Origin of the sequence: Allobosea sp. LC85 (genome assembly GCF_000735605.1) — a bacterium.
In the GTDB taxonomy this organism is placed as follows: Bacteria; Pseudomonadota; Alphaproteobacteria; order Rhizobiales; family Beijerinckiaceae; genus Allobosea.
Window position 1 is genome coordinate 1 of record NZ_JPKG01000057.1, and the last position, 114,621, is coordinate 114,621.

Here is a 114,621-nt window from a genome sequence, read left to right on the forward strand (position 1 = left end):
GAATGGGGGGCGGCCGGGGAGGGGCAGGCGGTGGCCTCGGCGGAACCACTGGTCGAGGAGCATCCTCCTACTCGCCCGGACAAGAGATGCGCGAGAAGGGCAGCGTACCCGGCTATCGGGGCGCCTCTGGCTATGCCCCCGGACGGCAGATGCAAGCCGATGGCAGCGTGAAGGGCCATCCCGGAGCCTCTGGTTATGCGCCGGGGCAGAGAGCAAAACGACCCTGATCGCTGGGCTTGCTGCCCATGACAGCGGTCGTGGGCGCTGGAAGCCAGGACGTCGCCCCGCCAGCTCCGGCTGGCGGGGTTTGAACTGACCCCGTCAGGCGCGTTTCTGGCGCCAGCTTTCGGGCAAGGGCCTCACTGCCGCGACCCTTCAGGATTGACGGCGACCTGCCCAGCCCGCGAGGCGGGCAAGGAAGGCGTCGGCGGCCGCGAGCTGCGCGCGCTCGATCCATTCGTCGGGCTGGTGCGCCTGCGCGATCGAGCCCGGCCCGCACACCACCGCCGATATGCCGGCCGCCTGGAAGAAGCCGGCCTCCGTGCCGAAGGGCACCGCGAAGGGTGGGCCGATGCCGCCGAGCGCGGCAGCCACGACCAGCGCCGGCTCGCCGCCGACGGCCGACAGCGGCGGAACATGGACATGCCTCTGCGTCGACTGGCGGATGTCCGGCGGCGTTGCGCGGGCCAGATAGGCGGCGACCAGCCGCTCGGTCTCGTCGGCGTCCTGCGGCGTCACCGGCCGAAACTCCCACAGCAATTCGCAGGCGGAGGGCACGATGTTGATCGCCGAGCCACCCTCGATCCGGCCGAGATTGACGGTCGTCCGGTCGTTTCCCCCGGCGCGGTGCCCGACAGCCCTGAGGAAGCCGACGAAATCGGCAGCGGGATAGATCGCGCTCGCTCCCGCACTCGGATCGCTCGAATGCGCCGCTCGGCCCTCGAAGCGCGTGCGGAAACCGAGAAAGCCGCGATGGCGGTCGCCGAGCCGCATCCCGGTCGGCTCGCCGATGATGGCGAGGTCCGGCTTGTCCTCTTGGGCGAGCAGATCGTCGATCAGGCTGGGCACGCCGAGACAGCCGACCTCCTCGTCATAGGACAGCGCGATGTGGATCGGCCGGGCGAGCTGCGCGGCCGCGAAACCTTCCGCAGCGGCGAGGCAGGCCGCAATGAAGCCCTTCATGTCCGCGGCGCCGCGGCCATGGAGCTTGCCATTGCGCTCGGTCAGGCGGAACGGGTTGGACGACCAGCTCTGGTCGTCGACCGGGACGGTGTCGGTATGCCCGGAGAGGACGATGCCGCCCGGCGCCCGCGGCCCGAAGCTGGCGAGGATATTGGCCTTGCTCCGGCCATCGTCATGGCTCAGCCGGACACGGGCGCCGATATCGTCGAGCCGGTCGGCGACGCGCGCGACGAGCCCCAAATTCGAGCGGCTCGACGTCGTGTCGAAGCCGACCAGTTCCGCGAGCAGGGCGATCGTTGCGGTCATCGCCGCTCACGCCACCGGCTCGTGATCGGCGACGTCGTCTTGCGCAAACACGGTCATGATCGGGCTTCTCCGGAGAGCCGGGCGACGGGCGGACGGCTGCCCGCCGCGGCGAGACCGAAGCCGCCGAGGATCAGTGCGGCTCCGACGAGATGGAACGGTTGCACGGGTTCACCGAGCAGCAGGAAGGCCAGCGCCGCGGTGAACAGGGCGACGAGATGGAAGGAGGCGCCGGTCACGCTCGGCCCGAGCGCGCTGACACAGCGATTCCAGATGATGAAGGCGAGCAGCGAGGCGAAGACGCCGATATAGAGCACCGCCGCAATGGGGCCGGGCGATGTCGGGATCGTCGCGCCCCGGGCGAGCTCCCAGATCCAGAACGGCAGCAGCACCAGGAGCCCCGCGGCCATCGTCGCAGCCAGGAAGACGAGGGGGTCGAGATCGACCGGGCGGCGGCGCAGCAGCACCGAATAGACCGCGTAGTTCGCGACCGCGATCAGCACCAGCGGCTCGCCCCCGGTGAGGCTCAACCCCGCTAGCGTCGAGGGCGCGCCGCGCGCGACGATCCAGCTCACGCCGACGAAGGAGATGGCGATGCCGGCAAGCGTGCGGGCCGAGACACGCTCGACGCCGAGCATGAGGGCGGCGAGCGGCACCATCAGCGGCAGGGTCGAATTGAGGAAGGCGACGCTCGCGGCCGGTGCGCTCTGCAGGGCGAGATAGCCCAGCGCATTGTAGCCGGCGATGCCGAAGGCGCCGCAGGCGAAGACGAGGCCGCGCGCGCGGATGAGCGCCTGGCGCTGCGCGCCAAGCCTGCCGAGAACGAAGGGCAGCAGGCAGGCGAGCGCGACGAGCCAGCGGCCGACCGCGAGCGAGACCGGAGGATAGGACCCTGCGAGAGCCCGGCCGAGCACGAGGTTGCCGGCCCAGAACAGTGGCGGCAGCGGCAGGAGCAGCAAGGGCCGCGCCCAGAGGCGCTGGAGGATCCTCATCGCGCCGGCCTCACGCGACGCCGGCGAGGCCGATGCGCAGCCGGCGATTATGCCGGCCCTTGTTGTCGATCTTCAGGATGCTGATCGGCGGCGAGGCCCCGGTCGACGCGAGATGCGTGCCGCCGCAGGCCTGTCGGTCGAGCCCGACGATCTCGACGATCCGGACCTGCCCGTCCGAGCTCGGCGGCGGGGCGACCGAGCGCGAGCGGATCAGGCCGGGTTCCGCGAAGGCCGCGGCTTCCGCGACATGGCTCTGCCGCACGCTCAGGTCCTGCCGGATCAGCGCGTTGACCGTGCCTTCGATGGCGCGCAGGCGCTCGTTATCCGCCTCGGGCAGATCGAAATCGATGCGCGCGGTGCCGTCCTCGTTCATCTGCACCCCGGTGACGAGCGCGCCGTCGAAGTCCTGGAAGACGACGGCATTGACGATGTGCAGGTTGGTGTGAAGCGCCCGCATCAAGTGCCGGAAGGGGCCATCGACCCGCGCTTCGACGGGCGCCGACGGCAGTTCGAGCGGCTCGGCGAGCAGGTGCCAGAGACGGCCGCCCTCGCTTTCGAAGCCCGAGATCGCGACGTCGCCGCCCGTCCAGGCGAGCGTGCCGCGATCGGGCAACTGGCCGCCGCCGCCGGGATAGAACGGGCTTTCCGCGAGAACGACCCGGCCCGGCCGTGCGTCCATGACCTCGCTCGTCAGCGTCAGGACATCGGGATGATCGAGGCAGAAAGAGCGGGACATGTCTCACCTTGCCGGCAGCCCGGGACGGGGCGTGTGCCTGCAGGCGAGACTGGCGCGGCGCGGCGCGCTTCTATTGGCGAAAATTGAGAGCGCGATCAGATCATCTGTGTTTGCATCGGCTTTGCCCCGAAAACCGCAATCCACTTACCCTGCCGATGAACTAGCCTTCTGTGTTCGCATCGGCGTTCCTGAAAACCGCAATCCACTTTTCCTGCCGATGCTTTAGCCGGCCGCGGCGCGCACCCATTGCAGCGGCGTGATGCCATAGCTGCGCTTGAAATGCCGCGTCAGTGCGCTCTGGTCGTAGAAGCCGGCGTCGAGCGCAGCCGTGGCGATCGTCGCACCGCGCCCAAGCGCGCTGATCGCCGCCTTGAGGCGCAGTTGCGTGAGATAGGCATGCGGGGTGAGCCCCGTGCTGCGCTTGAACAGGGCGATCAGCTGGAACGGCGTGAGCCCGACCTCCAACCCCAATTGCTCCAGCGTGAGTTCGCCGGCGTGACGCTCCCGCATGATCTCGCGGATGCGGGCGGCCTTGGCGCGGTCGCGTGCCGGCAGCGTCAGCCGGGGTTCGCCGGCCGCATGGCGCCGGATCAGGGCGCCGAAGCTGCGCAGCAGAAGCTCGCGCTCCTCGAGGGGGTCGTCCCCCTGATCGAGGATGCGGTGCAGGCGCAGGAACGCCTCGATCAGGTCGGGGTCGTGGATGGTGTTGCGGGTGAAATAGGCCGTCTCCTCGAGACCGAGCGCGGTCTTCAGCGTCTCGATCGCCGGCGGCGTCAGGTAGAGCCCGCGATAGATCCAGCGCCGGCTCCAGCCCATCCGCCCGGAATGGGGCTCGTCGGGGTTGAACACCAGCAGGCTCGAGGTCCTCGCCTCGTCGCTGCGTCCCCGGCTCTTGAACTCGGCGCCGCCGGCCTCGGTGACGGCGACGACGAAGGCCTCGTGGCTGTGGGGGGCGTAGTCATGGCTGGTGAAATCGGCGACGAGACAGCTCAGGCCCGGAACCCGCGGGTCGCGCCAGTAACGGGAGGAGTTGCGCGGGTCGATGCGGGCCAAGGTGCGATCCGGAGGGGCAGGACAGCGGCGATCGTGCGACGGTCGCAACAAGATCGCAACCATCCGGTAGGCTGTCGAAGGCGCGGCATCGGCTGCGCCCCGCGGCTGCTCTTCGATGAAGCCATTGCCGCCATGGCATTCGAGACATTCCACCGGCTCAATATCACCTGGTAAAGCCCGGACGCAGGGCAGCCATCCGAGCAACCGATTTGACCAGGCGCGTCAGATCGGCATTCCCATTGACGGTCAGGCTCTCATGCAGTGTCGCTTGAAATTGCCAGTGTCGCTTGAAATTGCGATGACGACCCGAATTCGTGCAAATCTTAGAGCTGACCGGCACTATTCGCAGAATGAAATCCCGAAACGATCATTCCGATTGCGATATAAGCCATAAAGGCTGCGGCGCATCGATTGATATGAGTGAGGTTACTCCGGGTCATTCTGTGCCTGAAGACGCACACGCTCAATGCCAGAAACGCCCACCAACCGAGCGATCCAAGGAAGACGCCGCCAATCGTCATCGGTATCGCTTCATGGCCCTGGCCGATCAGACTTGGAGTGGCGGCTGCGAACAGGACGGGCGTGATAGGATTGAGGAAGCCAAATCCGATCGCTCCGCAATATGACGAGGCGAGACTGCCCCATCTCTCCGTCAATGCGTCGACGACGATCGCGCGTCTAAACACGCGAATGGAAAAAACCAGCAGCACGAGCCCGGAGGCCAGCGACATTGGTGCGGCATGGAGCCAGGCTCCCGCGAATGCCGCTCCGGACGCAGCCGCAAGCGCGCCGTAGATCAGATGAACGGTCGCGACGCCGAACCCCGTCGCAAATCCCGTTGGAAAGCCGCGCGCAAGTGTCCGCTGAACGCAAAGCATGCTGGTCGGCCCGATCGGCGCGGCGATGGACAGGCCGATGCTCATCCCCGCCAGCAGGGCTGTCGCGGGGATCGTCACGAAGCAGCCCCGATTTCCGGGGCGCAGGTGCTCGGTCCTTGCCCGCCAAGCGTGGGCAATGTCCTGCCAACAATCTGCATGCGTGCGCCTTGCCTGGTTGTATATTCGCCCTGGTAGGCATCTCAGCTGCTCCGCGGAGTGCGCAGCAGTCGCAATCATTGGAAATGGCATCGGGTCACAACGCTGCGGCGCACGATGACGTTGTGGCTAAACCTGAAACCCGCCATTGCGGCGACTTTCAAATTTCGACGCTGCGGATAAGACGTGTCTTCCTCAGTGGCCGCATCATCGGGACCAATGAGGCGTTGCGGCAGCTGCTGCACCGACTTTCGGGAGTGCTGATCGGGCTCGTCGACCATGGCTGCGTTCCAGCCCGCAGCGCGATCTTCCGGCCTGACCTGGTCCCGATCCCGGTGCAGGGCGACCACTATGATGTCCACTGGGATGGCGCCCGCGTCGACAGGGTGCGGAACTGCCGGACGGGGGCATTCCTGGCGTTGTAGCGGGGCATAACCTGCTCAAACCATAGGCTGCCACGCCCTCTTGCTGGGAAGCAACCCGGGCATCAGGTTCTGCCTTGCAACGTCTGCCGATCGGATCGATCCCACCACCCGGCGAGTAAGGCCGGGGCGACAAGATAGAGGATGGTGGCGATCGTCACGACGCCAGTGAACCCGACATGCATCGCAAGCAGTGCGGCGAGGATCGCGCTCAGCACCGACGCACAGCCATTGATCGCCCACGCCCAGGGAATAAACGCCTCCGAGCGCGCGCCGACATGGCCGAGGCCGAGGGGGAACGGCATGCCCATGAAGACGGCGAGCGGCGCTATGAGGAGGAGTGTCATCGCGATCTTCGCGGCATCCGGGAGCGCCAGCAGCCGTTCGAATATCAAAGGCAGCGCGAGCAGGTAGATGGCAGCCAGGACTGCGATCGCCATGACGGCAAGCGCAATGCCGCGCACCGGCGATCCGCCTCCGACCGCCGCCATCCAGCGTGCGGCGACCGCGCTACCGAGACCGGCAAAGGCAAGGAAACCCGCAAGCACGACAGCGACGGCGTAGAGCGGATGGCCGAGGAACAGGACGAAGCGCTGGATGAAGGCGATCTCGATGAAGAGGAAGGCCAGGCCCAAGGCCAGGAAATAGAGCCCGAAGCGCAGCCGGTATGCGGTTCTCCCGGGTGCGCGCCGGCCAAGCCAGAGCGGCAGCAGGATCAGGACGACGCTGAGGATCGCGGCCTGGACGAGCGTCGTCACCAGGATCAGGTAGCCCCAGTCGAGCATCGCTGCCCCACCTTGGGCGCGCAGCGTCAGGAGTTCGGGCAGGGCGCGCCAGCGGAAAAAGTCGAAGAAATAGGGCCGATTGTCAGTGGCCGGTGCAATATCGAACTTGTAGCGCTCGGTGAAGTCGGCTCGCTCGGGGCCGAGGAGGGCGAGGGCGCCCTCGTAGAGATAGTCCTGGTCGAGCTGGTTGTAGCGGTTCACGTCGCCGGCCGAGAGGCCCGGCGCCCAGGAGATGTCAAAGAAATTCTCGGCCGCGAAGCCGCGGGTGGCTGCGACGTCTTCGCCCGTGAACGGCGATTTGGCGACGAGCAGGGTTGCAGTATTCCAGCTCCGGATCAGCGCCAGGTGCCGGCCTGGCTCGGGCACGCCATCCGCTTCGAGCGCAACGGAAGCAGTAGCGAACAGCTTGAGGATGTCGCGCGGCGGCACCCGCAGCCAGCGCGTGATGGCGACGACTCCCTCTGGTCTCAGCACCGCCAGGTAATCGCGCACTGCCTCCACGGTGTAGGTGTAGTTCTCATGCAGGCTCTGCACGCCGGCCGCGGCCGCACTGAGGGAGTCGAGAAGCGGCATCTGGATCAGGTCGTAACGCGCGTCCGTCGTCGCAGCGAAGGCGCGCGCTTCGGCCAGATGCAGATGCACGTTCGGTCGGCTGAAGATGCCGCCGGCGAAGTCCGCGAAGCGCTTCCGAGCGAGCTCGATCATCTGCGGGTTGACCTCGACTGCATCGACGATTTCGGCTCCGGCGCGCAGTGCCAGCAGCACCTGCTCTCCGCCGCCGGCGCCGAGGATCAGGATTCGCGCCTGCTTACGGATGCGGTACGGGAGCGCCGCCGTTGTCCGGTCGAGATAAGCGACCGTCGCCGGGTCGCCGCCATAGGCGGTGATCGCCGTGATACTGTCGCCATCGGTGAAGACGGCGAGCTGCGCCGGCGGCTCCTGGGTGTTGGCGAGGCTGAGGCCCGGCGCGTAGCGGAAGGGGACGGTCGGGCTCTCGACGACCGTCAGCAGTCCGAGCGGGCTCGATCGCTCCTCGACCACCCGCGCGTTCGGCACTGCGAGAGCCATGCGCAGGCCCTTGTACTGCGACATGTGCGGGCCGGGGGCCGTCCAGGCCGGTGGTAGCCACAGCGCGATGACCGCGGCTGCAAGCCCGAGGCTGCCCGCAGCGAGCCAGCGATGGCGAGCCAGGCCCGTCGCGGCGAGGGCAGCCGCCGCGAATCCCAGCGCTGCGACCAAGCGCAGCGCCACAGAGGGAAAGACCAGGAACAGGAGTCCGACCGTGCCCAGCGCACCGATCCCTGCGCCGACGAGGTCGAAGGCATAAACGCGTCCGATCTGGCGGGGATGGCGGCTGAAGGCAAGGCCGATACAGGTTGCACCGAAAAAGAACGGCGGGATCAGGAGAGCATAGCTGGCCGCGAGCCAGCCGAGCTGCCGCGGATTCCAGACGAGCTCGAGCGCGTTGAACGGCAGGCGTTCGGCAGCGGCGAAGCTGGTAACCGCAGTCAGGCCGAACAGTGCTGCCGAGGTTGCGAAAGCGGCCGGGTAGCGTTCCAGCAGGGGGCGGCGGGCGAACGCGAGGAATGTACCGCTCGCGCCGAAGCCCAGGAGCGCGATGCTGATGATCATATAGGCGAAATGATGCCACTGAATGATCGAAAAGAGCCGCATCAGCAGCACTTCGTGGGCAAGGGTTGCCGCCGATATCAGACTGACCGGCAGCAGGCGCTCGGCTCTCATCGGGCCCTGCTCCCCGTCAGCGGCACAAAGCGCACCGGCAGCAGCTGCCGGGTCGTGATGCTTCCGTCCCCTCGCTTCTCGACCAACATGAGAAACTGGGTCGCGAAGGGACCTCCCACGGGGACGACCATCCGGCCCCCCTTGGCGAGTTGCTCGACCAGCGGCGGTGGGATGTGGCTGGCAGCGGCCGTCACCACGATGCCGTCGAAAGGCGCGTGCGCAGGCCAGCCATGGTAACCGTCGCCGACCTTCACCTCGACATTGTCGAAGCGCAGCGCCGCCAGGCGGGCGGCCGCCCTTTCGCCCAGTTCCGGTATGATCTCAATCGAGTAGACCTTCGCTGCGAGCGGCGACAGGACGGCTGCCTGATAGCCCGAGCCAGTGCCGATCTCGAGGACAACGCCACCAGGCCGGACGTTGATCAGGTCGGTCATCAGCGCGACGATGAAGGGCTGCGAGATCGTCTGACCGTATCCGATCGGCAGTGGCCGATCGCGATAGGCCGCGCCGCGCTGCTCCTCGGGCACGAAAAGATGGCGCGGCACGCTCCCCATCGCCTTCAGCACGACCGGATCGATGCCCTGTCCCTCGACTGCCGATGGCGCCGAGCGGGCATGCGCCTGGATCGTTTCGATCATCTCCGCACGCTCAGTGAGGCCATCCTGAGCGGGCGCGGATGTCGAAACCGCGGCGGCGGCGCTCGCGAGAACCGCGGCCAGTAACGCTTGGCGCAGGGCTGGTCGACGCATGACCGCTCTCCCGGCTACAACGCCGAGTATAGTGGCGGCAGAGCCAACTTTGAACAAACCGCGCTCGGCTCTCTGCCGCTCTCTGCCGACATGCTCGGCATCAGCGAGCCGACCGTTCGCACCCAGCTGCAGGAAATATTCGCCAAAACCGGCACGTCCCGACAGGCCAAGCTCCTGCTCTTGCTGCGCAATTCGACGCCGCCGATCCGGGCCCCGCAATTGTCTGCCCAAGGTGCCTGAACGCGCCAGTTGGCGTCCGCACATGGAAGCTCGCGCACGTGCTGCCCGGCCTCGACGCGATCGCCGGCTCATCGGTTCCGAGGATGCGGCGGCACCAGGAGGTCACCTAGCGTCGCTCCCATGGCCAAAACCATCGGGAGATGATCGATGTCGGAAACGCTCTCCACCGTGCCACAAACGAACCGCCTCACTGGCGAACTGGTCGAGCCTTTGACCAGCAAGGCGGCTTTCTATTTCAGCTTTGCCCACCGATATGCACGGCGGGCACGAACCAAGATCATCCTGCGCTCGCTGCGATCGCTGAGCGACGAGCAACTCAGGGACGCCGGCATCGACAGGTCTCTGATCCATTCGGGCCCGGAATTCGAGGTCAATGCTCGGCTGATGAGCGATCTGATGTCGATGAGGTGAAGTGCCACTTTCAAACCTCGCTGACCACATCCGTGACTGGACGCGATGTGCGCTCGTAAGTCCGCTCTCCACCCCACCCATGCCGGTCATTGGCGAAATGGCTGCTCGCGACCCTGGTCGGACCTCTGAGTAGGTAAGCCAGCAGGCCCGGGTCTGGCCCATCCCGGACATCGAGAAGGTCTGCTTTCAGGCGATCCAGTTTGCCACGAAACGGCACGTCCAGGTTCGCAACACCACGAGCTAAGGTTGGTGTTCACGCGTCAACCGGTTTTTAGCGACGGCTTCTCGGTGCATCCCACGCTCTCGATCGGTTCGCCCTGATCGTTCAGCCACTGCCAACGCTTCAGATCTGGCTGGAAACGAAAAGAGGGCAAGCCCTGGTCGCGGGGCACGAGCTTCAGCTTGTCCATGGCGTAACGACGTGCCTGTCCGTGGACTTCGACAGTCACCTCTCCAGATTGCTCGGGCTGCTGGATGACGATCTGCCCGGCTTCAAATGCACAAGTGTAGATAGGGTTTGTGACGGGGTCAGTGTCGGTTACCAAGACCAGCGTAATAGGCACGAGTAGAACCGCAATGTGTGAGGCCATGACACTCTCCAGTGTTCCCGCCACTCCAATACGCCTCGCTAGTTCCTAGGTTCCGTCACGATGCCTCAGCCTACACCGCACCTCCGGAACTCTTCCTGCTCGGCTGCACCAGTGAGCACGAAGCGTTTCCATTTCGCGACGATCCGGCACGGCGAAAAGCGCCAGAATATGCTGGAGCCGGACGCAGCGCTGGAGCTGCCGAGCGTCGAAGCGGCCCGCCAAGCCGCAGACGAAGCCTTGCACGAATTGGTCTGAGAACTGCCGCGTGGGCCGGGTAAGGTCCCCTCATTCTTCGGGATGAAGCTGGGGCCGTGGTGGAAGAAATGGAGCTTGAAATCCGACCTCTGAAGCGCAACCGAGGCTAGGCGTCTCAGTCGTGATGCGAGCCGGTCGATCTGGCCGCGCTGGATGAAACTCCCGTCTTGCAAACTGTTGTCTCGAGAGTTTCGCCGCGTTCGTTCAGCCGTTTCCAGCGCTTCAGTTCTGACTGGAAATAGAGGTCGGCAGCCCGGCTTCCACTGGCATCAGTTTTTGCTGGTCCAGGATGTAGGGCCGTGCCTCGCCGTCGATCTGAACGGTCGCTCGGCCCGTCGCCTGTGGTTGATTGATCACGATAACACCACCGGCGAAGTTGCAGACGTAGGATACGTCCGCGTGCGGCTGTGCGTGGCTGGCCAAGAAGACCGCGCTCGGGATAACCAGCGCTGCAAAATGCGAGATCATCGCGGCCTCCCAAATCCATGCCTTGTTCAATCAATACGTCGCCGTCGCGCCAAGGTTCCACCGGGCAAGCATCCGCTCGCGTAAAGATTGAAACAGGAACGACGCGGTGGCGCACAACTCTAAGCAAGCCCAACACGGGCAGATACACGCTATTTTCCTAATTATGAACGGTTATTCATGGAACAGGCGATCCAGCCAGCCGTTTAGATTTGCGGCGGGGGCCATCGGCGGGGCCATCAAGGGAGAAGAACCATGATCAAGAATCTTGTTCTGGCCGCCGCGCTCGCTGTCGTTCCGGCGACCGCGTTCTCGCAGTCGAACTCTGGCGCGGCCACAGGTGCGGTCGGCGGCGCAATCGTCGGCGGACCTGCGGGGGCAGCCGTGGGTGCAGTCGGCGGCGCTGCTGCGGGCGCGATTGTCGGCGGAATAGCGGCCGACCAGCGCACCGAGTTCCGCACTTATGTGAGGGAACAGAAGGTGCCATCGGTGGCTTATCGCGAGAAGGTGGTCGTCGGCGCAACGCTGCCCGACACGGTTACCTATCGCGAGGTTCCGGCTCGCTACGGCAAAACTGAGTATCGTTACACCGTGGTCAACGATCAGACCGTTTTGGTCGAGCCGAAGACCCGCAAGATCGTTCAGATCATCGAATGATCGAAAGGAGCCCACCCTGCAGGGTGGGCTCCTTTCGATCGGGTTCACCCTGATCAACCAAGGAGACAACGCCATGTTACGGCCAATCCTGACAGCCGCTGCTGTCGCGGCTACCGCCGCCTTCAGCGCTCCGGCGCAAGCGCAGGTCCAGTTCGAGTTCGGAATCGATAGACCCGGCTATGATGGTCCGCGCTATCACGAGCCCCGTGGCTACCGCTTTGCTGGGGAACGGCGTGGCTTCCGAGGTCCCGCTGTTCTCGACGACGACGATGACGATTGCCGCCTTGTCACAAGGCGTCGGGTCAATCGCTACGGCGAGGTTGTCGAGCGCCGGATGCGCATCTGCGACTGACGCCCGGCGCAATGGAGCGGCTGTATTGCTGCTTTCCTAAGCCCGCTGCTTGGTCATGCGATTATCGCGATGCTTTTTTGAGGAGGAACCAATGCGAAAGTTAGTCTTCGTTGCAGCGGCCATGCTGAGCTTCTGCTCCATGACGCCATCGATTTCACAAGCCGCCCCCGTGGCAGGCCTGACGACCCTAGAGACACCTGACCACATTGAGCAGATCAAGAAGGGTGGCCACGGATACAAGGGCCACAAGGGTTGGCACGGATCGCGCCATTGGGACCATGGACGTGGCTACGGTCGCTATTATGGGGGGCCGCCTCCGCATGCTCGCGCCTATGGCAGGCGCGCACGCGACTTCAGCTATTACCGCTATTGGTAAGTCTGGCGGCGACGGCCCCGATAGCACGCGTTTCGCGCCAGGTGCGCGCCTGAAACCAACAGGAACAAACCGAACGCCGAAAGCTGCGGCGGGAACGAACAACCGCTCTTCGGCTTCATCCAATGTCCGGTGTGGCGCCACCCTGAACAATGCATGGGCAGAGCCGAAAGTCAGAAAGCCACCCATCTCCGACATTGCGCAGTCTGCTAGCCGTCGCCGAACTCCGGGCGACCCCCATCCTCGAGCGGTAGAGCGGATACATGCTATCGGTGATCAGGTCGGCCGCGAAGGCGCGCCTGCGGCCGGCCAGCGCCGGGGGCTTGGTCGTGCGCTCCAGCACAGTCATTGCCGCCGGAGGCGGACCCGCGCCAGGTTCCGGAGCCGATCCGCCGCCTCCTCGTCGGCTAAAGCGGCCAACGGGGACTTTCGACGCATGGCCGACGCTAGATCGTCGCGCGACATGTTCGGCATCTCTTCCCCTTCGCTTCCCCCGCGGCGGGCCTTTTTTCGGCTGATTTGTGCGACCTTGGTCGGCTTCTGGAAGCTTGATTCAGTGTTTGTTCCTGTTGCCGAATGCTTGTTCCCGAGGCGTTCTCGCGCAACCCGCGCACAAGCGAGCCACGGCGGCCTGGTCGGCCGCTCGAGCCTGGCTCGATCATCGCCACTGCTGCAGGCGGCGCCCCGGGGTCTGGAGCCGATCCGCCAGCCCCTTGGCCAAAGCCGCCAGAGCTTTCACATCAGCGCTTGCAACGCGGGAGCCATCCACACAGGACCTTCGGCACGTCCGATTTTCTGACTGTCCAATCCCATCGTTCGGCCGCATCCTGACTGCGATGTCGGTGCGCCCCGCCGCGGCGTTGGATCGTCCGACCGGAAATCGTATCCGGTCCGACGGTCCAACCTCTTGTGTTTGCATCGGCTTTCCCGAAAACCGCAATCCACTTTTCGGGCCGATGCTTTAGCCGGATGGGGCGGGACCAATCCTCGAGCGGTGACGCAGGAACCAGAGCCCAAGGCAAAGCGCGATGTTTGCCACGGCAAGCAGCAGGAGGGCGGCATAGGTCCAGGACGCCCCCGCCTTCTCGATGCCAAACGCACTCACTGCAGGGGCGACCGCCTGGGCGACCAGACTGGGCCGGGCGAGCCTTCCAACGATCGGCGCATATCGATGCGGCCCGAACAGGGACAGGGGGAGCGTGCCCTTGGCGATCGAGAAGATGCCATTCCCGGCTCCGTAAAGGATCAACGCGAAGGCTACGAGGCCGACGCCCATCGACAACAAGCCAAGCCCGAGAGCGATCAGGGCCAAGGCGCCTGTCATCGTCCAGAGCGGATGGTGCTGCTCCTTTCCGAGCATTTCGACAACGCGCCCGCCGACTTGTGCGGGACCGATCAGCGCTCCGAGAGCGACCGCGGCTGTGAGGCTAAGGCCCTGTTCCTGAAGCAGGGTCAGCACGTGGACGCCGACGATCGCCGATATTGCACCTCCGAGGATCATGATGCCGGCGAGCAGCAGGAAGGCCCGGCGTTCGACCGGGTTGATCTCGCCGGATCGGCCTGCGTTGCCACCAGCGGGCCTGGAAAGCTCGGGTAGCGTCCGCGGCAGGACCGTCAGCACCAACGGGAGCGAAATCAGGATCTGGATGGCCGCATAGGCGAAGCAGGTTCCCCTCCAGCCGAGATGGGCCACGAGATAGGCCGATAATGGCCAGCACACCGTACTCGCGAAGCCGCCCCACAGCGTCAGCACCGTGATCGCTGATCGCGCGCTTCCTCCGTAGAGCCGGCCGAGCGTCGAGAATGCAGCGTCATAGAGACCGGCCGCCATGCCGGCTCCAATCGCGATCCAGCCGAAGAGGAAGACGGCAAGGTTCGGAGCCAAGCCAAGGATGATCTGGCCGGCGGCCAGAAGCAGGGCTGCCGCGGCAAGCACCGGACGGCCACCGGTTTCACCGATCACCCGCCCGACATAGGGCGCCACGGCTCCGGCAGTCAGCAGGCCAAGCGACAGCGCGCCGACGATCCAGGAGAGCGGCCATCCCGTTTCGGAGGCGATGGGTGCCGAAAGGACGGCGGGCAGGTAGAAGGACGAGCCCCAGGCGAGGATTTGCACCACGCCGAGGGCCGAGATCACCGTCAGCCGGTTACGGTTGTTCACGCCGCCTTGCCGCAGCAGGAGGATGCTGCAGGTGCTGGTTCGGGTGCACTGACGGGGCCGCATCCGCACCCAGCCTGGCCCTCCGCCTTTGAAACGGCGTCCTCGATGCAGCACGCATCCATCTCGACCGGCGCAGGGCCGCCGCAGCAATGGCCCACGCTCGACGGTGCCGCCTTGCAGGCGCCGGTCTCGGGCAGGGTGAGCTTGACGTCGTCGGCTGCCGCCATGTCGCCGGCGATCGCGGCTGCGACCGAGCGGACCTGCTCGTAACCGGTCAGCATCAGGAAGGTCGGCGCGCGCCCGTAGCTCTTGATTCCGACGGTGTAGAAGCCCGTCTCGGGGTGGGAGAGTTCGCGGTGGCCGTGGGGCGGTACGGATCCACAGGAATGGAGGTTGGGGTCGATCATCGGCCCGAGCGCCTTTGCACTCTCCAGCCAGGGATCCAGTTCGACGCGCAGTTCCCGGGTCAGAGCGAGATCCGGGCGCTGGCCCGTGCACGCGACGATGCGGTCGACGGGGCCGAGGGTCCGAACGCCGTCGGAGGTTTCCCCTTGGACGAACAGGCGGCCACCTTCCTCGCGGATCGCGGTGACGGCGAAGCCGGCGACGAGGTCGATCCGACCGCTCTCGACCTGCTGCCGAAGACGCTGCCCCAGGTCGCCGCGCGCAGCGAGCTGATCGCTCGCCCCGCCGCCGAAGACGCGGGACAGGTCCTTGCCCCGCGTGACCCAAAGCGCCTTCGTGGCGCTGTCGTGCTTTGCGAGTTGCTCGAGGTCGAGCAGGACGTTTGCGGCGGAGTGCCCGGCGCCGAGAACCAGCGTGGTGCGCCCCCTGTAGGTAGCCCTGTCGCGTCCAAGCACATCAGGGATGCCGTAGGCGATCCGATCGGAGAGCGGTGCCTCTCCATCGGCTGGAATCCCGCCGGAACCGAGCGGGTTCGGCGACGACCAGGTTCCTGATGCGTCGATGACAGCCCGCGCCAGGTCACGGCGTGTCCGTCCCTCGCCATCGACGACGGTGAGCAAGAAGGGGTGCAGCTCGCGATCGCGGCTGACCACCTTGTCGATGCCACGACGGCCGATCGCGATGACGCGAGCACGATGTTCGATGGCCCCGGCCAGTTCAGGCGTGTTTGCGAGCGGCACCAGATACGCGTCCACGATGTCGGCGCCAGTCGGGTAGGCCTGTGCGTCGGGCTCCTGCCAGCCGGTACGCTCCAGCAGCGCCCGAGCGGCAGGATCGACATTGTATTCCCAGGGCGAGAACAGGCGCACATGGCCCCAGTCCCGGACGTTTGCGCCGACGGCATCTCCGGCTTCGTAGACCTTCACGGGAACGCCGCGGGCGACGAGGTTGGCCGCGGCGGCAAGGCCGACAGGCCCGGCTCCGATGACAGCGACGGGACGTTCCCTCATCTCGTTGTTCTCCGGTTCTGCTGGAATGATGGAAATAGAAGGCAAATGAAACAGCGCTCAGGCGGCCCTGTCGGACGCACCGGAACAAGACTCTTCGATGCAGCACTCGTCGGACAGGAAACCGAGAAGGGCATTCATCGCGGGGTAAATCGCGCGGCAGATCAGCGTCGTGGCCTGCCGCTCCTGCGAGACCAGGCCGTTGAGCACCAGCTTCTGGAGATGATGCGACAGTGTCGACGCCGGAATGCCAAGACGCTCCTGGACCTGGTTGACCGGCAGCCCGCCATGACCCGCCCGAACCAGGGTTCGATAGAGTTGGAGACGCGTCGGGTTGCCGAGGGCCTCCAATTGCTTCGCTGCTTGTTCGATGTTCATGGAAATAAGATGTGCCCGGAATCTCACGCCGTCAAGCGGTATTTCGACGTCTCTCGAATTATTCCGCAGCCTGCACCTTCCGAACGCCGTCGCCGCGCTCGTACCAGCCCTTTGACCGATTCACGATCCAGACCACGGTGAGCATCACCGGCACCTCGATCAGCACCCCGACGACGGTCGCCAGCGCAGCACCGGAATTGAACCCGAACAAGCTGATCGCTGCGGCGACGGCGAGTTCGAAGAAGTTGGAGGCTCCGATCAGCGCGGAAGGTCCCGCCACACAGTGCTGCTCGCCGGCGATCCGGTTCAGCACGTAGGCCAGCCCGGCATTGAAATAGACCTGGATCAGGATCGGCACAGCCAGTAACGCGATGACCATTGGCTGCGCGAGGATCTGATCGCCCTGGAAGCCAAACAGCAGGACGAGGGTCGCAAGCAGAGCCACCAGAGAGGCTGGCCCGAGGCGCCCGAGCAGGCGATCCAGCGCTCCCTGTCCACCACTGGCCAGGACACGGACGCGGATCAGCTGCGCGACGATCACCGGAATGACGATGTAGAGAATGACCGAAAGGACCAGCGTTCCCCAAGGCACGGTGATCGCCGAGAGGCCCAGCAGCAGGCCGACGATCGGGGCGAAGGCGACGACCATGATCGCATCGTTCAGCGCGACCTGGCTCAGCGTGAAGTGGGGCTCGCCCTTGGTGAGATTTGACCAGACGAAGACCATCGCCGTGCAGGGCGCGGCCGCCAGAATGATGAGGCCGGCGATATAGCTGTTGACCTGGTCCGCCGGCAGATAGGGCCGGAAGAGCCAGGCGATGAAGAACCATCCCAGCGCTGCCATCGAGAACGGCTTCACCGCCCAGTTGATGAAGAGCGTAACGCCGATCCCGCGCCAGTGACGGCTGACCTGGCCGAGCGCCGCAAAGTCGATCTTCAGCAGCATCGGGATGACCATGAGCCAGATCAGCAACGCGACCGGGAGATTGACGCTGGCGATCTCGGCGCTGCCGATCGCCTGGAAGACGCCGGGCATGACATGGCCGAGGGCGATGCCGGCGACGATGCACAGCGCGACCCACAGGGTAAGGTAGCGTTCGAAGGTGGACATGGGGACCTCAGGCGAGAGCGACGGGACGGCCGGCGGCGTCGACGACGCGTTCGCCGTCCTCCTTACGGAATTCGGCGAGCTGCGGCGGTAGCAACGGAAGGACGGCCTCGGACGGTCGGCAGAGCCGGACGCCCTTGGGCGTGACGACAAGCGGCCGGTTGACCAGAATGGGATGGGCCTCGATCGCGTCGTAGAGCGCCTCGTCGGACAAGCTGGGATCGCCGAGCCCGAGCTCGGTGAAAGGCGTGCCCTTCTCGCGCAGGATCTCCCGGATCGTCAGTCCAGCGCGAGCGAGGAGTTGCTTGAGGAGCGCGCGCGTCGGCGGCGTCTTCAGATATTCGATGACGTGGGGTTCGACTCCGGCGTTTCGGATCAGGCCGAGCGTGTTCCGCGACGTCCCGCAGGCCGGGTTGTGATAGATGATGACGTCCATCACGCCACCTCGGGTCGGCGACCGCTCGCGCCCTCGAGGCCTCCGATCTGCGCGACGCGCTGCTTCAGCGCCATCTGGTCGAGGCTCGCGACGGGCAGAGACAGGAGCACGTTGATCCGGTTGCGCAGGTAGTGCAGCGCCGTCACGAAGGCCCGCTCGCGCTCGATGTCGCTGCCCTGGACATTGGAGGGATCCTCGATCCCCCAATGCGCAGTGATCGGCTGGCCCGGCCAAAGGGGACAGGCCTCGCCAGCGGCCTGGTCGCAGACGGTGATCACCATGTCCATGACCGGCGCGCCGGGCTCAGCGAACACGTCCCAGGTCTTCGATGACAGGCCATCGGTCGGGATGCCTTCGGCCTCAAGCACCTTGAGCGCCATCGGCTTCGGGCCGGGCCCGCCCTCGCTTCCGGCAGAGAAGGCACGAAAGCGGCCCTCACCGAGATGGTTCAGCAGCGCTTCGGCCATGATCGACCGGGCGGAGTTGTGCGTGCAGAGGAAAAGCACGTTGAGGACGCGATCAGGCATCGGTGGTGACTTTCGGGGGGCAGCAGGGGCTGAGTTCGGCCATCAGCGGCGCGCAGATCTCAGCGCGGCCGCCGCAGCAATCCTTGAGGAGGAAGGCGACCACGGCGCGCAACGCGTCCAGGTCGGCGCGATAAATGATCGAGCGGCTGAAGCGCTCCGACCGCACAAGCCCTGCGCGGCTCAAGATGCCGAGATGCGAGGACATCGTGTTGTGCGGGACGTCGAGCTGACGGGCAACTTCGCCGGCGGGAAGGCCCTGGGGCTCGGCGGCGACCAACAGACGAAAGACGTCGAGGCGAGTGCCCTGCGCGAGGGCCGCCAATGCCAGGATGACCTGCTCATTTTCCATATGTCGAGACTTATCGACATAATGCCGCGAACGCAAGCCGCTGATTGTGCCGTTTGGCGAGCGAGGTCCGGCCCATACTGCTCACGCGGACCCGGAATCTTGATTGAGCCCTCCGGAGCATGGGCTTGCTGGGCAACGAATTTGCCCGTCAGAACCTCACCGCCAGCATGCCCTTGAAGCTGTGATCCTGCGCGTCTTTGGCGAGCTGTCCGGTATAGGCCAGGCTGAGCGCGGCGCTTTTGCTGATCGCGAGGTCGAGCCCGGCTTCGACGACGGCAGCGTCCCGGGCGATCGGCACGCCGGCGACCGTGAAGGCGCTGCCCCCAGTGAAGGCGAGCGTCGCGGTCGGCGTCACCTCGCCGAAGGCGTGGCGCCAGGCAAGGCCACCGCGCAGGGTCAGGTCCATGCCCTGCAGGGTGAGCGTGCTCGAGGCGCGCAGGCCCAGCGTCGAGTAGCCGAGGCTGATGTCGTCGCTCCGGCCGGTCAGCGCCGCGGCGCCGCCGGTCTCGCTGAGCCCGGCAGTGTGCAGGTTGACATAGGCCAGGCCGGCGAAAGGCTCGAGCGCCACCTGGCCGAGGTCGACGCGGTAGCCGAGCTCGCCGAAGACCTGCGCCGTGCCGGCGTCGTAGTCGCCCTTCAGGCCATTGCTGAAGCCGGTGAAGGCGACGGTGCGGCGGGTCGCGATGTCGTGCCAGGTGTAGCTCGCGCCGGTGCGCAGGCCGAGCGCTCCCCATTGCCCGCCGCCATAGAGGCCGAGATGGTAGTTGTCGCTCTCGCCCGAGGAGAGCCGCGCGTTCACGTCGAATGTGCTGCGGGTGTAGCCGGCGACCACGCCGAAGCGCAGCGTGTCGAACACAGCCGCATCAGCGCCGATCAGGAAGCCGCCGCTCGAGCGCGTCAGCCTGGCGGCGTTGCCGTCGCCCTCGCTCCGGCCCCAGTAGCCGTAGCCCTGACCCCAGACGGCGAAGCGATCCGACCTGGGCCTGGGCATCGGCCCGGTCGCGGACGGGGCGAGGTCGGCGGCAAAGCCGTAGTTCAGCGTCGCCATCGGCTGGGCTCCGACCGCGCCGAAGGCCGCGCGCAGCCGGTCGTTGACGGCAGAGCGCAAGAGCCAGCTCTCGTCGACCAGCGCGCTCTTCGCGGAGGCGTGGATCTCGCCCGAGAGCGCGTCGAAGGCCTGGCGGGCTGAAGCGGCATCGAGCATCAGGAGGCTGTTGTAGAGCGCCAGCGTGCCGCCGATCTGCGGCAGCGTGTCGAGCCCGCCTGCGGTGGCGAACTGGTTGCGGGTCTGCGCCACGGTCTCGAAGATCGCCGGCGGTGGCGTCGGTGTCGGCGTCGGGCCGGAGCCGGGAGGGGTGGTGGGAGGGGCGCCCGGTCCGGGAGGGGTGCCCGGACCGCTGCCCTTGACCGCGATGACGAGGTCGACCTGGTTGGGCTGGTGCTCGACCGAAAGGTCGAGGAAGGCCGAGCGCGAGACGGCGCCGGCCACCGTGCCGCTGACCCCGCCGGCGGCGGTGATGATCGTGTAGCGCTGGCCGCTGATGTAGCTCGTCTGCGGGTCGAGCGCGGTGACGCCGATCTGGCTGCCGGTGACCGTCGCCGTTCCCAAGGCGCCCCCCGTTGCGAAGACGGCGATCCGGTCGGAGCTGCCGTTGCCGGCGATCTCGACCTCGTAGAGGGAGCCCGGCGCCAGAACGAGGTTGCCGGCGACATTGAGCGTGCCGATCGAGTTGCCCGGCGCGATGGTCGCGCCGGACTGGATCGTGGCGGAGCCGACGGCGCCCGAACCGGCCAGCGTCGCGCCGCTGAGCACGGTGACGGGCGAAAGCAGAAGCGTGCCGTTGATCGAAAGCTTGCCGGCCTCGACCGTGGTCGGGCCGCTGAGGATGCTGGCGCCGGTGAGGTTCAGGTTGCCGGCGCCGCGCTTGGTGAAGGAACCGCCGCCAAGGATCTGGTTGGCGAAGGTCGCGTCGGTGGGCTGATCGATGATCAGCGCTGCATTGTTGCCGATCCGGCCGCTGCCGAAGCTCGTGGCCTGGCCGATCAGCGTGCCGGCGGCGAGATCGGTGCCGCCCGTATAGGTGTTGACGCCGGTGAGCGTGGTCGAGCCCGTGCCGCTATGAGTGACAATGCCCGTGCCCGAGATCGCGCCGCCGAAGGTGACGGGGTCCGAGCGGTAAAACAACAGGTTGCCGTTGTTGACGACATCGCCGACGATCGAGCCGCTCGTGCCGCCATTGCCGAGCAGCAGCCTGCCGGCCGAGATCAACGTGCCGCCGGTATAGGTGTTCGTCCCGGTGAGGGCGAGAGTACCAAGATCGGACTTCACCAGCTGGGCGCTGCCGATGAGGTTGGAAGCGATCGTGGCCTGAGTGAAGGCACCGCTCGCGGTGCCGTCGCCGACTCGGATGACCGCCTGCGTACCGGTCAGGGTGAGGTCGCCGCCCTGGACCGTGTAGTTGGTGCCGGTGAACTGCATGCCTGAGGCGGTGACGGGCCCCTGGCTATTGTCGACCGTGACGACAGAGAGGGTGCTGCCCTGGAAAACGGCGAAGGAGCCGGGCGCATAGGCCGCGTTCGAGGCGCCGGACTGGTTGGCCCAGTTGTTGTTGCCGGTCGCGCCCTGCCAGGTGCCGCCGCTGCCGCTGATGACGCCGTCGCCCGGCGTGCCCGGGCCGTCCCAGAAGTTCAGCGTCAGCCCGGCCGTGTTGACCAGGTTGACTTGCTTGGCGACTGCCGTCTGCAGGGAGAAGTCGGGTGTCGGCACGCTGCCGACGGTGAGGCCGTTATCGGTGAGCGTGCCCGTGTAGTTGAAGATCCGGTAGATGCCGGGATCGAAGCTGCCGCCCGGCGCGGCCGTGACGTTCAGGGTGCCCGCGACGGTGAGGTTGCCGTTGACGTTGGTCAGATCGTTGAGGGCGCCGTTGGGAACGCCAGCCTGGCCGAGATTGTAGGCGAGCAGCGCGCCGTTGTTCAGGGTCAGGTTGCCGTTGATCGTCAGCAGGCCGGGCGCCGCCCCGGCCGCGCCTGGCGCCAGGGTGCCGTTGGCAGCGATCGTGACGTCGCCGCCGATGGTGCCGGTGCCGCCCAGCGTCGCGCCGACGAGCACGGCCATGGGGCCGAGCGTCGAGCCCGTGACCAGCAGCGTGCCCTGCTGGACCGACCAGGGCCCCGGGGCAGTGGCCGCCCCGGTCAGGGTCCAGGTGCTGGTGCCGGTCTTGATGAAGGCGTCGAAGTTCTGGTACTGCGCCGCCGGGCCGATGGCCGAGACGTCGAAGCTGGCGTCGGTGCTCCCGCCGAGGCGCAGGACGTCTGTTAGACCGGTGGCGTTTGCGACCACATTGCCCTGGATCACCGAGCCGGCCCGAAGTTCCAGGTCGATGCGGCCCGTCGTCGCGGTCGGGACCAGCTGGATCGCAGTGGCCTGGCCGGTGCCCGCCCGGATCGTGCCGCTGTTGATGATGGTGAGGCTGGCCGTGTCCCCGATGCTGGTTATTCCGTACGCACCGGCCCCGCCTTCAATTGTGCCGGAATTGACGATTTGATCGACGCCGATACCGACGACGACGCCCGCCCCATTGATGCCCGTGCCGTTCGTGGGGCCGTTTCCACCGCGGATCGTGCCGTTATTCGTCAATGTGCTGGTTGTGCCGGAGGTGCCGGCGATATCGACACCCGCTCCGCCGTTCGTCGTCGCACTGTTGCCGCCCTGGATGGTGCCGTTATTGGTGACTGATGATTGCAGGCTGACTTGGACACCTGTCCCACCCGCTCCGGGGCCACCATTGCCGCCGATGATCGAGCCATTGTTGATGATGGCTGTACGGGAGGCCAGGATGCCGGTTTGTGCGCCGGCAGCGCCATCGGCGCCCCGCACCGTGCCTGAAAATGTGACCTGATCGCTGGCGCCGGACTGCGAGAAGTTGATGGCGCCGTTGGCGGAGTCGAGGATGCCGGAAAGGGTGAAGCCCTGCGTGGCGATCGAGATCGGCTTCGCCGGGTCCGGCATGGCCAGGATACTCGAGACCGCGAAGCTCTGGGTCATCACGATCGTCGCGGGACCAGCGCCGTCCGTGTTCGCCGTGGTGATGGCGTTGCGCAGCTCCGTCTCGTTGCCGACGAAATAGGTTGCGGCCGATGCCGGCGCCGTCAGCCAGCAGGCGATGGCGAGAGCGGCGCAACTGACGCCCGCGAGCAGCGCTCCTTTTCCGGTATGGCTTGCCCTTGAAACACCCCCGCCGGCGCCCGCATCCATAGGGTCTTCTCCGCGAGAGTACAGGCCACTCCAAGATACAACCCTGAAGGGATTCCACCTGTTCCCACAAGTGCGAAAGGGCAACACCAAGAACGGAAGGTTACGGCAGGGCAGGGATGCAATGACAGCGAGGCGACGACAGGGTCGCGAACCGTTCACCGCGACATCCCGCACCACCTCAACCCAACCCGACCTTTATCCCGGCCGCTTGCGTTCCTACTGCCCCGGCAGGGTGAGGATCAGCGGTCCGTTGCGGGAGGCAACGACGGTGTGCTCGTATTGGACCGTGAGGGCTCTCGGCTGGCTGTAGAGGGTCCAGGGATCGTCGCCATCTCCGGCGAACGCGGCGCCGAGGGACAGGAAGGGCTCGACGGTGAACACCAGCCCGTCCTGCATGATCCGGCGCTCGGAGGCGTCGGGCCAGGTTGCGATCTCGGTCGGCTCCTCATGCAGTGACAGGCCGACCCCGTGGCTGGCGAGGTTGCGCACCAGCGTGTAGCCGTTCTTGCGCGCGAAGGTGCCCACGGCCCGCCCGATATCGGCCAGCGGCTTGCCGGCGCCGACCTGGCGCAAGCCTGTCCACATCGCCCGGCGCCCGTCCCGGCACAGCCGCTCGACCGCACGCGTCACGGGCGGCACGGCGAAGGACGCTCCCGTATCGGCGAAGTAGCCGTCCTTCTCGGCGGAGACATCGATGTTGACGAGGTCGCCGGGATTGATCCTGCGGGCCCCCGGGATGCCGTGCGCGATCTCTTCGTTGACGCTGATGCAGGTCGCTCCGGGAAAGGCGTAGAGCAATTCCGGAGCCGGACGAGCCCCGGCTGCCTCCAGGTACGCCCGTCCGAGCTGATCGAGCTCGAGCGTGGTCATGCCGGGCTCGATGGCCTTGCCCATCACCGCGAGGGTGTCGGCGACGATGCGCCCGATCTGCTTCAGCCCCGCCAGCTCGTCGTCGCTCGTCACGGTCATGTCGTTACCGTTTGCATGTCGTTACCTTCCGCAAAGCCGCTGCTTCGGCTGGCATCCAGACTGTCCTCTCCTGCACGCGGCTCCGCCGACAGGAACCCTTTGCGCGCGTCGACCGTTCTAGATCACGCTGCGTTTGGACGATGTCGTCCAAACGCAGAAAACGTGATCGAATCTCATAGTTTAGAGCATGCTCTATGCGAAAAACCGTTGCCACTTTTTCGCAGCATGCTTGAGGTCCAGGACAGAGGAGTGTTCAAATGGCATCCGTCCGATACATCGTCGCGGACGTCAACGAGGCGGTCGCGTTCTACCGGGACAATCTCAATTTCAAGATCGACAAGCACAACCCGGGCAAGTTCGCCGCGTTGCTGCGCGACGACCTGACGCTGTATCTCAGCGCCCCGGGCGCCGGGAGCGGTGGCCAGGCCGGCGGCGATCCGAAGCCCGGCGGGTGGAACCGATTCATGATCGTGACGGACGAGATCGATGTCCTCATCGCGCGGTTGCGCCGGGCCGATGCACGATTCCGCGGCGACATCAGCGAGGGCGGCGCCGGCCGCGCCATCCTGCTCGAAGATCCATCGGGCAACGTCATCGAGCTCTTCGAGTTCAAGAAGGACTGAGCCTGACGTCGGGCTGATGGCGGCGGAGCTGGGCGTTAACATCGGCTTTGGCCCGAGAACCGCAATCCACTTTTCGGGCCGATGCTTAGCCCTTGTTGTCGGCTGCGTCGGCACCTCGAAACCCGATGGGCTCCGGCGCGCCTTGCGTCGTGTCCCGCAAGGTCTGGCGCTCGGCTTCCGAATTCAGTTCAGCTCCGACCAGAATGATCGTCGCCGACAGCCACATCCACATCAACAGAGCGACAACCGCGCCGAGCGCGCCATAGGTCTCGTTGTAATCCTCGAAATTCGCGACGTACCAGGAGAAGGCAATCGAGCCGAGGAGCCAGGTCACGCTGGCCAGGATCGCACCGGGGCTGACCCATTTCCACTGTGCGTTGTCGCGGCTCGGCCCGAACCGATAGAGAGCGGAAAGCCCCAGCATCAGGAGGAGGATCAGCGCCGGCCAGCGCCCGAGCCAGAGGAGCCATTCCGCGGCCGCACCCAGATACAGGAAATCCAGCAGCACGGGCACGGCGGCGATGGCACCGAGCGCCAGCAAGGCGAAGAGGAGGATCGCAAGCGTGAAGCCGAGCGTGGTCAGGTTCAGCCGGATGAAGCTGCGTTTTTCCTCCTCGCCATAGGCGACGTTCAACGCATCGAAGAGCGCCTTCACCCCGGCATTCGCGCTCCAGGCCGACAGTCCGAGGCTGATCAGGAACGCCACCCCAAGCCTGGTTTGATCGCCTGTCGCGATCCGGGTGATCTGATCGCGCACGACCTCGAGGGCGCCGGCTGGCAGCAGGCCTTCCGCGATGGCCAGCTGGCCCGCCACCTCGGCGGGATCGGCCACGATCCCATACAGCGAAACGAAGGCGGTGACGGCCGGAAACAGTGCGAGCAGGCCATAGAAGGTCACGCCGGCGGCAACGGCCAGAACCCGGTCCTTCCCGACCTCGCCATAGATTCGTCGCGCGATCGCGACCCAGCCGCCGGCAGGAATCTCGGTCGGCGCCTGCGCATCTCCGCCCTCGCGGAAGTCCGTGTGGCTGCCGCTCTCGATGCGCCCCTTGGCGCTCCCCTTGGTGCTGCCCTGGACGCCCCGCTTGCTGCGCTCCTCGAACTGCATGACGATGATCGATGCCCCAAACCCGATCAGGGCAGCCAATGACAATCGGGCAAGCAGGTGTTGAGCGCGCAATTCGGTCACTCCCAAAGCGGGGGAACGTCGAGCACTCGAAAAAGTTGCGGACCGCGGGGTTTGGGGACCCTGAGGTCTCCCCATCGACAGTGACGGGCTCGCGAGCCGATCAGCTTTCTTCGGCGGCGAACGAACAGCGCGCATCGGCGCGCCGCATCGGAAGAGGGAGGTTGACCGGCCATCGCGCCCGCATGCGAGGACGCCTCAGGTCACCGCTCCCGACCAGGAACAACGCAATCAGTTTGGCCGCATCACGGATTTGAGATTCATGAACTCATGGAGACCGTGCGCGCCGAGTTCTCGGCCGTGTCCAGAGGTCTTGATGCCGCCGAACGGCACCTCAGGCGAGGAAGCAAGCATCTGGTTGATCGCCGTCATGCCCGCTTCGATCTCGCGCACGAAGCGCTCCTGCTCGTCGGCATCATTTGTCCAGACGGACGAACCCAATCCATAGGGAATGGCGTTGGCGATCGCGATCGCATCGTCGATGTCCTCAGCCTTGAACAGCATGGCGATGGGGCCGAATATCTCCTCCTTCATGAGATCGCCATCGAGCGGCACGTCGACCAGGATCCCAGCCGACATGTAGGCGCCCTTTCCCGGCAACGCTTCGCCACCAAACAAGAGCTTCGCGCCCGCCGCCTGCGCGGCGGCAAGCTGAGCGAGCACGGTCTCGCGCTGTTCGAAGCTCGACAGCGGGCCCATGTTCGAACCCGCGTCCATGGGGTCGCCTGCTTTCACCGCTTTCATCCCCGCCGAGAACTTCTCCCGGAACGCGTCGTAGATGTCGGCATGGACGATCATGCGCTTGCCGCAAATGCAGGACTGGCCGCTGTTCTGGATGCGGGCCGTCACGGCCTGCTTCACGGCCTTGTCGAGATCGGCCGAGGGCATGACGATGAACGGGTCGGAACCGCCGAGTTCCAGCACGACCTTCTTGAGCGCCGCGCCCGCCTGCTCGGCGACGGCGCGCCCGGCCGCCTCGCTGCCCGTCAGCGTAGCGGCGACGATGCGCTCGTCTGCGATCAGGCCGGCGACCGAGGAGGACTTGATGGCGAGGTTCTGGAACACGCCGTCGGGTGCGCCGGCGGCAATGACCATCTCCTCCATCAAGGCGGCGACGCCCTGGACGATGCTGGCATGCTTGAGCAGGGCGACATTCCCCGCCAGGAGTGTCGGCGCGAGGAAACGGACGGCCTGCCAGTACGGAAAGTTCCAGGGCATGATCGCCAGCACCGGCCCCTGCGGCAGGTAGTGCACGTCCGCGCGGGCTCCGCTCGCCGTCGCAATCTCGGTCGGTTCGAGCATCTCCGGGCCGTTCTGGGCGTAATGGCGAAAGGCCGCCGCGCTCTTCTGCACCTCGGCGATGGCCGATGCATGGGTCTTGCCCATTTCCCGGACGGCCATCACGGCGAGCTTCTCGCTATGGGCCTCGTATTGCTCGGCGATCCGCTCGAGCAGCATGGCTCGCTCGGCGACCGGGGTGCGGCGCCAGGACCGGAAGGCGGTTGCGGCCTTGGCGATCTTGCTTTCCAGCTCCGGCGCGGTCAGCTCGGGATAGGTGGCGATCTCGTCGCCGGTGGCAGGATTGACGCTGCGAAACATGTCGGCTCCTTGGTCCCTTGCGTGCCGCTTCGGCAGACCTTGCCCAGGCAAGCGCTGATGGCCGAGGCAAGCGCGGATGAATGCACTCTTTCGGCTGGCGTGCGGGTGCCTAGTGAACGTTGCGCCTGCTGAGGTGTTCCTTGGGCGGCGAGGGGAAGCCCCGCGATCAGCGGAGTCCAGCGCGGGCGCTTGCGCGAAATCCAAGCCGGGAGCGATCGGAGATCACGCGTGCCCGCTGCTAGGCTCTTCCGCGCCGGCCTGCTCGCGCAGCAGCGCAAGAAAGGCCTGCGCGGTCCGGCCGACATAGCGCTCCTTGTGCTGCAGGGCGAAGAAGCGGCGTCGCGGCACGGTCGCAGCGACCGCGACCAGTGACCCGGCCTGCAAGGCGGCCGCGACCACCAGGCGCGAGACCACGGTCGCACCGGCTCCGGCCTCCACCGCCGCCCTGACGGCTTCGTTCGAGGGTAATTCGAGCGCGACCTCGAGTTCGTCGAGGCTAAGGCCGTCGCGCGCCAGCAAATCCTCGAACAGCCGGCGCGTGCCCGAGCCCGGCTCGCGCAGGATCCAGGACGTCCCGGGAAAGGCCGAGCTTGCGATCGCCGCCCCGCCGGCCCAAGGATGTCCGCTCGCGACGACCAGCACCATCTCGTCCTCGGCCACCGGCCAGATCGCCAGATGCGGGTCGTCGATCTCGCCTTCGACGATGCCGAGATCGGCGAGCCCATCATGGACGGCCTCAGCGACACTTTGCGTGTTGCCGATCGTCAGCGGCGTCTCGATGCCGGGATAGCGCGTCCGGAAGGCGTGCAGCAGCGGCGGCAGCCAGTAATTGGCGACGGTCTGGCTCGCGGCGAAGGCAAGCCGGCCGCGCTTCAGCCCGGCGAGATCGGCCAAGACCGCCTCGGCCGAGGCGGCGCGGGAGAGCACGGCACGCGCCTCGGCCAGGAAGAGCCGGCCGGCATCGGTCAGCGTGATGCGCCGGCCGATGCGATCGAACAGTTTGACCGCATGGCGCATTTCCAGCGCCGCGACCGCCGCGCTCGTCGCCGACTGGGTGAGGTTGAGCTCGGTCGCGGCCTTCGTGACGTGTTCGCGCTCGGCGACCGCCACGAAGATCCTGAGCTGTTCGAGCGTCATCGCGATCCCTCAGGCCGTGAGCTTCACCAGCATCAGACTGAATGACGCGATGAAAAGGAAGGCCGCAAGCCCGAGCAGGAGAGGGCGCAGGCCCTTGGCCCTGAGCTTGGCGATGTCGGTCTCGAGCCCCATGGCGGCCAGCGCCATCGAGAGCAGGAAGCTGGTGGCGGGAACGATCAGCGATTTGGCCTCCGCCGGCACGCCGACTGCGCTGTTGAGGCCGACCATCGCGACAAAGCCGAGCACGAACCACGGCATCGGCGGCCTGGCCTGGCTGGCGCCATGGCCGGCATGGCGGGCCCGGCGCGCGGCGACGAGCCCCAGGCCCATCACCACGGGTGCCAGCATCATGACGCGCGACAGCTTGGCGATGGTGCCGAACTCGCCGGCCTGCTGCCCGTCCTGGAAGGCGGCCGCGACGACCTGGGCGATCTCGTGGATCGAGGCGCCGCTCCACAGGCCATAGGCCTGCGGAGCGAGATGCAGCAGGCCGGGCAGCAGGGGATAGGCGAACATCGCGAGCGAGCCGAAAACGGTGACGCAGGCGACCGCGTAGGCGACATCCTCGTCAGGCGCGTTGGTCACCGTGTTGGTCGCGATCACGGCCGAGGCGCCGCAGATCGCGGTTCCGGCCGCGATCAGTTCGGCGAGCCTGCGCTCGACGCCGAGCAGGCGGCCGAGCCGGATCGTGAAGAGCAGGGTCGCGACCAGGGTCAGCGCGATCAAGGCGATGCCGCTGAGGCCGACCTGCATGACCTGCGCCACCGTCAGCTGCAGGCCGAGCAGGATGATTGCCAGCCTGAGCAGCTTGCGCAGCGCGACCATGACGCCGGGCCTGGCGCGGAGGGGCGTGCCGATGAGATTCTGGAAGGCGATGCCGAGGACGATGGCGAGGATCATCGGGCTGAAGGCCCCGATGCCGGGCACGTGCCTGAGCCCGAACGCGGCACCGGCAATTCCCGCCGTCAGCACCAGGCCGGGCCAGATCGCCGGTTCCGGCGCGCTGCGGCGGACCGCGCCCGCCGCAGCGCGCAGTCCGCCGGTTTTCGCCGCTTCAGTCGGGTGGGCGGTGCGTGCTGCAGCGGTCATTGCCAGGCTCCTGAGGCTCCCGCCGTGATCGCATCCGTTGATCGTTCGATCCAATTTATTGTATTTCTGGAAATAATCGACTGGATCGATTGATCCAACGATGCGCGTGATCGCCGGGGGAGACGCAGAGCCGTGCTCAGCGAGGGCCCGAGCGAAGGATGAATCCGGCTGAAACCAAGCGGCAGCGATCGCCCATCCCGCGCGTTCGGAGATCATCCATTGCAGGCCAGAGCGGGAAGACATCCCGCTCTGGCCGGGGTCTCATCCGGCTCTGGATCGTCGGACCGGATATCGTATCCGGTTCGATGATCTAACCCTTTGTGTTTGCATCGGCTTTGCCCCGAAAACCGCAATCCACGTTTCGGGCCGATGCTCCAGCTCTTAGTTTTATCGCATTTTCTTCACGCGAACCGGTGTCCACTTCGCTCGAAAATGCTCTAGCTGCCGGCGCCAACGCAGCTCGCGGCATTCTGCGGCGTGCAGACGTCGAGGCCAGTATAAGTCGGATCCTTCGGAGCGGGCTTGCCGTCCTTCATGTCCTTCAGGAACAGCATGGTCTTGTAGCCCATCTCGAAGGGGCGCTGACCGACTTGCCCCTTGGACAGGCCTGCCTTCAGAAGATCCATCTGGACGGGCAGCGTATCTGCGACGACGAGCGCAAGCGAGCCGTCATCGATGCGGGCCTTATACTTCTCTGCGACCTTGCGATACGCTTGAGGGATGAACTGCGGGAAGCCGCCGGTCGGCACGAAGGCATCGAGCTTGGGGTTCTTGCCGAGCGTATCTTCCATCTGCTGCACCGACAGCGGGAAATCGTCATTGGTATAGAGCGGGCAACCCGCCACCTCGGTCCAGCCCTTTTGGCCGGAGAGCCTTGTACCAGGCGCGGAGGCAGATTTCGCGCCAGAAAGCGTATCGCGAATCCCTTGCATGCGCTCGTTATGGTTTGCCGCCGCTGCACCCCCCGATTGGATGCAGATCGTGCCGCCCTTCGGTTTGATCTGCTGGACGATCTTCGCGAGATTGACGCCAATGTCATAGTTATACGTGCCGACATAGGCGGTGCGCAGGGGCTTGTCCTTCGCAAGCAGGTCGGAATCCCAGGTCAGAACCGGAATTCCCGCTTTTTTTGCGCCCTCGAGCGCCTTTCCCATCGCGGCTGCATTTGACGGGGAGACGGCGATGCCATCGACCTTCTTGGCAATGAGATCGTTGATGACCTGGACCTGCTCATCGCCGCCGCCATGCTCGCCAGGCCCGATATAAAGGCACTCGATCGCGCCATTGAGCTCCTTCTCGGCCTTCTTGCAGCCGTCGCGGGCTTGATCGAAGAAAGGATTGTTCATGTTCTTGGGAACCAGGGCGAAGACGTATTTCTTGCCCTGAGACTGGGCTTCTCCTCCAACAGCGAGCAGTGCGAGCGCGGCGACACTTAAAGTCAGCGTTTTCATGAGCCTCTCCTCCTGGTGGTTATTATTGTTCGGTCTTCATCACGCCGAACCCTTGCCGCGGATCCGCTGCAGCAGAACCGCCAATACGATGAACAGGCCGACGAAGGCGCCCTGCCAGTTGGAATCGACCCCGGCCATGAGAAGGGAATTGCGGATCACCTCGATGAGTGCAGCCCCGATCACGGCGCCGTACGCTCCGCCTTGGCCACCCATCAGATCCGCGCCGCCGATCACGGTCGAAGCGATCACCCGCAATTCATAGCCTTGTCCGAGCGCATTGATGGCGGAGCCTTGCCAGCCGACGATGAGAACGGCGCTCAGTGCGGCTGTCAGCCCCGAGACGATATAGGCCTGCAGCTTGATCCGCTTGACCGGCACGCCCGTCAGGCGGGCAGCGTTCTCATTGCTTCCGATGGCGTAGAGATAATTGCCCCAGCCGGTGAAGTTGAGGATGATGCTGAACATGATGGCCAGGACGAGCAGCACCCAGACCGGGTTGGCAATGCCGAAGATGGAACCGCCACCGATCGCGTTGAACGTGTCTCCCCAAGGCCCGAATTCGTAGATCATCTTGTTTTCGGACAGGACGATGGCCAGCGATCGGGCCCCGGACAGCATCCCGAGCGTGACAACGAAGGCCGGGAGGCCGACATAGGAGATCAGCACACCATTCACGACCCCGACCAGCATGCCGGTGAGAAGACCGGCGAGGATCGCAAGCACCCAATGCCCCTCGGCCTGGAGGACGAGTCCGCAGACGACGCCGGCGAGCCCCATGATGGACCCGACCGACAAATCGATGCCGCCCGTGAGGATGACGGCCGTCATGCCGATCGCCATGATGCCGATGAAGGCGAAATTTCGCGTGATGTTGAAGAAGTTGTCGGCCGAGGCAAACGCGTCCGGTTGATACCATGTCATCGCGAGTGCCATGGCGATGAGGGCGATCGTCACCCAGAAGGGCTGGCTGGAGAGCAGCTTCTGCAGGAGGCTCCGCTCCTTGAGGCCCGTGACGTCCTCGATGGCGACGCTGCTCGGAATCGGGCGGATCGTGGCGCTCGACATGGGGGGCTCCTTGCGCAGCATCAGGCCGCCTGGATGGCGCCGGTGATCAGTCCCGTCACCTCTTCAGGAGAACTCGATGCAATCGCCTTGTCCGCGACCTTGCGTCCTCGCCTCATCACGACCACCCGGTCACAGACGGCGAACACGTCCGGCATGCGGTGGCTGATGAGGACAACTGCGATACCGCGATCCTTGAGCCGGTGGATCAGGTCCAGCACCTCGGCGACCTGACGAACGCTGATGGCCGCTGTCGGCTCGTCCATGAGCACCATCTTCGCGTTGGCAAGGCGTGTCCGCGCAATCGCCACAGCCTGGCGCTGGCCGCCCGACATCAGTTTCACGAGATCGCGGGGGCGGGTCTCCGACTTGAGCTCCTTGAACAGTTCTGCGGCGCGGGCATACATCGCCTTGTAGTCAAGGATCTCGAGGGGACCGATGCGGCGCTTCAATTCGCGCCCGAGGAAGACATTGGCGGCCGCAGTCAGATTGTCGCACAGGGCGAGATCCTGATAGACGACCTCGATCCCGTCAGTCCGGGCGTCGACCGGCCTGCGAAAGTGTTTGACGATGCCGTCAAGGCGAAGCTCTCCCTCGGACGGAAGAAAATTGCCGGCGACAATCTTCACCAATGTCGATTTGCCCGCACCATTGTCGCCCATCAGGCCGACGACCTCACCGGCATTGATCGCCAGATCGATGCCTTTGAGTGCTTCGATCGCACCGAAATGCTTTGAGATACCGTGAAGCTCCAGCAGCGGCATAGGTCGATTCCATCCCTGTTCTGAGGCGTGGCTCTGCTTCGGTCACTGGCTCAAACGGCGATAGTCCATGTCCTTCGGATTCATTGCTGCATTCTATTGTAGTAAAAATTTTATCGAATCTGGTAATCGGTTGAAATAAAGGATTTAAACTTTATAATACAATTCCGATCAGTGAATGTCACTTCGACTTAATGATTTATCTCGAATACAGATTGCATTTTGTGAACTGTTTCCAGACTGGCAACGCCTAATATTGGAGAAGGGTAGATGTCGGCGCGCGCCACAATGATCGCGCAGATACACGCCTGCGCCTCTACTGTCATAAGCACGCGAACGAGGGCGTCTGCTGTGCCTCATGCCCTTTTCCTCGAAACGCGTTCTCGGTGGAAGGCTTCGAACAAAATCTTACGCTCAATAAATGGCTTCGTCATTCACCGGTGGCCGCCCTCTCAATCCTTGGCTCATCCTCGCGGAGAGCTTGGGATTCTCGGTCGAGCCGGAGCCAGGTTTGGAGCTGGCCGGTTTGCCAATGCCAAGAGCAGGCTGGCCAACGCAGAGAGCAGGAGCGCTCATCTGCCGGCCTCTACATCACCCTCTTCAATATTCGGATGCTGGCGACCTCCAGGGGATCGCCACCCCACACTCGCTGTGCCTTCAACGAACGATCTGTTCTTGGCGCTGCCCGCACGGGCAGCGCCCGGACCGGGGACTGACCGTTGCCTATGCCGGCAGGACGACCACCTTCGTCTTGACCGGCGTTTGCGAGTACAGGTGCATCATGTCCTGACTGAGCAGGCCGACACAGCCGCTCGTGACGCCTGAGCCGATGGATTCGGGGTCGCTGGAGGCGTAGATCGTGTAGAGCGTGTAGGCGCCGTTCTGATAGAGATAGAGCGTGCGGGCGCCGAGCGGGTTTTCGAGGCCGCCCGGCATGCCGCGGGCGTATTTGGCAACCTCGGGCTGGCGCTTGATCATCTCCTTGGGCGGTGTCCAGGTCGCCCATTCGGCCTTGCGGCCGATATAGGCGTCACCGCTCCACCGGAACCCGTCGCGGCCGACATTGGCACCATAGCGGGTGGCGGATCCGTCGTTCTCGACGCGGTAAACATAGTAATTGCCGGGATCGACGATAATCGTACCGGGCGCTTCCTTGGTGTCGTAGCGAACGGTCCGGCGATAATATTTCGGATCGACCTTGCTGACATCGACCGCCGGGATCGGGAATTTCTCTTCAGGCACCGGCCCGTAGACCTTGGCCGCCTCGGCGAGGCTCATGCCGTCGGATGTCACGCAACCGCCTAGCCCGAGCGCGCCGAGACCGGCGGCCGAGCCGACCAGAAACGACCGGCGGTCGAGAAGTCCCGCCCGTCGCCCGATCAGAGCGCTCTCGTCCTTCTTGCCGGAATCGGCATTGCCTCCATCGATGATCATGTTTTTGGACTTCCCATGTCTTGCTGCCCGACGAGAGAATACTCCGGCATACTCCCGCTCAGCGTCTTGCTGAGCAGACATTGCCGACACATGGCTCGACTGGCAAGCTCTGGCCTTCGCTGCAGCGCTCAACGGGCGCGGGACGCAATCGTGTCTCCGTCGATTTCGATGCCCGCGGCCCGAAGATTAACCCAAACGCGGTTGCGCATTGGTTCAGGGGCGTGTGCGACGAGCCGCCCAAATCCCTCCAGCGAAAAGCCGGGCTCAACGCGCAGCGTCTCGCGCGCAACCTGCTTCGCCTCGTCAGCTTGGCCGAGTTCGATCAACGCACAACAGAGGGCAAGCCGCGACCAGGTATCCGCCCACTGCAATTGCGTCGCGCTGCGCGCCGCCCTCTCGGCCGAGACATAGTCGCCCAGCCTGAAATGGCAGAAGGACCGCAATGTCAGGAACATGCAGCGGAGCGGGTCCTTGGGGCTTAGCCTGAGCGCCAGGTCGATTTCGGACAAGGCTTCCCTGGGCCTGTCTGCGTAGACGAACGCTTGCGCCAAACCGAAACGCGCCTGGGCAAAGCCCGGGTTCATCTCGGTCGCCAGTTGCAGATGATGCAGGGCGCCGCCGATATCGCCGGCGAGCGTTAGCAATCGCCCAATCACCACATGGCAAAAGACATTGCTGCCATCGAGCGAGATGGCAGCCTGAGCATGTTTCAATCCCTCAGTCAGCGCGACGCGGGCATCAGGCACGAAATACCACACCGCCTTGACGAAGGCAGCGTAGCCGAGCCCGGCATGCGGCAGGGCAAAATCCGGGGCGCGCTCCAGGGCTTGCCGAAACAGCGCCTCGCCTTTGACGATATCCTCCCGCGTGAAGCGGTAGACATGCCAGAGACCGCGATGGAACTGCTCCCAGGCGTCCAGCTCGCTCGGCAGCTTGCGTGCGGCGCGCTCCCGTTCCTCCTGGCGGACCTCGGCATCGAGGCTGCCGATGATGCTGGCGACAATCTCATCCTGTACCGCGAAGATGTCGGCGAGGTCGCGGTCGTAGCGCTCCGCCCAGATGCATCGGTTCCCGAGAGCGTCGATCAATTGCGCAGTGACGCGCAAACGCCCTCCGATGCCGCGAAGGCTGCCTGCCAGGGCGTAGCGCACCGAGAGTTCCGCGGCCGCGGCCGCGGCGGTCTCGGGCCGGCCGGAGAACAGTGAGCTCGACTGCCGCGAGATGACGGAGAAATCCCGGCGCCTGGACAGTTCGGTGATGATGTCCTCGGAGAAGCCCTCGGCCATGAAGTCCTGCTCGGCCTGGCCGTTCAGGTTCACGAAAGGCAGCACGGCAATGGCGAAATTGCGGGGGACGCGCCGGTCGGCGTCGTCCGGGGCCGATTTCTCTCCCGCAGTGGCCGGCATCGGCCGGGCTTCGCCGTCGGCGGCGACGATCCGCCTTGCGAGGTCCGCCGTCTCCGCCGAAGGCTCGACGCCGAGTTCGCGCTTCAGGACGTCGCGGCACGCCTGGAACTGCACCATCGACCGGGAGCGTTCCCCGGCCGCCGCAAAGAGGCGCATCGCCAGGCGATGGCTCTGCTCGCGCAAGGGATCGAGCGCGACCAGTCTCTGTGCGAGCGCGAGCGCCTTGCCGGTCCGCCCTGCCTCCTCGTGCGCCGCGATCGCCTTCTGGGCCGCGGTCTGCGCCAAGCCAAGGCAGCGCGTCCGTTCGAAGGCCAGCCATTCATCGAACGCCTCGGATGGTGAGATCGCGCCTTCCAGCAAGTGCGAACTCAGCACGGTTTCCAGCGCTTCCTCGGAAAGCTCGGCCACGCCGGCCGCCGCCTCTGCAAGTCGATCGACATCGACGGAGACCAGTCCTGCTGCCAGCGCCAGCATGTCCCGCTCGCCCTTCAACGCATCGGTCCCCAGGGCTTTCCGGATCGCCGCGAGCGTGTTGCGCAGGCTCCCGCGCGCCTGTTCGTCGAGCCTGTCGCCCCAAAGCAGCAGGCCGAGTTTCTCGCGGGAATGCGAGCGCCCGGCTGGCAGGGCGAGGTAGGCGAGGAGCAGTTGCGCCTTTCGCGTCGGCAGGCCGACCGGAGCGCCGTCGCGGAGCCGCAGCTCGAAGCCGCCGAGCAGGTCCAGCGCGAAGGCCGGGCTTTCCGTTGCAGGATCTTGGCTCGCAGGAACTTGGTTTGCAGGAACTTGGCTTGCAGGATGTTGGCTTGCAGGATCTTGGCCGGACTGTACCACGCAGGCGTCCTCTCGCGCGAATTCCCGATGATTTAACGCAGTTTTCACGCCGCTTCTACGTGCGCCTGACGCAGCGTCTCTAAACCCATCTCCAACGCCGCTGCGCTCTTGAACGAACGGGGCGGCGTCCACCCCAGGAGGACCAGATGTACGCTCTCAATAACGATTTCTTCTACGACATCGACGACCTGACCGATGTGATCAGGCTGCGCCGGAAAACACTGCTCGACCGCCTGGTCGGGCGCTACGCCTCCGGGCACATTCCGGGCGGCCGGTTTCCCTACGACGTTCCCGGGCCCTTCGGCGCCGTTCCCGCCGCTCCGGTGCGTCGTCCCTTTCTCGGACGGCTGGCCGACTGGCTGAAAGCGCTGGCAAGCGCCATGGCGCATCAGAACCAGCTGCGCCGCGCGGCGCTGGAGATGTCGCGGCTCGACGACAGGATGCTGAAGGATATCGGCATCACCCGGACCGAAATCGAGGCCGCCGTCTCCGGAGCGCTGACCTTCAGCCTTTGCGACTGAGCATCCGTTGTGAACCGGCCGCCGCAGCGCGTCGGCCGGATCGTCCCAACCCTTGTTCCTGCACGAGGAAGCGACAGCCATGTCCATCACCGATATCCGTGGTCAGATTCTCTCGGGCGCCACGCCGGAGGCCGCCATCGGCTATTCCGACGCCGTCAGCCAGTTCGCCATGTTCTCCGGAGATCCCATTGCCGCCGCCGATCGCTTGATCGAGCGCGAGCCCGGTCTCGTCATGGCGCATGCCTTGAGGGCCTGGCTCTACCTTCTCGGCGGAGAACCGGCAGGCAGGCCTGCCGCCCATGCCGCGATCGAGAGCGCCAGGGTTCTGCCGGCGACCCTTCAGGAACGCGGCCATCTTGCCGCGCTCGGGCATCTCGCCTCGGGACGTCTGCATGAGGCTTCGCGCGTGATCGAAGATGTCGCGATCGAGCAGCCTCTCGATCTGCTGGCCCTCATTGCGGGGCATCAGCTCGACTTCTTCACCGGCAATGCCCGCATGCTCAGGGACCGGATCGCGCGGGCATTGCCGGCTTGGTCGAAGGGGGTTCCGGGCCGGCATTCGGCGCTCGCGATGTATGCCTTCGGACTGGAGGAGAACGGCCAGTATGGCCTCGCGGAACAGAACGGCCGTATCGCGATCAGCGACGAGCCGCGCGACGGTTGGGCACGCCACGCCGTCGCCCATGTCCTGGAGATGGAAGGGCGGCATGACGAGGGCATCGCCTTCATGCGCGAGGACCTGCCAAGCTGGACGACGAACAGCTTCCTGGCTGTCCATAACTGGTGGCATCTGGCGCTCTATCACCTCGAGCTCGGCCAGATCGACGAGGTACTCGAACTGGTCGACGGGCCGATCACGAGCATCGCCGAGCCGCAGCTGCTCGACCTGATCGACGCTTCTGCGATGCTGTGGCGCCTGCATCTACGCGGGGTCGAGCTCAGCCAGCGCTGGCACGTCCTGGCTCGACGTTTTGAGGCGATCTGGGGCGCTGGCGGTTACGCGTTCAATGACCTCCATGCGATCATGGCGTTCATCGGCGCCGGCCGCCGCGACCTGGTGGAGAATACGCTGCAGCAGCAGGCCTTCGCGATGCTCTCCGCCAGCGACAATGCCGGCTTCGCCGGGGATGTCGGCTATCCCTTGATGAAAGCGTTCGCGGCCTTCGGCGAGGGCCGATATGGCGAGGCCGTCCGCCTGATCCGGCCGGTCAGAAGCATCGCCGCACGCTTCGGCGGCAGCAACGCCCAGCGCGACATCATCGACCTGACGCTGATCGAGGCGGCGTTCCGAGCGGGCGACCGGCCGCTGGCAAGAGCGCTCGCCGCAGAGCGGGTCGCGGCGAAGCACGAAAGCCCTCTCGCACAGCTCTTCGCCCGGCGTGCCGGAACCCAGGAATGCGGCGACTGTCGAACCGTTGCGTGTGCGAAGTCCAAGGCCGCGTAGATGTGAGCTTTCACTATGCGAAATGGGGCGTCGATGCGCTTGATTCGCCGAAGGACGACCCGCGTCTCGGGCGACGGGAGCCCGGCAAGGCCGCCCGCGCATGGCGGCGCTTCCGCTGGACGATGTCGCGTCAGGCCGGTGCGGCGGGGGCGCCGGCCCATTCGGTCCGTGCCGGGATCGCCTCGCCCTTCATCACGATGGTGAGCAGGCCGAGCCGGGCGTGGTCGCCGACGCGGGTGTCGTAGAGCACCGTGGTCAGTCCGCCGAGGACGCAGCCGCGGCCGATCTCGATGCGGCCGACCTTCATCACCCTGTCCTCGAAGAGATGGGTCTGGAGGTTGGCGGTCGCGTTGATCGCGGCATGGTCGCCGATACTGACGCAGTCGAACTCGGTGATGTCGGTCGAGTCGAGATAGACGCCCTGGCCGAGCTTCACGCCGAACAGGCGCAGCGCCCAGGGCAGCATCGGCGTGCCGCGCAGCGCATTGAGCAGGATCGCGCCGGCGGTGCCCCAGTAGAGCGTCGTCATCGCCTCGGTGCGCAGCGCCCACCAGGACCAGAGGCCGCGATTGCCGGGCCGGTAGACGCCCATCAGCAGCCATTTCACCAGCAGCACGGCGGTCGCCAGGGCAATCGAGGTGCCGACAGCGCAGGCGACGAAGACCGGGGCAAACGCGCCCCAGCCGCGGGCGCTTTCGAGGGCGGGGAAGAGGAAGAGCTCGGCCGTGATGGTGCCCAGCGTGATGAACATCATCGTCGGCATCGAGGCGCTGAACAGTTCGAGGACGGCTCGCAGGATGCGGCGCCGGAGCGGAGGCCGGAAGGTCTGGGCGATGTCGGCATCGTCGAAGCGCTGGCGCGAGGGCAGCAGGATCGGCGGGCTGCCGAAGCGGGTCTCGCCGGGCTGCATCGCCATGTCGGTGGGCGGCTTCGACTTGATGCCGAGCAGCGAACCCGTCGGCAGGACGGCGCCGGGCGGTACCACCGCGTCATTGCCGATGAAGACCTGATCGCCGGTGCGCACCGGCTTCGCGGTCATCCAGCCGCGGCGGACGTCCTCGTCGCCAAGCACGACCTCGTCGGCGACAAAGCAGCGCGCGCCGATCTCGATCATGTCGTAGCGGCCGCCGAAATTGGTGGCGATCTCGGTGTCCTTGCCGATCTTCGCGCCCATCATGCGGTACCAGAGCGGCATGTAGAGCGTGGAGAACAGCGAGGACAGGCTCTGGAGCATCACCTCCGAGGCGAGTCCCACGGTCCATTTGCGCAGGCCGTAGCCGGAGGCGACGGCATGCGTGCCCTCGACCGAGCGCGGCAGCACGAGCCAGCGGATCGCGGTGACGAGCAGGACGGTGGCGAGCATCAGCACCATTGCGGTCGGCCAGGCGATGACCGGCAGGACCCAGCGATAGTCGATGCCGACCAGTTCCTGCAGCGGCCCGTCGAAACGGTCGAGAATGAAGAAGGCCGGGAAGATCGGCAGCAGCGCCAGCGCCGGCATCACCAGCAGCATGGCGCAAAAGAAGACGGTCTGCAGCGCCCTGATCGGCACGGAGGGCTGCGGGGCGGGCTCGGGCCAGGCTGCGGGATCGACCAAGCCGATGCGACGGCCGGGCGAACCGTCCCAGTGCTCAAAGGCGCCGACGCGGCTGCCTGCGGCGAGCGCGGTCAGATCGGCGAGCTCGGCGCCTTCGCCGATCACCGTGTCATGGCCGATGGCGCAGGAGGTGCCGAGATAGGCGTCCTTGCCGATCGCGATCGTGCCGATCACCAGCTCGTTGCCGATCACCTCGGCATTGGCGAGGCAGAGCTTGCCGCCGAGCGTGACGTCGTCGCCGATCTCGACGAGGTCGATCGCGCCGGCCTCGAAGCCGCTGACGAAGACGCCCTTGCCGACCCTGGCGCCGAGGAGACGCATAGCGAAGCTGGCCAGCGGCGTGCCCTGCATCAGGCTGAGATGGACCATCGAGACGAACTGGCGGGCGAGCCACCAGCGGAAGAAATAGACGCCCCAGAGCGGATAGCGGCCGGGCCGCGTGCGCCAGAGCACCAGGCGCTTGCCGACGATGCCGGCGATCATCACCGAGAGCGTGACGAGCGCGTAGACGCCCATCATCAGCAGGATCTCGCGCAGCTCGATGCGCCCGTCGGTCGTGATCAGCTCGTAGATGACGTAGATCGTCAGCCAGGGGCCGGTCAGCGCCAGCAGCAGCACCGGCATGCAGGCGAGCTGAGCCAGCCCGCAGCACAGGCGACGCAGCAGCGGCGGCGGCGCGAAGGAGAGATCGCGCACTGGGCGGCCCAGATCGGCCTGCCTGCGCTCGTCGAGCCGGGCGGCGATCGCGCGCAGAGTGCGCAGGCTGTAGACGTCCTCCAGCGTGATGCTCGGCAGGTCGGGATTGGCACGCACCCCGGCGAGGAAGGTGGCGGCCAGCAGCGAATGGCCGCCGAGATCGGCGAAGAAGTCGGCCTCGAACCCGATCGTCTGGCCCGGGAAGAGCGGCCTGGCGGCGTCGAGCAGGGCGGATTCGGTCGCGCTCCGCGGCTCCTCCTGTTCCTCCGCGGAGGCCGCCATCGTCAGCGGCGCCGCCTTCAGCGCCTTGCGGTCGGCCTTGCCCGAGGTCAGGCGCGGCAGGCTCGCCATCTCCTCGAAATGCGAGGGCAGCATATAGGGCGGCAGGGTCTCCTTCAGGGCGGTGCGCACTGCCGCACGGTCGAAGGCGGTCGCGGTGTCGCTCACCACGAAGGCGACCAGCCGGTCGATGTCGTCGTCGCGGCGCAGCACCACGGTCGCCTGCGCGATGCCGGGCAGGTCGCAGAGCCTGGCCTCGATCTCGCCGAGCTCGAGGCGGAAGCCGCGCAGCTTGACCTGATCGTCGATGCGGCCGTGGAAGAGGATCTTGCCCTTCTCTGAGATGCTGACCGCATCGCCCGAGCGGTAGAGCACCGGGTCGGTGCCGTCGCCGCCGAACGGATTGGGGATGAACTTCTCGGCGGTGAGCTCGGGACGGCCGAGATAGCCCGCGGCGACGCCGGGGCCGCCGATCAAGAGCTCGCCCTCGGTGCCGGGGCCGACGATCGCCATCTCCTCGTCGACGACATAGCAGGTGTAGTTCGGGATCGGCAGGCCGATGGTCACCGCCTCGTCCGGCGTGACCTCGTCGACGGTGGCGACGACGGTGGCTTCGGTCGGACCGTAGGAGTTGAAGACCTTGCGGCCCGGGCGGCACCAGCGCTGGCGAACGGCGGGCGGGCAGGCCTCGCCGCCGAGGATGATGATGCGCAGGCTCGGGATGTCCTGCGGCATCATGGCGAGCAGCGTCGGCACGGTGTCGAGCACGGTGATGCCGGCCTCACTCATCGATGCGGGCAGACGCTCGACCTCGCCCAGCACCTGCGCCGAGGCGACCCAGAGCGTCGCGCCGACGAGATAGGGGACGAAGATCTCCTCCAGCGAGAGATCGAAGGCGACGGAGGCGCCCTGGAAGGAGATGTCGTGCGCCGCCATGCCGTAGACGAGGTTCGACGAGCGCAGATAGTGGCAGATGTTGCGATGGGCGATGACGATGCCCTTGGGCTTGCCGGTCGAGCCCGAGGTGTAGATCGCATAGGCCGGGCTCGCCGGCGTCACGCCCTCAGCGCGCGGATCGACCGGCGGGGCCTCGGTGCCGGCGGCGATCAGGTCGCGGCAGCCCGCAGCCTCTGCGGGCAGCTCCCGGTCGAGCTTCGCGCGGGTGGCGTCGTCGACGACGACGACCCGGGCCTCGCAATCGGCGAGGCATTCACCGATGCGCTCGGGCGGGGCGTCGGCGTCGAAGGGGATATAGGCCGCGCCGGCCTTGAGGATGCCGAGCAGCGCGACATGCAGGTCGAGCGAGCGGGACATCCACAGGCCGACGAAGGCACCGGCCGTGACGCCGCGCGCTCGCAGCGCGCGCGCCACCATGTCGGCCCGGGCGTCGAGCTCGGCATAGCTGACGCGCTCGCTGCCGAAGATGATGGCTGTATGCTCGGGGGTCCGCCTGACGGATGCCTCGAAGATCTCGCCGAGCAGTTCGTCGCGCAGGAGCGACGGCTCCACGGCACCCACGAGCTTTCCGGCACCGCGCCCGACGATGGCGTGCATGATCCGCTTCCCCCCAGCTCGCAAGGCTGAGCTGCCTGTGCGAGACCGGAATTTGCTAGCGGCGAGAGATGTAGATTGCGTTAGGGCATTGCGAAGCGTTGTTCCCGCCCGCCCAGCCTCGCGAACGCTGGGTCAGCGGCTTCAGGCCAAACCATCCGCCAGTTTTTCCGCCAGCATGGTGGTGGGCAGGTTGGTGTTGGCCCGGGGTACGCAGGGCATCACCGAGGCATCGATGACATGGAGCCCGCCGACCCCGTGGACGGCACCGTCGCGCGGCGAGACGACAGCCGCCTCGTCGTCGGCCCGCCCCATCCGGCAGGTGCCAGAGGGATGATAGCCGCCGATGGTGTGCTTGCGGATCATCTCCTCCATGGCATCGTCGTTCTCCAGCGCGGTCGGGATATCGTCGCCGCTGGCGAAGAGCCGGTCGATGAGCAGCTTGCGCAATGGTCCCGGCCCTTCGGTCAGAAGCGCGGGGCCGAGGGTGGCCAACCAGTTGCGCAGGCTGACGCCTCCGACCAGCTTCGCCATCGCACCATGGGTGGCGGCGAAGGGATTGCTGCAAGCCCCGCGCAATTCGCCCGAGGCATAAAGCGACCACATCCGGCGCACCGCCAGCTTCATCCGCGCCATGTCGCGCGGGTCCGACAGCATCTGGAAGGCGATCTCGGGCCGGCCGGCCGGATTCTCTGGATTCAGCCGTACCCAGCCGGTGGAATAGGGCTTGTTGATCCAGCTGAAGAGCGAGCCGATGCGCTTGCCGATCGGATGCCATGCGGACTTTGAGACGACGACCATGAACATGTCGCCATGCCCGCAGTCCTCGATCCCGGAGGAGTAGCGCCAGGCCGCTTGCACATGCCGCCGCGGGGTCCCGCCGAGCCGATGTCCGCGCCGGATCCATGACGACATGGCCATGGAGGGATGTTCGTTCAGGTTCCGGCCGACTCCGGACAGGTGGTGGACGACCGCGATGCCCGCCTCCTTCAGGCGGGCGGCCTCGCCGATTCCCGCCCGCAAGAGCAGCGCGGGACTTTCCAGCGCCCCGGCCGACACGATGATCCGGCGCGCCGTGATGCGCTCCTCGCCAACCGCAACGCCGATGGCTCGCCTGTCCTCGATCAGCAGGCGATCGACCTTGACGCCGGAACGGATGGTGAGGTTCGGCCGCCGCCGGGTCGCCGTGTCGAGATAGCCCATCGCCGCCGAGCGGCGCGAACGGCGATTGGTCGTCAGCGACATTGGGAACCAGCCATCCTCGAAGACGGCATTCTGGTCGCCGATGTTGCGATAGCCTGCGGCCGTCAGCGCCTGCATCGTCGCGCGGGTGAAGCCGGGCCACTCCTCGGGCATCACCCGGCTGATCGCGATCGGGCCGGATGAGCCGTGCAGTGGACCGTCATAGTCCATGTCGGTCTCCAGCTTGCGGAAATAGGGCAGCACGCCCTCCCAATCCCAGCCTTCGGCGCCAAGCGCGGCCCATTCGTCGTAATCCGCCGGCAGCCCCCGGTTGCCGATCTCGCCATTCATGCTGGACCCGCCGCCGATGACGCGCGGCTGGATGTAAGGTTTCAGCGGCGAACGCTCCGGATCATTGTGCGAGACCGGCAGCAGCCGGGCGCGCATGTCGCGCCATTGATAGTCGGGGTTGAAGGCGGCGCGGTAGGGATAGACGTCGCGGATTTCGGCGGGCTCCTGGCCCGGCTTGAAGTCCGGCCCGGCTTCGATCAAGAGGACGCGGTTCGTCCCCGAAGCCGACAGGCGGTTGGCCAGGACACAGCCCGCCGGCCCCCCGCCCACGATGATATCGTCGTATGTGGCCGTCATTTCGCGGTCCCGCCATCCTTTTTCAGGGTGAACTCCTGATAGGCGGTGCGATTGGCGAGGATGTAGTCCCAGTCATATTCGACGCCGAGGCCGGGACCGTCTGGAACGGGCACACAGCCGTCTTCGCCGATATCCTCCAGCGCATCGCTGTAGCCGGAGCCGAAGACAGGAGGCACAGGGTTGGCGACGCCGGGGGCGACGAGAGACAATTCATACCAGCTGGAGTTGCGCATTGCTGCCATGCAGTGCCGCTGCGCGGGGCCGGCTGCATGAATCTCGCAGTCGAGACCGAAGGCTTCGGCCAGATGCGCGACCTTCATCGTGCCTGTGATGCCCATGTCGTAATCAGGATCGACGCGCAGGTAGTCGGTCGCCCTTTCGCGGAGCCAGGCGGCCTTGCTTTCGAGGCCGCGCACATGCTCGGTTAACATCAGCGGGGTGCGGATGTTCTCCTTCAGTTGCCGGGCGGCATGAGGAGACCAGCCGGCGTCCATGAAGGGGTCCTCGTACCAGAGATAGCCGCCTTCATCGCAGGCCTTGCCGACATAGATCGCATCGGCGAGCGTGCGCAGCTCGCTCGCCGCGTCGTACATCAACTCCATCCGGCCGCCGACGCGCCTGGCGCAGAGCAGCAGGTTCGCGGCTTCTTCCTTCGGGTCGCCTTCGCCCCAGCCATGGATCTTGTAGCCGCGATAGCCGAGCGCGAGGCATTCCTCGGCGAAGTCAGCATAGGCCTCGATGCTGTCGAGAATCCCGTCGCGGCCGCCGTTCAGCGTACTGGCATAAGTCGGAAGCCGCTGGCGATAGCCGCCCAGGAGCCGCCAGACCGGGCGGCCGACCGCCTTGCCGGCCAGGTCCCACAGCGCAATGTCCAGCGCGGAATGGCCGATCGCCATATAGTGGCGGTGGGCGCGTTTCAGCTTGTTGTAGATCGCCTCGCGCTCCTCGGCGTCCTCGCCCAGAATCAAGCCCGCAGCAGCCTTGACCTGCCCGACCATGGCGCCGTTCTTGCCGCTGTGGACGCTGCAATACTCGCCCTGGTGCCCGTCCTGCGTCTCGATCTTCAGGGCGAAGGCGGTCAGTCGCGACTGCGCGCCCTTCATCACGCAACGGTTGCCGCTGGCGTCCACCCCGAGGCCGTCGACCGTGTAGCCGAACTCATGCACTTCAACCCGCGCGATCCGCGCTTCCGGCCGCGGGCCTATCAATCTGTTCATGGCGGTTCCTGACAATTTCGGCTTGCAATCGGCAATGCTGTCTGACAGCATGAATTTAAGCAGACTGATTTAGGGCCGTCAACGGGACAGGCAGCCAGGATGGACGCAGAAGAAAGCCGGTCGGCGAGCGCCTACAGGCAGATCGCCGGCTATATCGAGAATGTCGCGGATGGCGCGCGGTTGCCGCCCGAGGCGGATTTCGCCGAGATGTTCGGCCTGTCGCGGGCCAGCATCCGCGAGGCGCTGGCGCGGCTGCGAGCCGAGGGAATCGTCCGCTCGCGCAAGGGCTCGGGCACCTTTGCGGTGCGCAGCGGCGCGCCCGAGATGGTCAGGCTTTCGGCGATTTCCTCGGTGCGCGAGCTGGCCCAGTGGCACGAGGTGCGGCTCGCGCTGGAAAGCGAGGTCGCGGCCCTGGCCGCGGATCGGCGCACTGATGAGGATCTGGTGCGGCTCGAGGCGGCGCAGGAGGCGCTGCTCGCCAGCCTGCTGACCGGGCGAGGCGAGCGGGAGGATGTCGCCTTCCATGCTGCGCTGGCAGTCTGCGCGCATAATCCCAAGCTGTCGGACGCCCTGGGGCGGCTGACCTCGCACATCTTCAGCTGGGGCAACCTCTCGGCGCAGCGCTCCGTGCTGACCATGGCCGAGCGCCGCGAGTTGATCGCCCTGGAGCATGGCGCCATCGTCGCCGCGGTCGCGGCACGAGACGGGGATCGCGCCCGCGCAGAGATGCGCCGTCACCTCCTGGCCGGCCGCACGCGCGTGCTCAGCGACCTGCATATGTAAGTGAAAAAAATCGATCGGGGAGGAGCTAGTCTGATGAAATCAATGATCTTTGACAGAAGGTCGGTGCTGCGCGCGGGCGCCGCGGGGCTTGCGCTCGCTGCTCTGCCGAGGCAGGCAGGCGCACAGGGACTGTCGGGCACGGTCCGGGTCTGGACCTTTCTGGGAGCGGACGGGCAGTCGCCGCGCGAGGTCGTGCTGCGCGAGATCATCAAGCGCTTCAAGGCCGGGCACCCCGGCGTCGATGTCAGGATCGAGGCCCAGCCCTTCCAGGAGCTCGAGGTGAAATTCGTCGCCGCCTCGGCTCAGAACCGCGCGCCCGACGTGATCTGGATGCGTGACACCTTTCTCGATCTCGTCCAGCAGCGCGGCGCGCTGGCCGATCTCGACGCCCTGCTGTCGGAAGACTTCAGGACCAAGGCGCTTCCCGATCTGTATCCGGTCTTCGTCGAGAAGTCGGTCTTCAACAAGAAGCGCATCTCCCTTCCGCTCTGGCCGAGCCCCGCTCAGGCGATCTTCTATCGCAAGGATGCGCTGTCCGAACTCGGCCTCGATGCTCCGCCGCTCACCTGGGACGCATTCATCGCCGCCGCCGGCAAGCTGACCAAGGGCGAGCGGCTGGGCTTCGGCCTGCCGACGAACGACAATAGCGTATCTGCCTTCATCAACATCATGTCCGGGTTCGGCTCCTCGATCTTCGATGCGGCAACGGGCCAGTTCAACGTGACCGGCGCTGAGGCCAGGGAAGCCGCCAATGTTGTCAGACAGCTTGTCGCGAATGGAGCGCTCTCGCCGACGCTGCTGAATGCGATGGGCGACGATATCCAGGACCAATTCGCCTCCGGCCGCTTCGCGATGGTGCAGGCCTTCGCGCCGCGCTTCCAGCAGTACAAGCAGATTGCAGCCGGCTATAGCGGCAAGGATCTGGCGGTGTCGGCTTGGCCGGCCTTCGGGACGCGCCCGCCCGCGGTCCTGCTCGGCCCGTACTGGACGGTGGGCATCTCCGCCAAATCAGCCAACCCGGCCGCGGCGGCCGCGTTCGTCGAGAGCCTGTTCAGCCTGGAGGCGTCGATGGAGTGGGCGAAGACCGCGGGCCTCGTGCCCGATCGCCGCTCCCTGCTGCAGGCACCCTATTTTTCGACGCCGGAGGCTGCCGATATCCGCGCCTTCACCGCGCTGCTCTCGGCTCCGGGCGTGATGACCTTTCCGCAGCGCATGCCCAACATCACCAAGGTCTTCCCGGTGATGAACACAGCGCTGCAGGAGCTGATCGGAACCAAGGAAAGCGTGGACGCCATTCTCCAACGCGCGAAGTCGACGCTGGGCTGGTAGCGCGCCATGCAAGCTCTATCTCTTGAGAGGCCGCGGGGCCTGGATGTCGTCGCGCGGAGGGCCAGGTTGACCGGCTCGTCGCTGGTGGCGCCGACCCTGCTGCTGGTCATCGCCATCAACATCCTGCCGGCGCTCTACGGCTTCTATCTGAGCCTGCACAAGGTCTTCTTTTTTGGGAACGAAGGCTTCGTCGGCCTTGGCAACTATGTCGAGCTGTTCCGTGACCCCTTCGCGTGGCAGGCCATCGGCCGGTCGCTGCTCTTCACCTTCGCCGCCCTTGCGGTCGCCGTCCCGCTGGCGCTGCTGGCGGCGATGGGCATCCGGCGCCTGGGCCGCTGGGGCAGCGTTCTGCTGACGGTGCTTCTGGTGCCCTGGGCGATGAGCCCGATCGTCGTCGCGCTCCTGTGGAAATGGATCCTCGTGCCGTCGCCGGGCGGGCTGGTGGGGGCAGCCTTCAACGCCTTCGGCCAGCCGCCGCAGGATCTCCTGACCGACCCGCTTCTCGCCATGCCGACGCTGATCATCGTGGCGGTGTGGCGCAACTTCGCCTTTGCCACGATCATCCTGATCGGTGGCCTCGGCCAGATCCCGCGCGACCTCTACAAGGCTGCCGCGGTCGACGGGCTCGGCGCCTGGGAGAGCTTCAGCAAGATCACGCTGCCCTTGCTGGCCCCCTCGCTGCTGATCGTGATCTCGATGCTGACCATCAGCTATTTCAACGAGGTGCAGCTCATCATCGGCCTGACCGGCGGCGGTCCGATCCGACAGACCAACACATTAGCCTATTTGCTCTACCACACCGGCTTCGTCGAGCTGGATCAGGGACGAGGCAATGCCATCGCGGCGGTGATGTTCCTGATCAACATGGGGCTCATCGCCATCTACATCCGTATTCTGGGCAAGCAGTCGGGAGCGGCCGCATGAAAATCCTGTCCCGAACCGCGCTTCTCATCGCCTGCCTGCTTGCCGGCATCATCGCGCTCGGCCCAATCCTCTGGGCCGCCTCCACCTCGTTGAAACCGACAAACCGCATCTTCGCCGTTCCGCCCGAAATCCTGCCGCAAAACCCGACCTTCGAGCACTACGCCAAGCTGGTGGCCGAGGGGGTCCACTGGGCGTTCCTGAACAGCTCGGCCTATACGGTCGTGGCCGTGCTGGTCGCGCTGATCCTCGGTGCAACTGCCGGCTATGCGCTGATGCGCTATCCGGTGGCGGGCAAGCCAGCGGTTCTGCTCGTGTTCATGGGCACCATGGCGGTTCCGGGTTTCGCCGTTCTTCTGCCGACGCAGATGCTGGCGACGGGCATCGGGCTGCACGACACCTGGTCGATCCTGCCGATCCTCTATGCTGGGCACATCCTGCCCTTCGCGGTCTGGGTCACGCGATCGCATTTCGCCACGGTCCCGCGCGAGCTGGAACAGGCCGCCGAAATGGACGGGTATTCGCGCGCCGAGGCCGTGTGGAAGATCGTGATCCCCGGGGCAAAGCCCGCGCTGCTGGCGGCGGCGACCTTCGGCTTCCTGCATTGCTGGAACGACTACGTGACCGGCTCGACCATGGTGGATTCGCCCGAGCGGCGCACGCTTCAGGTCGCACTGATCTTCTTCCAGGGCTTTCACGGCCGCGACTGGGGCTCGCTGATGGCGGGCGTGATCATCGCGACGATCCCGCCGGTGGTGGTCTTCCTTCTGTTCAGAAAATTCCTGATCGGTGGTTTCGCCGACGGGTCCGTCAAAGGTTGAATCGCATGACCCAGATCCGGTCGAATACGGCGCAATCGGTCCGCTTCCAGAATGTCGGGAAAAGCTATGGCTCCGGCTGGGCGGTTTCGGGTGTCAACATCTCGATCGAGCCCGGCCAGTTCGTAACGCTGCTTGGCCCCTCGGGCTGCGGCAAGAGCACGACTCTGAGCATGATTGCCGGTCTGGAAACGCCGACGGAAGGGCGGATCATGATCGGGGACCGCGACGTCACCACGATGAAACCGGCCGATCGCGACATCGCCATGGTGTTCCAGTCCTACGCGCTCTACCCGCATATGACGCTCTACGAGAACATCGCCTTTCCCCTGCGCGCACGGCGTCGCCGCACGCCCGAAGCCGAGGTCGACCGCAAGGTCCGCGCGGCGGTGAAGATGCTGGGCCTCGAGGCGATGCTGGACCGCTTTCCCCGCCAGATCTCGGGTGGCCAGCGCCAGCGCGTGGCGCTCGGCCGGGCCATGGTGCGGACGCCTACCGTCTATCTGCTGGACGAGCCGCTCTCGAATCTCGACCAGCAGCTGCGCGTCCAGATGCGGTCCGAATTGAAAGACATCCATCAGCGCCTCGGCGCCACCATGCTCTATGTCACCCATGACCAGAGCGAGGCGATGACCCTGTCGGATCTGGTCGTGGTCATGTCGAACGGCCGGATCGAGCAGGTGGGCAGCCCGCGCGAACTCTACAACAATCCGGCCAATCTTTTCGTCGCCCGGTTCCTGGGCGAGCCCGGCATGAACATCCTCGATGGAGAGGCCCTGGATGGCAGGCTGCGGGGCCCGGGCTTCGATATTGCGCTTCCTGTCGTGGCGCAGAAGGCCGGACAGAGGATTTCGGTGGGCATCCGGCCCGAGGACCTTCAATACGCCCCGAGCGCGGCGGCGGTCATCCGTGGCACTGTGCGAACGGTGGAATATCTCGGCTCGCGCAGCCTGGTCCGCGTCGAAGTCGGCGAGCGTCTGATCGCAGCCTTCCTGCCGCCCTCGATCGATCTTCCCGGCGGGGCGGCGATCGGCCTTGCGTTCGCCGAGCCGGACAAGGCGCGCTTCTTCGAAACCGATGGCGGCGCTTCGCTGCATCGTCCTCAGAACCTTGGCCATCAGAATCTTGGCCATCAAAACCTTGGCCATCAGAACCTTGCAGGCTGAACCCATGAACAGGATTTTCCTCGACGATCAGGTCGCCGTCGTCACCGGCGGTGCGCAGGGGTTGGGCCTTGCCATTTCCAAGCGCCTGGTCGCCTCGGGCGCCCGCGTCAGCCTCTGGGATCGCGACGCGGACGCGCTGAAGAAGGCGCTCGTGCTGCTCGGCCCCGCCGCTTCGGCCAAGCAGGTTGACATCACCGATCTCGACGGCCTGGCACGCACTCACCAGGAGGTCGAAGCCGAAATCGGCCCTGTGTCGATCCTGGTCAATTCGGCCGGGATCGCCGGCGGCAACGCTCCGCTCGACGCCTATGACCCAGAGGAATGGCGCCGGGTCGTCGAGATCAACCTGAACGGCACCTTCTATGTGAACAAGGTCGTCGTACCCGGCATGAAGGCGCGAAACTACGGGCGGATCGTCAATATCTCCTCCGTGGCGGGCAAGGAGGGCAACCCCAACCTGGCGGCCTATTCGGCGGCGAAGGCAGGCGTGATCGGCCTGACGAAGTCGCTGGGCAAGGAGCTCGCCGGCTACGACATCGCGGTGAATGCGATCTCGCCCGCCACGGCCAGGACGCGCATCCTCGACACGCTGAAGGAGGAGTTTATCCAGTATATGCTGACGCGCATTCCGCGTGCCCGCTTCCTCGAAGTGGACGAGGCCGCCGCGATGGTTGCATGGCTCGTCAGCCGCGAAAACAGCTTCACCACCGCCTCGGTCTTCGACCTCTCGGGCGGGCGCTGCACCTATTGAGCCGGGGAGGGCGCCATGACGCTTGAACGGGCGCAACGCCTGATCGCTGAAGCTCTTGCCGCCGGCCGAGCACGCGGAGCCAGGCCGCTGGCGGCCGTGGTCGTCGATGCGGGGGGCCATATCGTCGCCTCGGCCCGCGCGGACGGGGCGACGATCGCTCGGCATGAATTCGCCCTGGCGAAGGCCTGGAGTTGCATCGCGCTCGGACTGGATTCACGCGATCTCGTGGCGCGGGTGGAGGCCGATCCGGCCTTCTTCTCCGCAGCGGCCACCCTGCTATCGGGCGGGCTTCTGCCTGCGGCCGGCGGGGTCCTGATCCGCGAGGGGGAGCAGGTGCTGGGAGCTCTTGGCATCTCCGGTGATACCGGCGAGACGGACGACGCCTGCGCGACGGCCGCCGCTCGGGAATTGAATTAGAGGGCGAACGGGCTCGACAGGATCCTCGCCCGGCGCCATCAGAGCTTGGGCTTGACTGTCCGCTTTTTAAAGCATCGGCCAACGTCCCCTTCGGGCGCATTTGAGCCGGGCGAGGGGAGCGCGCTCATGGCGCGGGCGGGACCTTTGCGAAGCTGTGAAGCCACTCGGAAGCCACTTGCGCCGGGGCAGCCTGGCCTGGCTCTCCCGGCGCAAGGCTGGTCAGGCGACGAGGAAGCCGGCGTCGACCGGATCGTCGCGGTTGATCGTCCAGCGGGCGGTGCCGAGCAGCCCGGCGGTGCCCTTCACGGTCGGTCTGACCGCGCGGGTGCCGTTCAGGTTTGCCTCGCCGATCAGGCAGCCCTCGAAGGTTCCCGACCCGAGCAGGCCTTCCGAGCGGATCGGCTGGTGCAGCTTGAGCAGGCCGCGCGCCTCGTACATCGCCATCATCGCGCTGGTGCCGGTGCCGCCCGGCGAGCGGTCGAGCTGGCCGGCGGAGAAGACGTGGACGTTCTTGTAGAAGGCGCCCTCGATCGTCGGCTCGTGCCAGAAGGTCACGAAGTTGAAGTTGTTGATGTGGCTCGACGCCGGATGCTGGATGGCGACCTTCTGGCGCAGCTGCTCGCGGGCGATGATGCCGAGGCGGGAGAGCTCCGAGCCGTTCTCCGGTGAAATCCGCAGCGAGGTGCCGCGCAGGTCGATAATGCCGAAATAATTGCCGCCCCAGACGATGTCGGCCTTGAGCTGGCCGATGCCCGGCAGGTCGAAGGGCACGTCCTGCGCCGCGACATAGGCCGGCACGTTCTCGAAGCGGGTCCACAGCACGTCTGGCCCGTCATTGGCGACCTCGGCCGTCACCAGGCCGGCGGTGGTCTCGAAGCGGATCGTCGTGCGGCCATTCGCGCCACGCCGGACGAGCCCGAGCGCGACCATCGCCATGCCGACAGCGATCGTGCCGTGACCGCACATATGGGAATATTGCGTGCCATCGATATAGATCAGGCCTGCATCATAGTCCGGGCTCGACGGCGGCGTCAGAAAGACGCCGAACATGTCCTTGTGCCCGCGCGGCTCGCGCATCAGGGCGCAGCGCAGCCAGTCGTAGTTCTCCTCAAGGAAGCGGCGCTTCTCCAGGATGTTCGAGCCGGCAGGATAGGGAATCCCGCTATGGATGATGCAGAGGGGCTCGCCCTCGGTATGGGTGTAGATGACGTCGAAGACATTCTGCTGGCGCATGTGCGGCTCCTTGGGACAAAGGGTGAAAAGGGATCAGCGGCGCTCGGAGAGCACGTCGAGGCCGATGGTGAGGTCGAGCAGCACGATCACGATCGCGGCGACGATGATCGTCAGGCCGGAGACCGCCGCGATCGTCGGGTCGATCGTGTACTGGACGTAGTTGAACAGCTTGACCGGGATCGTGGTGAGCTCGGCCGTGGTGTTGAAGATGCTGAGCTCGACATTGATGAAGGAGGCGATGAAGGCGAAGATCGCGCCGCTGACGAGCCCGCTGCGGATCTGCGGCAGCGTCACCAGGAAGAAGGTCGTGAGCGGCCTGGCCCCGAGATCGGCCGACGCCTCCTCCAGGCTGCGCTGCTCGTCGCTGAGCTGCGGCAGCACGGCGCGCAGGACGAAAGGCATGATGATCACGACATGCCCGACGAGCAGGGCTGAGAAGCTGCGGACGAGGCCGATCGCGCTGCCATATTGCAGCAGCGCCGCGCCGAGCACGACATGCGGCAGGATCAGCGGCGACATCAGCGTCTCCGACAGCAGGCGCCGACCGGTGAAGCGATAGCGAGCGATCGCGATCGCCGCCGGCACCGCCAGCACCACCGCGGCGGCGGTCGCTGCGACCGCAAGCAGCGTGCTGGTCAGGAAGGCCGAGACATAGGACGGGTCGCCCAGCATCGTGCCGTACCAGGCCAAGGTCAGCCCCTGCGGCGGGAAGGCGAGGAAGCTGGTCGTGGTCAGCGAGGCGCCCACGAGCACGACGAGCGGCAGAGCGAGATAGGCGAGCGCCGCAAGGGAGACGATCCTGACGAGGTGAGTGACCATCTCAGGCTCTCCTCGGCTCGCTGAGGCGCCCGGCGACCGTGACGAGCGCGAACGTCAGCACCAGCATGGTGATGCTGAGCGCACCGCCATAGTTGAAGTCGAAGACCGAGCTGTATTGCTGGAAGATCAGCATGGAGAAGACGGTGATCCGCCCGCCGCTGAGCAGCGCCGGCGTGACATAGGCGCTGACCGCCAGCATGAAGACCATGACCGCGCCGGCCATCAGTCCGGGCAGGCTGAGGGGCAGGATGATCGTCCAGAAGGTGCCGGCCGGCGTCGCGCCGAGATCGGCGGAGGCGTGCTCGAGGGCCGGATCGACCTTGGCGAGCGCATTGCCGACCGCCAGCACGATGAAGGGCAGGAGGATGTAGACGAGGCCGACCAGGATGCCGAGCTCGGTGCCGAGGAAGCGCATCGGCCGCTCGATCAGGCCAAGCCCGATCAGGCCGTCATTGACGAGGCCGTTGCGGCCGAGCAGCACCATCCAGCCGAAGGAGCGCACGATGTTGCTGGTGAACAGCGGCACGACGAGCAGGATCACGCAGAACCGGCGCCAGGGCCGCCAGCGCACCACGCGCACGAGATACCAGGCGAGCGGATAGCCGATCAGGACTGAGACGAGCGTGGTCAGCGCGCCGATCCGGAACGTCACCCACAGCACGTCCCAGTGATAGCTGTCGGCGAGGATGCGCAGGTAATGCGCGAAGGTCAGGTGACCGTCCGGCGTGGTCAGGCTGGCGATCAGGACGACCGCCATCGGCGCCAGGAAGAAGGCGGCAAAGAACGCCGCCGGCAGGGCGCAGAGCAGCGCGACCGGGCGCAGCCCCGCTTTCATGACGCATCCCCCGGCACGATGCTGAGATCGCCGAGGCGGATATTGGCGAAGACCGGCTGGCCCGGCGTGAGGCCCGACAGCGCCGCTGGCGCCAGCCGGGCCGTCAGGATGGTGCCGCCGGCCAAGAGCGTGACGAAGGCATGGCTGCCGACATGGGTGATCTCGGAGAGCACGGCTGGCAGGGCGAGGCGATCGGCGGCCGGCTTCGGCGCGACCAGAATGTCCTCGGGCCGCAGCACGCCTGTCAGCGCGCCTTGCGGCTCGTCCGCCGCGGGACGGATGATCGCGCCATCCAGCAGCGACAGGCTGACGTCGTCGCGCCGCTCGACTTCGAGCAGGTTGGCGTCGCCGATGAAGTCGGCGGCGAAGCGGCTCGCCGGCCGGGCATAGATGTCCTGGCCGCGGCCGATCTGCTCGATACGGCCGCGGTTCATCAGCACGATCCGGTCTGCCATGCTCATCGCCTCGTCCTGGTCATGCGTCACGAACAGGAAGGCAATGCCGAGCCGGTGCTGGATCTGCTTGAGCTCGCCCTGGACCTTCTTGCGCAGCTTCAGGTCGAGCGCGCTCAGCGGCTCGTCGAGCAGCAGCAGCTGAGGCCGGTTGACGATGGCGCGCGCCAGCGCCACGCGCTGCTGCTGGCCGCCGGAGAGCTGGGCCGGCAGGCGTTCGCCGAAGCCGGCGAGGCCGACGAGCTCGAGCGCCTCGGTGCTGCGCTTCGTTGCCTCGCCCTTGCCCGTGCCCTGCCGGCGCGGCCCGTAGGCGACGTTCTCCAAAACGCTCATGTGCGGGAAGAGCGCGTAGTTCTGGAACACCGTGTTGAGCGGGCGGCGATAGGGCGGCAGCCGCGTCACATCCTCGCCGGCGAGCCTGACCGTGCCGACCTCCGGCGTCAGGAAGCCGGCGATGCAGCGCAGCAGCGTGGTCTTGCCGCAACCCGACGGGCCGAGCAGCGCGATGAACTCGCCCTGCTCGACGGAGAGGTCGATCTCCGTCAGGGCCGCGTGCCCGCCGAAATGCTTGGACAGGCCGTCGATGGCGAGGATGGAGGTGCTCATGCTGCGGCTCGCGGTGCTCGTGCCCAAGCGCTGACTTGCGGGTCGCTCGCTTGCGGGACGTTCACTTGCGCGCGATCTCGCGGTTCCAGGCATCGACGACGCCTGAGCGCAGCGCGTTGATCTCGCTCCAGTCGAAGAGCTGCAGGCTCTTGACCGAACCGGTCTCGCCCCAGGGCAGCTTGCGCGCCGTCTCGGGCTTGACGGCGACGTTCTTCACCGACGGGCCGAGATAGAGTTTTTCGGCGAGGCAGCCGGACGCCTCCGGCGTCAGCGCCTGGTTGATGAATGTCGCGGCCGCATCCTTCTTCGCCGTGCCCTTCACCAGATGCAGGCGGGCGTCAGTCGCCCAGGCGCCTTCCTTGGGCACGACGAAGCCGATCGGCAGGCCCTTGTCGGCGAGGTCCCAGGCGCCGACGTTGAAATGTGCGCCGATGATCGCTTCGCCGCTCTGGTAGGCATTGGTCGCGGCGCCCGAGGAATCGAAGAAGAGCGCGGCCTTCAGCTCCTTGATCTTCTTGAAGGTCGGGGCGAGATCGCCGGCCGGACCACCCCAGATCTTCTGGAGGAACATCACGAAGGGCACGCCCGACGAATTCGCCGGGGAGGGGATGGTGACGGCGTCCTCGAATTCAGGCTTCCAGAGGTCGTTCCACGATGTCGGAGCGGTCTTGACCTTCTGCGTATTGTAGGTGAGCCCGAGCGAATAATAGCCGGTGCCGACCGCATAGGTGGTCGAACCGCTCTTGTAGAGCGCCTCGGGCAGCATGTTGGCGAGATGGGGGATCGCCGCCGCGTCGAGAGTGTCGGTCACGTCGGCGACGAGCGCCAGCTCGCTGATGCCGCCATCCATCCAGGCGACGTCGATGGTGGGAGCCGTCTTCTGCTGCTGCAGCTTCGACAAGGTGACGGTCGAGGTGCCGATCTCCGCCTTCACGGCGATGCCGGTCGCCTTGGTGAAGGGTTCCGCGACGCAGGCGCGGAAGGCGTCGCCCCAGTTGCCGCCATACCAGGCGACCGTGATCGAAGCGGGTTGCTGGGCCAGCACTGGTGCGGTCAGCAGGGTGGTCGCGAGCATGGCGGTCGCCAGCCGGACGGTTCTATGCATCGTCGTTCTCCTCTGCCTGAGCGTCTTCGCGCTTCTACGGGCACTGTGGCGCGCGGCGAACGAAAGGCACTAGAATTCGCCGGCCAGAAATTTGAATAATCACGACATGAGCACAGCGCAGTTCCTTCATTCGGCGAGCAAGCGGCCGCAATCGCCGCCCATTCCCGTTTCGCGGCTGCGGATCGGCTTCGTCCTGCTCGACCAGTTCACGCTCGCCGCCTTCTCCGGCCTGATCGACGTGCTGCGGCTGGCGGCGGACCATGGCGGACGCAGCCGCCAGCTCCATGCGAGCTGGACCGTGATGAGCCTGGACGGAGAGCCGCGACGGTCGAGTTGCGGCGTATCGGTCGCGCCGAATGGAGCCCTGCTCGATCCGGCCGGCTTCGACTATGTCGCCGTCTGCGGCGGCAACGACTATCTCAACGACGCCTTGCCCGAGAGCCTGCTCGGCTATCTCAGACGGGCGGCGGCCTCCGGCGTGCGTCTTCTCGGCATCTGCACCGGCACCTTTGCGATCGCCAGGGCAGGGCTGGTCGGTCCGCGCCGGGTCTGCGTGCACTGGAACGTGCTGGATGCCTTCAAGGAGCGCTTTCCCAGGGTTTCGGCAGGGGTGGAGCGGCTCTTCATCGACGAGGGCGACCTGATCACCTGCGCCGGCTCGACGGCCGCGATCGACCTTGGCCTCTATCTCGTCGCGCGCCATTGCGGCCGCGACAAGGCCCAGCAGGCGATGCGGCACATGATGCTGCAGGACATGCGGCCGGCCGAGATGCCGCAGCCGCATTTCTACGCGGAGATCCGCTCCGATCTCGACATCCGGGTTCAGCAGGCTGCGCAGTTCATCGAACAGCGTCTCGACAATCCCCCGCCGATCGCCGCCGTCGCGCGCTATGTCGGCGTGAGCCCGCGGCAGCTCGAGCGCCTGTTCGGCACCTCGCTGGGCCAGAGCCCGGCTGCGTTCCAGCGCAAGCTGCGGCTGGACTATGCGCGCTGGCTGATCCTGAACAGCAAGCGCTCGCTCACCGACATCGCCATGGGCGCAGGCTTTGCCGACAGCGCCCATCTGTCACGCGACTTCAAGGCGAGCTTCGGGGAATCGCCGCGCACGCTGCGGCAGAAGGGTTCGATCAGCGGACCGATCGCGTGTCCGGTCTGAGCCAGCCTTGCCGTGCCTGCAGCGGCTTTCCCGAAAACCGTTTCGGGCCGAAGCGTTGACGGCCGCACTGAGGCGGCACACCTGTCGGAGGGAGGTGGCTGTTGCCATTTGGCATAAGTATCCTTATTTTATGCCGAAGTGAGGTGAGTCATGCTGGTCGAGATCCCGCGGACAGTTGCGACCCCGGCGGTGCCGGAGATTACGGTTGAGGAAGCCGCCGCGGCCGCTCGCGCGGTGATCAGGCTCTTCGAAAAATGGGGCCTGAGCGACGCCGTCGCGCGCGAGATCCTGGGTGGGCTGGCGCCGCGGACCTATGCCCGCTGGAAAGCCGGCGACCCTGGCCGGATCGACCGGGACCTCGCCACCCGCCTGTCCCTGCTGATGGGCATCCACAAGGGCCTGCGCACCCTCTTCACCGACCCTGAGCGCGGCTATGCCTGGGTCGGCAAGCCGAACGACGTCTTCGGGGGGCGGGCGCCGGTCGAGATCATGGCGCAGGGCGACATCTTCTCGCTTGCCCGGGTGCGCTCCTATCTCGACGCCGAGCGTGGTGGTTGGTGAGCGACGCCGCGCCCGTCACCCGCGTCCATTGGCTCAAGGCCTACCGGATCATCCGGTCGATCTATCCGCCGATCGACCTGTTCGAGGACATCGCCGATCCCAGCGACTGGGAGGCGCTGGCCTCGATCGAGTCGAAGACGAACCCGCGGATCTGGGAGCAGATCGGCAGGCTCGATCTCGTTCCACCGGTGCGGCGTGTGGCCGGACACGGGGCGAGCTACCTGATGGCGCCCTTCGTCCATATCAGCACCGATCGGCCGGGCCGGTTCACCGATGGCTCCTGGGGCGTCTATTCGGCCGGCCAGAGCGATGAGGTCGCAATTCGCGAGGTCGCGCATCACCATGGCCGGGCGATGGCTGCGTCCAGGGAGGAGAGCGGCTGGACCTCGCAGTTCCGCACGCTGATCAACCAGGTCGATCTCGATCTGCACGATGTCCGGGCCCGGGTCGACCTGCACGAACCGGACGACTACTCCGCCTCCCAGGGCTTTGCGCGGCAGATGCGCAGGGCGGGCTCGAACGGGTTTTTGTACCGCAGCGTGCGCTGTCCTGGCGCGGAGTGCATCGCGATCTTTTGGCCCGACCTCATCCCGATCCCGATGCAGGGCGACCACTATGATTTCCACTGGGACGGCGCCCGCGTCGACCGGGTGCGGAACTGCCGGACAGGGGCAATCCTGGCGCTGTAGCCGGGCCTCGCTGGTTTGAGCGACAGGCGGCGCCGCCCTCCGCGGCAGGGAGGGGCGGTGATCTGTTGTCCGGGGAGGGCGCTTGCGGCCGGCCAGCGCCGGGGCAGGCGGGCCAGGGTCTGGCGTCGGTCGGCCAGCCCAGCGGCCAATGCGGGCAACGGGGAATTTCGAGCCCTCAAGTTTGGAGGCGTGCCTGCTGTGGGACACCGTTCGTCGTTTAACAGCCATTCAGGTTCGAGGGCAGTACTTGGAACCCGCTGATCCTCGAAATGTTGAATCTGCACATCGAGAAGGGAGTAAGGCGATGAAAACTCTTGGCCTCTTGAGCGCCCTATCAATCACCCTCATCGGCTGGGCAGGCATCGCCGCAGCCGACCCTTGGAAGGATGAGAGCGGAAAGGGACGCTGGCGCGGTGGCTACGAGCGCGGCGACGATGGACGGCGCGACCGCGGCTACGGCAATTATCGTGAGGGTCGTGAGCGACGCGCCTATAAGGAAGAGTATCGGCAAGGAGGCTGCAAGATCGAGCGGAAATGGGACGACGGCGAGTATAAGGAAGAGGTTAAGTGCAAGCGCGGCTCAAGCCCTTATGCTTCCCGCTATTACCGCTATTGAAGGACGCGTGGGGGCAGTGAGAGCGCGATCATGGCTCAGCTCAGGCTTCGCGTCTTCACTTACGAAAGACCGCTCTCCACCCTCAACGGATGTCAAACGACATTCGCCAACCAGCCGCGCAGCAGCGTCAGATCATCGTCGGTAAGGTCGTGGCCCGCCTTCAGGCTTTGGTGATCGACGCTCGCCCCAGCCCGGCGCAGTTGCGAAGCCATCGCGATACCGTCTCCCGCCAGCCTTCGCGCATCATTGGTCGCATCGACGACGAGCACCGGCATGGCCCGCAATCGTGTTCCCCTTGGCGTCGCGAAGGGTGAAAGCGGGCGCAGCAGCGCGGCTCCCCGTACCAGGTCCGGGAAGAGCATTACCAAGGCGGCAGCCATGATCGCGCCGTTGGAGAAACCGACCAGGATCGGTTTGCTGCGGCGAGCATGCCCCGCGATGATCTCTGCCATGAAGGCTGCGAGAGCCGGAGCTTCTGACCGGATACTGTCTTCGTCGATGCTGCGATCGGGCCATCGCCTGAAGAACGCATAGCCGCCTTCCCATGCGACCGCGCCGCGCAGCGAGAAGGCAGCTGCGCCCGGAGCTGCCGCCGCCGCGACGGGAAGCATGTCCGTTTCGGTGCCGCCGGAGCCATGGAGCAGGATCAGTGGCGGCGACAATGGATCACTGGGCTCTGCGAAACGGAATGGCATGGGCATGCGAGCGTCGACCTGTGGAGTGGATCGGCACAGAGCCGACAAGCATGACGACTGCGTGTCAGCTCCGATCCTGGTTCGACCTCGGCGCAGGCAAGCCAGCAGGTCCGGGCCTGGCTCATTAAAGCATCGGCCCGGGAAAGCCGATGCAAACACAAAGGGCCAACAGGCTCCAGCGTCCAGGCGAAGGGCGGCCGGGCCAGCCCTCGCGCGTGAAAGTCAGCCCTCGCGCGCGAAATGCTGCAGCAACCTGATCGCGTCCGGCGTGCTCCAGTCCGCCGCGCCGGCGAGATGGCCGGCCGTCCTGCCGCCGGCATCGACGATATAGCTCATCGGCATCCCGTAGAGTTGGAAGGGCGTCTGCGCTTGCGATTGCGGACCCGACGCGACGAGGCCTTCGCGGTCGATGAAGCTCGCAAAGCCGCGCAGTCCCAGCCGCTCGATGAACCGTTGGGCCCTGGCCGCGTCGCGGTCGATCGAGACGGGGACCACGGCGAAGCCGAGATCGCGCCTCTGCTGCAGACGATGCAGGATCGGCAGTTCACCAAGACAGGGTGGGCACCAGCTCGCCCAGAAGGCGACGAGGCAGGGACGGCCACGATAGCTGGCGAGCGGCCGGCTTCGGCCGCTGAAATCCCTGAGCGTGATCGCCGAGACATCCTCGCGCGGGTCGAGTTCGATGAATTGGCCGCCGGCTTCCGTTAGGAAAGGCGGCGGAGCCGCCAGGACCGGCGGGGCCAGCAGCGAGATCAGCCCGGCCGAGCTGCCCAGCAAGCTGCCGAGCAGGACCTGGCGGCGATGCAAGATCGGGCTCGCTTGCCTGCTGGCCTGCCGGATGTCGTGTTGCGTCATGGCGATGTCTTGCTCCTTGGCCTTGCTCCGTTGGCCTTGCTTTCTTGCGTCCGAAGCCGGAGAGGAAACCCAGCTTAAGCCTGGCTTAAGGCGCACGCCCGATGCAGCCGGAGCCGGCCCTCGGATCGGGCGGACTTGCAGCACGCTGGACTTGCAGCACGAGAGCCAGGGGGCGCATCGGATGAACGCAATCAGCATCGGTCCCTTCGTGTTCGCGCCGGACCGCTTCGCCGCAATCCTCGCGATCGCGACCCTGCTGATGATAGCCGCGCTTCTTTCGAGGCGCCTCGATGCCCGCCTGAACGCCTGGGCGTCGTCGGCGGTCCTTGCCGCGATCGTCGCCGCCCGCGCCGGCCATGTCGTCCTGCATGGGTCGAGCTTTGCCGAGGAGCCATGGCGGATGCTGGCGATCTGGCAAGGCGGATTTTCGCTTCCCGCCGGGCTGCTCGGGATAGTGCTCGTCACCGCAGTCTATGCTCGCTCGGTTCGCTTTGCCGTCGGCGCAGCCGGGGCGGTGCTGGTCGCCGGCGTCGTCGGAGTGGTGACGCTGGAGCTGACGAAGGCGACCTATGGCCAGCAGGCGCCGGCAACCCGCATGGCCACGCTGGACGGCGGCTTCCGCTCGATCCGCGACTTCGAGGGCAAGCCGCTCGTCGTCAATCTCTGGGCGACATGGTGCCCGCCCTGCCGCCGGGAGATGCCGATGCTGGCGCGGGAAGCGGCCGAGCGGACGGATGTCGGCTTTGTCTTCGTGAACCAGGGTGAGAACGCCGAGAGGATCAAGAGCTATCTCTCTGCCGACCGGCTCAAGTTGGAGCATGTCCTGCTCGATGCCGCGCAGGCCCTGTCGCGCCATTACGCAACGCCTGGTCTGCCGGTGACGCTGTTCCTGCGCCGCGACGGCACGCTCGCCTCGCTCCATACCGGCGAGATTTCGCGGGAGGCCCTGGCAGCCGGTATCGACGCCATCATCGACGAGGCGCGCTGAGCCCCCCATACATGTCGTCCTACTTCAGGCTGGCTTGCCGGTCTGGTTGCCGGCCTCACGCACCAGCTTGCAGGCGCTGATCAACTGGGGCGGCGGCGTCCGGGACATTGAGGCGGCGTTCGAGGCCGGCGCGGCTGCCGCTCAAGGCGTGCCACGCCTTGCTGGACCTGTTCGAAGCCGATCTCAATCGCCAAGCGTCCAGGTCATCAGCGGCTTGCCGAGAATGACGGAGCCGTCGAATCCCTTGACGAATTCAGAAACGTCTTTCTCGTTGATCGTGGGCGGTGCCAGATGTGCGAGTACGACGGACTTCACGTTCGCCTGCGCGGCGATCCGGCCGATGTCCCGCAAGTCCGTGTGGGACTCGATCAGGTGCTTGAACTTGGCAGCCTGGTCGGGTGTGCGCGGTTCGGGATAGCGCGCCTCGGCCCATCGCACATCGATCACCTCGTGCACGAGGATGTCGGCCCCCCTGGCGAGCGTGATCAGGTTGTCGCTGAGGTTGGTGTCGCCGGAAAACACGATCGACCCGTTCGGCGTGTCGAACCGGTAAGCGAAGGCCGGATACACAGCTCCGTGCTCCACCAACGTCGCCGTCACCCGGATCTTCTCATCTCTGTACACCTCGAAGGGAGGCATCTTTGGCGCGGTGTTTTGGGGAGATGCGCCGATCTCGGCGGGAATCCTGATGTCACGCGGTTGTAGATAGGTCCTGGGGTTCGGCATCCCGCTGTCGAGGATGTTGTCGTTCAAGTCGGTCGCGAAGGCACGATAGAGGTGTTCCACCATGCTGACGGTCCCCGGCGTCGGCTCGGCGGGATTGATGATCTCGGCGGACTTGTCGACCTTTGCATCTGGAACCGGCAGTTCACCGCGAGAGCCGGGGCCCATGATCTGGATCGGCGACTTGCGGTTTCGCGCCCCGTCGGATGCCCCAAACAGGATGAGCCGCGGCAGGTCCACGACATGGTCAGCGTGAAGATGAGTGATGAAGGCGGCCCGCAAACTGTCGAGACCTCCGGGTGTTTCGGGCTTTCCGGGTGAGCCGAGACCTGCTTCGAAGTAGCGATCCAGCCAGTTCCTGCCGAAATCGACGAGATAAACGTCCCGGCCGACGGCGACCGCCGCCGAAAAACCGCCATGCGATGAGCCGCGATAGGATGTTCTGCCGGCCGCGGTTCCCAGGAGAACGAGCCGCGTGACGTCTTTCGCTGACAGTACTTCGGCTTTTTGTTGAGCGTCTCCCGCGGCGGGAAAGCTCACGATTCCAATCGAGATCAGGATCGTGGCCAATATTGTTTCACGAATGAGCTTGACCATTTTCATGTGGAATCCTCTGCCGCGTCGGAACGCGCACTATCGGGGGCGATGAGGGGCGCTCATCCCTGCGAGATCGAATGCGGGAACGGGGGAGTGCAGGGTTGGCCAGGCCCGGTCCAGGGTTGGCCAGGCCCGGGCATTGCGCCGTTCACTTCGCCACGACCAATCCCGCCTGCTCGATGACCTGTCCAAGTTGTGTCCGCTCGCGGGCGATCAGTTCTCCGGTGTCGTTCGGAGACGTGGCGACGGCAGCGAAATGCAGCATCTCGAGCCGTTCGCGGATCGTCGGATCGTTCAGTGCGTCAACGACGGACCGCTGGATCGCTTCCCGCGTCGCCAGCGGCGTCGCTTTCGGAGCAGCCAGGGCGATCCAGCCGCTGATCGCATAGCCGCCGAGACCCGCTTCCGCCACCGTGGGAAGATCAGGCGTCTTCAATCCGCGCACCGCCCCGGTCGAGGCGATCGGCCGCAAATGCCCGGCCTGGATCAGACCTTCCAGCACGGCGGAGGTCTCGATGACGAAATCGGCATGGCCACCGGCCGCCGCGCTTCCGGCGGCGGCGCCGCCATTGTTCTTGACGATGGTGAAATCAAGACCGGTGCGTTGCTTCAGCATCTCGGCGGCGAGGTGAGGAAAGCTGCCATGGGCGGTCGTCGCGGCGTTGACCTTGCCCGGATGCGCCTTGATGTAGGCGAGGAGCTCCGGCAGCGTGTTGACGGGGAGGCCGGATCGGACCGCCACGACGAAGTCAACCGTGGCGATCTGTGTGATGGGTGTGAGCTCCGTGACGGCGGTCGCAGCCCCCTCCCGATAGAGATGCGGATTGGCGGTCAGCGTTCCCGCCGGCGTGACGAGGAGCGTCAAGCCGTTCGGCTCGGCTCGCAGCACGTCGGCGGCGGCGATCCCGCCATTGGCGCCAGCCTTGTTGTCGACGATCACTGTTCGCTTGAAGGTTTCCGACAACCTGGCCGAGATCAGACGCGCGATGATGTCGGGCGCCGTTCCAGCCGCGCTGCTGACGACGAGGCGCATCGGGCCCTCGCCGGATTGGGCATGGGCCGCGCCCGTGACAGCGAGCAACGCTGCGACAGCCCATGCGAGTCCGGCTGACGTGAGCTTGTTCATTGGTATCCTCCCTGGATTGTCTTTTTTCTGTTTTCTCGCGTCGAACGGCCGACCGGATGTTCTCGACGCCTCGTCGTTGGGCCGAATGATGCGCACCGGCTCTGCATTCCGGGCGAGGGGCCGAAAGGAGACGGCTCGGGCCTTCTCCTCAAAGCTCCTTGTTCGTGCCGATCACACGCACAGTCTCACGGCCGAATTCGGCGATTTCGCCGTTCATGCCGCCGGTGAACAGCCCGTACCAGATCGCCGGCTTGAGCTGCATCGCCTTGCGGTTCAGCGTGATCTCGCCGCTGGCCTGAATGCGGTAGTAGCCCTCGTCGGACTTGGCGATCCTGCAGTGGCCGAACTTGCGGCAGGCCTCGACGATGGGCAGGAATTCCGGCACGTCGAGAACGTAGAGAACGACCATCACGCGCCTCCGATCAGCGCTTCGACGAGCTTGGCCTTGCGGCGCCAGACGGTGTCGATGTCGCCCAGCCTCTCGCCGCGGGCGCGGGTCTCGTTCTCGAGCTGGATCGCGGCTTCCAGCGTCAATGCCGCGTCCTTGGCGTCGAGCACGTCGGTCTCGCGCAGGCGCAGGGTGATTTCGAGCGGATACCCGTTGGGATCGCGGAAATAGATCGACTCCAGCGTCTCGTGCCGGGTGTAGGCAGAAACGGCAAGTCCGCGCGCCTCCAGCGTGGTCTTCCAGCGCTCCAGGGATTCCCGGTCCGGCACCGCCCAAGCCGTGTGGGTGGCGGAGTAGAACTGGTTGTCCTCCGGCATGTAACGCTCGGGCCGGTCGGTGCCGATATAGTAGAAGAACGCGATCGTCGCGCCTTTTCCAGCGTCGAAGAAGAAATGCAGGAAGTCGGGATGGCCCGGGTGACCCCAGCCGCGCGCGCTGATCGTGTGGATCAGCGGCAGGCCGAGCACATCGCGGTAGAATTCCACCGTCTCGCGCAGCTTCCAGGTCGGCCTCGCGCTGTGGTCGACGCCATCGAGCGCGAGTTGAATGCCGTCCTCCCTGGCGCGCTTCAGGGCTGAGACATCGACATCCCTCGTGCGGTATTCGCGGCCCTTGGTGAAGGCGGTCTCGGAGCTGGCGTCTTCGTGCAAACTGTCGTGCTGGGACATGGTCACCTCCTTCAGATCGTGACGTGGCGGATGGCGCTTGTTACGGCCCCATCTGCTGAAGATCGGCCGGTACGGGGACGTGCCGGGCGTAGCTGCGGTAGCGTTCGCGGTAGTCGTCGGGCCAGGGCATGGCGACCGTGCGGTCCTCGGCCGTCACGCAGATCGAGGACAGGCGTCCGCGGAAGATGGCTCGCCCGTCATCGCTCCGGGTGGCGCTGAGCAGGAGGTCCATCGAGCGGACGCGGATCTCGCCGACGAACACGGCGATATCGAACTGGTCTCCCGGCCAGAGCGGGGAGTGGAAGACGAGCGAGATCGCCTTGGCCGGCGAGCCGAAGCCGGCGCTGCTGTTGCGCCTGTGCCAGTCCCTGCCGATCACATGCGCCCTGAACAGGTCCGTGGCTGACAGCGCGTAGTCGCCGAAGCGCCCGGTATGGACCACGCCGGCCGGATCACATTCGGCCCAGCGCGCGCACCGGCGCACGATAAAGGGTTCGCGCGAGAGCACCCGTTCAGTGGCATCGCGTTCGCTCGGGTCGATGCTGCAGGTCATGGCTCACTCCGCCGCCAGTGCGGCTTCGGTCGGCAGCGCGATGCCAAGCCGACGCAGGATCTGTTTCGCCGTGCATTCCGCCGCCGAGGTGACGGGAACGGCGCTGCGCCGCCGGGCTTCCGGCAAGGCACCGAGCGAGGGCATCTGGACGCAGGCCGAGAGCACGATCCGGTCGGCACCGTCGGTCTTCAACGCGGCGAGCGCGTCGAGGACCCGCGCGCTGCCGATACGACCCACCTCGGTGTTGTCGGTCACCCGCAGATTGACGTAATCGCGGATGATGAATCCCTCCGCCGTCAGATAATCGGCCACGCGGCAGGCGAGGGCATCGCCATAGGGCATGACGAGCGCCAGTTCGCGCGCGCCGGAGAGTTTCAGCTCCTCGACCAGCGCGCCGGCAGAGGTTACGACCGCAGCGTCGCGTCCGGCCTCGGCGGCGATCCGCGCGAGGGCCGTCTCCGCGCTGCGATGATGGCCATCGCCCATCGCCATGATGGCCACCAGGCAGGCGAAGGCGACGGCATCGATCGGTGCGTCCATCAGTTCCGTCATGGCGCGGCCGGCGTCGGCGTTCATCCTTTCCAGCTCGTCCTGGCGCACATGTGCCATCCGCACCCGGGCCGAATGGAAGCTGAACGCGAGATCGGCGGGGGCAAGCGCCTGCATCAGCGCGGGCACCTCGGTCTCCATCGTCGTGTTGGAGCTGGGGACGATCATCCCGATCCGATGCAGGCTAGGCATTCTGACGCTCCACGATTGGGGGGATACCGGCTCCGGCGGACAGTCCCGCCACGCCCTTCCGGGCCGCGTAGGCGAGGAAATCCGGGAAGTCGCGGAGCATGCGCTCGTCGCTGATACGCCCGGTCCGGCGCAGGAAGCTGAGCGCGAAGGCCGCCGGCTCGAGCCGTTTCATCTTCTCGGAGAAGCGCTCGTACCAGTCGAAGCTGCCCTGCGCGGCGCTCGTGAGCTTCGCCATGGGGCCTTCCCGGGTCGCGACATAGCGGGCGAAGGCAGCCTCCCGTGTCGGCTCAGCCGCCAGGGCGCCAGCCAGCGCGATCGCGTCCTCCAGCGCCATGCGCGTGCCCGAGCCGATCGAGAAATGGGCGGTCCGCAGGGCATCGCCGACCAGCACGTAGCGGTCGTGATGCCAGCGGCGGTTGGTCACGACTGGAAAGCGCCGCCAGATCGAGTTGTTCTCGACGAGTTCGTGCCCGCCCAGTTCGGCGGCGAAGAAGGCCTGCGTCGTCCGGCGCCGCTGCGCATCCGTCATGACCTCGAGGCCGAGCAGCGTCCAGCTCGGATCGTCGCATTCCATCACGAACGTGCTGCGCTCCGGCGCGTAGGCATAATAGTGGCCGCAGAGCGCGCCGCCGCCGGGCAGCGTCTTGAAGTTCAGATGCGAAGAGTCGAAGGCCCGATTGACGCCGAACCAGGCGAAGCGGTTGGTCAAAAACCGCGTCTGCGTGCCGAAGGCTCCTGCAAAGCGCTCGCGCAGCAGCGAATTGCTGCCGTCGGCGCCAATGACGACATCGCAGTCGTCGAAAGCGGCGAGATCGTCCACCGGCGTCTCGAACTGCAGGTCTACCCCGCTGCTCCGGCAAGCCGCCTGCAGGAGTTGCAGCAGCCGCAATCTCTCGATGGCACCGCCGCTGCGGGCCTTGTCGATCGGCACATTCTCGCCGTGGACAGTGAAGACCTGGCGCGGGATCGGGTGGAGATGGGGCTGAATAGCCTGGAAGCTTTCGTGATCGGCCTCGGCGAGCTGACGCAGGCCACCATCGGCGAGCACGACGCCGAAGCCCCAGGTCGCGTCGGCCGGCGACCGCTCGACGACCCGCACCGCGATGTCGGGCCGGCGCCGGCGAACGAGAAGCGCGAGGTAGAGCCCGGCGGGACCGCCGCCGAGGACGCCGATGCGTCGGATCATGCCGTCCTCCCGAGCCGTTCCGCTGCAACGCGGCGCAGGGACTGCTTGTCCAGCTTGCCGGCGTTGGTGACGGGGAAGGCATCGACCGCCAATACGTGCTCGGGCCATTTGAACTTGGCGAGGCCGTGTCCGGAAAGATGGGAGCCGAGATCGACGACGCTCGGGCAGCCATGTCCGGGCTTCAGGAGCAGGACGGCGCAGGCGCGCTCGCTGAAGATCGGGCAGGGCACCGGCACGACGGCGACGTCGAGTATGGCGGCGTGCGTGCGCAGGTAGCGTTCGACTTCCTCGCTCGAGATCTTCTCGCCGCCGCGGCTGACGACGTCCTTGAGCCGGCCCTCGAAGACGAGCAGCTGCCGGCCGTCGCGGGCAACCTCCCGCACGAGATCGCCGGAGCGGACCCACCCGTCCGAGGTGAAGGCCACGCGGTTCTGCTCGGGCGCGTCGTAATAGCCGTGCAGGACATAGGGGCCGCGATAGACGATCTCGCCGGATTCTCCCGAGGCCACCGGCTCTTCGGTGCCGGGCTTGAGGATGCGGAACTCGTCGCCCACGGCGATCGGCCAGCCGATACCGCCATGCCGGATCGCGGGGGGATCATCCGGTCTCGTATGGATGATGATCCCCTCGGTCATTCCGTAGAAATGCATCGTCGGAACGCCGAGCTGGCGCTCGACCTCGCGCGCGCCGCTCGAGGTCACGATGCCGCGCATCGTCTTCGCGGCATCGGGCTGGGCGGCGAAGACCTTGGCGAGGCGCGGAAGCAGCGGCTTCGGCATGTAGAGCCAGGTCGGCGCGCACTGCGCGAAGACCCGCGCGAGCCCGTCTTCCCGGGCATTGTCGAGAATGGCGACGCGTGCACCCGCCAGCAGCGCCGGCCCCCAGAAGCAGGCGAAGCCGGCATTGTGCAGCATCGGGCCTGGCGTCACCACGCAGTCGGCGGCCGAAATGCCGGTGGCCCGCTGCACCGCCTCCATGTTGGCGAGATAGTCGTTCTGGAAGCGGGGGATGATCTTGGGGATGCCGGTCGAGCCGCCCGAAATCTGGAAGAAGGCGACCTGGAAGGGGTCGATCGCCGCGATCGTCTTCTCCACGAAGGCACGGGCCTCCTCCGTGCCGACGGCCTGGATCAGCTCGGTCAGCGTTGCGACATCTGCACCGCCGGGACCCGCAATAGCGACGGTCCGTGCGACCGTCGGGACAAGGCGCCGAATGTTTTCGGCGAAGGCGAGGACGTCGAAATTCGCAGGCGTGCTATCGATGAAATGCGCGCGTGCGGCCGAATGGCGGCCAAGCCCGCCGATCTCGACCTCGCGATGCGCGTGGAGCGTGCAGAGCGGGATCAGTCCCGCCTTGAGGCAGCCGAGCACGGCGACGACGAGGTTGCGGCTGTTGGCGGCCTGGAAGATGACGCGGTCGAGCGGCTGGAGGCCCAGGCGGGCAAAGGCCAGGGCCGCCCGGTTGCTCTCATCGTCGAGCTCCGCATAACTCATGCTCCAGCCGTCGCCGAGCAGGGCGAGGCGACCGGCATGGGCAGAAAACGATGCGCGCAGCGCCGCGATCAGCGACCGCGTCGGCAGGGCTCCGCGCGAGACGTGGCGAGCGAGGTCGCCCGCCGGCGGATAGGTGACGCCCGCCATCGGCTCGCGGACGCCGAGGATCTGCGCGTGGCGGGTCATGCTGCAGGCCCGCCCAGCAGGCGCTGCGTCGAGAGCCAGTCCTGGACGACCTGCCCCGCCGGTCCCTGTCCGTCCGGCTCGCCCGGGGCGACGGCGCGGCCATGGTGGTTTCCAGGGAGATCGTGGCGTTCAAGCGCGGCCGCTGCGAGCAGGCTCGCGAGCCGGTCGGCCTCACTGTCGAAGACGCTGTTATCGCCGGTGTAGCGGATCATGCAGACGGGCAGGTCGATGCCCGGCGCACAGCGCTCCATCGTGGCGTTGGAGCAGGCGGCCGACCAGTTCGACAGCCAGCTTTCCGGCGTGCAGCTCCGCGCGAAGCCGACGCTGCCCCAGTTCGAGCTGAAGGGATTGCCGCCCCACAGGCTGCCATAGGCGCGTGGCGAGGCCTCCAGCGACAGGTCCCAGCAGCGCGGATCGGCATCGGTGCGCCAGATCGTCATGAGCGGCGACCAGGCGGAGCGTGTGAGGTCACCAGCGTCGGTGCTGCCGCTTTTGACGCGGGCGCGTGCCTCGGCCTTGCGGCGCAGCAGGCCCCGTGCGTGCTCGTCGAGGGCTTGCGAGCGCGCGGTCTGCGCCTTGCGATAGCGTTCGATGAAAGACGCTTCGTAGCGGCTGGATTGCGGCGGCCCGGCGAAACCGTTGGCCGGATCGAACGGGTTGAGTCCCGCATCGGTGGCGAAAGGGTCAGCCTCATCCGTGACGGACGGGTCGAGGCAACTCTGGAGGAGCGCTCCTTGTCCGAGATGCGAGGAGATCAGGATCAGGCCGTCGGGCGCGGGCAGGTCGGCGCCGGCGAGATCGATCGGGCGCCCGGCTGGCGTCTTGGTGAGGCGTTCTGCCGTCGGCCTTGCTGTCTGCTGGCAGTAGAAGGCGGCCAATGGGCCGCCGCCGGACGTTCCCTGCAGAACCGACGCCTTGAAGCCCTGACTGCGCAGGAAGCGCTGGCCGGCAGCGAGGTCGAGAATGGCGGTCTCGTGCTCGAGCCGCAGGTCGCTGTTCGGCGAACGCGAACCCTGCACCCAGAAGGCTGCGCCCGCCCGGAGCACCTCCGGCGCCAGGTATTGCGGCACCGTCATCTCGCGCGGATGCATGGCACAGACGACGGTCTTCTCGCCGCCGCGCCGCATCAGGAAGCCGACGACGGTGGCCCCGTCATGCGTCCGCAGCGAATGGACCGTGATTTCGACGCCGGCGGGAAGTCTTGCCGGATCCCAATGCGTCCCGCGCAAGCCGGCGGTCGTCGTCGCAGCCGGCCTCTCGGCCGGTCCGCTTGCGATTGCGTGCATGTGTCCTCCGTGCGGATTTGGATCCGTCTTCGCGAAGGAGAAGACACGCTGGCAGAGGCACAGTGAACTTTATATGGTGGATACCCGATATCACTCAGGTGAATAGCTTGAACTTCGATCTCAATCTCGTCCGCATCTTCGAAGCGATGATGAGCCACCGCAGCGTGTCGGGTGCGGCTGTCGCGCTTCACCTCACCCAACCCGCGGTCTCGAATGCCCTCAAGCGACTACGGGCGCTGACCGGCGATCCACTCTTCGTGCGGACCCGGTACGGCATGGAGCCGACGCAATTCGCATTGAGCGCGTCGGAAAGTCTCGTCGAGGGCCTGCGCCTGATCCGGCTGGGCCTCGATCGCGCGGCGCCTTTCGATCCGGCGAGTACGAACCGGCGCTTCCGCTTGCTGATGACCGATGCCGGCGAGGTCGTCTTCCTGCCCTATCTCATGCCGCTTCTGCGCGCCGAGGCTCCCGGTCTCGAACTCAAGGTCATGCAGTTACCTGTCGGGCGCTATCTCGAGGCGCTCGAAACCGACGAGGCCGACGTCGCGATCGGCAATCTGCAGGCTACGGCGGGCACGCTGCGGCTGAGGCGCCTCTTCGATGAGACCTATGCGCTGCTGTGCCGGAAAGGGCATGCGCTGACCGAAGGTTCCGGCGACGAGCGGTCGGCGTTGGAACGGTTCCTGGCGCAGGACCAGATCGTCGTCCGCCCGCCGAACTCGACCGAACCCTTGCTGGAAGTGATCGCGCGCGCCAACAAATGGTCGCTGCGCAGAACCCTGGACGTGCCGCACTTCATGGTCCTGGCGTCCATCCTCGCCCAGACGGATCTCGTCGCCGTCGTGCCCGGGCTGGTGGCGCGGGAATTGGCGCAACGCGCCGAACTCGCGGTGCTGCCCGTGCCGTTCGACGTCCCATCCATCACCATCAGGATCGGCTGGCATGGCAGGCATCAGGCCGACGATGGCCATCGCTGGCTGCGTCAGAGGATCGTGGCGATCATGGCCGACCGGCATCGTGCAGTGGTCTGACACAACGCAGCAGTGCTGCTCACTCTTCTCATTCGCAACCTCGCATCAGCGCGCGAACTACGGCACTTGCCGTATTGCCTCAGAACGTTCCGGCCTGCGACATGGGCCGCTGAGGGCGGTTGCCGCGAATGGTGCTCAGGTCATCCAGTCGGTAAACCGAGCCGGACCGCGAAGGCGGCGAGTTCGGCGGCGCTGTGGAGGTCGAGCTTGCGCATGAGGTTTTCACGATGCTTGCGGGCGGTGAGGGGGCTGATGCCGAGGCGCGCGGCGACGTCGCGGGCGGTGGCGCCTCCGGCGACCAGGCTGAGCAGCTCGCGCTCCCGCCGGGTCAGCGCAACGTGACTGATCGCCTCGAAGGACACGCGGTCAAGCATGGTGCCCTGGCCGCCTTGCGGCAGGACGGCCCGGAGCGGCGGGCTGAGATAGGTCTCAGCCCGCTGCAAGGCTGCGAGCGCCTCGAAAAGCTCGCCGAGATCGCCGCCCTTGACGAGATAGCCGGCCGCGCCCGCGTCCAGGGCCGCTTCCACCGTGCGCGGCTCGCTATTCGCGGTCAGGACCAGGATCTTCACCCGCGGATACGCCCGGAGCAGGTCGCGAATGAAGGACAGCCCCGTCAGACCCGGCATGCCCAGGTCGAGCACGACGACGTCGGCCGGCTCCCTCGCCAGCACCTGGAGCAGGCTCGCGCCGTCAGCAGCCTCGCCCACGGTTTCGTAGGCGTCGCAAGTCGAGATCAGGAGCTTCAGGCCCTCGCGGATGAGCGCATGGTCGTCGGCGAGGACGATGCGAAGCGCGGGGCTGCCCGTCGAAGAGCTGGGCGTCGCGGAGAGGCGGTGGCGAATCATGGGCTGGATTGTCCTTTGGTCCCATCCCATCGGATAGCCGTCGGGCCGCATCGCACCTCCCTGATGGGCGCCTGCCTTCGACTGGAAAGTGGATCGTGACGGCCGTGCCGATTCCTCAAAAGCCGGGGGCTCGCCTGCGCGCCGCGCTGGTCGAGCTGCTCTATCGCCAGTCCCGCGCGGTCCTGTTTGCCAATCTCGTCATTCCCTGGCCCGTCGCCTATGTGCTGCGCGAGGCGGTGCCGGGCCGGCAGCTGCTGATCTGGATCGGGGCGGTCTACGCGCTGACCGGAGCCAGATTGCTGCTCTCCTACAGGTATTTCAGGCGGGGTGACCAGGCGCCCGGGCCGGAGGTCTGGGCCCGGCGCTTCACGGTGCTCTCGGTCCTGTCCAGCCTGCTCTGGGGCGGGGTCGGCTGGATTGGCTTCGTGCCGTCCGAGCCGCATCTCATCGCCTTCGTCTGCATCGTGCTGACCGGCATGTCGGGTGGGGCGGTGCCGGCGCTCTCGGCCTATCCGCCGGCCTATGCCGGCCTGCTGATCGCGATGCAGCTGCCCTTCGCGCTGCGCTGCCTGTCGCAGGAGGGCTCGATCTATTCGGTCTATCTCGCCTTCCTGCTCTGTCTGGTCTGCGTCTATCTCTATTACAGCCTGATCACCTATCGATCGCTCAAGGAGACGGTGTCGCTGCGCTTCGAGAACCTGGCGCTGGTGGAAGGCCTCGAGCGCGAACGGGACCGGGCAACGGCGGCGGATCGGGCCAAGACGCGTTTTCTCGCCGCCGCCAGCCACGATCTGCGCCAGCCGATCCATGCGGCCGCCCTGTTCACGGCGAGCCTTGCGGCGCTCGCCCGGCGCGGCGACATCAAGGGCGCCGATGCGAAAGGCATCGCCGACAGGCTGGAGGCGGTGATCGGCTCGCTCGGCGGGCTGCTGCATGGCCTGATCGACGTGTCGCGGCTCGATGCCGGGCTCGTTCCGGTCCAGCGGCGGCCGATCTCGCTGGCGCGGATGCTGGGCGATCTGCGCGAGGAGTTCGCGCCGCAGGCGCTGCAGCGCGGCGTCGCGCTGCGTGCCGTGCCCCTCGATGTCTGGGCCGACAGCGATCCCGTCCTGCTCAAGCGGATCCTCGACAATTTCCTGTCCAATGCGCTGCGCCACGCGCCGGACGGCCGGGTGCTGATCGGCTGCCGCCGCCGCGGTGGGGCGGTCGAGATCCAGGTCGTCGATACCGGGCCGGGCATTCCGTCCGGGCAGCACCAGGCCGTGTTCGAGGAGTTCGTCCAACTCGACGATCTGCAGCTCGACAATCCGCAGCGCGACCGGGAGCAGGGCCTGGGACTCGGGCTCGCCATCGTCCGACGCCTGGCCGATCTGCTCGGCCACCCCATCGGGCTGCGCTCCACGCCCGGCAAGGGCTCGGCCTTCTCGGTGCAACTGCCCTTGACCGCGCCGCCAGCCCTGGCGCGGGTGTCCCCGCGCCGGAGCGAACCCTCCGGCCGGCTCGGGATCATGGTGGTGGATGACGACGTCCAGGTGCTCGCCGGCCTCGCGACGCTGTTGGCGGCCTGGGGCCACGACCCCGTCTGCGGGGCCGATGTGGAGGAACTCTGCCGCCGCCATGAGGCGGCCGGTGCGGACTCGGTCCATCTGATCATCGCCGATTACCGGCTCAAGCGCGGCCTGACCGGCAGCGAAGCGATCGCGCGGCTGGAGCGTTACCTCGGCTATCGGGTTCCGGCCCTGATCGTCACCGGCGACACCTCGCCGGAGCGATTGCGCGATCTGACCGCGACCGGGCGCCTTGTGCTGCACAAGCCGGTCGCCCCGGAGCGTCTGCAGGCCGCGATCCGTGAGGCTGTCGCCGGTGAGGCGCCGGCCGGCTCCGCCTGAGGCGACGGCGCGGCTCCGGCCGCCGAATTCGATCGGGATTCCGTCGCTGGCCATGTCGAAATACGGCAGATGCCGTATTTTTCTGGCGCTGCCGCCCTCGTAGTCTCCAGCTTTGGCGGCTCTGCGACAACCATGCAGAGGCATGCGGCGCGAGGGGACTACATGAGCGGGCTGTGCAGGGCAGATTGCACCGTCGAACGACGGAGCGTGGGCGGATTCGCGCAAGCGCTACAGTCCAACGGGCATCTGGCGGATCCACGCCGCCGCCGGCGCCTGACGGTGCGCGCGATGCTTCTTTCGTCCACGATGATTGCCGGAATCGCCGGTTGGCCAGCGTTCGCGGGTGACTATGCCTTCATCAGCACCTTCGCCGACACGCCCGGTTCCATATGGTCCAATGCTGCAAACTGGGATGGTGGATCGCTGCCACCCTCGGTCGCGGGAACGAATCTGTTTTTCACATCAAACGATCCTAGTGGCGTTCACGCTGTTAACGATCGTGGGCCTTTCATTCTGAGTAACATCAGAATTACCCAAGCATACGAAAACTCTCAGATCGATTTCGATCAATCGGGCGGCAGCTCTCTTGTCTTCGAGGGCAATTCCCTTGTTATCGCAGACCGGGGTTACGTAAACATCAACCAGCCTGTCCGGTTGGAAGGCAATTTATCGGCTGCTGCAACCGTCTTCACATTCAACGACGTCATATCTGGGCCCGGATCGCTGACGGCAGGCGGCGCCAAAATGCAGTTGACCGGCGCCAATACTTACTCCGGCGGCACGATTGTCAACGCTCCTCTTGCCCTTTCCGGGGCCGGTACGCTCGGCGCCATCTCGGGGAGCACGACGATCAATTTCGGCGCTCTTGATCTTGGCGGGACGAGCCAGGTGCAGAATGGCGGATTGATCATGAAAAGAGGGTGGATCGTGAACGGGGTCTTCACATCCTCCGGCTCTTTCGCCATCGAAAGCGGAACCGTCGAGGCGACATTGGCCGGCACAGGCGCTCTGATCAAGAGCACTCCAGGCGTGGCCACGCTAACCAGCGCCAACAGCTATAGCGGTGGCACCACGATCAGCGCCGGCACGCTGCAGATCGGCGATGGTGGCTCCGCGGGCTCCATCCTGGGCGATATCGAGAACAATGCCGCGCTCACCTTCAACCGGAGCGGCGACATCGCCTTCAATGGGGCGATCAGCGGTTCTGGCGGGCTGAGGAAGCTCGGCACCGGTACGCTGACGCTGACCGGCGTCAACACCTACTCAGGCGGCACCCAGGTCTCGCAGGGCGAATTGCGCGTCGATGGCTCACTCGGTTCGGGCGCGCTGACGGTCGCCGCGGCCGGTACGCTCTCCGGCACGGGCTCGATCGCTGGCGCGGTGACGGTGTATGGCACGCTCTCGGCCGGCCATAGTCCCGGCACGCTGACGGTCGGATCGCTGGTGCTCTCCAGCACCGCGACCTCGGTGTTCGACCTCAACAGGCCGGGCGTTGCCGGCGGCGGCGATCCCGCCACCGGCAACGACCTGGTCAAGGTCACAGGCAACCTGACGCTCGGTGGCAGGCTCGATACGCGCGTCGCGGCGGCCGGCTACTACCGGCTGTTCGACTATGGCGGCACGCTGTCGGGCAACTTTGCCAGCCAGCGTGTGGCCACGACGACGCCGGGCTTTTTAGTTATCAGCTCAGACGTGGAGACCGGCATCGCCGGCCAGGTCAATCTTGCGGTGCGGGGTTCCCTCCAGACCATGCAGTTCTGGGACGGTACGAACACCACCGCCTCCGGCAGCGTGAATGGAGGCGCCGGTACCTGGGCTTCGTTCGGTACCAACTGGACCACCAGCACCGGCAGCGCCAATGCCGGCTGGAGCGGCTCTGTGGGCGTCTTCGCCGGCAGCACGGGGGGCGCGGTGACCGTCTCCGGCACGCAAGGCTTCGACACGCTGCAATTCAAGACCAACGGCTACGCCCTGAGTGGCGGCACGCTCGCGATCATGCCCGCGAGCGGCAGGGTCGGCACCTTCAATATCGACAGTGGAATCTCGGTCAGCGTCGCCTCCACCATCGCCGATGGCCTCGGCTCGGGCCTCGGTAAAGTCGGCGGCGGCACGCTGATCCTGTCCGGCCTCAACACCTATACCGGCGGCACGACGATCTCGCAGGGTACGCTCGCAATCGCCGGCGCCCGGCCGCTCGGAACCGGGACGGTGACCTTGAACGGCGGCACGCTGCAAATGGCCGGCTGTGGCTGTGGAGGCGTCGTCCTGTCGAATGATTTCGCCATCAATGCCGGTGACAGCACCCTGGATGCGGGCACAGGCGCGCTCGAGATCGCCGGCACCATCCGCGGCAGCGGAGCCTTGACGATCACCGGCGCCGGCAACACGACGGGCTACGTCGTTCTCAGTGGCGCCAACACGCATAGCGGGCCGACCCGCATCACGGCCGACGGCATCCTGCTCGCGGCGTCCGCGACCGCCCTGTCGCCGAACAGCGCTTACACCGTGGACGGCATTCTCGATCCCGGCGGCTTCGATGCCACGCTGCGCTCGCTCTCGGGGGCAGCCAGCGGCCGGATCGGCAGTTCCGGCGCCGCTCCGGTCACCCTGACCGTCGCCGGCGGTGGCAGTTTCGACGGCGTCATCCTGAATGGCGGCCCCGGCCCGGTCTCGCTCGTCAAGACCGGGACGGGCACGCTGACCCTCAACGGTCAGAACAGCTATACCGGGGCGACGACGGTGCAGGCCGGCACCCTGGTGGTCGGCGGCGCCGGTCATGCCTCGGCGAGCCTTGCCAGCAGCGTCACGGTCAATGCCGGCGGCACGCTCGGCGGCATCGGCACGGTCAGTGGGCTGGCAGCCGCGTCCGGCGGCGTTATCGCGCCGGGCAATTCGATCGGCACCCTGACGGTTGCGGGCAATCTCGGCTTCGCAGCCGGCTCGGTCTACCAGGTCGAGATCGATCCGGCCGGCGAGAGCGACCGGATCGCGGCGAGCGGCACGGCAACGCTGAGCGGCGGCACGGTCGTCGTCGCGAAGGCGCCGGGTTCCTATGCGCCCGGCACGCGCTACACCATCCTGACCGCAGCGGGCGGGGTCAGCGGCACCTTCGCCGGGCTGGCCCAGGATCTGCCCTTCCTCGCTCTCGGCCTGAGCTACGATCCCGCCAGCGTCTATCTCGACATCGCCCGCAACCAGGTCGCGTTCCAGTCGGTCGGCCTGACGCGCAACCAGATCGCGACGGGCGCCGCGGTCGAGACGCTGGGGCAGGGCAGCACGCTCTACGACGCGGTAGCCCAGCAGGCGAGCGCGGGCGCGGCGCGCCAGGCTTTTGATGCGCTCTCGGGCGAGATCCATGCATCGGCGGCCGGGGTGATGATCGAGCGCAGCCGGGATCTCCGCCAGGCCGTGAACGACCGGCTGCGCCAGGCGGCGGCGCAGGACGCCGGCGGCAACGCCGCGCTGGCCCCCGTCGCCGCGCCGGTGCTGGGCTATGCCGCCCTTACCCTGCCAGCCGAGAAGGGGCCAATTAACGCCGTGGCGCAGCCGGCCTTCGTCGAGACCCCCTCTGCGCTCTGGGGCCAGGCCTTTGGCTCCTGGGGCCGGATCAGTGGCAACGGCAATGCAGCCGGCATCACCAGCACGACCGGCGGCTTCCTGATCGGCGCCGATACGAGCCTCGGCCAGATCTGGCGCCTCGGCCTCGCCGGCGGCTACGGCCGCACGACATTCGACGGCAAGGCGCGGCTCTCGTCGGGCACGATCGACAGTTACCATGCCGCGCTCTATGGCAGCGGCCAGTTCGGCGCGCTGGCCCTGCGCCTCGGTGGTTCCTACACCTGGAACGAGGTCGAGACGAAGCGCACGATCAGCATCCCCGGCTTCTCCGACCAGACCACGGCGGGCTACCAGGCGCGTAGCGCCCAGGTCTTCGGCGAGGCTGGTTACGGCATGAGCTTCGCCAATCTCGCCTTCGAGCCGTTCGCGAACCTCGCCCTTGTCCATCTCGACAGCGACGGCTTCACCGAGCGGGGCGGTGCGGCGGCCTTGCGCGGCTGCGGCGGCAGCGAGAGCGTCGCCTTCACCACGCTCGGCCTGCATCTGGGCAGCCGGATCGACCTCGGCGCAGGAATGGCGCTGACCCTGCGCGGCACGCTCGGCTGGCGGCACGCCTTTGGCGATGTCGCACCAGCGGCGCTGCTGGCCTTCGCCAGCGGCGGCTCGCCCTTCACCGTCACCGGCACGCCGATCGCACGCGATGCTTTCGTGGCCGATGCCGGGATCGAGCTGGCCCTGAGTCACGCGGCCAGCCTCAGCCTCAGTTATTCCGGCCAGCTCGGAAGCAAGGCGCAGGAAAACGCCGTGAAGGGAAACTTCGTCTGGCGGTTCTGACGCGACGCGGCCGGCCGCGGGACGACGTTGTGCCGAGGTCGCGATGAGCTAACCCTTTGTGTTGGCATCGGCTTTCCCGAAAACCGCAATCCACTTTTCGGGCCGATGCTCTATTCAGTCAGCTGATGGCTGGACCGTTCGTAGATCGTGGCTCCCGTTTGCGCGTCGACGCCTTCCAGGCTGACCTCATAACCCCATAGCTTGTGGACATGGCGCAGCGTCGCCTCGCAGCTGGCGCTTTCCAGCACGATGCCGTCATTGACCTTGTGCTGCAGGCGCAGATGCCTTTGGCCGAGCAGGTCCACATCCACGACCTGAACATCCGAATGGCTCGCGCCGATGTCGTATTTATGGGCCAAGGCGGCGCGGATGTGCTCATAGCCACGCTCGTTGTGGATCGAGGCGACAGCGTAGAATGAGTCGCTCGCCACGTCGGACAACACGAACATCCGCCATTTTCGGATCAAGGCCGGGCTGAGATACTGGCGTATGAAGGATTCGTCGCGGTGGTTGGCCCAGGCGTCGAGCAGAATCGCGCGCCAGTCGCCCGTCCCCGCAATCTCGGGAAACCAGTCGCGATCCTCCGCCGTGGGCTCGGTCGCGATACGCTGGATATCCTGCATCATGTCCAGGCCCAGCGCATAAGGGTTGATGCCGGAAAAGCGGGGATCGTCGAACGCCGGCTGGAAGACGACGTTCGAGTGGTTGCGCAGGATTTCCAGCATGGCGCCCTCGTTGATCCGACCGCGGTCGAACAGCGCATTCATGACCGTATAGTGCACGAAGGTCGCGCAGCCCTCGTTCATCACCTTCGTCTGCCGCTGGGGGTAGAAATACTGCGCGATGACCCGAACGATCCTGAGGATCTCACGCTGCCAAGGTTCGAGGATAAGGCTATTCTTTTCAAGGAAATAGAGCAGGTTCTCCTCGGGGAGGTTGAGCGCCTTTTTCCGCTCGGCGATGGTGTCCTCGCTCTTCTCGGCCTTGCCGCCGTCGGCCGCGCGCGGGATCGTACGCCACAGATCGTTATAGGAACGCTCCTCGTATTCCAGCCGCTCGCGAAGTCCTTCGCGCTGCTTGTCGGACGAGAGCTTGGGAGGGTGGCGATATCGGAACACGCCCTGTTCCATCAGGGCGTGGGCGGCGTCGAGAACGGCCTCCACCGCCGCAACGCCGTGCCTTTCCTCGCAGCGGGCGATGTAGCCCTTGGCAAAATCCAGATAGCCCAGGATCGCGCCGGCATCGGTCCATTGGCGGAACAGGTAGTTGTTCTTGAAGAAGTGGTTGTGCCCGAAAGCCGCATGCGCCGTCACCAGGGCTTGCAGCGCCATGGTGTTCTCTTCCATCAGGTAAACGATGCAGGGATTGGAGTTGATGACGAGCTCATAGGCGAGGCCGCGGCCAGCCTTGCGATAGAGCAGCTCATGGTGGAGGAAATGCTTGCCGAACGACCAGTGCCGATACATCAGCGGCATACCGATGGACGAATAGGCGTCGAGCATCTGCTCCGAGGAGATCACCTCCAGCTGCACCGGGTAGACATCGAGCTGGAGCTCCTCTTTCGCAACCATCTCGATGACGTCGTAAGCACGCGACAATGTCCCGAAGTTCCAGTCCGAGCCAGAAAACAGCAGGTCGGATCCAGGCGCATGTCTGGGCATCGCCACCCTCTCAGTTGCGCGGCCGCGCCGGCGGCCGCGTGAAGAGCTGCCGGAAGACCGGGTAGATGTCGGCGGCCCTGGCGATGCGGCTCATGTCGAAATTCGACCATCTGTCCTTGACCGCACGATAGGCGCGCCAGAGCGAGGTGCCGTTATCCGCGGTGCCGAAGATCTCGCTCTCGCGTTCGTCGATGATCTCGACATAGGCGAAATACTGGCACAGGCGCATGATCTCGCCGTCCATCAGGCGCAGGCAACGCTCGGAATCCGTGGGGAGATTGTCGCCGTCCGACGCCTGCGCGGCGTAGATGTTCCAGTCCCGGCTGGGGTAGCGCTGCGCGATGATGCGCTGCATTTCCGCCAGCGCCGTGGACACGACGGTGCCTCCGCTCTGCGCGCTGAAAAAGAACGTTTCCTCATCCACTTCCTGGGCCATGTGGGTATGGCGGATGAAGACGATGTCCGTGCGGTCGTAGCGCCGCTTCAGGAACAGATGCAGCAGAACGAAGAAGCGCTTGGCGAGGTCCTTCTCGCGTTCACCCATCGAGCCGGAGACGTCCATGAGGCAGAACATGACCGCGTTTGCGTTCGGCTGAGGCTGGGGATCGAAGCGGTTGAAGCGGATATCGACCGGGTCGACGAAGGCAATCACCCGGCGCCGGCGCTCCAGCCGGTCGAGCTCGACGCGCAAGGCTGCGACGTCGGCGCGGGCGGCATCGGGTCCGTCGGCTTCGATCCGGGTCAGTTCGCGGAGGATGGCGTCGATCTCCTCGCGCTTGGGCCGCTGGAGGGCGATGCGGCGGCCATGGCTGTTTCGCATGGTGCGCGCGACATTGATGTTGGTCGGCGATCCGCTCGCCGAGAATCCGGCCCGTCGCGGCTTGAAAGCGAGAATCTCCTTGAGATTGAGCTTGACCATGTCGGGAAGCTCGAGATCCTCGAAGAACAGGTCGAGCACCTCTTCGCGCGAGAGCACGAAGCGGAAATCATCCTCGGACGGCTGCAGGCCGGGCGACGATCCCGATCCACCGCCACGGCCCGGTTTCGGCAGCCTGTCGCCCGGTGCGAATTGCTTGTTTCCGGGCATGACACGCTGGCGGCGGCCGCTGTCGTTCTCGCTGCGGAAGCCTGGCTCGTCCGTTCCGTTCGCGGGCATCGAAACGGCATGCTCGCCGTCCACATCGGTGATCTTGCCGGCCCGGATCTGTTCCTGGAGGCTGCGCTTCAGCTCCGCGCGCACGCGATGCAGGAAGCGCTGCCGGTTGCCCAGGCTCTTGTCCTTCGGGTTCAGGCGGCGGTCGATGAAGATCGGCATGGTACGCTCGGGCCGCCTTCAGCCCGCCTTGTTCACGCGCATGTACCAGTCCACCAGGCGCCGAACCTGACGCTCGGTATAGCCTCGTTCGACCATGCGCTCCACGAATCCCTGGTGCCGTTTCTCGGTCACGCTGTCCTGCTTCGAGCCGAAGCTGATGATGGGCAGCAGATCCTCGACCTGCCCGAACATCCGCTTCTCGATGACCTCGCGGAGCTTTTCATAGCTGGTCCAGGACGGGTTGTGGCCATTGTTCCTGGCCCGGGCCCGCAAGGTGAACTTCACGACCTCGTTGCGGAAATCCTTGGGGTTGGCGATGCCGGCCGGCTTTTCGATCTGCGACAATTCGTTGTCCAGAACCTGCCGATTGAGGATCTGGCCGGTATCGGGGTCCTTGTAGTCCTGATCCTCGACCCAGGCGTCGGCATAGGCGATGTAGCGGTCGAACAGGTTCTGGCCGTATTCGCCATAGGATTCGAGATAGGCCTTCTGGATCTCGTGCCCGATGAATTCGGCGTAGCGCGTCGCAAGCTCCGACTTGATGAAGTTGAGATAGGCCGCTTCCGCCTCCTTGGGGAACTGTTCGCGTTTGATCGCGCCCTCCAGGATGTACATCAGGTGCACAGGGTCGGCGGCCAGTTCCTCGGTGTCGTAGTTAAAGGTCTGCGAGAGGATCTTGAAGGCGAAGCGCGTGCTGACGCCGGTCATGCCCTCGTCGACCCCGGCCGCGTCGCGATACTCCTGGATGGCCTTCGCCCTGGGCTCCAGCTCCTTGAGGTTCTCGCCATCATAGACGCGCATCTTCGTATAGAGCGGCGAGTTCTCGAATTCGGTCAGCCGGGTCGAAACCGAGAACCGGCTGAGGATGTCGAGCACTTCCGGCGCGCAGGGGCTGTCGGCCAATTCGCTCTCACGCAGCAGCTTCTCGTAGATCTGCCGCTCTTCGGTGACACGCAGGCAATAGGGAACCTTGACGACCAGGATGCGGTCGAGGAACGCCTCGTTGTTCTTGTTCTTCTTGAACTGGAGCCATTCGGACTCGTTGGAGTGCGCCAGGACGATGCCCTGATAGGGAAAGGCCCCGAAGTTCTCGGTGCCGTTGTAACTGCCCTCCTGGGTCGCGGTCAGCAAGGGATGCAGAACCTTGATCGGCGCCTTGAACATCTCGACGAATTCGAGCAGGCCCTGCGTCGTCCGGTTCAGCCCGCCGCTGTAGGAATAGGCGTCCGGATCCGACTGGCTGAAGTTTTCGAGCTGGCGGATGTCCACCTTGCCGACGAGCGCCGAGACATCCTGGTTGTTCTCGTCACCCGGCTCGGTCTTCGCGATGCCGATCTGCCGCAATCGCGAGGGCATCAGCCTGACGACGCTGAACTTGGAGATGTCGCCGGAAAGCTCGTCGAGCCGCTTCGCCGCCCATGGCGAGATCAGGCCGTTCAATCGCCGCCGTGCGATGCCGTACTTGTCCTCGAAGAGATCGCCCATGCGGTCAGGATGGAACAGGCCCAGCGGCGATTCGAAGACCGGGCTGAGCCGATCCCCGACTTTGAGCGTGTAGAACGGACGCTCCTCCATCAGCTTCTTGAGCCGTTCGGCAAGGGAGGATTTGCCGCCCCCGACTGGACCGAGGAGGTAGAGGATCTGCTTGCGCTCCTCCAATCCCTGGGATGCATAGCGGAAATAGCCAGCGATCCTCTCGATCGTATCCTCCATGCCGAAGAAATCGGCGAACGCGGGATAGATCTTGATCGTCCTGTTCGCGAATATCCGGCCCAGGCGCTCGTTCCGGCTCGTATCGAGCAATTTCGGCGCGCCGATCGCATCGACCATTCGTTCGGCCGCGGAGGCATACATCGACTTGTCTTCGCGGCACGCCAGAAGGTATTCCTGCAGGCTCATCTCCTCCTGCGAATAATTTCGGTAATCCTCGGAAAATAGGCGGAATACCTCGCTGTCTCTCTCGATCATGGTAGCCATCCCGCGATAGTCAGAGTTGTCGGCAACCCCAAACATTCAACCAATGATGGTCTCGCAAGTTCCTGCCCAATGGCACTTTGATCCCTGCCGGAGACCCCAGCATTCTGCCGCTGGCGGCGAGCGCGCTGTGGAGCTAGCTTCGGGTCGAGACGTCAGTCGTTCCGCCGCAAACGCCAACCGCTTCATGGCATGCTCCCCTTGATCATAGCACGGACGCGACCGCGCGCGGCGACCATGTGCCGTCGGTCACTGCCGGTTTTGGCCAATAGGGCCGCACATAGAGCCCGCACATAGAGCGAGACGGTCGCGTTGCTCCGCCGAGGGGGGCTCGTGGCGAGCGTGCTCAGAATTTCGCAGTCAGCGGCGCGGGCGGGGCCGGTGGTGCCTGCCCGCCCAGGGGAAAGGCGATGCTGAGCAGCCCGATCGTGCCGCGGGCCCGGTTCTCGACCTCGACCTCGCGCATGATCTTCAGCCGTGCCGAGATCGGGATGCGGCCCAGCTCGAAATTGTAGCCGATGGTGCCGCCGACGGCGGTGACGCGACCCCGATAGGACCCGAGCGAGGCGCCGGCCCCGCCGTCTCCGCTCACCTGCTGGTAGTGGCCGACGATCACACCGACCGAAAATTCCTTCGTCAGGTTCTTGGTCACGGCAAGATCGGCATGGAAGGCATTGCCGCTGCGATAATCGGTTGCCTGGTTGGTGCCGTTGATCTCGAGCCCGACCGTCGTCGAGATATCGAGGCCGATCGCCGGATCGAGATAGGTCACGGCGGCGTAGACGTCACCGATCCAGCGATTGAAGGCGAGATTGGAGAGTTCGCCCTCCTGATAGGCGCCGGCGGGAATGCTCACCGACACGCCGGTGACCCAGTGGAATTTTTCGGCATGCCAGCCGATCAGGGCCGAGGCGATCGGGTCGCCGAGATTGAAGGTGGCATCACGTTGCGAGAAGGCGAAGCTGCGCCCGAGCCGCGGCGCGGTGATCAGCGCGCCGGCGCTGATCCGCGGCACGCCGACCGGCACGGCAACCGCGAAGGCCAGATTGCCGCCGAGAATCTGCAGCGGCGTCACCCAGGTCGGCGTCAGGAAGGCGGCACGCGCCTCGACCTTCACATTGGCGAGCACCGCGCCGCCGATCTGGGTCTGCGTCGCGGCGGAAAGGCGCCCGGAATAGCTGTAGAAATCGGTCTCGAAGTAGAAGCCGGGGGGCGGCAGCACGCCGGCCAGCGGCCCGTGAATGCCGGGCACATAGAGACTGGCGCCACCCTCCGTCGCCCGTGCGGCCGTCAGTGCGAGGCCGGCCAGGAGGCAAGCCGCAATACCGACTTTCAAGACAGCCAGCCACATCGGAGCGCTCCACACCGCGAATCCCCAGAGGCTGAGCCCATCCCGACCGGCCGTCAAGAATGCAGCAGCAGGCGAGGGGGATCGCATCCTGAGGACGCTTTCCTGTGCCGGGCTGTCGGGCGAGCCATTCGTTGAGCGCGTCGCGAACCGGATCAGTTCGGCGGCCTCCTTCCTCTTCCGAGGCCGCTCGTCAGCGGCCCCAGGCGTTCGACAATGCGGGGGGACGTCCAGCGAAGTGAGGCCCTGTTCAGGCCGCGCTCGTCATCCGCGGTCCCCCGGGGGGCGATTCCTTGCGCGTCTCATAGGCGACGATTGCCGCCCTGAGCGCGTCCAGCTCGATTGCCTCCACCGATTGGGGTTTTGCATCCTCGATCTGGCCAATGCGCTGCAGCGCATAGCGATAATCCTCATGGCAGGTAATGCAGACGGTCGGCGTTTCCGGTTTGAGTTCGGGAACCGCGGTCATCGGATTGCTCCTTCCGTGGCTGATCCCAAAAATTTATCGCGAGCGAGACGGTTTTCAAGAGGGTTTTGGGCTGTCTCGCGTCTCCGAAAGCTGCGGCGTCCTCGATGCGTGTGCAACGAGCTCGGCCTTGGGCTGAGTGACGGGGATTTCAGAGCCCGAACAGTCTCTCGAAGAAGCTCTTCTGGCGCTTGGCGCGCTGCCGGGGCTTGCCGCTTTCATTGGCGTAGCGCGTCTGTCCGGCGCCGGCCACGCCCGCCAGGGCGACCGGCTTCTGGTCCTTGAGGGCGATCTTCATGAAATTGTGCCAGATGTCGGTCGGCAGGTTGCCACCGGATACGCCCTTGGTGGGCGTGCTGTCGTCGTTGCCGAGCCAGACGCCGGCAACCAGATTGCCGGTGAAGCCCACGAACCAGGCGTCCTTGTAGTCATTGGTGGTGCCGCTCTTGCCAGCCATGGGCCAGCCGGGCATCCGCGCCCTTTGGGCCGTGCCGATGACGAAGACGTTGTGCATCATCTCGTTCAGCATCGCATCGGTGCCTGGATCGATGATCCGGTTCGGATCGCCCGGCGCCGGGCGGTTGAAGATTGGCTTGCCATCCGCAGCCTTCACCTCGGTGATCACGTAGGGCACGACCCCGAAGCCGCCATTGGCGAAGGTGGCATAGGCGCCCACGAGCTCAAGCGGCGTGACTTCGGAGGTTCCGAGCGCGATCGAGGGGTCGGCCTGGAGCGGCGAGGTGATGCCGAGGCGCTGTGCCGTTTGCACGACGGCCTGGGGACCGACCTCCATGTTGAGCTTCACCGCCACCGTGTTGAGCGAGAGTGCGAGCGCATTGCGCAGGCTGATCGGCCCCCGATAGCCGCGGTCATAGTTCTCAGGCTTCCAGCCGTTGATGTTGACCGGTGAATCCGAGCGCACGCTGTCGGGGCGAAGCCCCCGCTCGAGCGCCGTCAGATAGACGAAGGGCTTGAAGGACGAGCCCGGCTGGCGGCGGGCGGAGGTCGCCCGGTTGAACTGGCTCGTCTCGTAGTCGCGGCCACCCACGAGCGCTGTCACGGCCCCATCCGGCCGCATCGCCACGAAGGCGCCCTGGCTCACATTGAACTTCTGGCCCCGGGCGTTGAGTTCGTCGACGAGCACCCGCTCGGCCGCCGCCTGCAGGGATGGCTCGAGGGTGGTCGAGACCACGATGTCGGAATCGACGGCGCCGACGACGTCGTCGAGCACGTCCATCACGTAGTCAGCGGCATAATTGGCGGAGCCGGCTGCTTTGGGACGCACGGGCTCGGCCGGTGCGCTGAGAGCCGTGCTGGCCATGTCGGGCGTGATGAAGCCGAGCTCCTTCATCGCCGCGATCACGCGTTCGGCGCGGGCTTGGGCTGCCTCGCGGTTGCGGCTGGGGGCCAGGCGCGACGGGGACTGGACGAGGCCAGCCAGCAGGGCGGCTTCCGACAGCGACACGGTGCGGGCCGACTTGCCGAAATAGCGCTGGGCCGCGGCCTCGACACCATAGGCACCCGCGCCGAAATAGACCCGGTTGAGATAGAGTTCGAGAATCTGGTCCTTGCTGTAGCTGCGCTCCAGCCAGAGCGACAGGATCGCTTCCTGGATCTTGCGCGAGACCGTGCGCTCCTGGGTCAGGAACAGGTTCTTCGCGAGCTGCTGGGTCAGCGTCGAGCCGCCCTGGAGGCCTCCGTCATGGCTCAGATTGCGGTAGGCTGCGCGGGCGAGGCCCATCAGGTCGACGCCCCAATGGTCGTAGAAGCGCCGGTCCTCGATGGCGACGAAAGCCTGGGGCAGGGCGGGCGGCAACTCCCCCAGGGAGATTTCGCGGCCGCCCGTCTCGCCGCGATTGGCGAGAGGCGAGCCGTCGCTCGCCAGGATGGCGATGTTGGGGGGCCGTTTCGGCACCGTGAGCTGAGCGAGCGGAGGCAGCTGCGAGGCGTAATAGGCGACGACGCCGCTGAGGCCGATCAGGCCACAAAGGCAGAGCACGAGCCCGGCCCAAGCCAGCTTTCGGAGGCAAGCCAGCTTTCTCGGGACCAAGCCGGCGCCCGCGCGCCGGGGCGTCCCGGGCTGGCGAGACGCGTCATCGCTGGTTTGAGAGGCCGGCCCGCGCGCCGTGCTCTCGCCCTCTCGGTCCTCGGAGGTGGGGCGAGAATCCAGCTCCTGCGCGTCCGTCGCCAGCGCGTCGACAACCGGCTCGCGCCGGCCACATCCGTTCGCCACCTGTGGTCAGCCCCCAATCCGCGCAGCCGGTGCAATCGGGCGCTTCTGACATCGGGTCTTGGCACAACTAAGACCAGGAGCGTGACATGCATGTCACGCTGGAGATCCTGCGCGCGCTTAGCCTTGGCCGGCCGATTTGAACGAGCCCCCGATATCGCCGGCGGTTCTGAAAGCTTCCATGGCCTCTGACGACGTCAGGACCGCCGTGGTCTTCATGTCTGTCACGCCGCCGCCGGCCAGTGCGACGATCATGGCAGCGCTCATCGTCCTTTCGTCCGGCGTTTCGGCGATGACCAGCCAGCCGTTCTCATCGAGGGTGAAGTACCATGCAAGCAGCCGACCGCCGACCATTTCGAAGAGCTTGGCGACGGCGGTTTCGCGGTTCTCGGGCTTTGCCAGCATGCCCCGCAGGGCATCCCGAGAGTAATGTCCCTGGCAAATATAGATCGGCATGAATGCTTCCCTCCGGCGCGGTTGGCTCGATCGTCCCTCATGCTCTTTAAAGAGACCGCCGGCGCATTCGGCGACCAGGATCGGTACTGTAAAGCATCGGCCCGAAAAGTGGATTGCGGTTTTCGGGCCAGCCGATGCAAACACAAAGAGTTGCATCGGCCCGAAAAGTGGATTGCGGTTTTCGGGCCAGCCGATGCAAACACAAAGAGTTGCATCGGCCCGAAAAGTGGATTGCGGTTTTCGGGCCAGCCGATGCAAACACAAAGGGCTGGATCGTCGGACCGGATACGGTCCGTCAATCCGGCCGCAGATCACGCCCACGGCACCACCGATCGGCGCCAGTGACACGCTACACCGCCGTCCAGCGCCCCTCGCGAAAACTCCTGGCGGCGGCATCGACCGTGCGCTCGATGCGCAGGCCGGTCTCGAAATCGATGAGATGGGCCGGCTCGCCGGCGATGGTCCGCATCAGCTCGCGGCATTCGATGATCTTGAGTTCGTTGAAGCCGAGCCCGTGGCCGGGCGCAGGGATGAAGCGGTCATAGGGCGCGTGCACTGGGGCCGTCAGGATGCGGCGGAAGCCCTGCAGATCGCTGCGTCCGTCGGCGGTGTAGAGCTCGATCTCGTTCATCCTCTCCTGGTCGAAGCCGATCGTCCCCTTCGCCCCGAAGACCTGCACGAAGATCCGGCCCTTGCGGCCCCAGGCCGAGCGATTGAGCGCGACGAGCCCGGAGGCGCCCGAGGCGAAGCGCAGCAGGAGGGTCGCGATGTCATGCGTCTCGACCGCTCGCGCGCCGCCCTCCGGCTGCGGACGCGTCGGATAGGGCTTGGCCATGTCGGCCATGACCTGCGCCACGTCGCCGACCAGCACCCTGAGCAGCGAGAAGGCGTGCACGCCGAAATCGTCGAGCGCGCCATGGCCGGATCGCGCCGCACTCTTCCAGGAGAAAGGGGCTTCGGCATCGGCCATGAAATCCTCGTCCATCTCGACGCGGACATGGTTGACCGGCCCGATGGCGCCTTCGCCGATCAGCCGCGCCGCCAGCCGGATAGCCGGGTTCTGGATGTAGTTATACCCCAGCGCCGCGACCTTTCCGGCCGCTCTGGCGGCAGCCAGCATGGCCTGCGCATCGGCGAGGCTCGTCGCCATCGGCTTCTCGCACCAGACATGCTTGCCGGCCTCGAGCGCCGCGATCGCCATCTCGGCATGGAAGGCATTGGGCGTGGTGATCGAGACGATGTCGACATCGGGATGGGCAATGAGCGCCCGCCAGTCGGTGGTGGACTGGGCGAAGCCGAGCTCGCGCGCCCGTCGTGCAGCCAGCTCGTCGTCCAGCTCGCACAGCACGGCGAGCCTCGGGCGCGCGACATCGCCGAAGACCGGGGCAACCGCGTTCCAGGCCAGGGCGTGACATTTGCCCATATAGCCGGTGCCGATGAGGCCGACGCCGAGCGCGCGCATGCGAGGTCTCCCGAGTGGGGGCGGATGGTTGTCCTTCTCAAAATCATCGGATCGGATATCGCATCCGATCCGATGATCTGACCTTTTGTGTTCGCATCGGCTTTTCCCCGAAACCGCAATCCACTTTTCGGGCCGATGATCTGACCTTTTGTGTTCGCATCGGCTTTCCCCGAAAACCGCAATCCACTGTTCGGCCGATGCTTCAGACCGTGCCGCCGAGCTCCGCCGAGAGGGTCTGCAGTTCCTTGCCGCCGGCCATCAGGTTCTGCAGCTCGTCCATGGTGATGTCGGATTTCGTATAGGTTCCCAAAGTCTTGCCGCGGTTGAGCACGGTGAAGCGGTCGCCGACGGCATAGGCATGGCGGACATTATGGGTGATGAAGATCACGCCCAGCCCCTTGGCGCGGACGAGATTGATGTATTTCAGCACCATCGAGGTCTGGGCCACGCCGAGCGCCGAGGTCGGCTCGTCGAGGATCAGCACCTTGGCGCCGAAATAGACCGCACGCGCGATCGCGACGCATTGCCGCTCGCCGCCGGACAAGGTGCCGACCGCCTGGTGCGGATCGCGGATGTCGATACCGATCTTGCGCATCTCCTCGCGCGTCACCGTATGGGCGTGGTTGAAGTCGATCCATTTCAGCGGGCCAAAGCCCCGCACCGGCTCGCGCCCCATGAAGAAGTTCCGCGTGATCGACATCAGCGGGATCATCGCCAGGTCCTGGTAGACGGTGGCGATGCCGGCATCGAGCGCAGCGCGCGGGCTGGCGAAGGCGACGGGCTTGCCGTCGACATAGAACTCACCCGAGCTTGGCCTGTGGCAGCCGGACAGCGTCTTGATCAGCGTCGACTTGCCGGCGCCGTTATCGCCGAGCAGGCACAGCACCTCGCCCCGGGCGACGGTGAGGGAGACGCCTGACAGCGCGATCACCGGCCCGAAATGCTTGGCGATGTTGCGGACGTCGAGCAGCAGGGCCTGCGCGGAGCTCTCCGGGGCGGCCTCGGTCAGCAACGCATCGCTCATGGTCAGCGCTCCCCTGTCGCCTTGCGGCGGATGTAGTTGTTGAACAGCACGGCGAGCAGCAGCATCCCGCCGAGAAAGACCTGGAACCAGTCGCTGTCGAACGTGGTGTAGGTCAGGCCGATCGAGACCATGCCGAAGATGATCGCGCCGAAGAAGGCGCCGATGGCCGAGCCATAGCCGCCGGTCAGCAGGCAGCCGCCGATGACGGCGGCGATGATCGCCTCGAACTCCTTCTGGAAGCCGCGCCTGGCGTCGGTCGAGCCGGCATCGAGCACCGTCAGGATGGCGACGAGCGTGGCGGCACAGGCGGTCAGCACGAAGAGCAGCGTCTTGACCAGGCTCACCGGCACGCCGGAATTGCGCGCGGCATTGGCATCGCCGCCGGCCGCGAAGATCCAGTTGCCGAAGCGCGTGCGCAGCAGCACGTAAGTGGCGACAGCGGCCATGGCGAGGAACCAGAGGATCGAGACCGGCACGCCGGTCACCGTCGGCGTGCCATTGGCGAACTTGGCGATGAGGTCGGCCCTGGCGAGCCAGGCGAACAACGCCTCGAGCGCCTGGCCCGAGAAGATCTCGCGAATGAAGCCTTCGCCCGCCCTGTCGCCGATGCCGCGCAACTGGGTCGAGCCGCCGGTCGCCCATTTCAGCCCGACCAGCGACAAGCCGCGCAGGATGAAGAGGAAGGCGAGCGTGACGATGAAGGAGGGCAGGCGGGTGCGGATGACGATCTGGCCGTTGAGCGCGCCCATCAGCCCGGCGAAGACGAAGGTCGCGACGATGGCCGCCAGCAGCGGCATGTCGCCGACCACGATCAGCGCGCCGAAAACCAGGCCGGCGAAGGCGATCATCGAGCCGATCGAGAGATCGAATTCGCCGCCGATCATCAAAAGAGCAGCGGCGATGGCCAGGATGCCGAGCTGGGCAGCGGGCGACAGCACCGTCATGACGCCGGCCAGCGTGAACATGGCCGGGTTGGCGGTGAGCAGGAAGAACACCGTCACCAGCACGAGGCCGGCCACCGCGCCGAGTTCGGGCCGGCGCATCAGGCGCGCCAGCAGCGAGACCCTGCGCAGCCGCTCGTCGTGGAGAGCGGCCGTCGCGGCCCGGGTTTCGGTGTCGCGGATCTGACCCAAAGCGGGATCGGCAGTCGGCATGGCCATGGCGCGCCTCGTCCGTTCAGCCTTTGTCGATAGGGACGGGCGGCGGCTCCGGAGAGGCGCCGCCCGTCTGATGGCTCAGCGAATGCCCTTGTCAGCGAATGCCCTTGGCCGAGAGGCTGACGACCTGGGCGGCCTTCTCCTTGGTGATCAGGTTCGGGCCTGACGGAACATTGCCACCGGGAACCAGGCCGTATTCGGCATTGAGCGCCAGGAAGGCGACCGGAAGATAGCCCTGCAGGAACTGCTGCTGATCGATGGCGAAGGCCGCTTCACCGGCAGCGACCGCCTTGAGGAAATTGGCCGAGAGATCGAAGGAGGCGACGCGGACGCTCCCGGTCTTGCCGGCTTCCTTCACCGCCGCGACAGCCGGCTCGCCGGCAAGCGACGCGCCGAGCGCCATCACCGTGTCGACGCTGGCATCGCCGAGCGCGGCCTTGACCTTGGCGCGGATCTCGGAGGGATCGTTGGAGACGGGAACGACCGTCACCTTGCCCTTGAAGCCTTCGGCGAAGCCTTTGCAGCGCAGATCGAGCGAGACATTGCCGACCTCGTGATTGACGCAGATGCCGACCTTGCCGCCCAGGCTGGCGAGCTTCTCGCCCGCCGCCTTGCCGGCATCGAGCTCATCCTGGCCGACATGCAGCAGGGCGCCGAGCTTCTTCGAGACGTCCGAGCCGGAATTCATCGAGACGACCGGGATGCCGGCGGCAACCGCCTTCTGGATCGCCGGGCCGAGCGCCGAGGCGTCGGGAATCGACACGACCAGGCCGGCCGGCTTCTGGTTGACGGCGGCGTCGATGAGCTGGCTCATCGCCACCATGTCGAAGGTTTCGGGTGCGCGATAGTCGACGGCGACCTTCAGGTCGGCCGCGGCCTTGGAGACACCGTTCTTGACCACCGACCAGAACGGATCGGACGCCTGGCCGTGGCTCACCACGATGATCCGGCTGGTTTGCGCGACGGCCGGTGCGGCAGTTGCAACAGCCAGCGTGGCGGCGGCGATCAGGCACGTGACGAATGGCTTCATGATCATCCTCCCTGTGCGGGGCGATTCCCCGCTCGCTTCGTTCTGGCGTGGCCGGCACGGTCACGCGGCTTGCGGACGATTGCGGTTTGCGGACCGGCAAATCCGGCGATCGCTCGAACGGCAAGAGCATCGGACCGGATCGTATCCGGCCGGTGATCTGACCCCTTGTGTTTGCATCGGCTTCCCGAAAACCGCACTCCACACTTTCGGGCCGATGCTCAAGGTGGGGATAAAGAAGGGGAGGGAGCGCGCGCGGCTCCGTCCCGTCCTGGCGCTTCATCCCTCGGTTCGACGTAATTTCGGAACGTCTGAACTTTTTATTGTCTAATTGGAACTTTTATTCCATTTTCAGCGGTGCCCGTCAAGAGTGCGGTGAGGGCCGATGATGAGCGACGAGCACCCTGTCGAAGCGCCGCCGGAGGATTTCGACGCGCTCCGCGCGGCCTTCGCGCAACGGCGCGGCCGCTTGCCCAAGCGCCTGAAGCAGGTGGCGGCGTTTGCCCTGGCTCATCCCGACGAGGTCGCCTTCGGCACTGCGGCGGGCATTGCCGAGCGGGCCGGCGTGCAACCCTCGACCCTGGTGCGCCTGGCCCAGTCGCTCGGTTATGCCGGCTTTTCCGAGCTGCAGCAGATCTTCCGCGCCCGCCTGCGCGCCCGCTTTCCGGATTACCGGACCAGGGTCGAGGCCCTGAAACCCGAGGAGGGCGCCTCCTCGGCGCAGCGTCTGCTCGACGGTTTCACCGCTGCCGCCAGCCTGTCGCTGCAGCGCACGCGCCATTCGCTGCGGACGGAGACACTGGAACAGGCGATCGCGCTCCTCGCCGGGGCCGAGATCATCCATCTCGTGGCGTCTCGCCGCGTCTTTCCCGTCGCGGCCTATCTCGCCTACGCTTTCGGCACGCTTGGCATCCGGGCGCATCTGGTCGACCAGCTCGGGCAGATGGGCCCGGAGCAGATCGCCATGGCCACGTCCCGCGATGCCGTGCTGGCGATCTCCTATGCGCCCTATGCCCCGGCCACGGCCGAACTCGTCGGCCTGGCGGCGCGGGCCGGCGCCCCGGTGGTCGCCATCACCGACACCAGCTTCAGCCCGCTGATCGAGATCGCGGATCTCTGGCTCGAGGTGGCCGAAGCCGATTTCGGCGCCTTCCGCTCCCTTTCCGGCAGCCTGACGCTGGCGATCACGCTGGCCGTCGGCGTCGCCGAGGCGCGCAATGCGGGCTGAGCCGCGGAGCTGAGCCGCGTCAGGGCGTCACCCGCCCCGCCGGAACAGGCTCGCATGGCCGCATCGGCCGGCACCTGCGCGCGATGGCAGCCCTCGACCCCGCGCCCTCATGCGCCTCCCGGTTTGGCCGCGTGTACGTCTTCGGCGTCCCAATGTGATCGAGCGCATTCAAGCGAGAGCGGGAAGGGGAGAAAACTCTCGGTATCGGATGATCGGAAGGACCCCCACCGATGGCCCTCAGGACCGCTTTCGCGCATCGAGACATCACCCGGGACGTCAAAGTCTCGATCATGGCTCTCATTCCTGTCTTCGTCGCCGTCGGGTCGCTTGTCGGTGACATGTGCCTTATGGCCCTTGCGATGCTTCGCATGCTTCCGGGCGGGTTCGTGGTCTCATTCCATGGCCTTTCGACCTCGCTGCTCCTTGCCTGCTGCGCGCTGATCTTCGATCGGGTCGTCAGGGATGCCGGTTTCGAGATCCGCTATGTGACGGCGCCGATCCGAAAAGTGCGGGGTGTCTGTCTGGCTGGGGCTTTTGCGCTCGGATCGCTGATCCCCATCGTGATAAACCTAGGCATCAGCTCCTGACGATTCAGCGCGGATTCCGTAGCGTCAATCCAACGATGCGCAAAATCCGCCACCTACAAACCGCGCGGCTGCGGAGCGCGAACCGCCGGCGTCGAGCTCTGCAACAGGCGCAGCAGATCGGCCTGGCGCAGGGTATGGGTTTTCGCGAACATGCGCTGCAAATGGCTGCGCACGGTGGGCTCGCTGATGCCGAGCATGTCGGCCGCCTCCTTGGCGCCCAGCCCTTCGGCCAGCGCCAGCAGGACACGCAATTCGCCTCCGGTCAGCTTGTGAAGCCTGGCAAAGGCCTCACCCGGCATCATCGGAGCTTCGAGCGGATCCTGCATGAAGATGGCGACGGAAGCTGCGAACGGGGCCAAGATGTCGCGCCGCTGACCGCGCTGCACCGGCAGCAGGGTTGCGATATAGCCAGCGCCGTTTCTATCGGGGATGGCGAGCGACCGTTCGCTCGTATCCTCGTCACCGTCATCGGCCGCCGATCGGTCGATGGCATTCGACAAGGCGGCGCGGGCGGCGGGATCGACGGGATTGAGGCGGTTGTTCAGGATGCGAATCGAGGTGCCGGATTTGACCTGTCGTTCGGCGGCTTCATTCATGTAGACGACCCGGCCATCGCGGGCGGTGAGGAAGACGCCCGCGGCGAGGACATCGAGCGTCTTTTCCAGCATCTCCGAGCGCAGCGTCCGGATGTCGAGCGCATCCGAAATCGTCAGCGCGCGACAGACATGCGGCGACAAGAGTTTGAACAGCCCGATCTCGAGCTGCTGATAATGCGGCGCCTTGCCTTTCCGGGATGCGTGCATCGAGGCCATGCGGCCCCCGGTCCGCAACGCCGGAAACCAGATCATGTCCGTCAGCCCGAACGGCGCCAGCACATCCCTGTAGAACCGGCTTTCGAGCCACTCCTGGCGGTCGGTGGAGAGGATGTTGACGTCGCCGACGCTGGCGACGATGTCCGCTGCCGCCATCGGGCTTTGCGCATACTGGCTTCCCAGCCTCTCCAGGAATTGCTGCTGATATCCGAACACGAACAGCTGATCATTCTGCACGTGCCGCATATCGTGCACGCAGATGCCGCCCCCTGTGCTCTCACAGAGATCGGCAATCTTCAGGCAGGTATCAGGCCATCGCTGCGGATCGAGCGCACAGTCATAGATCGCGCCGATCGTGTCGGATAATGCCTTGGCGGACACGCCATCCAGACCGATCACCGGCTCAGAGGGTCCTGTCCACGCACGCCGCACTTTTACAACGCCTTCAATACCCAAGCCCATCGGATTCGCCACCCCACCCTCCGCCAGTTCCGAGCCGAGGCCCATCGGACGTGGGCGGTGGCCACCGCAGCCGCCTGACGAATGCGGCCAGGCAGGGATCTTGCGGCCACCGTGAGCCAACCTGAAACACCCGCTTGCGATCGGCTCAGCTTGCCACGTTGCGGACGTGTCGGATGTCAATTCCGAAAGGTTCTTGCGTGTTTGTCGCCAAATCTGTCCATGCACCGCCAAATCTGTATATGCTGCGGGTGCGAACGGCTCACGCGGCCGAGATGGGGGACATAACGATGATCGCGCCCATGATCGAGCCTGCGCGTCTGGCGATGTTCGATGTTGTCCGGGCAAGGCATCCGGGAGATTTGGACGGCCGGTTGCGCGTATCCGAACGCGTCGCCAAATCGGACCGCGTCTACTCTTACCAACTCCAGAACCGGGCGCTTTGGAGCGCGACGTTTGAAAAGCCGATCTTTACGCTCGCGACCCGTGCCGCTGGCTCGATCGTGGCAAGTTACGCCGACAGCAGCTTTGCAACGGATGTCTCCATCGACGGCGACGAAGGCGAACTTTTTTGCATCACGACGATGCTCCTTGGCCACATGACATTGGTCCAAAAGGGGAATTCAACGACAGCCACGGACGGTCGCGGCCTCGTCTGGAGGCCCGGTCCCAGCAGCCGGCTATTGATGAGCGACAACAACGCGCGCACGAATGTCTTCTTCAAGGTAGCCGATGTCGAGGATGCGCTGGAGCACATGCTCGATGAGCGCCTCCGACAGCCACTTGAATTCGGGTCCAATCTTGATTGGGGCAGCGGGCTTGCGGCCAGCCTGAAGCGGCAGCTTGATTTTGTCATGCACGAGTTTCAGCGACAGGACGGAGTAGCCAGCAACCCCGTCGCATTGGCGTCCTTGACCGACCTGCTGATCTCGCTGGTGCTCCGCGGCGCGCCACACAACTATGTCGACCGGTTGGACGGAGGAGCTTCCGGTGTGGTCCCGGCCTATATTCGGCGCGCGGAGGACTTCATGCGCGCCAATGGCGCGGAGCCGATCCGCATGTCGCAGGTCGCTGCCGCTGCTGGATGCAGTGTGCGAACCTTGAGCCATGTGTTCAAGCATTTCCGCGGCAATACGCTCCTTGGCGTGTTGCATTCCATCCGGCTCGAGCTGGTGCGCGACGATCTTGTTCTTGGCGCATCCGGCGCCTCGGTGACCACGGTCGCGCGCCGCTACGGTTTCACCAATTCGTCCCGCTTCGCCACCGCCTTTCGTCGCCGTTTCGGCGAGACGCCATCTCAAGCCGCGCGACGCTCATCGCGCTCCTCCCGTTGAGCAGCTGAGAAGGTCTGAAGCGAACCCATGACAATCAAAGGCGCTCACTAACGCATCGACCCGAAAAGTGGATTGCGGTTTTCGGGGCAAAGCCGATGCAAATACAAAGGGTTAGATCATCGGGCCGGATGCGATTTCCGGTCCGATGATCTCATCAAGCGCCTCCCTGATTACGCCCCCTTCACCGCTTCGACGATGCTCACGTCGGAGCTGGTGGGGATCACCCGCGTCAGGCGGAAGCCGGCCTTGGCGAGGAGCTGGCGGTATTCCTCCTCCGTTCGCTCCTGGCCGCCGGGCAGCACCAGCATCACCATGTCGAGCACCTTGCCGGGATGGGGCGTGTCGCCGGCGGGCAGCACCATCTCCACCAGCAGCAGCCGCCCGTCGGGCTGCATGGCCTTGCGGACATGGCCGAGGATGGTGAGGCACTGCTCCTCGCTCCAGTCGTGGATGACGTGGGACAGCACATAAGCGTCGCCGCCGGCGGGAACCGTCTCGAAGAAGTCGCCTGCCTCGATCGCCACGCGCGCCTGCACGCGCCGTTCCGCCAGCAGGGCCGGCGCGTCGGCCACCACATGGGGCCGGTCGAACAGGATGCCGCGCGGCCCCTCGTGCCGCGCCAGGATCGCCGCGATCAGGTTGCCGGTGGCGCCTCCGACGTCGACGACGGTGCCGAAGGCCGAAAAGTCATAGGCCTCCGCGACAGCGGGTGGTTCCCGGCCATGGAAGCCGACCATCGTCTCGCTGAACAGCGAGGCCTCGTCCGGATGCCGGCCGAGATACTCGAAGACCGGTGCGCCCTGCGCCTTCTCGAACGCCGTCCTGCCGGTCTGCAGCGAATAGACGATGTCGTCGAAGGCCCCCGCGAACCAGGGGCTGCCGGTGGTGAGGATCGTGGCCCGCGCCGAACCGGGCGCGCCCGTCTTCAGCGCCTCCCCCAGCGCCGTCAGGGCAAAGCGCTGGCCGGCCTGTTCGGCAAGCACGCCCAGGCTGGCGAGGCAGCGCATGAAGCGATGGAGCGAGGGCGCATGGAGCCCGAGCGGGCCGGCCAGGTCCTCGGCACTGCGAGGGCCGGGGGCCAGGTGATCGGCCAGGTCCAGCCTCGTCGCTGCGTAGACCAGACGCGAAACCCAGGCGGCCGTCGCCATCTGGATCAGGGTGACATGCGGGGGAGGCTCCTGCGCAACCGCGGGAGGCGCAAGGGTCGAAGCGGCGTCGGGCGTGTCGTCCATGGTACTCTCCCGAGAGGCCGATGATGGACTGGTAGCGCAACCCTGAAGCATCGGCCTGAAAAGTGGATTGCGGTTTTCGGGGCAAAGCCGATGCAGACACAAAAGGGTATCATCGGATCGGATGCGATTTCCGATCCGATGATCTCAATATCACGGCCGGCCAACGCTGACACGCCATTGATGAGGTTGAATCATACCTCTGGGAGATGGCTGCCTTCGGGGAGGTCGCCGGGTTCGCGTTCTGCTGCGGCTCGAGCGCGGCGGGAACTAAGGCCGCGCACCATCGGCGGCCTTGAGGGTGAAGTTGTGATCCCGGCATCTGGCCTGCGAACGTCGGCTTGCGGGTGGTCAGTCAAGGACTTGAGGACCGCTTCCGTCACGCGAGTGAAAGTTCAGCTTTCCACCCGTTTTCGGACGTCAGAAGGACCGCTCCAGAGCATGCTGTTGAAGAAGTCAGGCGCGTTCGCATACGAAGCCTGAATCGTCGCCATTGTGGATGTAGAAGTGGCCGACGAGGCGCCCCGCGGTGCCGATGACAACCCATCCGCGGCCGCAGGCCGGGTCGTTCTCATCGTGCCCTTCCCATGAGAACTCCGCACAGGCTGAACCGTCGCGCGAGCCGTAGCGGACATCGAGGACGCCCTTCAGCGCACCAAAGGCGATCCCGCCGTCCGCCGCGCCGCGGAAGGTGAGATGCGCCTCCTCGACGAGATCGAGGACGTCATTGTCCCAGACATCCATCTCGACGATACGCCAGCGGCCGGCAAAAGCCTTGGCGAAGGCGGGAACCTTGGTCATCAGCCGGTCTCCGCGCTGAGCTTCTGCAAGCGCACCAGATTGTAGGCGGCAGCGCTGAAGGCGAAAGCCGCACCAAGGACCGAAACAGGGAGACAGTCGGTATCGACTTTGTTGTTCGGACGGTCGTCCATTTAGTCACCGTGGCACGTGATCACGCTCTGATAAGAGGAGCCGTGAATGGTTTGGCATTCCGATGTTTTCACTCGGTCGCTATGATGTCCTCCTTCCGAAATCCCATCCGGACCAAGCCATTTGTCCTGAGCGCGGCGATCTCATCGCTTGTCTCGGTCAGCACCGTGATTTCAATGCCCTCCAGCTCCAGAATGAGCCGGTATCCACGTCCGATAAAGATCACTGAAAGCAACCTTGCCTCGAAAACCTGGTTACAGTCGTTCGCCTGCGAACCGACGCGCAGTTTTTCGGGCCGCACTGCTACCGTGCCGGTCGGCGTTGGAATGAAGTTGCACTCTCCCAGAAAGCCAGCGACGAAGCGATTGGCCGGCCTATCGTAGAGATCGCGCGGGCTCGCCGCCTGAACGATGCGGCCCTTGTCCATCAGCGCGATCCTGTCGGAGAGGAAGAGGGCCTCTTCCTGATCATGCGTGACATAGACGACCGTGGCGCCGACCGCCGCGTGCAGCCGCTTCAGCTCCAGCTGGATGGACTGTCGGAGGTTCTTGTCGAGCGCGCCGAGCGGCTCGTCCATCAGCAGGATATCGGGCTTGATGACGAGGGCACGCGCCAGCGCGACGCGCTGCTGCTGCCCGCCCGAGAGCTGGCGCGGCAGGCGCTCCGCATAGGCCGTCAGATCGACCAGCGCCAAGGCCTCTTCGACGCGGCTCGTGATCTCGGCCTTCGTCAGCCTGCGCATTTCCAGGCCGAAGGCGACGTTGCGGCGCACGCTCATATGCGGGAACAGCGCATAGTTCTGGAAGACCATGCCGATGTTGCGCTTCGAGACGGGCACCGGGCCGATATCGGTGCCGCCGATGAGGATCGCGCCGGTATCATAGTTCTCGAAGCCCGCGATGGTCTTGAGCAGCGTCGTCTTGCCCGAGCCGGAGGCGCCGAGCAGCGTGCAGAATTCGCCCGCGGCAATCTCCAGCGAGACACCGTTGAGCGCCTTGGTGGCGCCGTAGCTCTTGTCGAGCGAGCGGATCGAGACGGCCTTGCCGAGAGCGGGAACGGTCATGTCATGTGCGCTTCGAGACGAGGAGATTGGCGCCGAGCACCAGGATCGTCACCAGGATGATCAGGCAGGAGGCCGCGATGATGGTCGGGTCGATCTCGTGCGCGACGCCCTCATACATCAGCTTGGGGAGGGTGCGGCTGCGGATATTGGTCAGGAACAGCGCGATCACCACGTCGTCGAAGGAGGTGATGAAGGCAAAAATCGCCCCCGCCGCAATGCCGGGCGCGATGCCGGGCAGCATGACCCGCCGAAACATCGTCGGCCATGATGCGCCGAGACCCAGCGCTGCGAGTTCGAGATTGCCGTCGAAGGATTTCAGCGCGGCGCGCACTGTGATGAAGACATAGGGCGTCGCCAGCACGACATGGCCGAGCGCAACGCCCCAGATCGAGCCGACGAGGCCGGTGGGCGCGAGGAGGTAGTAAAGCCCGACGGCCAGGATGATCACCGGCACGATCATCGGCAGGATGAAGATCGTCTCGACCGCCGCGCGCCAGCGCGGCCGCATCCGCGAGACGCCAAGCGCGGCGAGCGTACCCAACACGACCGAGCTCACGACGACGACGCCGGCGATCTGCAACGAACGGGTCAGCGCCGCGACCCATTTGCTGGTCGAGAAGAAGTTCGCGTACCAGGTCAGGCTGTAGCTCTCGGGCGGGAAGCTGAGAAAGGGCGAGGATCCCAGGCTCATCGGGAAGACGATGATGATCGGCGCGATCAGGAAGGCTGCGACGAGCCCGGCCGCGGCGACCGTTGCCCAGCCACCAGGCGAGCGCCCGCGCGAGGTCACGGTAAAGGGCTCGCCGGCCTTGCCGCCCCCGCTCTCGATCAGCCGCTCCAGCCCGAAGAAGCGCTGGAACAGAACCAGCATCGAGATGGTCGCGACGAGCAGGACAGTCGCCAGCGCAGCGGCGAAGGGCCAGTTGAGATCGGTGTTGATGTTCGAGGCGATCATCTGCGCGATCATGGTCTGGCCCGGCCCGCCCATAAGGGCCGGTGTCAGATAGAAGCCGATCGCGTTCATGAACACGATCATTGACCCGGCCACCACGCCCGGCGCCGTCAGCGGCAGGATAATGCGGGCGAAGATGGTGAGCGGCCCGGCGCCGAGGCTTTCTGCCGCCTGCACCGTCGAGAGTTCGAGATTGCGGAAAGCGGCATAGAGCGGCAGCACGATGAAAGGCATGAGCACATGCGTCATGCCGATCAGAACGCCGGAGAGATTGTAGATGAAGGCGATGGGCGAGGAGGTAAGCCCGCTGCCCATCAGCAGCTTGTTCACGACGCCGTTGCTCTGGAGCAGGATGATCCAGGCCGTGGTGCGCACCAGCGCGCTCGTCCAGAATGGCAACAGCACGAGCAGCAGCAAGAGGCTGCGCATGCGCGGGCCGACCGTCGCCATGACATAGGCGAGTGGATAGCTCGCCAGCACGGCGAGCAGTGTGACGAGCGCGGCGATGCCAAGCGTCGTGCCCAGTACCGAGCGATAGACCGGGACGTCGACCATGCGCTGGAAATGCGCGAGGGTGAAACCACCCTCGCCGAAGGCCAGCCGCAGCAGGGAGAACACTGGCACCGCGAACAGGATCGCGAGGACGAGCGCGAAGGGCAGAAGCCCGAGCCAGACCGGGAAGCCATGCCAGGCCGCGCGGCGGCCGGGCTCTGCATGGCGGGCGATCATTGTCACGCCGTTCGCCTCACGCCACGAAAAGCTGGCGCGGGAAGTTCGTCAGCCGCTCACAGCCGCCTTCCGTGATGGTGATGGTCTCGGACATGCCGAACCCCTTGGCCAGCACGTAGGTATGGAAGGTCATGCCGGGCTCGAAGCGCCAGGTCGCCGTCGGCTCGGCCTCCAGCGGCTCGCCGCCATTGGGCTGCAGCATGAGACCGACCGAGTAGAAGGTCTTGTTGGTGTAGGTCTCGCGCAGGCCAGCGGCCAGCACGCCCTCGCGATAGATCGCGTCCGGAATGGTCGCCGCCACGCCGGGCTTCACGGCCGCGATCGCTGCATCCTGGATGGCGATGAGCGTCTCGACGATGGCGTGTTCCTCATCGGTTGCGGTGGCGACCTTGATCGGCCGCATGAAGCGGGCGTGGTAGTGGCGGACATTGGGGGTGGTTTCGAGTTGGACGATGTCGCCCGTCTCCAGCACACGGTCCGAGTACCCACCATGGAGATGATAGGCGCGCTCGCCCGAGGAGAGGACGCCAGGGCCGGGCAGGTCGCTGCCGGCACGGATCATCGCGGCGCAGATCTCGGCCGCCATCTCGCGCTCGGTCGCTCCGGCCCTGGCCGAGGCGATGCCGGCCGCCATGCCGGCCTCGGCCGCCTTGCCGGCAGCGCGCTGATAGGCGATCTCGGCCGGCGACTTGATGAAGCGCATGGCGCTGGCGAAGCGTGAGGCGTCACTCCATTGCGCCTCCGGCAAGGCTGCACGCAGGCCCTCATAGCGGGAAACGCTGAGCGTCCAGGCCTGCATCTCGACGGCGAGTCTCGGCTTTTCGCCAGCCGCCTGGCGGATGGCGCGAGCCGCGACCGCGATGCGATCGTCTGAATCGGTCCACATCACCCGCTTGGGGAAGGCGCAGGTGGCGTCGAGATAATATTCCTCGACATCGCGGCAAAACAGCACCGGCTCCCCGGAGGCCGGGATCACGGCGAACTGGAAGCTCGAATAGCCGCGGGTGAAGAAGCCGGTGAGATAAGTCACCGTCTCCGGCAGGAAGGCGATGAACGCGTCCTGTCCGGTCCGCGCCAACTCGGCGCGGACCTTCTCGACCCGCGCGAGATAATCCGCGCGCGGGAACCAGGGTCTCGCGATCGACATGATCACTCCTTGAGCATCGCGGTGTAGGCCTCGGTCACGCGCGGGCCGGCCTCGGCCCACCACGCGATGTCGAGGAACAATGCGCTTTTCAGGCGCTCTGGCGTCGAGGGCAGGGTCTCGGCGCGGGCGGTCGGAATCGTCTCCCAAGCCTGCTCGGTCACCGGGCCATAGGCAACGAATTCGCTCAGCCGAGCGTTGTTCGCTGGCTTGACGATGTAGTTGAGGAAGGCAACGGCCTCGGCCTTGTTGGGCGCGCCCTTGGGGATCATGAAGAAGCCGACCTGTGGAATCTGCTGCTCCCAGGCCATGGCGATCGGCAGCTTGGACTCGATGCCGGACTGGAAGCGTCCGTTCCAGCCGAGCGCCATCACGACTTCGCCGGAGCCGAGCGCCTGGACGGGCTGGGCGCCGCTCGCCCACCAGACCGCGACGTTCGGCTTGAGCGCCCGGATCTTGTCGAGCGCGCGCTTGAGCCCGATCTCGGTCGAGAGCGTCTTGTAGACGTCGTCCATCGGCACGCCATCAGCGAGAAGGGCGGCCTCGACGACCGTCTCCGGCTTGTCGGGCAGCGTGCGCTTGCCGGGGAACTTTGTGACGTCCCAGAAATCGGCGAAGCTCCTGGGCTGCGGGCCGCCGGCGGGGAAAGCCTTGGTCGAGTAACCGATCAGTGTCGAAAAAATCTCGGAGGGGATGCCGTAATCGTTGCGGGCGCCGGGAATGACATGATCGGTTTTCACCATATCGGGCGTGATTTTTTCGAACAGGCCGAGCTTGACGCCGCGCATCAGCCCGCCGCCGCCGGCCGTAACGACGTCCCAGGTCACGGATTTGGTGTCGACCATCGCCTTGATCTTGGCGGTCTCGGGACCGGTGTCTTCCTCGACCTTGATGCCCGTCTCCTTGGTGAAGGGTACGATCCAGGCTTTGCGGATCGCCTCCTGATAGGCTCCACCCCATGAGGCGAAGGTCATCTCCTTGGCGCTGGCAGCGACCGGAGCGAGCAGGGCCATCGCAGCGACTGCGACGATGAGCTTCTTCATCACGCTTCTCCTCATGTTGGACCGCGCTCAGGCGGTCTTGGCGCCGCAGAGCGCGGCGAATTTGCTGAGCATGGTTTTGGCGGGCAGAGCCTCGTCGGCAGTGGCCTTGAGGTGGTCGATATCGGCGCCGTCGCGCTCCATCGTCGCGCGGCTCTGCTCGAACCAGATCTGCGCCTGGTCCCGCGTAATCTCGGGGTGGCCCTGGATGCCCCAGGCCTTGCGGTCGCGATAGCGCCAGATCTGGTTGGGACAGAGATCGCTTGTGGCCAGCACCCGCATGTCGGGATGGTCGGCGCGGACCTCGTCATTATGCCAGACGAACATGTAGACGCGCTCGCCGATCTCGTCGGCGATGAGATCGGTGCGGGCCGCAGGCGTGACGTCGAGCCATTTGTTGCCGACCTCGCAGAAGGAGCGCCGAAAGACCTGATCACGTCCGCATAGGGCCGAGGCCAGGATCTGGCTGCCGAAGCAGACCCCGAGCATCGGGATGCCGAGCTTGTCTGCCTGCTGGATCAGCTCATGCTCGCGATGGATGAAGGGCACATCCTCATAGGCGCCATGCGGGCTGCCCGAGAGGAAGATGCCGTCATAGCCATCGAGCTGCTCCGGGAAATCGCCGTCGAAGGCCCAGCGCGCGTCGACGTCGAGCCCCCAGGCGCCGAAGCGCTCGGGCAGTTTCGCGACGGAGTCGCGGCGGGGTCCATTGTGCAGATAGAGCAGGCGTCCGCTCATCCCGTCACTCCTTGTCCTGAGGCAGCAGGGTCCTGAGGCAGCAAGCCGGCCCGTCTCACATCGCCTCCTTCGCCAGCGTTCCCGCCAGAAGATCGAGGATTCCCTGCCGCGTATTGTCGATATGAGCCTGCATGGCGCGCGCGGCGCCCTCGGCGTCGCCGGCCTCGATTGCGGCGAGGATGGCGAGATGCTCGTTCTTGCCGGGCTCGAAGCGGCGCGGGATGCGCGAGAGCCCGAACATGCGGGTGCGCTCGCGCAGATCCTTGACCAACCGCGCCATCAGCCGGTTGCCGCCGGCTTCGGCGATCGAGAGATGGACGAGGTCGTCGACGCTCCAGTGCCTGTCATGGGAAACGGCTGCCGGGCTGACCATGCCTTCGACGGCGGATCGGATTTCGGCGATGCGAGCCGCCGCCAAACGTCCTGTCGCCAGTCGGGCTGTCTCGCCTTCCAGAACCCGCCGGGTTGCGAGAATCTCCATGACGTCCTCGATCGAGACGCTGTGGACGGTGAGGAGCCGCTTGTCTCGGCGCAGATACCCTTCCCCTGCAAGACGCCCGAGCGCTTCGCGAACCGGCGTCCGTGACAGCCCGAGCAACTCGGCCAGGCGACGATCCTGAACCACCGCTCCGCCTGGCAGATCGCCGGCGAGGATCATCTGGCGAATTTGCTGCATGGCGCGCTCGGCCAGCGACGCGTCGTCAGTTTGCAGGTCAGTCAACCGCGTCTCCGATCGGTCGGGATACTTTTGGTATACCAACGTGATTGATCACGGCCGTCAATCCCGCTGCTGCCTTCCTTTGCCGCAGAGCGAGCTCATTCATTGGGCGAATGTCACTTTGCCCAGCGCGTTCGCCATCTCCATGCAGCGGCCCCGCGCCACGTCCGAAGAGGAGGCGTGCGCTCCCCAAGCAAACATGCGTTTGGCATCAGACAGCGAGACTGGTTCAGGCCCGCTGCGGTATGGTTACATCGGGTAAGGCGCCGATTTCGGAACGGTACTGGCCATGCTGGCCCGTCGGTTTCGGCCTCATCCGGCCACTACAGCTTGTAGCCGATCTTTCGCAGCAGGTCTTTGCGCCAGGCGATATCCGCCTCGGCTTCGACACCCAGCGGCGAGGCGCCATCCACCACGCCGAGCACGCCGCGGCCCTGCTCCGTTTGCGCGACGATCACCTGTGTCGGGTTGGCCGTCGCGCAGTAGATCCGGCAGACCTCCGGCACCGCACGCACCGCAGCCAGCACGTTGACGGGAAAGAAACCGTCGCCCAGGAAGATCAGGAAACTATGGCCGGCGCCAATGGCCAATGCGTTGTCGCGGGCGAGGGCGACTGCGGCGTCATCATTACCCGACCAGCGCACCAGCCGCTTGCCGGAGGCCTCGCAGAAGGCCAGCCCGAAGCGGATGCCGGGAACCGCGCCCACCAGCGCCTCGTGGAGGTCTTCCACGGTCTTGATGAAATGCGACTGGCCGAAGATGAAGTTGGCGGCGTCCGGCTTGACGATGGGCACCACGGTGAGGTCCATGGCTGCGCTCCTTCACGATAGGCAACGCAAGGGCAGGCCGACGGCAATGCCAGCCCGACGGCAATGGTAGGCCGACGGAAGCCGATTTCAAGCCACCACCGGCGGCCGATGTGCCGCCGCGCTGCCCCCCAGGTTTCGGCGTCCTCGCGGCTCGCCCTGCGCTGCACGCGCTATCGTCGGTGTGGCGCTGATCACGAGGCTGCGCCAGGCGACCGATGGGCCCTCAGTCCTTGATCCCGAACACCACGTGATCGCCGGAGAGAGATTCGAAGCCGGTGCGCGTCAGCACGGACGGCATGCTGGCCGCGACGCAGCCGACGCCGTCCTTGTAGAGGCAGGGCACCACGTGGAAGCACATGCCTTCCTCCAGGGGCTGCTCGCTGCCGGCCCGGATCGCCATGACATTGTCCTCGCCCCAGCCGGGCGGGAACGACGCACCGATGCTGTAGGCCGGCCGCGTCACCATGGACTCGCCGAACCCGGCCTTCTCGATGACGCTTTCGAAGATGCGGGCCGCTTCATGTGAGGTCATGCCGGGCCGCACCCGCGCATAGCCTTCGTCGAGCGCCGCGCGGCAGACATCGAACATCTCCAGGACAATGTCCTGCGGCTGGCCGAGCGAATAGAAGCGGTAGATCGGCGTATGGTAGTCGTGCACCGAGGCGGCAGGCTCGATGTTGACCACCTCGCCGCGGCGGATCGGGGCCCCGCACCAGGTGACATGCGCCCGCGCGCTGCGGGGGCCGGCGCAGACATTGGGCATCTGCGCCATGCGCCCGCTGCCGTTGCGCAACAGGCTCTCGGTCACGACAGTCGCAAGCGCGCTGTCGGTCATGCCATCCTTGAGGGCTGCGAAGCCGTCGCGGCACGATTGCGCGGCGATCGCGCCGGCCCGCTTCATCAGTGCAATCTCGGCCGGGCTCTTGATGCGACGCAGATGCTCGACGAGCCCGGACGCGTCGACGACGTTCCGGCCGTCGGCGCGCGGGCCGACAAAGCCCCGCAGGATCGGTTGGACCGCCGCAAACTCCACGCCGATCACGGCGTTCGGACCGGCGAGATCGGCGATCGCGCCCTCGAGCACATCGGCGTGATTGTGGCCGTCGGCGACGCCGATGCCCTCATTGACCCAAAGCTGGTCGGCGAGCGCCCGCACATTGCTGAGCTCGGTGCGGCGCATGACCCAGACGGCCTTGCCGTCGGCCCGCATGACCAGCGCCGTCGCACCATAGGCGAGCGAGCCGAAGCCGGTGAGATAATAGGTGTTCTCGGTCGATGTGAGCACCACCGCGGCGATGCCGCGCTCCGCCATCAGTGCGCGCAACGCATCGCGGCGAGTCAGATACTCCTCGGGAGCGAAGGCAAGTCGGTCGAAATTCTCGGTCATGTCCACGTCCCGGCTCGATGAAAAAGGCTGTCGGTGCGACGGCGCGCCGCGTCGCGCCGACAGGGCGCTCAGTCGGCTTTCCCAAGGTTCCAGAACACCGGCACGTCCTGCGTCGCGATCAGGCCCGATACCTTGGCCGAATGCGCGACATAGGAGGTCCACTGGCCGAGCGGCACGTGATGGCCGGTCTCGAAGGCGCGCTTTGACACCTCGGCGGCCACCGCCTTCTTGGCCTCGACACCGTCGACCAAGGCCCATTTCAGCCGCAGATCCTCCAATGTCTGGTCGCAGGGCCAGCCGAACAGGCCCTTCTCGCAGGCGCCGGAGAAGGCGATGCTCCAGACCGGGGTCGAGACGACCTGCCCGCCGGTATAGGAGTGCAGGATATTCCAGCCGCCATTGCTGGTCGGCTCCCTGGAGTTGCGGCGCTTGAGCATGGTCGCCCAGTCCATCGCCTGCACGTCGACCTTCAGCCCGATGTCGCGCATCGCCTGCACGGTCACCACCGTCGCCGGATGCGCGATCGTCTCGTCGGTCGGGTCGAGCACGACGATCGGCTTGGAGAAGTCCCAGCCGGCTTCCTTGAAGAGCGCCTTGGCCTTCTCCGGATCGGGAGCCTTGAGGGCCTCGAGGCCGGCCTCCGTTTCCATCGGCGTGCCGCAGATGAAGAAGGAGGCGCAGGTGCGGTAGAACTCCGGATTGCCGTTGATCGCCTGCAGATAGGCTTTCTGCTTGGTCAGCCAGAACATCGCCTGCCGCGCCTTCGGATTGTCGAAAGGCGGGATCACATGGTTGAAATAGAGCTGCGCCTGCTTGCCGGTCTGGTTGATGACGCTGGTCGCGATGCCGGGCGCCGTCTTCAGCACGGGCAGGAGGTCGAGCGACGGGTTTTCCCACAGATCGATCTCGCCGCCGAGCAGAGCCGAGAGCGCGGTCTGCTGGTCGCGGATGATCAGCCACTCGACGCGGTCGAGTTTGGCGACCTTGCCGCCTGCGAAGGCGCTGGCCGGCTCCGAGCGCGGAACATAGCCGGCAAATTTCTCGTAGACGACCTTGTTTCCGGGCACCCAATCCTTGCGCACGAAGCGATACGGGCCGGAGCCGGTATAGTCCTGGATCTCCTTGAAGGGATCGGTCTCCGCCACCCGCTTGGGCATCATGAAGGGGATGTTGGAGGCGACCTTGCTCAAGGATTCCAGCACCAGCCCGTAGGGCTCCTTGAAGATCAGCTCGAAGGTCTTGTCGTCGACCACCTTCATCTCCGCCAGCACGCGGTTCATCAGCTGGCCGGCCGCGTCGCGCGCCGCCCAGCGCTTCAGCGAGGCGACGCAGTCCTCGGCGGTCACCGGCTGGCCGTCATGCCATTTGAGGCCGTCTCGCAAGGTGAAACGATAGGTCTTGCGGTCGTCCGACGGCGTCATGGTCTTCACCATCTGCGGCTGCGGCACGAAGTTCGCGTCGAGCCCGTAGAGCGTGTCGTAGATCATGAAGCCGTGCATCTTCACGATGTCGGCCGTCGAGCCCATCGGATCGAGCGCCTGCAGATCGGCATGCGGCACGAAGCGCAATGTCGGCCCGGCCACCGCCGTGCCGAGGCCGGCCAGCAGAAAGGCGGATGCCAGAAGCGTGCGGCGTATCCCTTTCACGTGCGACAGCATGACGAGCTCTCCCCTTTTTGAACGCCGCCTCAGGCGGCGGCTGCCATCCGCTTGCCAGGAATCGAATCCAGCAGGCGGCGCGTATAGGCGTGCGCGGGCGAGGAGAAGACGGCGCGCACGCTGCCTTCCTCGACCAGTTCGCCGCGGTGCATCACGAGGATCCGGTCGCAGATCTGAGCCGCGACGCGCAGGTCGTGCGTGATGAACAGGATGGCGAGGTCGAACCGCTTCTGAACGTCGTCGATCAGCTTCAGCACCTGGGCCTGGACGGAGACGTCGAGCGCCGAGACGGCCTCGTCCGCCACCAGGATCTCCGGCTCCATGGCAAGCGCACGCGCGATCGAGATGCGCTGGCGCTGGCCGCCCGAGAATTGATGCGGGTAGCGGTTGAGCGCGGCAGGCTCCAGGCCGACCAGCACCATGAGCTCGCGCGCCTTGTTCCAGGCCTCGGCCTTCGGCATGCCGAAATTCATCGGCCCCTCGATGATCGATTGCCCGACGGTCCGGCGTGGATTGAGCGAGCGATAGGGATCCTGGAACACGATCTGGATACGCCTGCGGAAGGGTTTGCCGCCGGATTCGCCGAGCAGCGCCGCCTCGCCGGAGCTCGGCTCGATCAGCCGGGTGATGCAGCGCGCCAGCGTCGACTTTCCGGAGCCCGATTCGCCGATCACGCCGATCGTCTCGCCGCGATGCAGCGTGAGCGAGGTCGGCTTCAGCGCCGTGACCTCGCGGGTGCCGCCGAAGGCGCTGCGGACGCTGTAGGTCTTGGCGATGTCCCTGACCGTCAGCGCCAGCGGGCCGGGCACGGGCTCGGCGGGCCTCGCCGCCTCGAGCGTCGGCACGGCGGCGATCAGCATGCGGGTATAGTCGGCCTCCGGCGCGGTGAGGATGCGGGTGACGTCGCCGCTCTCGACGACCTTGCCGGATTTCATCACGACCACCCGGTCGGCGATCTCGGCGACGACGCCGATGTCGTGGGTGATGAACAGCACGCCCATGCCGCGGCTGCGCTGCAGGTCCCGGATCTGCTTCAGGATCTGTGCCTGCGTGGTGACGTCGAGCGCGGTGGTGGGCTCGTCGGCGATCAGCAGGCGCGGCTCGAGGATCAGAGCCGCGGCGATCAGCACGCGCTGGCGCTGGCCGCCCGATAATTGATGCGGGAAGGCATGGTAGAGTCGCTCGGGATCGGGCAGGCCGACCTCCTCCATCGCCTTGACGACGCGGACGAAGCGCTCCGCGGAGGGCCGCGAGAGATGCGCGCGCAGCACCTCGTCGATCTGGGCGCCGACGGTGTGGACCGGGTTGAGCGCGGTCATCGGCTCCTGGAAGATCATGCCGATCTCGCGGCCGCGCAGGCTGCGCATCCGTTGCGTCGACGCTTGCAGTAGATCCTCGCCGTCGAAGAGGATCGCGCCGGCGGGCCGCGCGAACAGCTTGGGCAGCAGCCCCATGATGGCCTGCGCAGTGACCGACTTGCCGGAGCCGGACTCGCCGACGACGCAGACGATTTCCCCCTGTGAAACCGAGAGCGAAACGCCATCCACCGCGTGGCGCCGGTCTCCGCCGAGCGGCAACGGCACGCAGAGGTTGCGAAGTTCGACGATCGGGGCCCGGGCGTTCATCTGATCTCCGCTCACATCCGTTTGGCGATACGAGGGTCGAGCGTGTCCCGCAGACCGTCGCCGAGCAGGTTGATGCCCAGCACCGTCAGCGCCAGGAACAGGCTTGGGAGGAAGACGAGCCGCGGGGTCACCTGGAAGAAGGTCCGCCCCTCGGAGATCATGTTGCCCCAGCTCGGAATCTCGGGCGGCAGGCCGGAGCCGAGGAAGCTCAGCGCCGCCTCGACCAGGATCGCCTGGGCGCAGACATAGGTGCCGAGCACGAGCAGCGGCGCGATCGTCGACGGCAGGATGTGGCGCAGCAGGATCAGCGGCGTCGGCGTTCCGACCGAGATTGCGGCCTCGACATAAGGCTCCTCGCGCACGGTGAGCACCACGCTGCGCACCAGGCGCACGACACGCGGTATTTCCGGTATCGTCAGAGCCAGGACGACCGTGCCGATGCTGGCGCGGGTGAGCGAGACGAGCGCGATCGCCAGCAGAAAGGTCGGGATCGCCATCAGCCCGTCCATGACGCGCATGACGACGATGTCGACGGCGCGGAAATAGCCGCCGACGAGGCCGATCAGGACGCCGAAGGCGGTCGCGAAGGCCGCGACGCTGAGGCCGACGAGAAGGGAGCTGCGCGCACCGTAGACGACGCGGCTATAGACATCGCGCCCGAACAGGTCGGTCCCGAACCAGGCCAGATCCGACGGGGGCCTCAGGCGCACGGCAGGGTCGATACGGACGGGGTCGACGGTGCCGAGCAGCGGCGCAGCGATGGCCATGCCCACGATCGCTGCGACGATGAAGCCGCCGACCAGGACCGAGGGGTTGCGCAGCGCCTGGCCGAGAAGCCCGAGGAGAGGGTTGCGCGGCGCTTCGCCGGCGAGTTGGGGCGAGAGCATCGTCATCAGTAGCGCACCCTCGGGTCGAGCAGCGCATAGCCGATGTCGATCGTCAGGTTGATCAGCACATACACGGCTGAAAACAGCAGGATGACGCCCTGGATCACCGGATAGTCGCGCTTCAGGATGGCGTCGACGACCAGGCGGCCGACGCCGGGAATGTTGAACACCGTCTCGATCACCACGACGCCGCTGATCAGGAGCGCGACGCCGATGCCGATGACGGTGAGGATCGGGATCGCGGCGTTCCGCAGCGCGTGATGCGTGACGACCAGCCGTTCGACGACACCTTTTGCGCGCGCCGTGCGGATGAAATCCTCGCCCATCATCTCGAGCACGCTGGCCCGCGTGATCCGCGCGATCAGCACCATATAGGCGAGGCCGAGCGTCACAGTGGGCAGCGCGATGGTGCGCAGAAACGGCAGGAATCCCTTGGAGATGCTGGTGAAGCCCTGCACCGGCGCCCAGCCGAGCTGCAGCGAAAACACATAGATCATGCAGTAGCCGAGCACGAAGGCAGGCACGGAGAAGCCGACCACCGACACCACCATGAGCGTGCGATCGAGCCAGCTTCCAGCCGTCGCTCCGGCGACGGTGCCGAGCGGCACGGCGACAAGGATCGCGAAGATCATGGTGGCAAGGGCCAATGAAAGGGTCGGCTCGACGCGCTGCAGGATCAGGTCGGCCACCGGCAGATTGGTGAAGATCGAGGTGCCGAGATCGCCCGACAGCATGGTCCGCAGCCAGACCAGGAACTGCGTCAGCAGCGGCTGGTCGAGGCCGAGCGCCACGCGGATGCGCTGGACGGCCTCGGCATCCGCGTTCTCGCCGGCGATGACGAGCGCGGGGTCGCCCGGGCTCAATCTGAGCAGCAGGAATACGACGATCGAGACGACGGCCATCACAGGAATGACGGCGAGCATCCGCTTGGCGATGAAAGCGAGCATGAGCCTGTCCCATTCAATGTGGACGCATTTTGTGTACGATATATTGCTTCAATAGTATACAATAATAGTTGGGTCGCAATCCATTTTCCGAGGGCTCCAGCGGCAAGCGCAACCGGCGCCGGGGCCGCATACCGGCGATTCTCGCGGAATTTTTGGTTTCTGGAATGGATTTGCCTGACTCATGCGCAATCCGTGGCCAAACCGTATGCAAAAAGCCATAAAACTTGCATACCGCCAGCAGCAAGCGCATCGGCGCCTTGCGAGCATGTCGGCTTCTCCTCGGCCACACGAAGCTACGCCGTGCGCAACCTCGGCATCGAGACGGCCTCATTATATCCGAACAGGCGGAAGCTGTGACCTGAGGCATGTCGGGCAACCGCCGTGCCAGGTCCGGCCCGCCGCATGAATGCGAGAGTGGACGAGACCGAAAGCAAGCACTCGATCGTCACCAATGAAGGTTTGGGTGGAGAGATGCTGGGATCAAGTCACGTCGGGCGAGGGCGGTGAAGCCGGAGTTGGGCGCTTGCCCATGTCCCGGCTTCAGAGTGCTCCATGGGACGCGCCGGAAGGAGCGATGGCCGAGGGGGCATGGCCATGCGGCTTCGCTGGAGGCCACGA

At 65.9% G+C, this 114,621-nt stretch carries 101 protein-coding genes; 26 read left to right on the forward strand and 75 right to left on the reverse strand.

Features of this window, described 5'->3' with window-relative positions:
* Window positions 1-375: 375 nt before the first annotated feature.
* The 8 genes from argE to FG93_RS25015 form a co-directional block, all read right to left on the reverse strand.
* Entirely contained in the window at window positions 376-1,488 is a 1,113-nt protein-coding gene (argE, locus tag FG93_RS24980; protein ID WP_043239949.1) for an acetylornithine deacetylase, read from the reverse strand.
* A gap of 53 nt (window positions 1,489-1,541) precedes the next feature.
* On the reverse strand, window positions 1,542-2,477 hold the full coding sequence (locus FG93_RS24985; protein ID WP_043239951.1) for a DMT family transporter: 936 nt from the start codon (window positions 2,475-2,477) through the stop codon (window positions 1,542-1,544).
* 10 nt (window positions 2,478-2,487) lie between these two features.
* Window positions 2,488-3,213, reverse strand: a complete 726-nt coding sequence (locus tag FG93_RS24990) for an alanyl-tRNA editing protein (RefSeq protein WP_043239954.1) — start codon at window positions 3,211-3,213, stop codon at window positions 2,488-2,490.
* Between the two features lie 222 nt (window positions 3,214-3,435).
* Window positions 3,436-4,266, reverse strand: a complete 831-nt coding sequence (locus FG93_RS24995; RefSeq protein WP_043240197.1) for an AraC family transcriptional regulator — start codon at window positions 4,264-4,266, stop codon at window positions 3,436-3,438.
* A gap of 323 nt (window positions 4,267-4,589) precedes the next feature.
* Window positions 4,590-5,222 (reverse strand): LysE family translocator, encoded by a 633-nt coding sequence (locus tag FG93_RS25000; RefSeq protein WP_161783881.1) that lies wholly within the window; start codon window positions 5,220-5,222, stop codon window positions 4,590-4,592.
* A gap of 155 nt (window positions 5,223-5,377) precedes the next feature.
* Window positions 5,378-5,581, reverse strand: a complete 204-nt coding sequence (locus FG93_RS33030; RefSeq protein ID WP_161783882.1) for a hypothetical protein — start codon at window positions 5,579-5,581, stop codon at window positions 5,378-5,380.
* A 206-nt stretch (window positions 5,582-5,787) separates the two neighbouring features.
* On the reverse strand, window positions 5,788-8,250 hold the full coding sequence (locus FG93_RS25010) for a spermidine synthase (protein WP_052514174.1): 2,463 nt from the start codon (window positions 8,248-8,250) through the stop codon (window positions 5,788-5,790).
* Complete coding sequence (locus FG93_RS25015) at window positions 8,247-8,999, reverse strand: protein-L-isoaspartate(D-aspartate) O-methyltransferase (protein ID WP_043239959.1); 753 nt, start codon at window positions 8,997-8,999, stop codon at window positions 8,247-8,249. Before FG93_RS25015 ends, FG93_RS25010 begins: the two co-directional genes overlap by 4 nt.
* On the opposite strand from FG93_RS25015, the gene FG93_RS25020 reads away from it, so the two are divergent.
* A complete protein-coding gene (locus FG93_RS25020; RefSeq protein WP_043239961.1) occupies window positions 8,976-9,239 on the forward strand; it encodes a helix-turn-helix transcriptional regulator in 264 nt (87 codons plus the stop codon). The two genes, FG93_RS25015 and FG93_RS25020, sit on opposite strands and share 24 nt — an antisense overlap.
* 147 nt (window positions 9,240-9,386) lie before the next feature.
* Entirely contained in the window at window positions 9,387-9,650 is a 264-nt protein-coding gene (locus FG93_RS25025) for a DUF1127 domain-containing protein (protein ID WP_043239963.1), read from the forward strand.
* A 260-nt stretch (window positions 9,651-9,910) separates the two neighbouring features.
* Here FG93_RS25025 and FG93_RS25030 read toward each other — a convergent pair whose 3' ends face one another.
* The gene (locus tag FG93_RS25030) at window positions 9,911-10,240 is read right to left on the reverse strand and encodes a hypothetical protein (RefSeq protein ID WP_043239965.1); all 330 of its coding nucleotides are present in this window, start codon (window positions 10,238-10,240) and stop codon (window positions 9,911-9,913) included.
* 111 nt (window positions 10,241-10,351) lie between these two features.
* Between FG93_RS25030 and FG93_RS33035 the strand changes: the two genes are divergently transcribed.
* Entirely contained in the window at window positions 10,352-10,495 is a 144-nt protein-coding gene (locus FG93_RS33035; RefSeq protein WP_161783883.1) for a hypothetical protein, read from the forward strand.
* Between the two features lie 222 nt (window positions 10,496-10,717).
* Here the strand turns inward: FG93_RS33035 and FG93_RS25035 are convergent, their stop codons facing one another.
* Window positions 10,718-10,963, reverse strand: a complete 246-nt coding sequence (locus tag FG93_RS25035; RefSeq protein ID WP_043239966.1) for a hypothetical protein — start codon at window positions 10,961-10,963, stop codon at window positions 10,718-10,720.
* Window positions 10,964-11,215: 252 nt separating this feature from the next.
* Here FG93_RS25035 and FG93_RS25040 point away from each other — a divergent pair, with 252 nt between their 5' ends.
* Window positions 11,216-11,617, forward strand: a complete 402-nt coding sequence (locus FG93_RS25040; RefSeq protein WP_043239968.1) for a DUF1236 domain-containing protein — start codon at window positions 11,216-11,218, stop codon at window positions 11,615-11,617.
* A 73-nt stretch (window positions 11,618-11,690) separates the two neighbouring features.
* Window positions 11,691-11,969, forward strand: coding sequence for a hypothetical protein (locus tag FG93_RS25045; RefSeq protein WP_043239970.1), 279 nt, complete (start codon window positions 11,691-11,693; stop codon window positions 11,967-11,969).
* A 1,334-nt stretch (window positions 11,970-13,303) separates the two neighbouring features.
* Here the strand turns inward: FG93_RS25045 and FG93_RS25055 are convergent.
* The 9 genes from FG93_RS25055 to map all read right to left on the reverse strand — a co-directional run bounded on the left by FG93_RS25055 (window position 13,304) and on the right by map (window position 23,937).
* Window positions 13,304-14,503, reverse strand: a complete 1,200-nt coding sequence (locus FG93_RS25055; protein ID WP_043239974.1) for an MFS transporter — start codon at window positions 14,501-14,503, stop codon at window positions 13,304-13,306.
* A complete protein-coding gene (locus tag FG93_RS25060; RefSeq protein WP_043239977.1) occupies window positions 14,500-15,918 on the reverse strand; it encodes an FAD-dependent oxidoreductase in 1,419 nt (472 codons plus the stop codon). The genes FG93_RS25055 and FG93_RS25060 overlap by 4 nt, the downstream gene beginning before the upstream one ends.
* Before the next feature lie 57 nt (window positions 15,919-15,975).
* The gene (locus FG93_RS25065; protein ID WP_043239979.1) at window positions 15,976-16,293 is read right to left on the reverse strand and encodes a helix-turn-helix transcriptional regulator; all 318 of its coding nucleotides are present in this window, start codon (window positions 16,291-16,293) and stop codon (window positions 15,976-15,978) included.
* Between the two features lie 58 nt (window positions 16,294-16,351).
* Window positions 16,352-17,404, reverse strand: a complete 1,053-nt coding sequence (arsB, locus tag FG93_RS25070) for an ACR3 family arsenite efflux transporter (protein ID WP_043239982.1) — start codon at window positions 17,402-17,404, stop codon at window positions 16,352-16,354.
* Window positions 17,405-17,411: 7 nt separating this feature from the next.
* Window positions 17,412-17,837 carry an arsenate reductase (glutaredoxin) gene (arsC, locus tag FG93_RS25075; protein WP_043240205.1) on the reverse strand — a complete coding sequence of 142 codons (426 nt, stop codon included), beginning with the start codon at window positions 17,835-17,837 and terminating at the stop codon, window positions 17,412-17,414.
* Complete coding sequence (locus FG93_RS25080) at window positions 17,837-18,364, reverse strand: arsenate reductase ArsC (RefSeq protein ID WP_043239985.1); 528 nt, start codon at window positions 18,362-18,364, stop codon at window positions 17,837-17,839. Before FG93_RS25080 ends, arsC begins: the two co-directional genes overlap by 1 nt.
* Window positions 18,357-18,713 carry a helix-turn-helix transcriptional regulator gene (locus FG93_RS25085; RefSeq protein ID WP_043239988.1) on the reverse strand — a complete coding sequence of 119 codons (357 nt, stop codon included), beginning with the start codon at window positions 18,711-18,713 and terminating at the stop codon, window positions 18,357-18,359. The genes FG93_RS25080 and FG93_RS25085 overlap by 8 nt, the downstream gene beginning before the upstream one ends.
* A 148-nt stretch (window positions 18,714-18,861) precedes the next feature.
* Window positions 18,862-22,968, reverse strand: a complete 4,107-nt coding sequence (locus FG93_RS31425; RefSeq protein WP_052514175.1) for an autotransporter domain-containing protein — start codon at window positions 22,966-22,968, stop codon at window positions 18,862-18,864.
* Between the two features lie 216 nt (window positions 22,969-23,184).
* On the reverse strand, window positions 23,185-23,937 hold the full coding sequence (gene map, locus FG93_RS25095; RefSeq protein ID WP_043239991.1) for a type I methionyl aminopeptidase: 753 nt from the start codon (window positions 23,935-23,937) through the stop codon (window positions 23,185-23,187).
* A 257-nt stretch (window positions 23,938-24,194) separates the two neighbouring features.
* On the opposite strand from map, the gene FG93_RS25100 reads away from it, so the two are divergent.
* Window positions 24,195-24,560 (forward strand): VOC family protein, encoded by a 366-nt coding sequence (locus tag FG93_RS25100; RefSeq protein WP_043239993.1) that lies wholly within the window; start codon window positions 24,195-24,197, stop codon window positions 24,558-24,560.
* 85 nt (window positions 24,561-24,645) lie between these two features.
* Here FG93_RS25100 and FG93_RS25105 read toward each other — a convergent pair whose 3' ends face one another.
* From FG93_RS25105 to FG93_RS25145, 9 genes are all read right to left on the reverse strand, one after another.
* Window positions 24,646-25,740, reverse strand: coding sequence for a YihY/virulence factor BrkB family protein (locus FG93_RS25105; protein ID WP_161783884.1), 1,095 nt, complete (start codon window positions 25,738-25,740; stop codon window positions 24,646-24,648).
* A gap of 237 nt (window positions 25,741-25,977) precedes the next feature.
* On the reverse strand, window positions 25,978-27,345 hold the full coding sequence (locus tag FG93_RS25110; RefSeq protein WP_043239998.1) for an NAD-dependent succinate-semialdehyde dehydrogenase: 1,368 nt from the start codon (window positions 27,343-27,345) through the stop codon (window positions 25,978-25,980).
* Window positions 27,346-27,567: 222 nt separating this feature from the next.
* Window positions 27,568-28,482 (reverse strand): LysR family transcriptional regulator, encoded by a 915-nt coding sequence (locus FG93_RS25115; protein WP_043240001.1) that lies wholly within the window; start codon window positions 28,480-28,482, stop codon window positions 27,568-27,570.
* Window positions 28,483-28,491: 9 nt separating this feature from the next.
* Window positions 28,492-29,571, reverse strand: coding sequence for a YeiH family protein (locus FG93_RS25120; RefSeq protein ID WP_081881856.1), 1,080 nt, complete (start codon window positions 29,569-29,571; stop codon window positions 28,492-28,494).
* 437 nt (window positions 29,572-30,008) lie between these two features.
* Window positions 30,009-31,022, reverse strand: a complete 1,014-nt coding sequence (locus FG93_RS25125) for a sugar-binding protein (protein WP_043240004.1) — start codon at window positions 31,020-31,022, stop codon at window positions 30,009-30,011.
* A gap of 39 nt (window positions 31,023-31,061) precedes the next feature.
* Window positions 31,062-32,087: an ABC transporter permease gene (locus FG93_RS25130; RefSeq protein WP_043240213.1), complete on the reverse strand. Its 1,026-nt coding sequence runs from the start codon at window positions 32,085-32,087 to the stop codon at window positions 31,062-31,064.
* 20 nt (window positions 32,088-32,107) lie between these two features.
* A complete protein-coding gene (locus tag FG93_RS25135) occupies window positions 32,108-32,848 on the reverse strand; it encodes an ATP-binding cassette domain-containing protein (RefSeq protein ID WP_043240007.1) in 741 nt (246 codons plus the stop codon).
* 720 nt (window positions 32,849-33,568) lie between these two features.
* A complete protein-coding gene (locus FG93_RS25140; RefSeq protein ID WP_043240008.1) occupies window positions 33,569-34,279 on the reverse strand; it encodes a L,D-transpeptidase in 711 nt (236 codons plus the stop codon).
* Between the two features lie 128 nt (window positions 34,280-34,407).
* Entirely contained in the window at window positions 34,408-36,513 is a 2,106-nt protein-coding gene (locus FG93_RS25145; protein WP_052514177.1) for a BTAD domain-containing putative transcriptional regulator, read from the reverse strand.
* 146 nt (window positions 36,514-36,659) lie between these two features.
* Between FG93_RS25145 and FG93_RS33695 the strand changes: the two genes are divergently transcribed.
* Window positions 36,660-37,034 carry a DUF1127 domain-containing protein gene (locus FG93_RS33695; protein ID WP_043240011.1) on the forward strand — a complete coding sequence of 125 codons (375 nt, stop codon included), beginning with the start codon at window positions 36,660-36,662 and terminating at the stop codon, window positions 37,032-37,034.
* A 79-nt stretch (window positions 37,035-37,113) separates the two neighbouring features.
* On the forward strand, window positions 37,114-38,478 hold the full coding sequence (locus tag FG93_RS25155) for a tetratricopeptide repeat protein (protein ID WP_052514195.1): 1,365 nt from the start codon (window positions 37,114-37,116) through the stop codon (window positions 38,476-38,478).
* 130 nt (window positions 38,479-38,608) lie between these two features.
* Here the strand turns inward: FG93_RS25155 and FG93_RS25160 are convergent, their stop codons facing one another.
* From FG93_RS25160 to FG93_RS25170, 3 genes are all read right to left on the reverse strand, one after another.
* Entirely contained in the window at window positions 38,609-42,604 is a 3,996-nt protein-coding gene (locus tag FG93_RS25160) for a Pls/PosA family non-ribosomal peptide synthetase (protein ID WP_043240014.1), read from the reverse strand.
* 141 nt (window positions 42,605-42,745) lie between these two features.
* Window positions 42,746-44,431 (reverse strand): GMC family oxidoreductase, encoded by a 1,686-nt coding sequence (locus FG93_RS25165; protein ID WP_043240018.1) that lies wholly within the window; start codon window positions 44,429-44,431, stop codon window positions 42,746-42,748.
* Complete coding sequence (locus FG93_RS25170; protein ID WP_052514178.1) at window positions 44,428-45,648, reverse strand: enolase C-terminal domain-like protein; 1,221 nt, start codon at window positions 45,646-45,648, stop codon at window positions 44,428-44,430. Before FG93_RS25170 ends, FG93_RS25165 begins: the two co-directional genes overlap by 4 nt.
* A 99-nt stretch (window positions 45,649-45,747) precedes the next feature.
* On the opposite strand from FG93_RS25170, the gene FG93_RS25175 reads away from it, so the two are divergent.
* The 7 genes from FG93_RS25175 to FG93_RS25200 all read left to right on the forward strand — a co-directional run bounded on the left by FG93_RS25175 (window position 45,748) and on the right by FG93_RS25200 (window position 51,833).
* Window positions 45,748-46,431, forward strand: a complete 684-nt coding sequence (locus tag FG93_RS25175; RefSeq protein ID WP_043240019.1) for a FadR/GntR family transcriptional regulator — start codon at window positions 45,748-45,750, stop codon at window positions 46,429-46,431.
* A gap of 33 nt (window positions 46,432-46,464) precedes the next feature.
* Window positions 46,465-47,760, forward strand: a complete 1,296-nt coding sequence (locus tag FG93_RS25180) for an extracellular solute-binding protein (protein WP_081881842.1) — start codon at window positions 46,465-46,467, stop codon at window positions 47,758-47,760.
* 66 nt (window positions 47,761-47,826) lie between these two features.
* A complete protein-coding gene (locus FG93_RS31430; protein WP_052514179.1) occupies window positions 47,827-48,684 on the forward strand; it encodes a carbohydrate ABC transporter permease in 858 nt (285 codons plus the stop codon).
* A complete protein-coding gene (locus FG93_RS31435) occupies window positions 48,681-49,502 on the forward strand; it encodes a carbohydrate ABC transporter permease (protein ID WP_052514180.1) in 822 nt (273 codons plus the stop codon). The genes FG93_RS31430 and FG93_RS31435 overlap by 4 nt, the downstream gene beginning before the upstream one ends.
* A 5-nt stretch (window positions 49,503-49,507) precedes the next feature.
* A complete protein-coding gene (locus tag FG93_RS25190) occupies window positions 49,508-50,665 on the forward strand; it encodes an ABC transporter ATP-binding protein (protein ID WP_081881858.1) in 1,158 nt (385 codons plus the stop codon).
* A 4-nt stretch (window positions 50,666-50,669) separates the two neighbouring features.
* Window positions 50,670-51,416, forward strand: a complete 747-nt coding sequence (locus FG93_RS25195; RefSeq protein WP_043240027.1) for an SDR family NAD(P)-dependent oxidoreductase — start codon at window positions 50,670-50,672, stop codon at window positions 51,414-51,416.
* 15 nt (window positions 51,417-51,431) lie between these two features.
* Window positions 51,432-51,833 carry a heme-binding protein gene (locus tag FG93_RS25200; protein WP_043240031.1) on the forward strand — a complete coding sequence of 134 codons (402 nt, stop codon included), beginning with the start codon at window positions 51,432-51,434 and terminating at the stop codon, window positions 51,831-51,833.
* A gap of 219 nt (window positions 51,834-52,052) precedes the next feature.
* Here FG93_RS25200 and FG93_RS25205 read toward each other — a convergent pair whose 3' ends face one another.
* The 5 genes from FG93_RS25205 to FG93_RS25225 all read right to left on the reverse strand — a co-directional run bounded on the left by FG93_RS25205 (window position 52,053) and on the right by FG93_RS25225 (window position 56,883).
* Entirely contained in the window at window positions 52,053-53,066 is a 1,014-nt protein-coding gene (locus FG93_RS25205) for a proline racemase family protein (protein WP_043240033.1), read from the reverse strand.
* 33 nt (window positions 53,067-53,099) lie between these two features.
* Window positions 53,100-53,885 (reverse strand): ABC transporter permease, encoded by a 786-nt coding sequence (locus FG93_RS25210; protein WP_043240036.1) that lies wholly within the window; start codon window positions 53,883-53,885, stop codon window positions 53,100-53,102.
* A gap of 1 nt (window position 53,886) precedes the next feature.
* Window positions 53,887-54,720 (reverse strand): ABC transporter permease, encoded by an 834-nt coding sequence (locus tag FG93_RS25215; RefSeq protein WP_043240039.1) that lies wholly within the window; start codon window positions 54,718-54,720, stop codon window positions 53,887-53,889.
* Window positions 54,717-55,778 (reverse strand): ABC transporter ATP-binding protein, encoded by a 1,062-nt coding sequence (locus FG93_RS25220; protein ID WP_043240042.1) that lies wholly within the window; start codon window positions 55,776-55,778, stop codon window positions 54,717-54,719. The genes FG93_RS25215 and FG93_RS25220 overlap by 4 nt, the downstream gene beginning before the upstream one ends.
* Before the next feature lie 61 nt (window positions 55,779-55,839).
* Window positions 55,840-56,883: an ABC transporter substrate-binding protein gene (locus FG93_RS25225; protein WP_043240045.1), complete on the reverse strand. Its 1,044-nt coding sequence runs from the start codon at window positions 56,881-56,883 to the stop codon at window positions 55,840-55,842.
* A gap of 106 nt (window positions 56,884-56,989) precedes the next feature.
* Here FG93_RS25225 and FG93_RS25230 point away from each other — a divergent pair, with 106 nt between their 5' ends.
* The 4 genes from FG93_RS25230 (at window position 56,990) to FG93_RS25245 (ending at window position 59,905) form a co-directional block, all read left to right on the forward strand.
* Window positions 56,990-58,039, forward strand: coding sequence for a GlxA family transcriptional regulator (locus FG93_RS25230; protein WP_052514181.1), 1,050 nt, complete (start codon window positions 56,990-56,992; stop codon window positions 58,037-58,039).
* 150 nt (window positions 58,040-58,189) lie between these two features.
* The gene (locus FG93_RS25235; RefSeq protein ID WP_043240048.1) at window positions 58,190-58,600 is read left to right on the forward strand and encodes an MbcA/ParS/Xre antitoxin family protein; all 411 of its coding nucleotides are present in this window, start codon (window positions 58,190-58,192) and stop codon (window positions 58,598-58,600) included.
* Window positions 58,594-59,289 carry an RES family NAD+ phosphorylase gene (locus FG93_RS25240; protein ID WP_043240051.1) on the forward strand — a complete coding sequence of 232 codons (696 nt, stop codon included), beginning with the start codon at window positions 58,594-58,596 and terminating at the stop codon, window positions 59,287-59,289. The genes FG93_RS25235 and FG93_RS25240 overlap by 7 nt, the downstream gene beginning before the upstream one ends.
* Before the next feature lie 304 nt (window positions 59,290-59,593).
* Window positions 59,594-59,905, forward strand: a complete 312-nt coding sequence (locus FG93_RS25245; RefSeq protein WP_043240054.1) for a hypothetical protein — start codon at window positions 59,594-59,596, stop codon at window positions 59,903-59,905.
* Between the two features lie 92 nt (window positions 59,906-59,997).
* On the opposite strand, the gene FG93_RS25250 is transcribed toward FG93_RS25245, so the two are convergent.
* The gene (locus tag FG93_RS25250) at window positions 59,998-60,606 is read right to left on the reverse strand and encodes an alpha/beta hydrolase (protein WP_043240056.1); all 609 of its coding nucleotides are present in this window, start codon (window positions 60,604-60,606) and stop codon (window positions 59,998-60,000) included.
* 216 nt (window positions 60,607-60,822) lie between these two features.
* Entirely contained in the window at window positions 60,823-61,455 is a 633-nt protein-coding gene (locus tag FG93_RS25255; protein ID WP_043240059.1) for a TlpA disulfide reductase family protein, read from the reverse strand.
* Between the two features lie 181 nt (window positions 61,456-61,636).
* Here FG93_RS25255 and FG93_RS25260 point away from each other — a divergent pair, with 181 nt between their 5' ends.
* On the forward strand, window positions 61,637-62,443 hold the full coding sequence (locus tag FG93_RS25260) for a TlpA disulfide reductase family protein (protein ID WP_043240060.1): 807 nt from the start codon (window positions 61,637-61,639) through the stop codon (window positions 62,441-62,443).
* A 183-nt stretch (window positions 62,444-62,626) separates the two neighbouring features.
* Here the strand turns inward: FG93_RS25260 and FG93_RS25265 are convergent, their stop codons facing one another.
* The 9 genes from FG93_RS25265 to FG93_RS25305 form a co-directional block, all read right to left on the reverse strand.
* The gene (locus FG93_RS25265; RefSeq protein WP_043240063.1) at window positions 62,627-63,769 is read right to left on the reverse strand and encodes an MBL fold metallo-hydrolase; all 1,143 of its coding nucleotides are present in this window, start codon (window positions 63,767-63,769) and stop codon (window positions 62,627-62,629) included.
* A 142-nt stretch (window positions 63,770-63,911) separates the two neighbouring features.
* On the reverse strand, window positions 63,912-64,889 hold the full coding sequence (locus FG93_RS25270; RefSeq protein WP_052514183.1) for a tripartite tricarboxylate transporter substrate binding protein: 978 nt from the start codon (window positions 64,887-64,889) through the stop codon (window positions 63,912-63,914).
* Window positions 64,890-65,037: 148 nt separating this feature from the next.
* Window positions 65,038-65,298, reverse strand: coding sequence for a hypothetical protein (locus FG93_RS33335; protein WP_043240066.1), 261 nt, complete (start codon window positions 65,296-65,298; stop codon window positions 65,038-65,040).
* Window positions 65,298-66,005: a VOC family protein gene (locus tag FG93_RS25280; RefSeq protein WP_043240069.1), complete on the reverse strand. Its 708-nt coding sequence runs from the start codon at window positions 66,003-66,005 to the stop codon at window positions 65,298-65,300. The genes FG93_RS33335 and FG93_RS25280 overlap by 1 nt, the downstream gene beginning before the upstream one ends.
* A 40-nt stretch (window positions 66,006-66,045) precedes the next feature.
* Entirely contained in the window at window positions 66,046-66,558 is a 513-nt protein-coding gene (locus FG93_RS25285; RefSeq protein ID WP_052514184.1) for a thioesterase family protein, read from the reverse strand.
* Window positions 66,559-66,561: 3 nt separating this feature from the next.
* Window positions 66,562-67,299 (reverse strand): hypothetical protein, encoded by a 738-nt coding sequence (locus FG93_RS25290; RefSeq protein ID WP_043240070.1) that lies wholly within the window; start codon window positions 67,297-67,299, stop codon window positions 66,562-66,564.
* Window positions 67,292-68,485, reverse strand: coding sequence for an FAD-dependent monooxygenase (locus FG93_RS25295; protein WP_043240073.1), 1,194 nt, complete (start codon window positions 68,483-68,485; stop codon window positions 67,292-67,294). The genes FG93_RS25290 and FG93_RS25295 overlap by 8 nt, the downstream gene beginning before the upstream one ends.
* On the reverse strand, window positions 68,482-70,164 hold the full coding sequence (locus tag FG93_RS25300; RefSeq protein WP_043240076.1) for an AMP-binding protein: 1,683 nt from the start codon (window positions 70,162-70,164) through the stop codon (window positions 68,482-68,484). Before FG93_RS25300 ends, FG93_RS25295 begins: the two co-directional genes overlap by 4 nt.
* Window positions 70,161-71,450: a hypothetical protein gene (locus FG93_RS25305; RefSeq protein ID WP_043240079.1), complete on the reverse strand. Its 1,290-nt coding sequence runs from the start codon at window positions 71,448-71,450 to the stop codon at window positions 70,161-70,163. The genes FG93_RS25300 and FG93_RS25305 overlap by 4 nt, the downstream gene beginning before the upstream one ends.
* A 107-nt stretch (window positions 71,451-71,557) precedes the next feature.
* Between FG93_RS25305 and FG93_RS25310 the strand changes: the two genes are divergently transcribed.
* The gene (locus tag FG93_RS25310) at window positions 71,558-72,481 is read left to right on the forward strand and encodes a LysR family transcriptional regulator (RefSeq protein WP_152579619.1); all 924 of its coding nucleotides are present in this window, start codon (window positions 71,558-71,560) and stop codon (window positions 72,479-72,481) included.
* Between the two features lie 140 nt (window positions 72,482-72,621).
* Here FG93_RS25310 and FG93_RS25315 read toward each other — a convergent pair whose 3' ends face one another.
* Window positions 72,622-73,377, reverse strand: a complete 756-nt coding sequence (locus FG93_RS25315) for a response regulator transcription factor (RefSeq protein WP_244448731.1) — start codon at window positions 73,375-73,377, stop codon at window positions 72,622-72,624.
* A 53-nt stretch (window positions 73,378-73,430) separates the two neighbouring features.
* On the opposite strand from FG93_RS25315, the gene FG93_RS25320 reads away from it, so the two are divergent.
* Together FG93_RS25320 and FG93_RS25325 are read left to right on the forward strand one after the other, a co-directional pair.
* On the forward strand, window positions 73,431-75,215 hold the full coding sequence (locus tag FG93_RS25320) for a hybrid sensor histidine kinase/response regulator (protein ID WP_244448732.1): 1,785 nt from the start codon (window positions 73,431-73,433) through the stop codon (window positions 75,213-75,215).
* Window positions 75,216-75,521: 306 nt separating this feature from the next.
* Window positions 75,522-79,607, forward strand: a complete 4,086-nt coding sequence (locus tag FG93_RS25325; protein ID WP_280114163.1) for an autotransporter domain-containing protein — start codon at window positions 75,522-75,524, stop codon at window positions 79,605-79,607.
* A 110-nt stretch (window positions 79,608-79,717) separates the two neighbouring features.
* Here FG93_RS25325 and FG93_RS25330 read toward each other — a convergent pair whose 3' ends face one another.
* The 11 genes from FG93_RS25330 to FG93_RS25380 form a co-directional block, all read right to left on the reverse strand.
* Window positions 79,718-81,268, reverse strand: a complete 1,551-nt coding sequence (locus FG93_RS25330) for a SpoVR family protein (protein ID WP_043240242.1) — start codon at window positions 81,266-81,268, stop codon at window positions 79,718-79,720.
* Window positions 81,269-81,278: 10 nt separating this feature from the next.
* A complete protein-coding gene (locus FG93_RS25335) occupies window positions 81,279-82,583 on the reverse strand; it encodes a YeaH/YhbH family protein (RefSeq protein ID WP_043240085.1) in 1,305 nt (434 codons plus the stop codon).
* A gap of 18 nt (window positions 82,584-82,601) precedes the next feature.
* Window positions 82,602-84,551, reverse strand: coding sequence for a PrkA family serine protein kinase (locus FG93_RS25340; RefSeq protein WP_043240246.1), 1,950 nt, complete (start codon window positions 84,549-84,551; stop codon window positions 82,602-82,604).
* A gap of 352 nt (window positions 84,552-84,903) precedes the next feature.
* Window positions 84,904-85,908 (reverse strand): transporter, encoded by a 1,005-nt coding sequence (locus FG93_RS25345; protein WP_043240087.1) that lies wholly within the window; start codon window positions 85,906-85,908, stop codon window positions 84,904-84,906.
* 247 nt (window positions 85,909-86,155) lie between these two features.
* The gene (locus FG93_RS25350; protein ID WP_043240090.1) at window positions 86,156-86,374 is read right to left on the reverse strand and encodes a hypothetical protein; all 219 of its coding nucleotides are present in this window, start codon (window positions 86,372-86,374) and stop codon (window positions 86,156-86,158) included.
* Window positions 86,375-86,522: 148 nt separating this feature from the next.
* A complete protein-coding gene (locus FG93_RS25355; RefSeq protein WP_244448733.1) occupies window positions 86,523-88,370 on the reverse strand; it encodes a transglycosylase domain-containing protein in 1,848 nt (615 codons plus the stop codon).
* Window positions 88,371-88,721: 351 nt separating this feature from the next.
* Window positions 88,722-89,405 (reverse strand): GYD domain-containing protein, encoded by a 684-nt coding sequence (locus FG93_RS33700; protein ID WP_244448734.1) that lies wholly within the window; start codon window positions 89,403-89,405, stop codon window positions 88,722-88,724.
* A gap of 1 nt (window position 89,406) precedes the next feature.
* Window positions 89,407-90,519 (reverse strand): Gfo/Idh/MocA family protein, encoded by a 1,113-nt coding sequence (locus tag FG93_RS25365; RefSeq protein WP_043240095.1) that lies wholly within the window; start codon window positions 90,517-90,519, stop codon window positions 89,407-89,409.
* A gap of 202 nt (window positions 90,520-90,721) precedes the next feature.
* Window positions 90,722-91,543, reverse strand: coding sequence for an ATP-binding cassette domain-containing protein (locus tag FG93_RS25370; protein ID WP_152579620.1), 822 nt, complete (start codon window positions 91,541-91,543; stop codon window positions 90,722-90,724).
* Window positions 91,544-91,545: 2 nt separating this feature from the next.
* Window positions 91,546-92,697, reverse strand: coding sequence for an ABC transporter permease (locus FG93_RS25375; RefSeq protein ID WP_052514186.1), 1,152 nt, complete (start codon window positions 92,695-92,697; stop codon window positions 91,546-91,548).
* A 97-nt stretch (window positions 92,698-92,794) separates the two neighbouring features.
* Window positions 92,795-93,730 (reverse strand): sugar ABC transporter substrate-binding protein, encoded by a 936-nt coding sequence (locus FG93_RS25380; protein ID WP_043240259.1) that lies wholly within the window; start codon window positions 93,728-93,730, stop codon window positions 92,795-92,797.
* 385 nt (window positions 93,731-94,115) lie between these two features.
* On the opposite strand from FG93_RS25380, the gene FG93_RS25385 reads away from it, so the two are divergent.
* Window positions 94,116-94,955, forward strand: a complete 840-nt coding sequence (locus FG93_RS25385) for a MurR/RpiR family transcriptional regulator (protein WP_152579625.1) — start codon at window positions 94,116-94,118, stop codon at window positions 94,953-94,955.
* A gap of 230 nt (window positions 94,956-95,185) precedes the next feature.
* On the forward strand, window positions 95,186-95,542 hold the full coding sequence (locus tag FG93_RS25390) for a hypothetical protein (RefSeq protein ID WP_043240104.1): 357 nt from the start codon (window positions 95,186-95,188) through the stop codon (window positions 95,540-95,542).
* Between the two features lie 53 nt (window positions 95,543-95,595).
* On the opposite strand, the gene FG93_RS25395 is transcribed toward FG93_RS25390, so the two are convergent.
* Window positions 95,596-97,161 (reverse strand): helix-turn-helix transcriptional regulator, encoded by a 1,566-nt coding sequence (locus tag FG93_RS25395; protein ID WP_210165841.1) that lies wholly within the window; start codon window positions 97,159-97,161, stop codon window positions 95,596-95,598.
* Here FG93_RS25395 and FG93_RS25400 point away from each other — a divergent pair.
* Window positions 97,116-98,147 (forward strand): AraC family transcriptional regulator, encoded by a 1,032-nt coding sequence (locus FG93_RS25400; RefSeq protein ID WP_210165842.1) that lies wholly within the window; start codon window positions 97,116-97,118, stop codon window positions 98,145-98,147. The two genes, FG93_RS25395 and FG93_RS25400, sit on opposite strands and share 46 nt — an antisense overlap.
* 170 nt (window positions 98,148-98,317) lie before the next feature.
* Here the strand turns inward: FG93_RS25400 and FG93_RS25405 are convergent, their stop codons facing one another.
* From FG93_RS25405 to FG93_RS25470, 15 genes are all read right to left on the reverse strand, one after another.
* Window positions 98,318-99,379 carry a methyltransferase gene (locus FG93_RS25405; RefSeq protein WP_043240114.1) on the reverse strand — a complete coding sequence of 354 codons (1,062 nt, stop codon included), beginning with the start codon at window positions 99,377-99,379 and terminating at the stop codon, window positions 98,318-98,320.
* A 453-nt stretch (window positions 99,380-99,832) separates the two neighbouring features.
* A complete protein-coding gene (locus FG93_RS25410; protein ID WP_043240117.1) occupies window positions 99,833-100,177 on the reverse strand; it encodes a hypothetical protein in 345 nt (114 codons plus the stop codon).
* Entirely contained in the window at window positions 100,177-100,308 is a 132-nt protein-coding gene (locus tag FG93_RS33905) for a hypothetical protein (RefSeq protein ID WP_280114162.1), read from the reverse strand. Before FG93_RS33905 ends, FG93_RS25410 begins: the two co-directional genes overlap by 1 nt.
* A gap of 68 nt (window positions 100,309-100,376) precedes the next feature.
* Entirely contained in the window at window positions 100,377-101,369 is a 993-nt protein-coding gene (locus FG93_RS25415) for an ABC transporter ATP-binding protein (protein ID WP_043240122.1), read from the reverse strand.
* Window position 101,370: 1 nt separating this feature from the next.
* Entirely contained in the window at window positions 101,371-103,050 is a 1,680-nt protein-coding gene (locus FG93_RS25420) for an ABC transporter permease subunit (RefSeq protein WP_043240125.1), read from the reverse strand.
* 16 nt (window positions 103,051-103,066) lie between these two features.
* Window positions 103,067-104,197: a Xaa-Pro peptidase family protein gene (locus tag FG93_RS25425; protein WP_043240128.1), complete on the reverse strand. Its 1,131-nt coding sequence runs from the start codon at window positions 104,195-104,197 to the stop codon at window positions 103,067-103,069.
* 2 nt (window positions 104,198-104,199) lie between these two features.
* Window positions 104,200-105,237 carry an ABC transporter substrate-binding protein gene (locus FG93_RS25430; RefSeq protein ID WP_200878161.1) on the reverse strand — a complete coding sequence of 346 codons (1,038 nt, stop codon included), beginning with the start codon at window positions 105,235-105,237 and terminating at the stop codon, window positions 104,200-104,202.
* A gap of 27 nt (window positions 105,238-105,264) precedes the next feature.
* Window positions 105,265-105,972 (reverse strand): type 1 glutamine amidotransferase, encoded by a 708-nt coding sequence (locus FG93_RS25435; protein ID WP_043240133.1) that lies wholly within the window; start codon window positions 105,970-105,972, stop codon window positions 105,265-105,267.
* Window positions 105,973-106,027: 55 nt separating this feature from the next.
* On the reverse strand, window positions 106,028-106,693 hold the full coding sequence (locus tag FG93_RS25440) for a GntR family transcriptional regulator (protein WP_043240135.1): 666 nt from the start codon (window positions 106,691-106,693) through the stop codon (window positions 106,028-106,030).
* A gap of 320 nt (window positions 106,694-107,013) precedes the next feature.
* Entirely contained in the window at window positions 107,014-107,499 is a 486-nt protein-coding gene (locus FG93_RS25445) for an adenosine-specific kinase (protein WP_043240138.1), read from the reverse strand.
* A 223-nt stretch (window positions 107,500-107,722) separates the two neighbouring features.
* Window positions 107,723-108,886 carry a Xaa-Pro peptidase family protein gene (locus FG93_RS25450; protein WP_043240140.1) on the reverse strand — a complete coding sequence of 388 codons (1,164 nt, stop codon included), beginning with the start codon at window positions 108,884-108,886 and terminating at the stop codon, window positions 107,723-107,725.
* Between the two features lie 68 nt (window positions 108,887-108,954).
* Window positions 108,955-110,544 carry an ABC transporter substrate-binding protein gene (locus FG93_RS25455; RefSeq protein WP_043240142.1) on the reverse strand — a complete coding sequence of 530 codons (1,590 nt, stop codon included), beginning with the start codon at window positions 110,542-110,544 and terminating at the stop codon, window positions 108,955-108,957.
* A gap of 29 nt (window positions 110,545-110,573) precedes the next feature.
* Window positions 110,574-112,169, reverse strand: a complete 1,596-nt coding sequence (locus FG93_RS25460) for an ABC transporter ATP-binding protein (RefSeq protein WP_043240145.1) — start codon at window positions 112,167-112,169, stop codon at window positions 110,574-110,576.
* Between the two features lie 11 nt (window positions 112,170-112,180).
* The gene (locus FG93_RS25465; RefSeq protein WP_052514187.1) at window positions 112,181-113,062 is read right to left on the reverse strand and encodes an ABC transporter permease; all 882 of its coding nucleotides are present in this window, start codon (window positions 113,060-113,062) and stop codon (window positions 112,181-112,183) included.
* Window positions 113,062-114,003 (reverse strand): ABC transporter permease, encoded by a 942-nt coding sequence (locus FG93_RS25470; protein ID WP_043240149.1) that lies wholly within the window; start codon window positions 114,001-114,003, stop codon window positions 113,062-113,064. Before FG93_RS25470 ends, FG93_RS25465 begins: the two co-directional genes overlap by 1 nt.
* Window positions 114,004-114,621 lie beyond the last annotated feature (618 nt).

What these genes read in the sequence shown, in the direction of transcription:
- FG93_RS25155 (WP_052514195.1), top strand. Translation starts at nt 37,114, where the DNA reads ATGTCCATCACCGATATCCGTGGTCAGATTCTCTCGGGCGCCACGCCG.
- FG93_RS25420 (WP_043240125.1), bottom strand. Translation starts at nt 103,050, where the DNA reads ATGATCGCCCGCCATGCAGAGCCCGGCCGCCGCGCGGCCTGGCATGGC.
- FG93_RS25140 (WP_043240008.1), bottom strand. Translation starts at nt 34,279, where the DNA reads ATGATCATCGATGGAGGCAATGCCGATTCCGGCAAGAAGGACGAGAGC.
- FG93_RS25230 (WP_052514181.1), top strand. Translation starts at nt 56,990, where the DNA reads ATGAGCACAGCGCAGTTCCTTCATTCGGCGAGCAAGCGGCCGCAATCG.
- FG93_RS25450 (WP_043240140.1), bottom strand. Translation starts at nt 108,886, where the DNA reads ATGACCGAGAATTTCGACCGACTTGCCTTCGCTCCCGAGGAGTATCTG.
- FG93_RS25110 (WP_043239998.1), bottom strand. Translation starts at nt 27,345, where the DNA reads ATGTTTCGCAGCGTCAATCCTGCCACCGGCGACGAGATCGCCACCTAT.
- FG93_RS25250 (WP_043240056.1), bottom strand. Translation starts at nt 60,606, where the DNA reads ATGCCCATGCCATTCCGTTTCGCAGAGCCCAGTGATCCATTGTCGCCG.
- FG93_RS25045 (WP_043239970.1), top strand. Translation starts at nt 11,691, where the DNA reads ATGTTACGGCCAATCCTGACAGCCGCTGCTGTCGCGGCTACCGCCGCC.
- FG93_RS25060 (WP_043239977.1), bottom strand. Translation starts at nt 15,918, where the DNA reads ATGAGGGAACGTCCCGTCGCTGTCATCGGAGCCGGGCCTGTCGGCCTT.
- FG93_RS25435 (WP_043240133.1), bottom strand. Translation starts at nt 105,972, where the DNA reads ATGAGCGGACGCCTGCTCTATCTGCACAATGGACCCCGCCGCGACTCC.
- FG93_RS25445 (WP_043240138.1), bottom strand. Translation starts at nt 107,499, where the DNA reads ATGGACCTCACCGTGGTGCCCATCGTCAAGCCGGACGCCGCCAACTTC.
- FG93_RS25120 (WP_081881856.1), bottom strand. Translation starts at nt 29,571, where the DNA reads ATGACCGCTGCAGCACGCACCGCCCACCCGACTGAAGCGGCGAAAACC.
- FG93_RS25255 (WP_043240059.1), bottom strand. Translation starts at nt 61,455, where the DNA reads ATGACGCAACACGACATCCGGCAGGCCAGCAGGCAAGCGAGCCCGATC.
- FG93_RS25080 (WP_043239985.1), bottom strand. Translation starts at nt 18,364, where the DNA reads ATGCCTGATCGCGTCCTCAACGTGCTTTTCCTCTGCACGCACAACTCC.
- FG93_RS25210 (WP_043240036.1), bottom strand. Translation starts at nt 53,885, where the DNA reads ATGGTCACTCACCTCGTCAGGATCGTCTCCCTTGCGGCGCTCGCCTAT.
- FG93_RS25465 (WP_052514187.1), bottom strand. Translation starts at nt 113,062, where the DNA reads ATGACGATGCTCTCGCCCCAACTCGCCGGCGAAGCGCCGCGCAACCCT.
- FG93_RS25385 (WP_152579625.1), top strand. Translation starts at nt 94,116, where the DNA reads ATGAGCGACGAGCACCCTGTCGAAGCGCCGCCGGAGGATTTCGACGCG.
- FG93_RS25010 (WP_052514174.1), bottom strand. Translation starts at nt 8,250, where the DNA reads ATGAGAGCCGAGCGCCTGCTGCCGGTCAGTCTGATATCGGCGGCAACC.
- FG93_RS25430 (WP_200878161.1), bottom strand. Translation starts at nt 105,237, where the DNA reads ATGAAGAAGCTCATCGTCGCAGTCGCTGCGATGGCCCTGCTCGCTCCG.
- FG93_RS25170 (WP_052514178.1), bottom strand. Translation starts at nt 45,648, where the DNA reads ATGAACAGATTGATAGGCCCGCGGCCGGAAGCGCGGATCGCGCGGGTT.
- FG93_RS25030 (WP_043239965.1), bottom strand. Translation starts at nt 10,240, where the DNA reads ATGGCCTCACACATTGCGGTTCTACTCGTGCCTATTACGCTGGTCTTG.
- FG93_RS25290 (WP_043240070.1), bottom strand. Translation starts at nt 67,299, where the DNA reads ATGCCTAGCCTGCATCGGATCGGGATGATCGTCCCCAGCTCCAACACG.
- FG93_RS25340 (WP_043240246.1), bottom strand. Translation starts at nt 84,551, where the DNA reads ATGATCGAGAGAGACAGCGAGGTATTCCGCCTATTTTCCGAGGATTAC.
- FG93_RS25200 (WP_043240031.1), top strand. Translation starts at nt 51,432, where the DNA reads ATGACGCTTGAACGGGCGCAACGCCTGATCGCTGAAGCTCTTGCCGCC.
- FG93_RS25135 (WP_043240007.1), bottom strand. Translation starts at nt 32,848, where the DNA reads ATGCCGCTGCTGGAGCTTCACGGTATCTCAAAGCATTTCGGTGCGATC.
- FG93_RS25455 (WP_043240142.1), bottom strand. Translation starts at nt 110,544, where the DNA reads ATGCTGTCGCACGTGAAAGGGATACGCCGCACGCTTCTGGCATCCGCC.
- FG93_RS25205 (WP_043240033.1), bottom strand. Translation starts at nt 53,066, where the DNA reads ATGCGCCAGCAGAATGTCTTCGACGTCATCTACACCCATACCGAGGGC.
- FG93_RS25195 (WP_043240027.1), top strand. Translation starts at nt 50,670, where the DNA reads ATGAACAGGATTTTCCTCGACGATCAGGTCGCCGTCGTCACCGGCGGT.
- FG93_RS25350 (WP_043240090.1), bottom strand. Translation starts at nt 86,374, where the DNA reads ATGACCGCGGTTCCCGAACTCAAACCGGAAACGCCGACCGTCTGCATT.
- FG93_RS25365 (WP_043240095.1), bottom strand. Translation starts at nt 90,519, where the DNA reads ATGCGCGCGCTCGGCGTCGGCCTCATCGGCACCGGCTATATGGGCAAA.
- FG93_RS25410 (WP_043240117.1), bottom strand. Translation starts at nt 100,177, where the DNA reads ATGACCAAGGTTCCCGCCTTCGCCAAGGCTTTTGCCGGCCGCTGGCGT.
- FG93_RS25425 (WP_043240128.1), bottom strand. Translation starts at nt 104,197, where the DNA reads ATGTCGATCGCGAGACCCTGGTTCCCGCGCGCGGATTATCTCGCGCGG.
- FG93_RS25265 (WP_043240063.1), bottom strand. Translation starts at nt 63,769, where the DNA reads ATGAAAATGGTCAAGCTCATTCGTGAAACAATATTGGCCACGATCCTG.
- FG93_RS25325 (WP_280114163.1), top strand. Translation starts at nt 75,522, where the DNA reads ATGATTGCCGGAATCGCCGGTTGGCCAGCGTTCGCGGGTGACTATGCC.
- FG93_RS25470 (WP_043240149.1), bottom strand. Translation starts at nt 114,003, where the DNA reads ATGCTCGCTTTCATCGCCAAGCGGATGCTCGCCGTCATTCCTGTGATG.
- FG93_RS25390 (WP_043240104.1), top strand. Translation starts at nt 95,186, where the DNA reads ATGGCCCTCAGGACCGCTTTCGCGCATCGAGACATCACCCGGGACGTC.
- FG93_RS25175 (WP_043240019.1), top strand. Translation starts at nt 45,748, where the DNA reads ATGGACGCAGAAGAAAGCCGGTCGGCGAGCGCCTACAGGCAGATCGCC.
- FG93_RS33695 (WP_043240011.1), top strand. Translation starts at nt 36,660, where the DNA reads ATGTACGCTCTCAATAACGATTTCTTCTACGACATCGACGACCTGACC.
- FG93_RS33030 (WP_161783882.1), bottom strand. Translation starts at nt 5,581, where the DNA reads ATGGTCGACGAGCCCGATCAGCACTCCCGAAAGTCGGTGCAGCAGCTG.
- FG93_RS25225 (WP_043240045.1), bottom strand. Translation starts at nt 56,883, where the DNA reads ATGCATAGAACCGTCCGGCTGGCGACCGCCATGCTCGCGACCACCCTG.
- FG93_RS25100 (WP_043239993.1), top strand. Translation starts at nt 24,195, where the DNA reads ATGGCATCCGTCCGATACATCGTCGCGGACGTCAACGAGGCGGTCGCG.
- FG93_RS25165 (WP_043240018.1), bottom strand. Translation starts at nt 44,431, where the DNA reads ATGACGGCCACATACGACGATATCATCGTGGGCGGGGGGCCGGCGGGC.
- FG93_RS25270 (WP_052514183.1), bottom strand. Translation starts at nt 64,889, where the DNA reads ATGAACAAGCTCACGTCAGCCGGACTCGCATGGGCTGTCGCAGCGTTG.
- FG93_RS25400 (WP_210165842.1), top strand. Translation starts at nt 97,116, where the DNA reads ATGATCGAGCCTGCGCGTCTGGCGATGTTCGATGTTGTCCGGGCAAGG.
- FG93_RS25040 (WP_043239968.1), top strand. Translation starts at nt 11,216, where the DNA reads ATGATCAAGAATCTTGTTCTGGCCGCCGCGCTCGCTGTCGTTCCGGCG.
- FG93_RS25405 (WP_043240114.1), bottom strand. Translation starts at nt 99,379, where the DNA reads ATGGACGACACGCCCGACGCCGCTTCGACCCTTGCGCCTCCCGCGGTT.
- FG93_RS25115 (WP_043240001.1), bottom strand. Translation starts at nt 28,482, where the DNA reads ATGACGCTCGAACAGCTCAGGATCTTCGTGGCGGTCGCCGAGCGCGAA.
- FG93_RS25335 (WP_043240085.1), bottom strand. Translation starts at nt 82,583, where the DNA reads ATGCCGATCTTCATCGACCGCCGCCTGAACCCGAAGGACAAGAGCCTG.
- FG93_RS25280 (WP_043240069.1), bottom strand. Translation starts at nt 66,005, where the DNA reads ATGTCCCAGCACGACAGTTTGCACGAAGACGCCAGCTCCGAGACCGCC.
- FG93_RS25015 (WP_043239959.1), bottom strand. Translation starts at nt 8,999, where the DNA reads ATGCGTCGACCAGCCCTGCGCCAAGCGTTACTGGCCGCGGTTCTCGCG.
- FG93_RS25180 (WP_081881842.1), top strand. Translation starts at nt 46,465, where the DNA reads ATGAAATCAATGATCTTTGACAGAAGGTCGGTGCTGCGCGCGGGCGCC.
- FG93_RS25130 (WP_043240213.1), bottom strand. Translation starts at nt 32,087, where the DNA reads ATGTCGAGCGCCACGATCCGCCCGATTCCGAGCAGCGTCGCCATCGAG.
- FG93_RS25300 (WP_043240076.1), bottom strand. Translation starts at nt 70,164, where the DNA reads ATGACCCGCCACGCGCAGATCCTCGGCGTCCGCGAGCCGATGGCGGGC.
- argE (WP_043239949.1), bottom strand. Translation starts at nt 1,488, where the DNA reads ATGACCGCAACGATCGCCCTGCTCGCGGAACTGGTCGGCTTCGACACG.
- FG93_RS24990 (WP_043239954.1), bottom strand. Translation starts at nt 3,213, where the DNA reads ATGTCCCGCTCTTTCTGCCTCGATCATCCCGATGTCCTGACGCTGACG.
- FG93_RS25260 (WP_043240060.1), top strand. Translation starts at nt 61,637, where the DNA reads ATGAACGCAATCAGCATCGGTCCCTTCGTGTTCGCGCCGGACCGCTTC.
- FG93_RS25415 (WP_043240122.1), bottom strand. Translation starts at nt 101,369, where the DNA reads ATGACCGTTCCCGCTCTCGGCAAGGCCGTCTCGATCCGCTCGCTCGAC.
- FG93_RS25190 (WP_081881858.1), top strand. Translation starts at nt 49,508, where the DNA reads ATGACCCAGATCCGGTCGAATACGGCGCAATCGGTCCGCTTCCAGAAT.
- FG93_RS24985 (WP_043239951.1), bottom strand. Translation starts at nt 2,477, where the DNA reads ATGAGGATCCTCCAGCGCCTCTGGGCGCGGCCCTTGCTGCTCCTGCCG.
- map (WP_043239991.1), bottom strand. Translation starts at nt 23,937, where the DNA reads ATGACCGTGACGAGCGACGACGAGCTGGCGGGGCTGAAGCAGATCGGG.
- FG93_RS25215 (WP_043240039.1), bottom strand. Translation starts at nt 54,720, where the DNA reads ATGAAAGCGGGGCTGCGCCCGGTCGCGCTGCTCTGCGCCCTGCCGGCG.
- FG93_RS25160 (WP_043240014.1), bottom strand. Translation starts at nt 42,604, where the DNA reads ATGCACGCCATCGTCGGGCGCGGTGCCGGAAAGCTCGTGGGTGCCGTG.
- FG93_RS25315 (WP_244448731.1), bottom strand. Translation starts at nt 73,377, where the DNA reads ATGCGGCCCGACGGCTATCCGATGGGATGGGACCAAAGGACAATCCAG.
- FG93_RS25235 (WP_043240048.1), top strand. Translation starts at nt 58,190, where the DNA reads ATGCTGGTCGAGATCCCGCGGACAGTTGCGACCCCGGCGGTGCCGGAG.
- FG93_RS25295 (WP_043240073.1), bottom strand. Translation starts at nt 68,485, where the DNA reads ATGATCCGACGCATCGGCGTCCTCGGCGGCGGTCCCGCCGGGCTCTAC.
- FG93_RS25245 (WP_043240054.1), top strand. Translation starts at nt 59,594, where the DNA reads ATGAAAACTCTTGGCCTCTTGAGCGCCCTATCAATCACCCTCATCGGC.
- FG93_RS25025 (WP_043239963.1), top strand. Translation starts at nt 9,387, where the DNA reads ATGTCGGAAACGCTCTCCACCGTGCCACAAACGAACCGCCTCACTGGC.
- FG93_RS25370 (WP_152579620.1), bottom strand. Translation starts at nt 91,543, where the DNA reads ATGAGCGATGCGTTGCTGACCGAGGCCGCCCCGGAGAGCTCCGCGCAG.
- FG93_RS25085 (WP_043239988.1), bottom strand. Translation starts at nt 18,713, where the DNA reads ATGGAAAATGAGCAGGTCATCCTGGCATTGGCGGCCCTCGCGCAGGGC.
- FG93_RS25345 (WP_043240087.1), bottom strand. Translation starts at nt 85,908, where the DNA reads ATGTGGCTGGCTGTCTTGAAAGTCGGTATTGCGGCTTGCCTCCTGGCC.
- FG93_RS25220 (WP_043240042.1), bottom strand. Translation starts at nt 55,778, where the DNA reads ATGAGCACCTCCATCCTCGCCATCGACGGCCTGTCCAAGCATTTCGGC.
- FG93_RS25035 (WP_043239966.1), bottom strand. Translation starts at nt 10,963, where the DNA reads ATGATCTCGCATTTTGCAGCGCTGGTTATCCCGAGCGCGGTCTTCTTG.
- FG93_RS31425 (WP_052514175.1), bottom strand. Translation starts at nt 22,968, where the DNA reads ATGGATGCGGGCGCCGGCGGGGGTGTTTCAAGGGCAAGCCATACCGGA.
- FG93_RS25305 (WP_043240079.1), bottom strand. Translation starts at nt 71,450, where the DNA reads ATGCACGCAATCGCAAGCGGACCGGCCGAGAGGCCGGCTGCGACGACG.
- FG93_RS25125 (WP_043240004.1), bottom strand. Translation starts at nt 31,022, where the DNA reads ATGAAAACGCTGACTTTAAGTGTCGCCGCGCTCGCACTGCTCGCTGTT.
- FG93_RS25065 (WP_043239979.1), bottom strand. Translation starts at nt 16,293, where the DNA reads ATGAACATCGAACAAGCAGCGAAGCAATTGGAGGCCCTCGGCAACCCG.
- arsB (WP_043239982.1), bottom strand. Translation starts at nt 17,404, where the DNA reads ATGTCCACCTTCGAACGCTACCTTACCCTGTGGGTCGCGCTGTGCATC.
- FG93_RS25285 (WP_052514184.1), bottom strand. Translation starts at nt 66,558, where the DNA reads ATGACCTGCAGCATCGACCCGAGCGAACGCGATGCCACTGAACGGGTG.
- FG93_RS31435 (WP_052514180.1), top strand. Translation starts at nt 48,681, where the DNA reads ATGAAAATCCTGTCCCGAACCGCGCTTCTCATCGCCTGCCTGCTTGCC.
- FG93_RS25380 (WP_043240259.1), bottom strand. Translation starts at nt 93,730, where the DNA reads ATGAAGCCATTCGTCACGTGCCTGATCGCCGCCGCCACGCTGGCTGTT.
- FG93_RS25460 (WP_043240145.1), bottom strand. Translation starts at nt 112,169, where the DNA reads ATGAACGCCCGGGCCCCGATCGTCGAACTTCGCAACCTCTGCGTGCCG.
- arsC (WP_043240205.1), bottom strand. Translation starts at nt 17,837, where the DNA reads ATGGACGTCATCATCTATCACAACCCGGCCTGCGGGACGTCGCGGAAC.
- FG93_RS25330 (WP_043240242.1), bottom strand. Translation starts at nt 81,268, where the DNA reads ATGCCCAGACATGCGCCTGGATCCGACCTGCTGTTTTCTGGCTCGGAC.
- FG93_RS25375 (WP_052514186.1), bottom strand. Translation starts at nt 92,697, where the DNA reads ATGCCGACTGCCGATCCCGCTTTGGGTCAGATCCGCGACACCGAAACC.
- FG93_RS33905 (WP_280114162.1), bottom strand. Translation starts at nt 100,308, where the DNA reads ATGGACGACCGTCCGAACAACAAAGTCGATACCGACTGTCTCCCTGTT.
- FG93_RS33335 (WP_043240066.1), bottom strand. Translation starts at nt 65,298, where the DNA reads ATGGTCGTTCTCTACGTTCTCGACGTGCCGGAATTCCTGCCCATCGTC.